The sequence below is a fragment of the Thalassoglobus neptunius genome, from assembly GCF_007859735.1.
Taxonomy (GTDB): Bacteria; Planctomycetota; Planctomycetia; order Planctomycetales; family Planctomycetaceae; genus Thalassoglobus; species Thalassoglobus neptunius.
In genome coordinates, this window is the sequence record NZ_SIHI01000011.1 from 1 (window position 1) to 96,903 (window position 96,903).

The following is a 96,903-nucleotide window of genomic DNA, read 5'->3' on the forward strand; positions in this document are numbered from 1 at the left end:
GTTGAATTCCTGACGCCACCAACCATGCATATACGAACTCGGCAACGAGTTCACCAGAACAACAGTCCGGTGATCCCACGATCACCGGGCTGTTTTCGTTTGCGCACTCTCTCTTTTCCGGCGACTCAGTTTGTGTCGTTTGCTGAACCCAAACGGGAACTCGCTCATCAGTCTTCAACATAGAAATGCTGCATGGGTTGAACTCGTGCCGCAGTTGTTGCACTCTCAAGGATTGAAGCGACGGCAATTTCATACTGGAAGATGATGAAGGATCGCGATGGAGATTGAGAGCCAAGAAGAACTGGGGCCGTCATTATTACGGCAGCTGAAAGAGTCAGGCTCTTTTGGCGGCGGTGACTGTGATCTCATTGAAACGCATATTTCCTGGGTCGTCCTCGCTGGCAATCGAGGTTGGAAGATCAAGAAGCCTGTCGATCTCGGTTTCGCGGACTTTTCAACTCTCGAGTTGAGGAAGCACTTTTGCGAAGAAGAGTTGCGACTCAACAGTCGCCTGGCTCCGGAGATTTATCGTCGAGTGGTTCCAATCACTGGGACGGTTGACCAACCTCAATTCGATGGATCAGGGGAGATCATCGACTACGCAGTTGAAATGCAACGTTTCCCGGTTGGTCGAATCCTGTCAGAGATGATTGGAACGACACAGGTTGAAAATCGTCACTTCGAAACTTTGGCCGAAGACGTCGCAGAATTTCATCAGAGCGTTTCGACAGCCCCGGCAGATTCAAGATTTGGTTCGCCCGAAAAGGTGTGGACCCCTGTCGCTGAGAACTTTGAGCAACTCAAGTTGCGAATCTCGGAAGAACACTCGCTGAAGGTGCTCGCGAGGGTGGAGCAAGAAGCAGAACGGGAGTGGCAAACGCTGGAGAAGTTGGTTTCATTGCGAAAGCAAGAAGGGTTCATCCGAGAGTGTCATGGAGATATGCACCTCGGGAATATGGTGCTTCTGAATGACAGAATCCGAATTTTCGACGGAATCGATTTCAATGAAGAGTTGCGTTGGATTGATGTCATTTGCGAAGTGGCATTCGTCGTGATGGATCTCGAGCATCGCGGAATGTCACATGAAGCAGTGCTGTTCTTGAATAAGTATTGTGAAGAGACTGGCGATTACCATGGCCTGAGGCTGCTTTCATTTTATGCGAGCTATCTGGCGATGGTCCGTGCGAAGGTCGCTGCGATTCGGCGAACACAGCAAAGCGAAGATGATCAAGAACCTGACCGGAAGGAGATTCTCCCACTCATGGAACTCGCTTCCAGCTACTTTCATGACCGACCGCGAAAGTTGATTCTCACGTTCGGCTTGTCCGGAAGTGGAAAGTCGTATTTCTCACAACACTTGGTGGGGCCACTCAGAGTGATTCGTTTAAGATCCGACGTTGAGCGAAATCGGTTGAACGAAGCGAAGCAGTTGGGGGAGAACGTCTATTCGTCAGAGTCGAAGGAAGAGGTTTACCGTCACCTTCGTCGGTGTGCCGAATCGGTTCTTCGTGGAGGGATGTCTGTCATCGTCGACGCGACTTTTCTTGATCCTGAACAACGGAAGCCATTCTTCGAACTTGCGAGCGAGATGGGATGCGAACTCGTCATTCTGCAATTTGACGCACCAGGTTCCATTCTGAAAAAACGGGTCGCACAACGTCAGCAGGATGGGAACGACGCCTCCGAAGCTGATCTTTCTGTACTCGAAAAACAACAACGGGAATTTCAACCGCTCTCAGAAACGGAATCGCCATTCGCTGTTCGGGTCGATACGACTCTTGATCGAAAAGACTGCGTCGAGAAGGTCGTTTCGGAAATTCATCGCGGAGGATGATCATCAGGAACCGGCGGACCAGTTACTACTCCTGATCGTTTGAGGCTGCAAAATCCTCTTTGGCTTGATCTGTTAGTCGATCACGAGTCTCTTCTGGCGTCTCCTTCTCCAGTTTGCCGATGACCCGTTTGGAGACTTGCTTGCCGTTTGCAGCGATGACGTAGTACACCATGCCTAGTTCTAATCTGGACTTGATGTTGAATGGATCACGGGCTTTGTCCCAGCGTGGTTCAAATTCCGTGGTTTCCACGAGAAAGTGAACGTACGATCGGTTTTTGGCATCAATTGGAAATCTCGAAGAACTCTTGTATTCGAACGTCTTCGGATACCAGGCGCCCGCTTCCGTATGTTTCCAAGTTGCTTTCCCAGTTCGACGCTGGTCGTACCATTCGGAGGACCACTCGACTGGATGCAGTCCCTGTTTCGGGTCCGCGATAATTCGAACGGTGAGTGTTTTGCCTTGACCAGCGATGTAAATATGAAGAACGGCGATTCGCCCATCCCGAAGTTGTGAGACTTGAGAACTGAGCAACTTGGATACTTCGAATTGATTCTCCAGATGCAGATATTTTTCAAAGTCATATGCTCCGTTCAACTTGAACCAAAGTTCGTCAGGCCGCACTTGTTCGTATTGAGTGGGGCGATGCATCGGCTGAGGCGCAACGAATTCTGAAACCACTTTCTCGTTCTCAATTCTCCAGAGTTTCCCTTTAGCTTCGATGCGTTCCACGATGATGTGTGCACTGCTTTCCGGGGGCGAACGGTTGATCATGTCGAATTCGAACTTGCGGTAGGTTTGATCCTTGTCCCAAATGACCTCCGCCGTGCCACGAATATCGTTGGTGGGAAGTTCACCTTCTTCCCCGCTGAGGAAGAGAACTGTTCCTTTCCAATGTCCGGATTCGAGCATCCCACGGGAAGTGGCGAGCACATCCAGAATCCTCTCCCTCAAGCCCTGATCCCCATTCAACACTGGTTCCGCTCTTCCCATTCCGCACCAAGCGAGACAAAAGAGGAAACTGATTAACCTCACATGGGAGCGAACTTCCACTGGAGCCTCTCTCTTCTCTACAGAGAAGATTTGCCCAATTCAAGCTATGGTCTCTCGAATCGACCAAACCTTAATGTTGAGGTTTCTGAGAAAAGCGAGATGCCTTATTACCGCACAGGCGTGTCTCGGTTGCATTCGGGTTTGGCTGTTGGTTCTTCGAGGCCACAGCCAAGCTGACTATCAGCTCTCCGCACCACACGAGATCCAGATCCTCTTCGGACGAAGTGCGGTCCAGCGCCGACGAAAACCAACACGCCAAGAACAGCAATCACCCCGCGCGAAACCCGCCTTGAATCACTGTCAACGGCGAATCAAGAAAACGGAACAGTATAGCAAAAGCTCCCTTTCAAGATAAAGCTCCTGGAAAAGTAAGAGCCTGGCCAGCTATGAGTCTACAAATTTGAAACTGCCTGTCAAACTTATTTCGTCGGCGGAAAGAGAGACCCGTCGTTAGCTATTAAGATGAACCGGTCAGCGGCGTTTAAGCGGCGATCGATTCTTTTCCTTCGCTGGTGACTCCGTTGACGAGTTTCACGGTTCGATTGGCGAAGGCAGCTGTCTGTTGGTCGTGAGTGACCATCACAATTGTGCGTCCGTCGAGATGGAATTCGGACAGGTAGATCATGACCTGCTCGCGGGTGCCGGAGTCGAGATTTCCGGTTGGCTCATCTGCGAGAATCACGCGGGGATCGTTGGCGAGCGTTCGAGCGAGGGCGACACGCTGTTGCTGTCCCTGACTCAATTCGGCGGGCAGGTGGTCCATTCGATCCGCGAGCCCAACACGTTCGAGCAGTTCGGCCGCACGTTCTTTTTGTTCTGCGTCAGATTTCCCGGAAAGCATTAATGGGACCTGAACATTCTCCTGAGCTGTGAGCCAGGAGACGAGATTGAACGACTGGAATACAAAGCCGATTTTATTGGCTCGAAGTTCTGTTCTCTTTTGAACGGAAAGGTCGTAAATCGATTCTCCGTCGAGGATCACTTGACCGGAAGTTGGTGTCAACATTCCTCCAAGGATCGAGAGAAGTGTCGTCTTTCCGCTTCCGCTTGGTCCAACGACGGCAATGAAGTCGTTGTCCTGAATCGTGAGGTTGGAATTGTCGAGAGCGATCACACGGTTGCCGCGACGTTCGTAAATCTGATTGACCGAATTTAGCTGATACATTGTTTTAACTCCGTAGAGTGTCGTAATGAAGGCAGAAGAAGGCGTGCACTCGCCAGAAATTTTTCAGAGTGAATGCTTTAAGTGTTCGTGCGACATGGTTGAAAGGAGTCGCATGAATTTGTCGGCTGAGTTGCTATTCACTGAAGACGAGACAGGGGTCGAGACCAGCTGCCTTTCGAGCTGGAAAGATGCTGGCTGCGACGGAAACGGTTGTGGCCGCGGCCAGCCCGACGAGCAACAACTGAGGGATGGGCTGAACCGAAATCCCAAGCAGTTGCGGTCCAAGCACGAAGGCGAGAACTGTCCCGACGACAAACCCGAAGACTCCGCCAGCGCATCCGAGAATCAGAGCTTTGCCGAGAAACATCTGAGTGACGAACGATCGACTTGCTCCCAGTGCCATCATCGTTCCGATTTCCTTCCGTCGCTCAATGACATTGGCATACATCACGCTGGCGATGCTTGCCGCTCCCACCAACAGCAGAATCGAGAAGAAGACCCACGACAAGCTTCCCATTAATCGATTCACGGAAACCTGTGTATCGACAACCTGTGCGATTGTTATAATCTTCGTTTCCGGAAGTTCTGCTGAGAGGTTTGTAATCAGGCTGCCGGCAGCATCTTCACAGCATGCAATGATCTCGATGACATTAATAACAGGTCCGGACTCGGAGAGGTCTTGAACACTATGTAAATGTGCGAAGAGTCTCCCGTCGTCGATTGTGCCCGTCGATGGTAAGACCGTGAGGACAGAGAACTCCTCTCCATACAGGTCCAGTTTATCTCCGGACTGGAGTTGCAGCTGTTCTGCAAGTTCCCGCCCGACAATGACTTCTCGATCTCCGAGGTCCTGAACTGTTCTATTCGTTGCCAGCGAATTCGGATCGTTATCGGGATTGATATTGGCTGTCGTGGCACAGCATCCTCGATCTGTCCCGATTGGGTTGGTGATCATTCCGAGACCTTGCCATGCTGCCTTCGCCTGAAACTCACTCTGAGGGAGAATTCCAGTTAATGTGACAGGAATCGTATCGACTGAAGTCTCGACACATAGCTTCGGAGCGAGATTTTCTACACCAGGCATCCGGGCGAGGGCGAGTCGGCTGACGTACTCTTCGGGCATCGTCTTTCCGTGCATATCGGCCCCATAATAATCCTGGAGCGTTACACTTGGTGGCAAGACGAGAACATTCGCCCCGAGGGCTTCCATGTCGCTGGCGATTTTCTTCTCCGAAGAATCGGTGATGTTCTGAATCGCAACGAGTGCAGCCACTCCGAAAGTGACGGCCATCAGGCTGGTCAACATCGGGGTGGGACGTTGCCAGAGTTCTTTCCAGATCATTGTTCGAAGCTTCATAGAGCCCATTCCTTCGGGTTTTTGAATGAGAGAGAGGCGAGAGTTTGCGGTCCAATCGCTGACGAATTCGAACTCGTCAGCTTGGATGGCTATCGTCGCGGAGGTTGTTGTGCACCCGCTGACTGGTGATGTTTGCAGTTCTCGTCATCGCAGCATTTTCCGGCCGCAGCAAGCTGTTGGGCAAGCTGGGCGTGAGTGATACTTCCGTCGTAAACACCGATCATGACGCCGGGAGGAGCCATAAATGCGACGATGGAGTTTGTCCGATCGGTCGGAACACGGAGTTGATTCAGGAACTTTGTTTCCGCGGGATCGGTTGCCAGAACGGAGACAACTTCTGTGCGCTCGCTAAAGAACAGGTCCTCTTTGAACTCGGTCACTCCAGATGGAACTTCGGCATCTGAAGTCGGTTGTGCGCAAAGGACAACAATCTTTTGTTCCTGAAGTGCTTTGAGGCATTTGGCCTGTGCGGGGGAAACGATAGCTGCGATTAATTGTGCGCTGCTGACTCGTTGAGGATAGACGGTACAGACGGCTCCATTGGGAGCCAGGACTGCCGTTGCGGGGAGGGGGATTCGAGTGGCATCGAACCGCTTGATTAACTCGTGTTCTGTTGCGTCCCCAATCTGAACAGGAACGATGACTGCGTCGTCGCGAGTTGAGAGAGATGACTCGAGAACCTGTCTCATTTGCTGAGTTAAGGCATCTTCGGCTCGATAGAACATCACGAAAGCGAATTGATCGTTTTGGGCAGCTTCTTTGACAGCCTGGCTGGCCCGACTCTCAGCAGAAACGGTGCTGCTGCAAATGGTAACGATCGCAATAAATACGTTCAGGCCTTTAACAATCCTTGTCATTGTGCAGATTCCTTTAGGCTTAGGCACTGGGGTGTTCTGTCGAACGAGCTGCGTTCTCTGGTAAACGCATCTCAGCACTTGGTGTCAGTCAATGGTGTGTCTGTTGACCTGCGTGATGTGGAGACATCGAACGTGTCCCCGGTGAGGTTTTCCACTTAGGTCGCGAGTGATGATTTGGGAGAATGTTTAGTGATGGTCATGGTCATGGTCATGGTCATCGTCATGGGAGTGTGTAATGACTCCGCGATACGGCTTGCCGTCGATGGTGACAACGAGTCGTGGTTCTGCGGCATCTTCGTCGAGCGAAGCTGCGAGTTTGGGATCTTGAATTTCGAATCTCGAAGACTTTCCTGTCGGGTCGTCCGTATCGGGAACTGCTGGCAGTGAGAACTGCTCAGGTTTTCCGTCGATTTTCATGTTAATGGTGAGGTCGGTTGCTTCGATCGGATATGAATTCACAGCTTTCCCATCCAGAATGTAAATGGTGACCGATTGATCATCGTGCACCAGTTCCGCGTGGTAGTGACCGCTTCCTAACTCGATAAGGCTTCCGTGATGCGGGCCTTCGGTTCCGTGATCGTGCTCCGAATGGGGTGGTGTTGTGTCAGACTTATCGGTTTCAGTGGGAGAATTCTTGGCACATCCGGAAATTGCGAGCATGACCGCGAAAATAACGCCATTTTTCTTGCAAAGTTCGAATTTCATTTCAGTTTCCAGTTTTGGGTTACGACAATTTGAGTTGCCGGGATTTTTGGTTGGGGAAGAGGGCTTGCTACACAAGGAACTCTTCATCGATGAGCGGTGAGAGGAGAAAAATCAATCGATTGGTTCAAGATCCGTCAGGCGGTTTCGAGATGAGGCGGGAGATCGTTTTCCTCAACCAACACGACTTCAGTTGTTGACTCGTTAACGACCCGTTCGGCTTCTTTCATTCCGATCAGATAAAACAAAGCTGGGTGAACGAAGAAGTCGAGGAGTGTCGAGCTGATGAGGCCTCCCAGAATGACCGTTGCGACGGGATAGAGGATTTCCTTTCCTGGTTCTCCGGCAGCGAGAACGAGCGGAACCAGTCCAATTCCGGAAGTGAGAGCGGTCATGAGAACAGGGGCCAGTCTTTCCAGCCCAGCACGGATGATCATGCTTTTCGACCAACTCTCTCCTTCGTATTTCACAAGATGTAGATAGTGATTGAGAAGTAAAATTCCGTTACGTGACGCGATTCCTGCCAGTGAAATGAAACCGACCATGGCAGCTACGGTGAGTGACTGACCTGTGATCACGAGTGCTGCCACGGACCCGATGAGGGCCATTGGAAGGGCCATCATGACTTGCAGAGAGAGGTTGATCGAACGGAACATCGTGAACAGGACGAGAAAAACTCCGATCATCGACACCATGAACAACAGGCCGATGACACGTGACGCTGATTGCTGGCTTTCAAACTGTCCGCTGTATTCAACGAAGTATCCGGGTGGAAGGTCTTCGACAATCGGTTGGACCTGTTTTCGAATGTCTTCGACGACGTCGACGACACCGCGATCAGAGACGTTACATTGCAGCACGATTCTCCGTCGGACATTCTCTCTATTGACCGTGTTTGGGCCTCCAGATTCATAAATCCGTGCCACTGCTTCCAGCGGCAACTTACCTCCGTCTTCCAGTTCGATCGTCAGTCGTCGCAGCTTCTGGAGATCTTCGCGATAGTTTTCATCGAGTCGAATGAGAAGATCGAACGTTCGCTGACCGACGAGCACTTCAGAGACAACTTGACCGTTCATCGCTGTTTCAATGAATTCATTGACTTCGGCAGAGTTCAGGCCGTAGAGCAGAAGCTTGTCGCGGTCGAGTTCGATACGCAGCTGCGGAATGACGACTTGTGGTTCGACAAGGAGGTCTTTAACTCCGGGAACAGATTGCATCGACACCTTCATCTGTTCTGCGGTGCGACGTAACTTATCGAGATCGTCACCGTAAACTTTAATTCCGATTTGTGCTTTCACGCCGGAAAGCATATGTGAAATAAGATGGGCGATCGGTTGTTCGACCGCAGTGACAATACCGGGGATGTCGGCCATCGCTTCTCGGATTTCCGTAAGTTGATCCTCGCGAGATTGTTCGGACTCAGGGTCAAGTTCGATGATGATCTCGCTCATGTTGACCCCTTCCGCGTGTTCGTCGAGTTCCGCTCGACCGGTTCGACGCACGAACTTGGTCACATCCTGAATTTCCTGGAGCCGACGTTCCACTTTCTGGCCAATGGCATTCGACGTTTCCAGCGACGTTCCCGGGGGAAGAATGACATTAAGTTGAACGGCGCCTTCGTTGAACGGAGGAAGGAAGTCACGATCGAGACTGACGACGAAGAGGCCCGCGATGAAAACGAGGAACGTCGTTGCGAAGAGATTCAACTTTGGAAAACTCAGGCTGAAACGAATGACTCTCTCGCCGATCCATTTCACCCCTCGGAGGATGAATCCGTCTTTCTCGGATTCTGAAAGTTTCTGACGTCCGAGGAGCCAGTACGAAAGAACCGGAGTGACCGTTAAAGAAACCAGAAGCGAAGAAAGAATCGAAACGATATAAGCGACTCCAAGCGGGGTAAACAATCGGCCTTCCATCCCGGACAGGGCGAAGAGTGGGAGGAAGACGAGAATGACGATCATCGTTCCGAACACAATCGAGTTTCGAACTTCAACACTTGCCTGAAAGACGACAAGCAATGGATGTTTGGGATTGGCACTCGCTCGATTGTCTTTCAGTCGCCGAAAAATGTTTTCGACATCGACGATGGCATCATCGACAAGTTCTCCGATCGCGACCGCCAGTCCTCCCAGAGTCATCGTGTTAATGGAAATCCCGAAAATCGAGAAGACAATTGCTGTCATCACAAGAGACAGGGGGATAGCAGTGAGTGTGATAAAGGTCGTTCGGAGATTCATTAAAAACAGGAACAGAATAATAACGACGAGAATTCCTCCATCTCGCAGTGCTTCGACTACATTCGCAATGGCGCGGTCAATGAATGACTTTTGTGTATAAAGCGGTTCAATTCGCAGATTGTCCGGCAGGGTGGGGCGCAGTTCTTCAATCGCTGCCATGATTGAATCAGTGACCCTTCTGGTGTCAGCCCCCGGTTGTTTATTGATCGTGAGCACAACAGCCGGGCCGCCGGAGAACTCTCCATCCTCATCTCGCGTGTAGGCAGCACTGTCACCACGTTTGACCTGTGGGCCTTCGATTACAGTCGCAATCTGAGCGAGCGCGATCGGACGGCCAGCACGTGTCGCGACGACAACTTTCTGTAAGTCCTCAATCGATTGGACTCGTCCCAATGCTCGAACAAGCAGTTCGTTGGGACCTTGTTCATCCAGATAACCGCCGGTTGCATTTTCATTGCTATCTTGGACAGCTTGCTTCACTTCATGCAGTGTGACTCCAAACCGCAACATTGCATTCGGATCAACTAAAACCTGGAATTGTTTTCGTCCCCCACCGATCGTGAACACTTGTGAAACACCGGGAATTGTCAGCAGACGTTGCCGAACGACCCAGTCCGTGAGTGTTCGAAGTTCGAGAGCACGTTCCTCTTGTGTGGGCTGTTGTGTGAGGTTTTCTTCGTAATTGCTCGCATGAGTTTGCGATGACGCGTTTGGAGAATCTGCCAGTGGCTCCAGTCCGTTCTCTTCGCTCCAGATACCGATCATGAGAATCTGACCCATGATTGACGAGATCGGAGCAAGAGTCGGGCTGACTCCCTCGGGCATTCTCTCTTGGACGAGTTGAAGCCGTTCGTTGACGATTTGGCGATCGTTGTAAATGTTGGTGCCCCAGTCGAACTCGACGTAGACGACAGAGATTCCAACTCCCGATGAACTTCGGACCTCCTGAACTCCATTGGCTCCGTTCATCGCTGTTTCGATCGGGAAGGTGATCAGCGTTTCGACTTCTTCCGGCGCTAATCCAGGAGCTTCTGTCATGATGACAACGCGTGGACGATTCAGATCCGGAAAGACATCGATCTGAGATTGCATCGCCTGCCAGGTGCCGAATCCAATCAGAAACATCGCAACAGCGATGACAACCAATCGATTCTGGAGTGAGAACCGGATAACTGCATTCAGCATTATCAGTAGACCTTCTTAAAGCATCAGTCGAGCCGGTTGTTACCGTCTCGCTCAAGCAAAGACCGCGATGACTTGCAGACGTAATTTACACGGAATTTAAACCGACTGTTGTTATTTAATCAATAAGTTCCGCAGACAGGAGCTGTGTTCGGTATACTTAGAGCCTATCCGGAATCCTCTTCATGCTGTAAGTCGGTATTTGAACGGAGCTTGGTTGGGTGAAGGAGCTAAGCGGCGGAGCATGCGACCAATGGAAGCCACATAGATCATGGCTTCGCTCGATTTGGTGTGATGTTCATAGTCACGACTCAAGCGTCGCCAGCGACCTAGCCAACTGAACGTTCTCTCAGCAACCCAGCGTTTCGGCAGTAAAACGAAACCTCGGACGCCGGCCGGTCGGCGTACAATTTCCAATGTCCAGGGGATGTCATGGTGCCTGCTGAGCCAATCGTTCAAGGCATGATTGTGGTACTTCGAATCCGCCCACACGACTTCCAGCCGGGGCTGACGAGCTTGCGTGAGTTGCTGCATCACTGGCCGTGCGGCTTGGGCATCATCTATCGACGCCACGGTCACCGTCACGGCCAACAACAAGCCCAAAGTGTCGACCGCAATATTTCGTTTTCGCCCGGTGATTTTCTTACCACCGTCATACCCACGGCTGTTTGAGCGCTCACTGCTTTTCACGCTTTGACTGTCGATGCTCGCAGCACTGGGGTCGCACTCTTCGCTGGGAGCTTCCATCGATCGAACTGTGCCGACGAGGATGTCATTGATTCTTTGCAGTGTTCCATCGTCACGCCAGCGTTTGAAATAATCGTACACCGTGCTCTTGGGCAACAGGTCATGCGGAAGCATATCCCACTGGCATCCCGATCGGCATTGATAGAGGATCGTGTTGATCACTTCCCGCACGTCCACAGTTTGTGGTCGCCCGCCTTTCTTGCTGCGGCGGGGCTTCGGAAGAATCATTTCGATCATCTCCCACTGAAGGTCAGTCAGGTCACTTGGGTACGCTTTTCGAATCGCCTCGGACACCGTGCACTCCTTTGCGTTGATGAACCGCAAAGTGTGAACAAAACCAGACTTTCACAAAACCTCAGTTTCCGGATAGCCTCTTAGTGATTGTGTCCGGCATGTGGATCAACTCCGCCTCCGGACTTGTTCTTTAGAGCCATCTGCATTTGGTGAGCCCCCTTCGTGGCGATGACATCGCCGGGGTACAACGATCCATCATTCGCAATCACGACAGAGAATTGGTCTCGGTATTTGACGTGAACCGGGACGCGGTCGAAGTGGTCTCCATTTTGTTGAAAGACGAACGACTCGACGCCTTCTCTCGCAATGGCGTCGACGGGAACGACGATCTGTTCTGGCCATTCCTCAATCGGGATTCGCAGCTGCAAGCGTTGACCGGGCAGGTATTTCCATTCGACGTAGCGGTTGCCACTGTCCCGTCGGTCTTTGACAAGTTCATTGCGGAGCCGAACGTAAAACTTAAGAGTTCGTGATCCGGTATCGACCTGATTGGCGAGGTAGGCAATCTCCAATCCTTCGACAATTCGATTGCCGTCACCAGCCTTTTCAAAGATTGCGTCGACCGGCCATTGGTTTTTTGAAGTCTCTCGGATTGTTTCGAAGTCTTGTTCGAAGGCCATTCCTTCAATGAGGAGTTCGTCATAATCCGTAAGAACGCAAAGAGTTTCGCCAGCGTTCACCGACTGCCCTTTGTGTACGTTGAGGTCCTGAAGAATCAAAGGGCCAACGTGTGTGACGAATTTCGTTTCTGGGGGGAAAGAATCGAATTCGAGAGCAGAGTTTTGATCTGCGGAACGAGTCAGTTGCAGTTCCTCTGGCTCATGATTGTCGATCGTGGGCGCGAAGACTTGCAGTTCACGCAGCAACCGCCGGTCTTCCGCAATCTGATTGACCTGTCCCTCTGAAAGACCGTGAAGTCGCAATGCTTCGCGTTGAGCACGGAGAAGGGCAGAGAGTTTGTCGCGAGCGTATTCCCGGTCGAGCAGAAGCTTGCCGGCAACCGCTCCGCTGCTGGTAACAGCTTCCAGTCTCTTGATTTCGCGTTCCTCGACGTCGAGTTCTCCGAGTGTCTTAAGAAACTCTGTTTGAGCCTGCACAAGATCTTCATGCGTGAGGCGGATTTGGAAGAGTAACGTCCCGGGTTCGACAGCTTCCCCTTCGACTGCATGGACGTCAGTGATGACGCCAGTCATGGGAGTTGCGACTTGAACTCGCGTTCTGCCAGGACGTTCAACAATCACTGCGGGGACAGTCATCGATCGCCAGAACGTTTCGAGTTGGACCGGAAGCAGAGTTTCTTCTGTCAGTCCGATGTTTCGCATCGCTTGGGCTGAGAGTTCGAGCGATGTCTCATCCTGATGACCAGCATGAGATTCGTGATCATGTCCCTCATGGGAATCATGTGGTTCATGGGATTCGTCATCGGTCCCCGCTTCTCCGGGGCGAAACGAAGATATCGTCTGCTCGACCCAGGAATTGAGACCGGGAATCCATCGAGAGGATGTGACGCCGCCGATGAGAATGATGATCGCAAGCCCGATCCACCACGCCCCCTTCAATAAATATGTCCGGCTTTGTGTGTTCATTGTGCTGCTACAGATTCTTCGAACAGGAAATTACAAACTCGCACGATTAGACACAGGAAGACGCTGAGTCGTTTCGCTCATGCGATGGCGCAGCCAAGAGCAAGATGCTCTCGCGAGGTCGCGCAGGAAGATGCTTCGGGCTGCCGCAGTTTCGACGAAGATTTTCGCAGACGAGGAGGCTGATGAGATGGGCCGAAAAGAAGCCTCAACCCACATCCGGAAAAGCCATGTCACCGCTTTTGAAGCGTTGTGACGGAGTTCATCGGCTGCAAAAGAATTGCGGAAAGCTAGCGATTAAAGCAGCCAGACCTGATGCGCAGCGCGATCGGCAGATGAGCCGGTTAAGTCGAGAGGTCGATTTTGGAGCAGTCCGAAAATCGGCAAGCGCGAGTCACATGCGATCTCAATAGAATCGCTGCCGAGGACCTGACACCACTTCGAGAATGTCAGCAATCGATGGACGTCTTGATCACGATGAACCAAAACGAAATTGCAATGATCGTCAACGCAAGGACTGTGATCATGATGATCTTGAGGCTCTGCACGCCCTTCGAAATACTCTCTGTTTGAGTCACCACCGCTCAGGTGAGCTGTTTTCGCCAGAGCGCTGACTGAGTCGCCATGATCGTGTGAACAGCAGCGTCCGACAGCTGTTTCCTCGGGCTGAGCTGCGTGCTCTAAGTCAGCGTGCTTTGAATTAGCGTACTTGGAGTCAGAGCTGCAAGTGTGGGAATGGTGCGCAAAACATCCGACCGTCGCGTGAAACGCAATCGAAAAGATTGTCATGACGGTCAGGAAATATTGGAGCATCAAGGACGACTCAAGAGTGTCGAGAAGGAGAGCGCACGTGCGCTCAAGCTCTTTGATCATATCGGTCAAATTGCACTCGGTCTAGATCATTTCTGCAGCGTTACGGGACCCGCGTGAATTCGATTCTTAGGATGAAACCCGCGAATCGAGCGTCTTTTCGCATGACTTATGGAGTCGATATCCGATTTGACACAGTTCCCGATGCAAATTCCTGCAGTCGCTCTCTTGAAGACGATGGTCGAACCATCGCAGAGGAATCACTCATCCAGCATTTTCGTGGTTTGGGGCGATTCTCCCGGTTTCTTCTCGCGTCCAATCAAGCGGACGAGGTCAGAGAGAACTTGCGGGAGGGCGATCCCGCCGGGAGTGGCCAGATATCGCGGTTCCCACACCGGGCGAAACTTATCTTTGTAGGAACGCAGTCCTTGAAAGTTGTAATAATGATCCCCGTTTCGATACAGCACTCCGACAGCTTTGTTCCACATCGGGGCATACGGGCGATCTTCGATTCCTGACAATGGGGCCATTCCCATGCTGAACCACTCATAGCCCTGCTGCTGTCCCCAGAAGATGAGTTCGAGGAACAGGAAGTCCATCAATCCGGAGGGGCCAGATGGGTCGTGACGCATGAGATCGACTGAGAATTCTTCGTTGTTCGCACCAAGCCAAAGATTGGCGAAGGCGAGAACCTTTTCGTTCTGTTTGACCACAGCACAGGGGAATCGCTGTAAATATTCCGCATCAAAGAATCCGAGCGAGAACCCTTTTTCGGCAGCATGTTTCTCCGCCAACCAGGCGTCGGAAACTTCTTTCAGACGAGGCAAATAGTCAGCCACGCGTTCTTTGGGAATCACTTCGAATTGACATTCGGCTTTGAGAATTCGATTTCGTGTCGAACGCATATTCTGGAAGTGGTGACCACTTAACGAGAATTCTCGGGCGCTGACTCGTCCTTCCTCTCCGAGCTTCAGAAACGTCAGCCCGTGGTCGACATACAGCGGCAACGAATCGGCACCGACTTGATAAAAGACCGGGCGTCCATTGTGAGAGTCGCACAACTCGCGAAATCTCCAGATGAGTTCCGGCCATCTTTCCGGAGGGCCAACGGGGTTGCCCATGGAAATCCAGGAACGGTTCTCAACTGCGTACATCAAGAAGGCGTCCTGAGCATCGCTGAACAGGAATCGCTTGTCGCCGAGAAGTGCCAGATTGGCACTCGTTCGAGTCGATTTCGCGATGATTTCCGAAGCCGTTTGGAGATCGGATTCGGTTGGAAGGCCGGACTTTCCCACTTTCGAAGGTGAGCAAATTCGACCGATCGTCCACAGCACCAGAAGTGCTGCGACGCCGACGCACGAGCGCAGAAATCGTGGGGCGTCGCCATGAATCGCGAATTCCCACCAGCGGTCACTTTGGATGTTTCCGTTTTTATAGATGAAGACTCCCAGCCACAAACAACTCAAAACGGAGATTGTAATTGTGCTGAACCAGCCGAACGAAAATCGTTCATGCAGCAATCTTCCCGGACGATTGAAGCGGTTTCGGCAGGAGACAAGGGAAAGGAGAACGAGGAGCAGAACAATTGCCTCCTGATAGTCGATCCCTTTTAACAGAGAAGTGAAGATGCCGATCGTCAACAGGCAGACGGCACCCCACCAGGCGGTGTCGAGTCGTCGTTGAAGGCCACGAGCGACCAGAATCAGAGCGCCACCAGCCAGACTTCCAACGAAATGCGAAACTTCCACGACGTGGAGGCCGACAAAATTCTCCAGCAGTTTCATATTTGATGAAACAGAAGGGATCGCTCCGGAAATCAGTAACACAATTCCCGCAAGGAATGTTGCCATTGCGAGTATTGTCGGTGCGATGGAAGTCACAATTCTTCCACTGCCGCGAACGATCGGTTGGACTTTGCTCAGCTGCCTGACCAGGCTCATGACCGCGATCAGAAGAGTCGCCACGAGCAGGGGAAGTAGGTAGTAGATGACTCGAAAAATCAGCAAAGCGGCGACAACGTCTTCTTTGTTTGTTGATCCGGTCAGCGTGAGAATCACCAGTTCGAAGACTCCCACTCCACCGGGAACATGAGTGAGCATGACTGCGATAATGGCCAGCAAATAGGCCCCCAGCAATTGGGGGAAGTTCATCGAGAAATCTGCAGGCATCAAGGAATACAGGCAGCCTGCAGCAAGAACGAGATCGGCCACGGAAACGCCGATTTGTGCCAGAGTGACTCCGAACTTTGGAAGACGGACGTCATGGCCTCGAATTCGAAGAGGTTTGTGAATGAAGGCGGTCAACAACAGATATCCCGCAGTGATTGCGATCAGCGTCCAACCTAAACCCTTCACAGCGTGAAACGGGAGATTCAATTGTTCTGGAATGACAATTGGGTCGATGACAAAGCTCAATCCTGCCGTCGCGATTTCCCCGATTCCGAACGTCAGCCCCAACATGAATGCGACTTGCATCACCTCGATCGAAGACAATCCCAGCGACGAATAAACGCGATACCGGACCGGCAAACCTCCGAGTGTGGCTCCGAAGTTGTATGTCGCAACAAATCCAGTGAATGAGGCAAACGCAACTTGTCGAAACGGAAGCGGATGATGGATGGAACTAAGGGCGAGCCAGTCGTATCCAATCAGAACGATGTAATTCGCTGTCGTCAGGCCAATGCACAGTGCAATCTTCCAGGTCGGAATGGATTGCAGACTCCCGCGGATATCAGCCCAGTTGTACCCTCGAAGTTGATGCCAGAGCAGAGCGGCTGCGCCAATAAAGACCAGTGTGGCAATGAGAGGCGCCAGTTGTTGGAGTCGATGTCTCAAGGCCAAAATCCTGTTTCGTCGCGTAGTGAGTTGATTTCCGAACGCTTGCTTTCATCGCTCTGTCTTGATCAGAAAAACTACGGAGCAAGTTGATTGAATGGTCGTTCGTGAAAGTTTGCAACAACTCGTTGAAAAACTCTTTAAAATCGACCTGAAGTCCCAAGAAATCGTGTTGTTTTCAGCTTCCGTCTTCGGCAGTGAAGACAGTTTGAAACGCTATTCTGACGCGTGTCAATGGGGGCCGCAACATGACCATGCTTTTGAAAAAGATTGATCTCGGATCTGCGGTCGAAGGACGGGTTTTTGTCGCATCAAGAGTCGCTGGGCGAAGCGGTACTCTCTGGAGTGGTATTCGGTTCTCCGGGATGGGAATCATTGGAGGAAGGCGATTCGGTGATTAGTCTGGCTGACCGATTGAATGTGAAGTAGTTCCAGATCCATTGCATCAGTACAAGCATTCTGTTTTCAAACTGAACAATCTGCATGAGATGGACGAGCAGCCACATCAACCAGGCAAAGAATCCGCAGTATTCGCGTTTCCCGATTTTCGCGACAGCGACTGAGCGCCCGAGTGTCGCCATACTTCCGCGATCTCGGTAGTGAAACACGTGGTCATGCTTCTTGTTGCGAGCGATGGAATCGATCCGTTTCGCGACAAATTGTCCCTGTTGCATGGCGACTGGAGCCAATCCTGGAAGAGGATGCCCGTCTTCGCCAGCGCAACTGGCGATGTCGCCAATCACGAATAATTCCGGATGACCCGAGATGGAAAGGTTCGGTTCGACAGGAATTCGGCCAGCACGATCACATTCCAGTCCTGCTGCTTCGGCCAGAAGTTTTCCGAGTGGATTGGCTTTGACACCAGCACCCCAGAGAACCGTGCGAGTTTTGAGAACTTCGGTTTTCTCAGCTGAATGGAGCGTTACGCGATCCGGAAGAATTTCGGTGACTTTCGTTTGAGTTCGGATTTCAATTCCGAGAGAGCGAACTTTTTCAGCTGCGCGATGACTCAATTGTTCAGGCATGTGTGCCAGAATATGAGGGGCAGCTTCAACCAGAACGATTCGAGCCTCTTTAGGGTCAATATGGTGAAAGTCATTCCTCAGAGTGTGATGGGCAATTTCCGCAAGTGCTCCTGCTAACTCGACTCCGGTTGGGCCTCCGCCAACGATCACGAACGTCATGAGTTCGGATCGTCGTTCGAGATCCGATTCTCGTTCGGCGCGCTCAAAAGACATAAAGATTCGCCGCCGAATTTCTGCGGCATCTTCGATGGTTTTGAGTCCGGGCGCCAGTTCCGACCATTCTTCGTGTCCGAAGTAGCTATGCGTGGCGCCCGCGGCCACAACGAGTTGATCGTACGGAAGTTCACCATCTCGAAGAATGACGACCTTCCGTTGGAGATCGAAACCGGTGACATCGGCCAGCAGGACTTCGCAGTTTTTCTGTTTTCGAAACATATAGCGGAGCGGTGTCGCGATGTTCGAAGTGGCGAGTCCGCCGGTGGCAACTTGATAGAGGAGTGGTTGAAACAGATGGAAGTTTCGCCGGTCGAGAAGAGTAACTTGGACCGGCGATCTTTTCAGGCGTTTGGCGACTTGAACACCACCGAACCCGCCTCCAATCACGACGACACGAGGGAATGAGCGTTCTGACTGATGATTCATTTCAACGGTTCTTGCTCAAAATGTTGTGAGTCAATGCTCGGAGCGGAGCCACTCGGAATCAAACTCACAGCACAGGATTGGATTTCAGTTCGAAAACGCTCAAACGGTTAATGGCTCGTTTCTGACAATATAGAAACTTAATTCAGAAAGAGAGTCAGTTTAATCCTGGAAACAGCAGACTTCTCTACTCGGCAAGCTTCTTCATGAAGGATTGAATGCCTGCGGAAGCGATTTCCGCGTCCTTTTCGCCGGTGGCTCCTCCAACTCCAACAGCTCCAATCACCTGACCTTCGACCACAATGGGGACTCCGCCGTAGAGAGTCGTCAGTTTTCCTCCGCTTGCGGATCCTGCTCTTTCCACGGCCAGGCTGAGATGTGTGTTGACTTCTTTGCCCGGAGGGAGCGGGCCTGTTGCTGTTCGCATTGTGGCTGCTGCCGTTGCTTTGGTCATTGAGGTATAGACGCTGGCTGGTCGGGTTCCATCCATTCGAGCGAACGCGATCAAGTGTCCTCCTTCGTCGACGACACTGATATTCACTTTTAAGTTCATTTCCTCTGCCTTCGTTCTGGCACGGGAAACAATATGTTCCGCTCCGGAAAGCGTGAGTCCGATCCGTTGCCGCTGAACCATCGGCGATGTCCTTTCCTTCGATGGATTGTCATCGGCGATCAGAAGAGTTGCCTGAAACAGAAGGCAAGCGGAGACAAGACCAGAAGAGACTGTGCAACGTGTCCGGGACATGAAGATCCTTGTGAGCTTAAAGGAAAACGCCTGGGGAAGACTGGTCAATTGACGGCTTGATGACCACTTGTCGCTGCGCCTGTGAATGGCACAGTCGCCAGCGAAATTCGATCGAACGCGAAACAGGATTGCAACCCTGAGGGAAAGAAGTTGACGGTCGCGAAGCGTGTCGTCTTCAACTGTTTGTTGTCGCAGACAAGCCGACGAACAGATTGCACACGAGGAGTTCGATTGTCCTCTACAAAACGAAGAAACGCTGGGACTCACATGAGTCCCAGCGTCGATGGTTGGAGTTTCGATTTCGACGGAGTTCGGTTTTCGAAGTCGATTAGTTCTTGTTGAAGTAGAGTGTCAAACCCTGGTCTTGAAGATTCACACAGAGGCAACCGTTTTCAAACCAGAATGGAAGCTCCTGAATTCCTTCGTTCGTTTCCATGACGAGCAGTCCGCTGCTGTTCGCGACATACGCTCCTCGTTCGATTTCCTTGGACTGCTGACCGTACTGGTCAATGATTGTTGTCTGCATTCCGTACTCTCCCTGAGCAGTGAAGTGGACGACCATGTGGATTTGATATCCGTTCAAGTTGTCCTGCAGTGACCAGGTTCCGACGATTGGTGTAAATGCACTTCCGGGTTCTGGAACGTACGAAACTTGTTGTGATTGCTGCTGCTGCTGAGTTTGCTGTTGTGGGTACTGCTGTTGAGGCTGAGCCACGGGAGCAGGCGATGATCCTCCGAGACCTCTGAGGCTGTTTGGGAGAGGATTGATGGACTGCACGTAGGCGACATCCATATCCGTCGAGTAATTCAAAACTCTCGCGACGCTTCCTTGAACGTCTTCACCTGTCGTCCCCGGGAAGATGATGACAACGGTTTTTGCCCCTTCGAGGATAAACCGATTCGTCATGACGATGCCGCGTTCGAAGTCGACAACCCATCCGGCCGTCGCGAATTTGTTGTCTTCAGCATCAACCGCGATGACCTGGACCATTGACTGGGAGATTCGGTCAGCAAGCTCAGTGGGGACATCTGGATTGTTAGGTGAATGAGCGGAAAACCGGTCGGAGTTCGAAGGTGGATTGGAAGGCGTGGTCTGAGCAGGCTGTGTTGAACGACCGCCTGAATTGCTTGGAGCTTCGAGTCCCCAGGCTTCGTATTCCGCAGCAGTCGAACCATTGGTTGCTGCGAAGATTGGCTGGAAGCTGGTGAGCGAGACGCTGACGATCAGGACAGCGACGAGAATGCGGTTTGAAAAGAAACTGAACAGGTTGTTGTGGAGTGAAAAGCACATGATTTGAATCCCGTTTGTAGGTGGTGAGTGTTGTGGAGACACCACCAGTACAGGCGGGCAAAGCAGCTGTGACACCGCAGCCGGCAATTTTTTGAAATTCTCTTCGAGACAAGGAAATTTCGCGGTATTTCTCGTTGGCAAGAGATGAGATTCGTCCTCTTCGCAGATTTCGGATCGTCTCTCGTGTTGGTTTCCATCAACTCGTATTTGCAAATGAATTCAGTCTGAGGTCGGGCTGAATCAACTGAAATAAGCTGTCTCTTCTGTAAGAGAATGGCCGGCCAGTTCGTCTTTGCGGTCTAAAACGACAGCACATTCAGACTTCCGATATTGCCTCATTCGTCTCTTGCAGATTGTTCATGTTGAGGACGATTCACATTCAAATTTCTCGTGCTGACGGGACGGGTCGTGAATCGGAAGAACTTGTCGGAAGGCCGCTCAGATTAGGACAAACCCTAAAAGACAGGGGTGAGTGCGCCGGATAGTCTGTGAATCGAAAGTCGAGTTACCAAGAGTTGTACAACCGCTGATCAAAACGGTGACTCGGCAGTCTCGTTCTCTCACTCTCTTTACTAAGGTGTCTACGATGAAAACTGGTTTGCGGTATCGAGTTCGTCTTCTGGTTGCAGCTGTGGTTTCGTCTGTGGCGATTGGTTCAGCGGGCGTTGCCCAGGCTGAAATCATCAGCGCGGATAGCTCAGCCTATGGAGCAAATGTTGACCTCGGAATTGGCCTCTCACTGACGCCATTGGATTCGATCGTTTCTGCTGGTGTTGGACCGATTCCAGTTGTGTCTGGAAACGCTCCTGCAAGTTACAATGATGCTCAGAGTCTCGCCTCTGTGAATGCGAATGGTTCGATCAGTCTCCTCGGTTTGGGACCCGTGGATCTGATCGACTTTAATACGGGTGTTCTGGATGTGAATGCTCAGTCGAACGTCGACGGAACTCCTGGAAGCAAGACCACCTCAGCGAGTGCGACCGTCAATGACGTCTCACTTCTGAACTCCAGCCTTCTCGGAATCGTCCTTCAGTCAGTTGTTTCTCTTGATGCAACGCAGATTCATCGACTGCGACCGTTGCTGGCGATAGTGGTGCTCTTGTCGCGACAGGAACGACCACCATTACAGGAACCCATGGTGTTTCGGGAAATCAGGCACTCCTCACAGTTCTCGGCGTGGACTTCCTCCTGGAGTCTTCACCAATGGCGAACACACCGATCCTCACAATCGATGCATCGGTTGCTGGATTGGTTGGAATGCAGGGATCGATCGATGTCATTCTGAATGAACAGATTGTCACTGGCGACATGTCCACAGAAGCTGGAATCAGTGTTAACGCTCTGGCTCTGCGGTTTAACGACGTCGGCGTGAGCATCGGTGCTCTTGGAGCGGGACTCTTGAACGGGGAAGTGATCATCTCCCACTCAGAAGCTTCGATGCAGGCCAGTGCTCAACCTGTTCCAGAACCAGGTTCCATGGCACTTCTCGCTTGTGGATTGTGCAGCTGTGCAGGCTACAACATTCGCCGACGAGCCAAGCGTTCTTAATTTGAGTTGTTCTCATCGGTGCAATCGCCTGAACGGAACAGTTCATCAAGTCAATGTTCCCCTCCTCTGACGTTGAGAAGGCTGTTTCAACTCAGGCTTTGATGAGTGACTCTCCACTTGAAAAAAGGCAGTTTTCCTTCTTGTTACACAGGAAGGTTAACTGCCTTTCCTTTTTGATTCGAAAAGCTTCACATTCCGGTTATGCGGAAGAATTCGTTTGACCTGAATCGAAATGTCAGTCGAGGCGTTCAGGATCAAATGGATTGAAGGAAGTTGCAGAGAACCAGTTGTGGCGTATTTTTCCAAGAGATGACCTTCGTAAGTCAATTTGAGGAGTGTTTCTGTGCCGGTACAACCAACCCCGACTGTATATATCGTTGATGATGATCATCAAATGCGCGGTTTAATCGTTAATATCGTTAAATCCGTAAAGTTGAACTCTCGAGTGTTCGCCTCCGCTGATGAGTTTGTTTCTGAATACGATGGACAGCCGGGCTGCCTCATTTCCGACTTTAAGATGCCGGGAATGAATGGTCTCGAACTTTTGGAGTCGCCGAACTCCCTCGGGATCTGTCTTCCGTGCATTCTGATTACCGGACATGCCGATGTTCCGCTCGCGGTACGAGCGATGAAGTCTCACGCCGTCGACATGATTGAGAAGCCTTTTCTTCCACAGTTCCTGATTGAAAGTGTTCTCAAAGCGATCGAACTCGATGAACGAAGCCGGGAATCGAGTGAAAGATCTTTGGAAATTGGACGCGCGATTGAATCATTGACGTCCCGTGAGAAAGAAGTTCTCGAAGGTGTCGTTTCAGGAATGGCCAACAAACAGATGGCTTACAAATTGGACGTGTCTACGAAAACCATCGAAGTGCACCGCCGAAACATGATGCAGAAGATGCGATTTCATTGGGTCGCTGAACTCGTCAGAGCGGTGACTGAACACCGGATCCTTCAGGCTGAAAGTACTGGAGTCTGACGTCACATCGGAAGGAGTTTTTCAGTTCCGGAAGTGACGCTATCGATTGCAATCATTATGGAAAACTGGTCATCACTGGGCGGGGCATCGGAAGACGTCGCCATTCTTCGATCTCGCTACGACACACTCTTGCAACGAATCGTGTCGCTGGCTCTGACGACGCAAGACTTCGACGCATTCGAAGCGGATGTGTTGCGAAGACTGGATGTCGAATTTGGTGGAGTCGCTGCAGCGGTTTGGGATTTCGATCAGGAAACGAAGAGATGGAAGATCATCCACAAATCTCCATCATGGGATGCTTTGACGCCAAACCTGACAGCAGTTGCGGCTGGCTCAAGCGACTTCCGATATTCGATTGAAACCCGCATCCCCGGACAGTTGGAACCGTATCTGTTTGCGATCAATGCCCGGAGTGAGCGAACGGCAGGTCTTCTATCGTCCCGCAAACAGGACTCGTTGACGGAACGAGACCTTCCGAAGACTCAGCTTGTGATCATCGATCCTCAAGGAAAGAAAGATCGGCCGAATCGAGAAGTGCTTCAGCGATTTGCTGACTCCTTTTCTCTCGCACGCCAAATGGTCAATCAGCGGGTGTCGAGCCATTTTAGCGCTCGAGTTCACTCAGCGCTGGTCGTCACGTCGCCGGTGCCTGTGGTGACATGTTCGCCGGAAGGCATTGTTCTCGAGTGTAATCGGGCTTCAGAGAATGTGTTCGGGATCAGGAACGCAGACGTTCAGGGAAGACCGGTCGCAGAAATCGGGGCCGGTGACTTTCGTGAGATGTCGCGACAGTGTTCGGAGAATCGACTTCCCGTTCAACGATGCGTGAAGTGGAATTCGCCCAGCGGAGAGAGTTGGAGCATGGACGTCACGATGTGTCCGGTCCTTTCTGCCTCCGACGAAGTCGTCTCTTTGACCCTCATTGCCAATGATCGATCTTCCCTCGACCTTTCGCTTCGAGGGCAAAAGTGTCAGGAAGAAATCTGTTCGATCCTCGCAGAGTCCGGAACTTTGGCCGAGTGTTGGCCAGAAGTTCTGCGATGTTTATGCACATCGTTGCAGTTTGATGAGGGAAGTGTCTGGTCAACGGGGCACTTGAGTTTGTGGCTCGATGGAATCAGTCCTTTGAAGGGATGGGCGGGCAAGCAACGGTCCGGCCGATTGATGACTTTTCAGACGCTGTTCGCCAAGCAATCCAGCGAAGAGCCATCGCGTCAACGGATCAGTCGTTTGGGGTTTCGAAACAGGAGACAAGCGGAACTTCCGAGGTGCGCCTGTCGCGTGTCAGTGAAGTCGTTGTTCCGATCCAGCATGACGAGCGCGTTCATTCGATCCTCATTCTTCGTGGGGCTCTGAGTCCCCGAAAACGCGAGTTGGTGCTCGGAATTTGCAAGGTGATTTCCGATGTTGTCCGGTGCGTTCTTGCTCGTGATCTGAATGCAGCTTCTGCGAAAGCGAATAAAGATTCCCAACGACAATCCGCCAAGATGCAGGCACTCGGGTTGATTGCGGGAGAGATCGCCCACGACTTCAATAACCTGTTGACGGTCATGATGGGCAATTGCGATCTCGTTCGGTCATTGCTTCCGGAAGACTCGGCGGAAAGTTCAATGATCGGTGAAGTCTCAGAGGCTGTCGATCGCGCAGGAGTTTTGACCAAGCGGATTCTGTCGTTCAGTCGAAAGTGTGGAAGCGACCCGAAAGTTATTCATGCGAGTGAACAGATCCGCAGACTGTCTGGAATGCTTCAGATGATCGCCGGCAGACAAGTGGAGTTCGACACGAAACTTGGCGACTACGTCTATCCGATCCTTCTGGACCCTGTCGAATTTGAGCAAATCCTGATCAATCTGACGGCAAATGCCCGTGACGCGATGGAGGGAAAGGGAACAATCTCCATTGCCACCTCCAACGTCCGGCTCTCTCCACGAGATGTCCGCGACCACAAAGGAGCCTATCCGGGTGAGTATCTGCTCATTCAGTTTGAAGACAACGGTTGCGGGATGGATGCCCGCACGAAGTCACAAGTCTTCGAACCGTTCTTTACAACGAAGAAGGAAGAGCAGGGGACCGGGATCGGGTTAATGACCGTTCACGGGATCGTGAATCGCGCTCGAGGGCTGATTCGTCTCGAGAGTCAGGTCGGAGCAGGCACACGGTTTTCGATTTACCTTCCAAGACAATCCGATGGAATTGCTCCGTCCTCTCTCCAGAAAAATGTTGCTCCCAAGCGGAAGAGTACCGAACGTATTCTGGTCGTTGAAGATGACAGCGTCCTCAGACGACTGTTGACTCGAATTCTTGAAGTCCACGGTTTTCGCGTGACCGCCTTTGCAGAAGGAAGAGACGCACTGACCGCTTTCAAAGAGGCGCCGGAAGAGTTCGATCTCGTATTGTCAGACATCATGATGCCCGGGATGTCCGGATTCGAAGTTGCAGAACAGGTTCGAGAAATCGTTCCGGGTGTTCAGGTGATTCTCATGACCGGTTTCGGTGACATTCTGGAGAGTTCGGAAGCCGCATCGGCAAACGTTCCCATCCTCACAAAGCCATTTACGAGTACATCTCTGCTTCACACCATCTTCACAACTCTTGACGGGGAATCAGAGGATTCCTCTTCTCCGACGCCGAGCGAACAGAACATCAGTCATCCTGAAGTGATCGGTACGTGATGCGTATCTGAAGGACAGTGAAAGTTCGCTGAACTTTTGGTTGAATGAGATCAATAAGCAGTGATCCGAGAGTTGAGAAACGATTCTTTTCCCAACCCATGCGCTGTGGGCAATTTGTCAGAGAAGGGGGGTGAGCGCATCTGGGGCGTTTGTCTCGACGTTGACTGCCAGCGAGACCTCCCTCAAACAGACGAAAAACGTCGAGTTCGCCGATTGAATGGATGCCGGTGATGCCGGTCACTCGGTATGCTGGAGTTGTTGGCTTCGGGAGCCAGAAACCCCGCTGGATCGATTCAGAAATTGCTTGCAATCGCGACTTTGCAGAACTACGTTCCAAATGCGTTTTGGTCTCAAACGATCGCCACCGTTGCGCAGATCGAAAACGGACTTCGATGCAATAATTTGTCACCAATTTATTGCGGCTGAACTGCCGGGATCTACGGAATCAACGTCGAATAAGAGACCGATTCATCGAAACAAAACGCATTTCTGTTGAGATCGTGATAATCCAACTTTCGAGCCTTAGTCGCTGAAGGTTTAGAGATCGTTCTCTCCTGAAGGAATTGCGAACGCTCGGTCAACAATGCCGAGTGCAAAAGAAACTGAGGAATCCCCATGGCTGATCGGACAACGATCCTTGAATGCATCTACACTGCCATCAACGAAACCAACGAAATGCTCCCTGCGGAGTCTCGTCTGGAACCCCAGGAATCGGAGAAAGTGACCGGGGAAGAGGCAAAGATCGACTCATTAGGTTTCGTGACGTTGCTGGTTGCGATTGAACGTGAAGTGGAAGCAAAAACCGGCGGATGTCCGAATCTCGCTGAAGAATTGACCGAAGCTGATGTCGAACTGACCACCATCGGAGACATTGCAGGTTTTATTTCCGAACGTACTTGAGACACTTCCCAATCGGTGACGTGACGGCCTGCCACGCGGACGGCAAATGAGCTGGAATGGTTCGCGAACACTTTTCGATTTGAACTTTGCCAACTCGCACGAACAATCTTCGCGAATCAGAATCAATCACCTTCAATGACTTGGTCCTATGAGTAATTCCGAACACGTCCTGATTCTTTCCGACTTCAATGCCGAGATGATGGCAGGTCTGATGTCCAATGACGTCGAATCCCCAGCTGTGAGCGCGAAGACTGGCGGTTTCGGTCAGGTCTCGTCAGTCCTGGTTAATTCAGGTCATCCTGCCTGGGAAGACAAGACAGCTGCCATTGTCTGGACGCATCCGGAAAGTGTCAGCCAGGTTTTCGTCCGCGCGAAGTTGATGGAGTCCGTTGATCACGCGGAAGCACTTCGGGAAGTTGACAAGTTCTGTGATGAGATCGAAGCAGCAAGTTCACGGGTTCAGACGATGCTCGTGACAACGTGGAGTCTGCCGGATCGAAGCCGCGGCTATGGAATGCTCGATTTCCGACAGAACCTGGGAATCCGGTCGCTGCTGGCGAGTATGAATCAGCGGCTGGCGGAACGCCTCGGAAGTCATCCCGGAATCTTTCTGCTCGATTCAAGCCCCTGGCTGTCCGCAAGTGGCGCTTACGATCCAAAAATGTGGTACCTCGCGAAAGTGCCATTTTCGAAAGATGTGTTCAAAGCTGCTGTTAAAGACGTCAAAGCTGCACTCCGCGGGATGAAGGGACTCGCGAGGAAAGTCGTGATCTGTGATTTGGACGATACTCTCTGGGGGGGAATCGTTGGCGAAGTCGGCTGGGAGAATCTACGCCTCGGAGGGCACGATCCCATTGGCGAAGCTCTTGTCGACTTTCAAAAACAATTGAAAGCATTGACGAGAAGAGGAGTCATTCTCGCCATCGTCAGTAAAAACACGGAAGAAATTGCTCTCGAAGCGATCGAGAGTCATCCGGAAATGGTCCTCCGCAAAGCAGATTTTGCGGGCTGGCGAATCAACTGGACGGACAAAGCTCAAAACATTGCCGACCTGATGAAAGAGCTGAATCTCGGAATCAACTCGGCAGTCTTCCTCGATGACAACCCCGTGGAGAGAGCCCGTGTCGCGGAAGCTCTCCCTGAGGTTTTAGTCGTCGATATGCCGAAAGATAAAATGCTCTATCCTCAAACATTGGCTCAGCTCGATTGTTTCGATACGCCGACCCTCAGTGAAGAGGATCGGAAACGTGCTGAAATGTATCAGCTTGAAAGAGAACGCCGCGCCGCTCAGCAGCAGGCGGACGATGTTGGCTCGATGGATGAATGGCTTCACAGCCTCGAAATGAGTGTTCAAATCGAACCGCTGCAGGAAGCAAATCAGCAGCGGATTGGACAGCTGTTAAACAAAACGAATCAGATGAATCTCTCGACACGCCGGATGTCGGAAAGCGAACTGGTCGAATGGGCGTCTGCACCCAATCGTGGCCTTTGGGGATTTCGGGTCGCTGATAAATTCGGGGATGCCGGGCTGACCGGAATCGCAAGTTGCGAAATCGACGGAGAGACTGCGGAAATCGTCGATTTCATTTTGAGTTGCCGGGTCATGGGGCGACGCGTTGAAGAGACGATGGTTCATCACGTCGTGGGATTCGCCAGCCAGAATGGAGTGAAGAAAATCAAGGCTCGCTATCAGCCGACAGCGAAGAACGCTCCGTGCCTCAAATTCTGGCGTCAGTCAGGATTCGAAGAACTTGAGAACGAGACCTTTGCCTGGGACTGTTCCAATCCCTATCCGCAACACGAGGCGATCGAACTGAAGATTCTAGAGGCGACGGAAACGATCCCGGGGAAGTAAATCGGACAGACTTAAAGCCGTTTTGACGGTCCGCAATGTGACCGTCAGTTCAGCTTCTCAATCTGAAGATGATGAAAAAGAATTCCTAACTCCTATGACTCGCATTTTCTTCAGAGATGATGACGTTGGTGATCTTACTGAGCCGCTCGAACGGTTCGTGAGTCTCTTTCTCGAAAGAGAACTGCCTGTTAATTATCAGGTCGTCCCGGAGTTTCTTACGGATGCCGGTGTTAACTTTATAGTCGAAAAACAACGCTCAAATTCTAACTTGATCCGTCTTAACCAGCATGGATTGAAGCACTCGCAACTCCTGAAGGGTAAGCATTCCTGGAGTGAGTTCGCGGGCGGAAGACCCTATGAAGATCAGCTGCGCGATATTCAAACCGGTCGGCAAATCCTGGAAGAACGGTTCGGAAGTTCCTTCGACGGCTCAATCTTCACTCCGCCACAACATAAGTACGATCGCAACACTCTAAAAGCACTCAAAGCCACCGGTTTTGAAACTCTCTCTGCGTCGTATTATCCGAACACAAAAAACGAAACGATTTATCGTGTCGGAAAGCTTCTCGGTTTCTCTTCGCTTCAGTCGCGGGGGATCTCGCGTCACGGAGAAACAAGAAGCGATTGCGGTCTCTACGAACTCTCCGTTTCTGTTTTTGCGGACGATGGAAGTCATCGAGTCGAGAAGCTGGAGGCACTCCTCGAACAGGTTTCGAATGCCCGAAGCCGCGTCAATGACGTCGGAGTGATGTTGCACCACCCAGCTTGGGTCACTGAAAAAGACTTCGATTTCTTAAATCGATTCCTCGATCAACTCCAGCAAATGGAAGATGTGTCCTTCCATTCGATGAATGATTTGGTACCGAAATCATGAGCTTCAAGTACTGCGAATACTCCCAGGAACATGTTCCTTACGTGCAGCGGTTCAACAAGCGGTTGAAAGACGGAGGAAGCACTTGGGAGTTCTACGAAGACCCAACCCCATCATGGCTGGCGAAAACCGGAGACGGTGCTGACCATGTCTGGAGAGAACTTTATGTCGCTGTGGAAAATGGGGAAGAAGTTCGTGGGGCGTTCTGTCTGAAGCCTCAGAAGTTTATTGTTAACGGTGAAGAAACGATGCTCGCTTCCTGGCAGGGGCCGGTTAGCGAAGGCATTGTCGACAACAAGTACAACATGCTCGGCTTCCTGATGATGCGGGAGTTGGAACGTCGGGAGCCGCGTCTCGTCGCCTGGGGAGTCAGTGCAAGTTTGAAGGAACTTCTCGACCGTCTTCGGTGGGAAGCGTTCGGAACACCGGTCGTTCTCGATATTGTTCATCCCTTCCGTTTCCTTCGACAGAATGCCTTCCTGCGGACAAGTCGTGTGAAGCGAGCGGTCTGCGATCTCCTTGCTTTCACCGGAGCGGGATTTGTCGGAGCGAAACTCGCGCAGCTTGCGTGGAGAATTCGAGGGCAATACCAACGCAAGCGCGGTTTTCAGGTGACGACCGAACCAAAATTCGCAGAATGGGCAGATGAACTCTGGGCGGAAGTACGCAATAATTATCAAGTGATTGCTGACCGAAGTGCTGTCTCACTCAATCAGTTAATGCCGACCGGAGACTGGCCGAACGTTACAATCCTTCGCCTTGCAGAAAATGAAAACGGGAAAACTGTTGGCTGGATCGCTGTAAGGTTACAACAGTTAGAAGATGACAAGCGGTTCGGGAACCTGAAAGTTGGATCGCTGGTCGACTTTCTTTCGCTTCCTGGATGGGAGGCAACAGTCGTTGAACAGGCACGGGAGCATCTTCGGAAGCAGGGGGCTGATGTCATTGTGGGAAACCTGACTCACCGTGACTGGATTGCCGCTTGCGAAGCATGTGGGTTTCTCTCAATCGCTGACCGGCGTCTGCTGTATGTTTCTCCGAAGCTTGTAAAGTCAGTAGGAAGCCCCATCAAGGAATGGGGCCCTGAGACGCACCTGACACTCATCGACGGTGACGGACCTCTAGGGCTTTAATTGAACCGGAAGTACACGTCAGCGGTAAGGTGATAGTACGTCGGGAATTAATTCGCTCATCTTCTGTTCTGAATGATTGAGTGTAAGCGTTAAATGTTATTTTCGATTAACTCTCGTTCATGATTTCATTGTCTCGCTGTTCACAAAGCCATTCTGGGTGAAGAACTCTCGAGTACACGATGCGTGCCGATTCTTGCTAATCGTGGTTCTTGTGGGGGGACTGACACAAAGCCAGCCAACGAGTGCTGAGGGTCGACATTGCCTCGTTTAGTGGCAATGCTCGGAACTCGACGATACCGTGCATTAGTGAATCCAATTCAACGAACCTCTGCTTCGATGGACGCAACGCGCATGAGTGGCTGCAGCCTGCATGATTCGGAGCCCCCCCAGTTGAGTTGTCTTCACAGGCGAACACCAACATAAGCGTTCAATGTTCAAGGCGGGAATCTGATGCCAATTGCGAAAAGACTCGGCTTCCGTGAATCAGCACAAATGATGGGGAATTCACTCAGGTTGTTCCTGATTCTCTTTGCGAATTTCACGATCTTGATTCAGGTCGGATTCGCTCAACCATCACGTCCGAACTTCGTCATCGTTATGGCTGACGACATGGGCTATGAAGGAGTGAGCTGCTTCGGCAACCCACTGTTCGAGACTCCAGAAATTGATCGTCTGGCAGCCGAAGGAATGCGGTTGGTTGACTTTCATTCGTCTGGAACGGTTTGCTCTCCAACCCGGGCTGGGCTTTTGACAGGACTCTATCAGCAACGAACGGGGATCGAAGCTGTCATTCATCCCGATGACAATCACCCTGAACATCGCAAAGGGCTGCAACAGAGCGAAACCACATTCGCCGAGCTTCTTAAGGAATCAGGTTATATCACGGGAATCATTGGAAAGTGGCATCAGGGATATCCCCAGAATTCGAAGGACTATCACCCGCAGAATCACGGATTTGATGAGTTCGTTGGATATCATAGCGAAAATATCGACTTCGTGAGTCACGTCGGGGATCACTATCAGCATGACTGGTGGCACAATCAAGTTGAAACTCAAGAAGAGGGCTATACAACGCATTTAATTAACGACTACGCCGATCGCTTTATCCGCAAATATGCCAATTCCGAGAAGACGTTTTGCCTTTATGTGGCTCACGAAGCAATCCATAACCCTGTACAAGTCCCTGGTGATCCAGTTCGACGAACAACAGATGGTTGGAACAGCTGGAAGTGGCAAGACCATACACCGGAAGAACGAGTCGAGAAATTTAAGGGGATGACTCTTGCGCTCGACGATGGAATCGGACAACTGAGACAAACACTGTTGGAGCTGGGAATCGCTGAGAAGACGTTCGTCCTGTTCTTCTCCGACAACGGTCCCGCAGGGGATTTTCCAGACACCGACGACTTTCGAGAACGCAAAGGTTCCGTCTATGAGGGTGGACATAAAGTCCCGGCGATTGCATGGTGGCCAGGAAAAGTTCCGGCTGGAACATCATCGGACGTTCCTATCATCAGCATTGACGTCGCTCCCACCTTGCTCGATATCGCCGATGTTGACGTCGACACCTCCTTCGACGGTGTCAGCTTTCGGAAAGTGATCACCGAGCAGGGAAGCCTTCCGCCTCGTCCGTTGTTCTGGGCGTCTCTCTCCAATTCCGGGAGTCGAAGTGAAGCGATGAGATCGGGAGACTGGAAACTCGTTGTCAAACACCCCAAGGCCAGTCCGGGCTCATTCGAGAACCCGAAACCGGAACTCTATCACCTGAAGAATGACCCGGGAGAATCCAATGACCTGAGTCGCGAATATCCAGAGCGGGTTGAGCAAATGCTCATCCAGCTGAGATCCTGGTACGATGAAACTCAAGAAAATGCCACCAGTCAACCTGGTGGCTGGTGATGATTCACTGCTTCTCACAATCCAGTACGCGAACGAGCGTCAGTTGCTGGAATCGAGGGCTTGAAGAGCACGAATTTCCTTTAAGAGGATTTCAACCGGATCTCCATTCTTAACAGGAACCAGACTCACTGTCTGGTCAGTGGCGACTCGCGGCAGGCGAGGGCAGTGCACGCTGAGAGTTCGGTCAGACTTCTTTAGAAAACTGACAAGAGCCTCGCCAGCCGTTTTCGCAGCGACATACTCACCCATATTGACCGGCAGTTCATCGATGGCCACAGTCGATGGGTATAAGACTGCACATTGCTCAGGCTCTCGAAACTGTTCAAGAGCATTGACAAAACCATTGACGTAAAAGCGACAGAACTTGTCGAACAACTCGTTGACGAAAACCCCTTTATTCCCTCCGAATACGAAGGGAGTCGCGAAGTAATAAATGTGTGAGGCTCGGTAGTTTGCGTCTTGGGGATCATCGGGCTGATACGATTCTGAAAGAACGTTGTATTGGAATCTTCGCACCCGGGCGCCTGCGCTCTCCACGTCGTTGCAAATTCGGACAGCATCCTCTTTGCCCATGTTGTAGGTAAAGGAGACATCAGCCCCTCCGGCAGCCAGCATCTTAACCGCAATTTCCCCCATCCCGCGCGATCCCCCGATTACGAGCGCACGCTGGTTGGCGAACTCATCTTTCGAAACCAGTTTGGCAATTTCGGAAATCGAAGGTTGCTGCTTCGGTGATGGCCGCCGAAACGCTCGAATGTCTCCATGGCATCCGGGGCCTTCCAGCTCCATCGACACCATTCCGATAGCACCGTTGTACCGTTTCACAGAATACTTCAGAAGCGGGGCTTCAGGCTCTCGATCAAACGTCAGTTGCAGTTCTGCGAAGACGGAATGCATCCCCGGGCATTCGCCTCCCACAAGCCTCGAACATGTCGACACTGTTGAAAGTTGTTGAGCTGGAATTAGCGTCGCCAGCTTTGGAAAGAGTTTGCGAGCCAATTCATCTTGCAGGTACAGATTCATAACCCCCGATGTTGTCGCGATTTTCTCATCGTCGAGTTCTGTCGGGACTGCTCTCTCCGGGATCTCATTCTTCGGGGAACAAGAATTCTGATCGCGACGATTTCCTGTCTCGGCCTTCAATGTGAGTGCAACAGCGCCATTGCTCACCAGCTCCGCCTGAATCGAATCAGAACTTCTCTCAATAGTTGCAACGACTTCATCGCCGACCAAAAGAGGTTTGTGGAACATCGCTCTTACGCGAGTGATTTCACACTCAGATGACTCTTCCTGCATCGCTCGGTCCAGCACCCAAAGGACCGAGTGAATTCCATGAACGACAGGACCGCCAAACAGCAACCGGCGACTTGCTACGGGATCTACGTGAAGTGGATTGTGATCACCGGAAAGCGAAGCGAACTCCAATTGGTGATCCATTGTGAAAACTCGAGTCTCATTCATTCCGATTCACATTCCAAATCGATTTGTGCTGTCGTGACTTGCGAACTTGGAGTCGATCTCGTCGCGTCTGAATTGCTGCCTCGCAACTTCGCGATCCGCTATCCATTGTCTACAGAATGAACCGGACTCGAAAAGTGATCTCAAAATGCCGTGACGTTGTCTCTTTCCGCTCACACTAGTAGATGTTATTCGATCACCATGAATGCACCGAAATGGGGGAAGCGACTCATGCCTGTCGATGATAATCATCATGAGGAAGTCGCATTCGGGGCAATCAAGCATTCGCGGCAATCAGTGGTTCAGACGTGCGACGAAAAAATCGCTTCGCAACTTGTGGGAGCTTACTTCACTCAACCAAAACCGGACAGTTTCGAGCTGAAAATCCTCGCAATTGTCAATCAGCTGAAGCCAGTTGTGCAGGCTGTGCAATTGTCCTGGCGTCCTTGCCGAAATTCGAAACACAGATTCCCGACCAGATTCCCAATGTCGCAAACATCAGAGAAAGATTCCCCGAAACAATCGACAGTTTTCCCTCAGGGAGCCCGAATTGAGAATCACTACGGCGATTCAGCATCGCTGAGAAACTTGACCGCAACCGGGTGCAAACCTCACCACGAGCAAGGATCGTCGGACCCACCCAGATCTCGCTCCTCACAGCCCACAAGCGACCCAACAAGCCTCAACACCGACCAATCGCGATTCGAGTCGTCCCGTGCTGTCAGACTCGAGCGGCTTCTCTTTCGCCCATTGGATCAGCAAATCCGCAAATGATCAAAACTTTTCCAATCACTCCTCTCCAAATTCCCTTCCTGCACGACACAAGAACACCAAAGAAGCTGGCAACTTCCCAGCCCGAAATAGTCCCAGATTCGATGCATCGATATTCCGTAAGTGTTTGTTTTCAATGGTGTTGTGGAGAATTCCAATTGTTGGGTCGGTTAGCCTGCAGGTTCGAAGACTCCTTCCAACTCAGTCTGAAGAGGTCTCCAAAAATTCTTCGCCCCCAGATCTCCAAAGTTGGCTTGCAGGACACTCACTCTTTATCTAAAGTTCCCGCGTCTTCCCCGATAGCTCAATTGGTAGAGCGCCGGACTGTTAATCCGTAGGTTGTAGGTTCGAGTCCTACTCGGGGAGCTTTCTGGTCGACTATCCGAACCAAACCGGTTTCGGTTAACTCGGTCTCAGCAGAATCAACGGCGTCGGTTCCATTTTCGGGATCGACGCCGTTTTGCGTTGGTGGATCGTTCGGAACTGCCTCAATCCCCTCCTCCTGAAAGTCGAATCCACGATCTGAGCAGACTTCCGGGAACAATCGCATGGCGTAGGTGCCCGATTTGCCTTTTGGGTCGTCAGCCTTCAATTCCACGACTTCGATGTAGTGACGGAGTAGTTGGAGTTGCTCCTCGCGGGTCGCTGCATCCAAAATTGGGCCAACATCGGCCCATGTCTGCAGAAACGCTTTTGCGTCTTCGCTGACACGCTCGACCGGTGCCTGCTGTTTTTCGAGCTTCAGGAGTTGCCTTTCGAGAGCGATTTCTTCCTGTTCGAGCTTGGTCAGCTCGCCTTGGACGCTTTTCAGAGCCTTTGCCCCCATGCTCTTTAACACTTCGACGAGTCGGCTGATGTCGGCCTTCGTTCTCTGAATTTGGCGTCGGAGAACATCTTCCTGCTGTTTCAGTTTGACAGCTTCACCATTGAGGCAGGCAATGGCCCGGTCCGCGATCTTTTGACGGTCTTCAATTGCACTTCCAATTTCACGAATTCGCCCGATCAAAGCCTCTTCCAAAGCCTCAGCGGGAATTCTTGGTGAGTCGCAGGAGTATTTTCCGGCTTCATGCGACTGGCGAGTACATTGGTAGTAATAGTGAACCCGCTTTCGACCATGAGCGCAATTTCCGACCATGTGAGAACCACAGGCACAACGTAACAATCCCGACAGTAGGTACTGTCGCCCCTTCGGCTTTCGCACGTTGTTGCGACGTTTGGTGTTCTTTTCCAATTGTTGTTGGACGCGATCGAATTGCAACTTGGTGATGATCGCTGGATGGCAGTCGTCTTTCACGACGCCTCCCCAACTTACCTGCCCGATGTAAACAGTGTTTCGAAGAAGGCCGGTAATCTTCTGTTTCGTGAAGAGATTTCCGCCACGAACCTTGTCTGTGCGAGTCTTGTATGTCGGATAGCGAACGCCCTGATCGCTCAGCATTCGGCAGACAGCACCCGTCGAGCCTAATTCTTCATAGCTGTCGTAGATCTGGCGAACGATCGCAGCACCTTCCGCATCAACACTCAGTTTTCCCGATTCTTCGTCGCTCACGCTGTAGCCCAGAACGTGTCCGCCATTCCACAATCCCCTCTCCGCTCGGTCACGCATGATTGAGTAGGTTCTTTCAGCGGTCATCTTTCGTTCAAGCTGAGCAAAAACCATGATGAGTTGCACCATCGCTTCGCCTGTTGGCATTGATGTATCGAATTTCTCGCGCAGCGAAACGACATCAACATCATGATCATCAAACAGAGACCACAGATCGACGAAGTCTTTCATACTCCGAGTAATTCGATCTAATTTGAAACAGATCACTAAATCGACCTTACCAGCAGCGATGTCGCGTTTGAGCCGTTGAAGCTGCGGACGGTTTTGGTTTTTCGCTGAACGTCCAGCGTCGATGTAAAACTCCAGCGACTCAACATCCCAGCCTTCGCGACGTGTGCGGAATTCGACTTCCGTTTCAATCTCGCTTTGTTGAGCGGCGAGGCTATCCCCTTCTGTTACCTGTCGTTGGGACGAAACTCGCACGTAGCCGGCAATTCGCAGGCGTTTTGATTTTTCTCGTTCTTGCTTTCTCATTTCAATGCTCGCTTTTTCTTGCGTATCCAGTCTGCTTATATTGTATCAGCATCGCTCTGATTGCGTGATTCACTGTCCGCAATCCTTGCCAGAATCGTTGCGATCAAATGTTGACGGTCAACGCCTCTTCGCTCCGCATCCATGTTTCTGAGTGGGTGATTCTCATTCTCATCAAGTTGCTGATGCAGCTTCAGGATGACTGGAACGGGTGCAGGCTTCCGACGACGCCGGGATGATCGTGGGTTCTCATTTTTTGACGATTTCTTTTTCGGCATGACATGGCTCCGACAGCAGTTCAGCAATCGATTCACAGAAAACCCGTGATGACAATCAGAGCCTAAACGTGGATTGAATCCCCCTTGCGCAGCCGCAGGAATAATCGACAGCAATGCAGCAGCACCTAGTGCAGTCAAATCGTGGGACCGTATAGCAACCGCCGAAATGGATGATGCAATACCGTTTCATACAACCGTTTCATTCACTGTTTCGGAACCGTAACAGACCCGCTGCTTAAACGTTGCACAGACGTTTAAGCGACCTTTGCTGCACCGTCTAGGTGCCATCAATCTACCGTGAGTACCTAATGAATTGCCGTCAATGACCGTTTCATGTTGACGGTTGCTTCGCTCCTGCAACCGTCGCATTTCCGTATCAATTGAGCCTGTCTGGAACCTATCGAATGGGCTGCAACCGTTGCGAGATGTTCTTGACACCGTCGCATGACACAGGCAGTCTGCAACGGTCACTCCCCCAACTTGTATGCCTCACCCGAAGATATCCGGCTTCATTACACGAGCCAGTGCCCAGCGCAAGTTCAACCGCTCCAAAGCATCATTCATCCGCGATGTCGATCTAGCATTTGAGCGAAAGGACTCCGAGTTCCTCAGCCATTTTCGCGTTGGATTGAATGACGGCTCCGAGTTAGCTGGAGAAGAAGCAACGAAGGCTCGGCTACATGAACTGCAATCAAGGCAGCCTCGTTGGTATATCGAATTGAAGTTTCTCGAATCGGGCTACTGGCAAAGCCCGGACACTCTAGAAGAGGCTGAGCCATCAAAGTCCAACGACAGCGTGCAAACTTCAAGCGAGGCAAGCTTTGAGCTTCGACATCAGCTCGATCTAGCGGAGCAGCAAATCGCGACTCAGGATAAGACGATTCACCGATTGGAGGACGACAAAACGTTCTTGCAGAATGAGTTGGAGAACCGAAGGGGAGAGATCGACAAGCTACGAGGGTTCTTTGAGAGTGTTGGTGATGCCGCCGACAGCACTGCAAAATTGAGAAGCGGTGCTCAAGGCGATCACAATGTCGTTGATTCACCACAGAACTTGACAGCAAATTCAAAGAAGGGGAGTATCACTCGCCAATACTTGCCGACGTTTCATAAGTTTCTCAGCAAGTTCCGTTCTGCTTAATGAGAAATCGCCAGGAGGAATTCACAGGCTTTGAACCTCTGTCGGCAAACTATATTTATTGCCCGAATCAGTTCCTCGACGTTTGTCTTCCGAATTGCTCTCGCGGAGTGACAAGAATTGTTGCCTACGTCATTCGGCAAACACTTGGGTGGCTTGATTCGCAAGGAAATCCAATTCAACAGGAAATCTTTGTCAGCCATCGAGATTTAGTAAAGCAGGCTGGTGTTAGTAAGGGAGCGATCGGACCAGCACTGGACGACGCTTGCAGACTCAACTTTCTACAACGCCAAAGTAGGGGAGTTGCTTGCTCGAAAGGAACTCGGGGGCAATCCGCATCTTATTCTTTGCGGTGGGATGACTCAGGCGAATACCACAAGAACGTGGTCAACTTCGCAGGTTTTTATTGCGGTGAGGGTCATCGAACTCCGGTTCCCAACCAGTTTTTTGACCTGATTGTCCGCCACGAATCACGTGCCGTAGCCAAAGTCGTTGGTACAGTAATCCGCCACACGATTGGATATCAGAATCAATTTGGAGGGCGTCGGACCTCAGCTCCACTTTCGCATGCTTACATCGGACGGTATGCCAATCTCAGTGAAGGTCGTATTCTCGCACAGGCAATCCAGCAGGCAGAGGGAACGGGATATATCACCTGCATTCAGCAAGGTCGATTTGCTGCTGATTCAAAAGATCGTGAACCCGCACAGTATTCTGTGAAATGGCTTCCGAACAACGCTTCCAATGAGAGCGGTTCAAAAAGACCAACAGGAAATCGGTTCAAAAAGACCAGCAGCAACGGTTCAGAAAAGCCAGCAATAAAGCGGTTCAAAAAGACCAGCAATAGAAAGACACTACTTAAAGACAACGACAAACAGCAGGATACTGCTGTCAAATTGGCGAAAGAAAAACTGATCGATGCGGGATTCGATCGTCGCACTGCTACTGAACTGGCCTCAAAGAGGGGACTCGGAGTAATCGAACGCCAGATTAACTGGCTTGACCACCGCAACCCCCGCGACAGTCGAGTCGGTATGTTACGGAAAGCAATCGAAGAAGATTGGGAAAAGCCAATAGCAATCAAGCAACGAGAGAAAGTTGTTACCCAACGTAAGCGGGATACCGAACGCGATCGAATCCTCCAACTGGAAGATGCTCGCGTTTCCGAGTCGAAAGCAAAACGGCGGCACCGAAAAAGACGCCTCCAACAGGTCTGGGACGGTGCGTCTTCGCAGGACCGCGAACGTTGGATCAAGCAGGCCGTCGATGCTGAAACCAGTCATCGCATTGCAGACCTTATCCGGCGTCAAACTCCGGCCACTTCGACACCGCACATTCAAGTGCTAGAAGTAATCGCCAAAGATAGGCAACTACCGAAAATTCTCGTGTCGGAAACCTAACTCGAAAGCGACCGGAGGTCGCAGCATTGAACATGCGACACACAGCAGTGGAACAACACTGATCGACAAGCGAATCAGTTCACCTCAAAGAAAGAAATCTCTGCCCTTTTGTGTGATCTAAAAGTTGACTCGTGAGCGGGTCGGTCATCAGGTCGGTCAACGGGTCGATGCAATCGAACCCATTCTTCGCTCGGACAAGCCGAGAATGTTCGCCTCGATGAGGGCTCCGCGTCGACGGGCTTTGCCCGCGACCGGCGGAGCTTTCGACGACGTTGGCGGAGCAACTGCTTCATCTCCGCCGGTCGCGGCCATTGGCTCGTGCCTCGCCTGCACCCTCGACGCGTCGCCGCACTCCTCTTCGCCAACGTCGGAGACGCTCCACTAATCGGCTACCGCCGATCGGCACCGCCTCACTGTCCACCTCGGCGGTCGCTGAAGCTTCTGTGAGCCGCATTCGATTGCTGATGGCATTAGGTCACCTCAGCCGTCTAAAAACGTCTGGTAGGTGCCATTAAATCCGCCGCAGACACCGCTGAACTTTCGTCGCAGCTATCGCTGAATTGTTAAGTCGATTTCGTTCCACTCATCATCCGTGAAATCTTCGGGCTGTCGCCCTGCGAACTTCCCCTCGTGCATATTGCTACTGCAACCTAGCTTCACATCAATCGACGCTTCGCTGAGTTGCCAAAGCAACTCTTTGAATGCGGCTTCGCCTTCTTCGTCACAATCAGGCATCAGCACGATGCGGTCGTGACCAGCTTGGCGAGCGAATCGTATCAACTTCTCAACTTGAGCATCTGTCGCCTTGTTGCTACCAAGGCCGACAGCAGCAACGCCAAGCGTTTCCATTCTTAGCACTTCGTTCATGCCTTCGGCGACAACGAGTCCACGCTTCGCAAGCGATTCACGAACGTATGGCTCTTCGAGGCGACCGGCGTGACCACCGTATAATTCCAATCCTTTGTGAAAGCCCTGTACGAACCGGTGTTTGCCTGGTCGCTTGCCGTCGGGGCGACCTTCGCGAATCCACTTTGCCCATTTCTCCTCAAAGGAAAGATCGCGGCCAGAGTAGCTGACGACTTCGCTTCGCTCATTGCGATGGGTGTAGACGAGATACCCTTTACGGAACAGTGACCGTCCATTGCCGGGAATCCATCCCACGCCCCATTTCTCAAGTAACTCAGGAGTCATCCAACGTCGATGCCGCACATATTCAGCAGCCTTTGGACTCATGTCAGCAACATCCGTCACGAGATCGTTGTATAAGTCCGCAATCTTTTGAGCGGCTTCTTTTTCGTGACGAACAAGTGGAGTGTTCACCGGCTTGGGAGCAGGGGATTGAGTTGGTCGAACGGTTGTTGTCCCCACTTGCGGCACCGTATCGGTTGCACCGGAAATCTCTCGCAACTTGGCGACAGCCGACTTAAATTCATCGCCGCGAAGTCGTCCGCCCGTTGGCGGTTCGTGACGTTCTAAACCGTGAAGAAGTGTCAACAGGTTGCCGCGAACCCCGCACGAGTGGCAGTAGATTCGATTGACAGCATCGTTCAGTTTTACAGTCAAGTTTCCGTATTGGTTGTCGGCACATTCTTCGTTGAACACGCACTCCATGCGATGCTCTGCAGAACCCGCTTTGGAAAGCGGCTTACCATAGTGATTCAGGATCTGATCGACTGAGGTCTCTTCGATCAGTTCGTCAACGTCTTTCATGTAGCCTGAGTTTCGGTGTTTCATGCAAGGGGAAGTAAGAGGGAATCATGCTACACTTGATTAGATTCCATGCCAAAAAGAAACCGAGCGAATATCGGGCCGAGAGATATCGAACTGCTGATGGCCCTCGATCGTTGCCCGCTGACAGTCGGTCAACTCTGCCGACTCAGTTTATCGTTTGCCGCTCCTTTCAACGATGAAAGCAACCTTCGGCGAAGGCTTCGTGCATTGGCAAACGCAGGACTACTCAAATCATGGCGATATTCGATCGCATCCGAAGGTCAGTCTCCGAAGTATTTCAAACTCAGTCGAGACGGTTATCGAATGCTGTATGGTTTCGATGCGGTTTTGCCGCGACGACGGTACTTCGAGGAAATCCGCCCCGGCCATCATCACCACACTTTTTGTCTTGCCGAATTGGTTGTTCGATTGATTACGACAGGGCAGCGAGAAGGAACTCGCGTCCGGCATTTTGCTCGCGAAAACAGTGTCAAGCTGGTGGCAAACGGCTTCACGCTCTTTCCTGATTGTGCATTTCAGCTTGTCACGAGAGACGGGCAGGAATTCAACTTCGTGGTTGAACTAGACAACGGTACTGAACGAATCAGAACAGCGAAAGACGTTGAATCAATCGAACGAAAGCTTCGTGGCTATGACGCTCACCAGTCACAGTTCGCGTCGAGTGATCGACAACGATATTTGGTGCTATTTGTGACAACACGGAGTTCCGAACGCACTAAACGTATTCTTGATCTTGCCGCACTGGTGATGCAAAACCCGCAACGTACGGTTTTTCTTGCCTGTGATTTGCCAACGCTGGATCAACATGACCCGTTCGAGAAACCTGTTTTCGTCGACCATCGCGGCCTGAAGCGAACACTGCTTCCAATCACTTCACGTCGCCCGCCACAGCCAGTCGACAGCCGAGGAGAAGAGATTAAATGTGAAGCGATCAGTTTGAGAGGCTAACAAGCATACCGTCAATTTCGGATGCCGCAGTCTGGGCCTGTTCAATCGCGTCTAGTCGGCTGAGTCGCGTCTGTGACAGCGTGCGTTGCACCGTCAGCAGTTCCAAGAAGCTGGTTTCACCGGCTGTAAACGCTTGTCTTGAAAACTCCAATGTCTTTTCGGCACGAGGAATGATCGACTCTTGCAGCTTATGGACACGCTGGCGAGCGATTCGGTAGCGACCTGTGGCGTCTGCGAGACGCTGTTCCAAGTCGAGTTGCAAACGTTGGATATTATTACTGGCAGCCGATATCTCTGCCCTCGCTCGATTGATATTTCCTTCGTTGCGATTCCAAATTGGAATCGGCACGCTCACACCGACCATTGCAAACGTATTGTCTGTTCCACCGTCATATCCAACGCCGAGTTGAGTAGTGACGTTGGGCACCACCTGAGCGCACGCAAGTTGTAGTGATCGGCGTGCACGGTCAAGATCCGAACCGGCACGTGCCAGTTCAGGGCTTGTAGCTGTGATTTCGGAGAGCAGAAGACTCCAAGGTTCCTCTGGTAAATCAGTCGGTAACTGCCCGGCCAAATGCTCGATTCTCAACGAATCCGTGCCAACTGCGGCGGTGAGCCTCCGCCGCGCCATTGAAAGTCTGGTATCAGCATTTTCAGCGGCAAGCTGTACCTGATCCAAGGCGGTTTGAGCTTGCAACAATGCAATTCGCGAAACCTCTTGGGCTTCCAGCATTTTCTCAACAGACTCAACTGACTGTTTCGCAACGATCAGCAATTCACTTGTTTGCCGGACACGCTCCTGTGCAACCAATGCTGTTGCGAAAGCGGAACGCACTTCCGTCAGTATCTGCAACTCTGCGACCAACGCCTCGGCCTGCTGGCGAGATACTTCGGCAGCCTGAACATTTTGTGCCAAGGTCAGCTTGTTTGCGGTTACCCATTTCTGACTAAGCTGAAGGCTGTGCAATCCGCTAGCTGACTCGTTGCCTATTTCTTCTGATTGATATTGAGCGACCGGGTTAAATGGAAGCCCTGCCTGCTGCCAATCACCACGTTGGGCCTGAATCAGTGAACGTTGGCGACGAATGGCTGGATGCGAAGCAAGTGCCATCGCTTCGAGTTCACCGAGACTGATGCCGCTCGATGATTGTTGTGCATCCCGCCCGTCTATATTTTCAACCGGAGCAACGATCACGGGCTTGAATATAGGTGATGAGGACTCGTCATCTGTTCGGTGAGAGCTTTCCTGATACGCGACCGTACGAACTGGAGACTTCGGTTCCTCAGCATCGACGGCTACGGACGAAGGCGGTGTCATCTTCAATGCCTGTCGACTGGTATTGCCACGTGAAGCACAGCCAGTCGCGAGCAGCATCGATACCGACAGTGCGAGAACGACACTGGATAACCGACGTGATTCGGTAGTTCGCGACCTTGCCACTGAATACTCCTTCAACGGGCCTTGTATAACTGTAGGCATCATGCCTTTTCTCCTTATCGGTAGGATCGCCGATGTTATTCTGCGTTTAGCAATTCTTTCGCTTGCATTAGTTGGGGCGATGCGGGTTGTGACGATTATTCGCGTTCATTGCGTGCGTCTTTCAGAATCCTCACTCCGCCCCAAACGACGATCATTGCGATGATGACGCCAATCGATAGGTCAGGAATTTGCGAACCAAGCCAAAGGACAAGCAGGCCCGATATGATCACACCGATGTTCGCGATAACGTCGTTGGCCGAAAAAATGTACGACGCTCTGAAATTCACATCGCCACCTTTGTGCTTTGAAATCAGCTTCAGGCAAATCGTATTGGCGATGAGTGCAACGCTGCCCATGCCTATCATGGCAACACCGATCGGCTCGCCACCACCAACAAATCGCCGATACGATTCAACGAGTACGCCAATGCCAAGTGCGAGTTGTAAAGCGCCGCTGATTGTTGCAGCTTTTCGACGAATTCCGACTGTTCTTCCAACAGCGAATAGACTGATCGCATACACACTGGCGTCAGCCAGCATGTCGAGTGAATCGGCGATCAGACCAGTCGAACCAGCTAAGATCCCCGTGACAACTTCGATTAAGAACATGGCTGCGTTGATCGCCAAAACAACGCGCAGCGTTTTCCGCTGCTCGTCGTTCTCGGCTTCAAGTTCGCATCCGCAATCGGTCATATCGACTACTCGGTCGGCTTTGGCGGTTGCTCGCCATATTTGGCTTCATAGCGAGCAGCGAACTTCTCGAAGTTCTCCGGGTGACACTCGAAGCACTGCGAGTCCGGTCGATTATGTTCTTCGCACCAGTCTCCCTTTTCTTTGAATTCCGCAATCAGTGATGTTTTGCACAACGCACACTCATCTTCAGGCACGCCATGTTCGTTGCACCACCACCCGCTATGGTCGTGGTCAGTGGACGCCACCGTTTCGTCGTTTTCACCCGCGTGCGAATCTGGTGACGTTGCTGTATCCGTACCAGAATTGCACCCGCTTGCTGTGAACAGGACTAAAGACAGAACGGGGACTGTCAGCAGTACTAAAAACCAATTCGATTGTTTGAAACGCATTCTCAATTCTCCTTGTGAGGAACTTAAAACTTCTACTCTGCGACGGCGTCAGCACCATGCGGAAGCCGAGAAACGGATTGATCGTTCGCAGACTCGCGATCAATCTCTTCTGATTCGTAAATTTCACTCTCCGGGTCGTCGTGCCGATTGACTGGCCGCTGGAACACCATGTAAAGCACACGCAGCACCAGCAGTGACATAATCATTGCACTAAGGACGCCGCCAATAACCACCGTGGCCAGTGGCCGTTGAACTTCAGCTCCCATCCCTGTGCTAAACGCCATTGGTACAAATCCAAGTGCTGCAACCAACGTTGTCATCAGCACTGGACGAAGTCGTGTAAGTGCCGCTTCTTCAACAGCCTTTTCCAGATTGCGTCCACGTTGCCTGAGTTGGTGAATAGTGGACACAAGAAGCATGTCGTCCAGTACCGCGACTCCAGACAAAGCAACGAATCCAACGGCTGCGGAAATCGAGAACGGCATGTCTCGCAACCACAGTGCAAAGATCCCACCGGTCCACGCAAACGGTATTCCGGTGAAGACGCGAACCGTGTCAATCACGTTACCGTAGGTCGCGTACAGCAACGAAAAAATCAGGACCAAGGCCACTGGAACGACGATCATCAAGCGTTGTCTCGCTCGGACCATATGCTCAAACTGACCGCCGATCTCAACATAGTATCTTGACGATGGCATCGTCACTTCGTCATTGATTCTCTGTTCCGCTTCGGCGACAAAACTTCCAACGTCGCGACCACGAACATTCACAGATACGGTCACACGCCTTTGCCCCCACTCACGAGCAATCTGAGAAGGGCCATCTGTCACGCGAACATCAGCCAGGCGTCCCAGCGGAATTTGCTCGCCTCTTGGAGTCGTAATTGGGATGGCTTTGATGCTCTCAGGATCGGCCCGGTGTTTGTCCGGTAAGCGGACCGTTAGTGGAAAGCGAAGTTGCCCCTCGAAAATATCACCTACCGGGCGGCTGCCAATCGCTTCAATAACATCAAGCACCGTAGACGCGGGAATTCCATAGCGAGCGATTTCATCTTGCTTGATTTTTATCTGCAACATTGGCTGCCCGGTGACTTGTGTCGCACCGACATCCGCCGATCCGGGTACCTCCAGCAGCACGCGTTCGATTTCAGCTGCTTTGGCAACCATCGTGTCGAGATCGTCACCATACAACTTCACAGCGATGTCGGATCGTTCACCTGTTCCGAGCTCATCCAATCTCAGCTTAATCGGCTGCGTGTATGCCAGTCGCTGACCGGGCAGGTCACGCAACGCTTCTTCAAACAGTGTCGTCAACTGTGCCTGTGTCGACGCCTTCTTCCATTCATTTCGGGGCTTTAGTGTGATGAACACATCTGTCAGTTCGAGGCCCATTGGGTCGGTAGCAATCTCCGCCGAACCGATTCGGCTCCAGACATGTGACACCTCATCCGGGAACTCTTCGATTAACGCTTTTTCCATCTGTGTATTGAACCGCATCGACTCATCGAGTTCGGTTCCAGCTAGCCGCACAACATTGATCGCAACCGCTCCTTCCGAGAGTTGTGGCATGAACTCAGTGCCAAGATTCGGTGCGACCATCCCGAACGCGACAAACAAGACGCCTCCAGCAAATCCAATCACGGCCAGCTTCTGGTGCATAGTGAAGTGCAATACGGGACGATAAATACGTTTGAGGATTCGGATCAGCAGTGGCTCTTTGTGGCTCATTTTTTTTGGCAACAAAAGGCTGGCCACAACTGGCATGAGTGTCATGGACAATACCATCGAGCCAGCCAGAGCGAACACGACGGTCAGCGCCATTGGCCGAAACATCTTCCCCTCAATACCTTCGAGAGTCAGGATCGGCAGATAGACGATCATGATGATTAGTTCGCCAAACATCGTCGGTCCGCGAACTTCGACAGCCGCGTCTCGAATGCGTTGCAATCGTGTTCGATTTAGCGGATTGGCTGCCGACAAATGCCGCACGCAGTTCTCAATCATCACGACAGAACTGTCGACCACCAAACCGAAGTCTAATGCTCCAAGGCTTAGCAAGCTGGCAGAGATACCGAATCGCCACATGCCCGTGAACGCAAACAGCATCGACAGCGGGATCGCCATTGCGACGATTAAACCGGCTCGCAAATTGCCGAGAAAAAGAAACAATACGGCAATAACCAGCAGCCCGCCTTCAAACAGATTCTTGCGGACGGTATCAATCACCGAATCGACAAGCTCGGTGCGATCATACATGGTGACCAGTTCGACGCCCGGTGGCAAATTAGTCCGGATGTCGACCAGCTTGTCTTTCAGAGAACTGGTGTAGTGATGAGTATTTTCGCCCATCAACATGAAGCCCAGCCCCATCACTGCCTCGCCGCGACCATCGGCAGTGACAGCACCACGACGAATCTCGTGTCCAACTTCAACCTTCGCAACGTCGTTGATGCGTACCGGTACGCCATCGACAGCTTTGACCACAATGTCGCCAATTTCCTTCATCGTTGTTGTGCGGCCAAGCCCTTGCACGAGCAACATTTCTCCACTGCGGTTGATGTTGCCGCCTCCAACGTTGCGGTTGTTTTCTCGTAGGGCCTGTATGACTTCGTCGAAGGTCAATCCGCGAGACACAAGTTGAGTTGGGTCGACTCGAACTTGATATTGTTTTTCGTAACCTCCCCAGCTATTCACTTCAGCGGTACCGGGAACAGTTCTCAGTTGGGGAGCGACAACCCAATCATGAGTTGTTCGCAATTCAGTCAGCAGTCGCACACGCTCTGCTTCAGGTAGCCTGGAATAATCAACCCCCGGATGCGTTAAGACGTAGTGATACACTTCGCCTAGCCCCGTTGCGACTGGCCCCATGCGTGGACGAGCAACGCCTTCGGGTAGTTCAACAGCGGAAAGTCGCTCGCCGACGACCTGTCGAGCGAAGTAAATGTCTGTACCGTCCTCGAATGTGACAACAACCTGAGAGAAGCCGAACTTCGAGACCGAACGAACGTTGTCTATCGCCGGAAGGCCGCTGAGTGATTGTTCAACGGGATAGGTGATCTGCCGTTCTATTTCTTCCGGTCCCAATGCCGGAGCCACGGTATTGACCTGCACCATCACGGGCGTCGTGTCAGGAAACGCGTCAATGTCCAGTTGACTTAACGCGTAGCCACCTGTGGCAAACAGTACGACGACACCGATCAGTACGGCGAATCGATGGCGCAGAGATAGTTCTATTAGACGGGTAAGCATGGCGTGAATTCCTTTTCAAGTGGGTTAGTGACCACAGGTGCATCCTGCACCCAAGTTGCTGCGGAGCAATTGTGCCCGCAACACATCACCACCACTGGACGCCACGACTTCGCCTGGAACAACACCGGCCAGTATTTCAACCATGCCCTCTGACTCGACTCCCGGTCTGACTGATCGAGCGACGAAGAACTTTGGGCGATCTTCTTCAAAGAACCGGGCATCACGAACGAAAACCAGATACCCCGTGCCGTCCCATTGAACAGCAGATTCTGGAACCAGAATCGCTTCGGAATCATCTCGCAACACGACTTCTCCGCGACCAAAAGTTTCGTGTCTCAGTCGCTGGTCATCGTTGGCAAGCTCAGCACGGACACGTACCGTCCGCGTCTGTGTATCGGTTTCGGTGCTGATCCAACTGACTGTCCCTTCATGCAACTCGCTTGCCCCATCTGGACGAAATAGAGTCTTTTGTCCAATGCTGACAAGCGATGCATCTTCTGCCGGAACACGTAGGTCAAGCCAGACGGTACGCGTGTCGACAATACGAAAGATCTCGCTTCCACGGTCGACGACTTCACCAATCGTCGTGCTGCGACTGACAATCTGACCAGCCAATGGAGCCGACACGACAATCAGGTTGCTTAAATTCACATCGCTTGGCAGGGCCTCACGCTTTATGCCTTTCAAGCTGGATTGCTTTATGGCGTCATCGAGTTGTTTACCGTCCAGCTTTCGGATGCGATCAACGTCGATGCGGATGCCTAGATTCGCCAAAAGCCCCGCGATGCGGTCAACGTCAGCAGCAGCCTGTAAAAGTTCGGCTTCACTTTCCAGTAACCGCTTTCCTGCCACGGCCCCGCCAGCCAATGGACGAATTCGTTCAACGGTCTTGTGACTCAGTTGTTCGTCGGAGATTGCTGCGACCAGTTGCGTCTTGAGTCGACCCGCTTCGCTGGAATCGAGCAACATAAGTACGTCGCCAGCATCAACCCAATCACCAATGTTGACGAAAATTTTGCGAACAACACCGTCTGCTTGCGGCGACACCAATGCCGATTTCGTTTCGTCGTATCGTATCTCACCAGCAGCATCGATCGATTCAACGACACGGTCACGGACGACAGGCTCAACATCTACGCCAGCTTTTTCTATTGCATCCAATGAAGCGAACTGAATCCGCGTTCCGGGCGACGAACTGACCGGCGAGTTTTCTTTGCGACGTTGCAGAGCCAAAGCATTTTCGACGCGTTTAAGCTCATTTTCAGTAGCAGTGTATGTTGATTTGGTCTCTGCAAGTTCCGGGTTGCAGAGCGGGCAACCATGAACTCCGTGCTGATTACAAAACGTCAGTTTCGCAGAATTTTCAATCAGTCCGGGCGTACATACGATGCAGTCTTTCTCTGGGACGCCGTGACTCTCGCACCACGCTGGTCCAGTGGCAGCGACCGATTCGCCCGTCAGCGACTGGGCACTTGGAAGCTTCCAATCGTTGTGGTGGCCATACCATGCCAACCCGCCGAGTCCAACGATGACAACGACCGACGGAATCCAACCAATGATGGTGGCGAATACCGCACGAACACGCGACGGTAGCGTTACGGTTTCCGGCTCATCCACCTCTCGCGGCAATGGCGATTCTGGTGAGACCGTTGATGAAGGTGAATTGGATGGGGGCGGCAGCGTTGACGGCTGTTGAAGTGTCTGAGACATAGCGACGTCCTTGGTGAAACGAATTGCTTTAACACGGTTCACTCGCGGAATACCGATGAAGACACAAGGCGCAGCAAAGCACTCAAGTGAGTTCAAACGGAAGCGAGCGAAGCAAGCAATCGCTACAGCAAGAAAGCGCAATACGCGCGCAGCATCGTCTGTCCAGCCAGCTTAACGCCTGACGGTTCATCATGTTCCGTCCATTCGTTGCTACATTCCGGTTGGTGCAGCAAACAATCGGGAACAAGCTGGAACGCCTCGATAGTGTCAAACTGGAATGACACATCTGACATCGAAGGCGGCAACGCTCCAGTGCAGAAGCAATCGTGGCAGGGAGCGGGCGAATGTGGAGAGGGAGATTGGCTGTCGCAGTCATCGTGACCGCAATCGCAATGATCCACGGTAACACAAACCGATGATTCGCATCCCAAGTCGCCACAGCACGATCCACCCATAGCTGGGCAAGCCAGCACGAGTAGACAGAGGGCAAAATGTAGGGACAGTCGAAACACAATTTTCCTCATTCAGCAGAAATCTTCAAAATAAAGTATCGGCATATTCCCGCTATTTGTCAATGTTTCTTGAGCATTTCCAGCCGATTCAAAAGGCTGCCGCATCAACAGTGCCCATGAAATCATCACCGACTTATGTGACTTTCGTACACCTGCCATGATACTCTGCCTTCCCGTTTGGCAGTCCTATCGTTGGAATGGCATGGATCGTGATCGAGCGATCATCCGCTGTCTCTCGCCTGACATCCTTCAGCGATATCGGCTGCGGTGGCGTCGTACCAGTACGGCTGAGGGAACCGAATCGAACAACTTCGGACGTCTTGGGACAACGGAACGCCATCTGCGTAAGAGGACACGACGGGCCCGCTTCCGTCCATGAAGTCATCGCGGGGGCGGGTAAACTCAATTGCAATGCAATTCAAAATCCTTCCACCCACTGGCAGTTCAAGAGGGCCGATTGGAATGCTCTCGGTGCTGGCATCAATTCACGGTGCAATACCATCCTCTCTTTCAATTTCCCTTTGGCTGAAATCCGACAAAGGTGAAGTTACGTTCTTGGTAGACCTGCCAGATGAATGCGAGCGGTCTTTTCTGCAGGAGTTGCAGGATGTGTATCCCGGTTGCACCGTAGAACCAGAGAGCGAAAGGGATGACCACACCACTGAACAGGAATGCTGGAACACGGAGTTGAGAGTAAGTCCCGATGTCCTCTCACTTCTGACGTTTGACCAGTTCGTTGACGAAACAGACAATCGCTCGTTGGCTGATCCAGTGTCCGGTCTTTTGTCCATTCTCAAGTCGGGACGTGCGGGGCGGGTCGTTCCAGCGATTCGACTGACTATACAACCCGCAACCCGGCGGAGAGTCGCCGCCGCAGAGCGAGTCTTGCGACGGTTCCATCACCGTTTCGTAGTCGATTCCCTTCAAAGTACATATCTGCGATGGGCGACACATCATCTTGCTCTTTACCGTGTTCTTGCCGCTATACTCTTTCGCTTCGTAGCCAGAGATGCTCTGCCCTTAGAAAGCTCAGCCAAGACTGATTTGAAGTTGTTTCAATGTCGTCTGACTGTTTTTGTCAACGTACCGATCGGACAGAAGCAACTGGCAGAACGCAGGCTCATTGAAATGGCTGGCGCTTTTGGGCGGTTTACAAATGCAACCGTCAAAATTCACCGTTTCAAGCCTGCTCAAAGAGAGCGTGACAAACGTGCATTCCTGCTTTCTCCCCGAGAAGTTGCAACACTTTGGCATCCGGTCACCGAGTCAGGAGACGCGGTGTCGCGTGTCGAAAGGCCAATGTTTCGAGAATTAGAACCACCAGTATTCCTCACCTCAAATAAAGGAACCGTGCTGGGGCGGGTCAAGTTTCGACAGCAGAAGAATCAATTCGCTATTGATGAAGATGATCTGCGAAGACACATGCTCGCAATCGGAAAAACGGGCTGCGGGAAATCGACTTTCCTGCTGAACGTTGTTAGCCAACAGGTCGAATCGAACAGAGGAATAATTCTTATCGACCCTCACGGAGAACTGGTTGATGACGTTCTGAGTACGGTTCCCAAGAATCGCACGAACGATGTGATCTACTTCGACGCATCCGATGACTCAGTTGTTGTCGGTTTCAACCCGATGGTTGGCCCGATCGGAGCCGACCACACTCTGGTTGCCGATGGCGTTCTTACGTCTTTCAAAAATGTCTTTGGCTTTGATGAAGGATCTGCACCGAGGTTGTTGCATATATTTCGCAACACCCTGCTGACTTTGATTGGGACGCGTCACGCATCCTTAGCCAATGTGCAACGGTTGTTGGTCGATGCGAACTTTCGCAAGTCAGCTATCGCCAACGTAACGAATAAAGCGGTTCGTGAGTTCTGGCTATCTGAATTCGGCCAGTGGAACGAGCGAGATCGAACACAATACATCGCTAGCCTGCAGAACAAACTGGGAGCGTTCACTACCAACGAACGCCTCCAACGGATCTTCGATGGCGATCGAAAGGGGATTCAGCTTCGCGAGGTCATGGACCAGTCCAAGATACTCTTGTGCAACCTGTCCAAGGGGCAGGTCGGGCATGACGCCTCGACTCTTCTCGGATCGTTACTGTTGTCCAGTCTTCAAATCGCAGCGATGAGCCGTGCGGATGTCGCAGAGGACGAACGCCCAGACTGCACAGTCCTTGTAGATGAGTTTCATTCGTACTTGTCGGATGGCAACACGACGATGGCAGATGCATTGGCGGAATCACGGAAGTACCGTACCAGTTACGTGCTCTCGACACAGATGCTTGAGCAACTTGATTCAGCAACGCTTGCCGGAGTTCTCGGTAATTGTGGATCGACCCTTTGCATGACCGTCGGACCTCGTGACGCGGAAGTTCTTGCGGAGCTTCTGGGCAACAGACTGGCCACTGACGATCTAATGAATATCCCAAAGTATCATGGATACATTCGGCAATTGGTGAATGGGGCGCCGCACACGTTTTCGATGACAACACTGTCGCCACCACGCCAGAATCGACAACGAGCGGACTTGATTCGCAAAGTGTCACGTCAGCGATTTGGCGTGCCCGATCAGAAACAACCGGCCTAGAAGCGAGCGGCATAAAGCCCTCGTCCAATTAGAAGTGCCCAAATTGTTGACAGCATTCCCATGCTGTGGCACGCTCGCAGATGTTGGTGAATGAATCGTCTACAGAGGCTGAATCCGAAGTTGTTCCTGCGCTAGAACGTATCGCGGACGAGCTTCAAATTGTTCGCAACGTTCTCGATGAAATCAGGACCGACTTTCAATGGGCTGTTCGGAATGGCCGTGTAGTCATTCATTCTCAGTCAACTGAACCGGTTACTCCTCAACATCCTGAAGTGACATTGTTCAACGAGGGTGACGCCGTTGAATTCGATCTCGGCGGTGAATTCGCGTTCGCTGAAATCGTCGAACTCAATGACGGTCTGAATAGAGCGATTGTGCAGTTGACTCCCAGTGGCGAAACAATAACCGTTCAACAAGATGACTTACAGAAGGTCGAGACCGATCGATTAGCACGAGCTCAGCGGAACGGACCGGAGCAGTCAATTGAAACGACTTGCGAGTTGCCGGAGCCCGGCGAACTATTCTAATGACGCTAAACAGCCAGAGGGCACAATCTGATTGAGGCGAGAAGATTTCACCAAGGAACTATTTCACCGGAACAGTGCAAGTGCAGATCGCCAATACGGAACTGACTCACTAGAACAGAGTTCGTTGCTGAGGCGGCTTGGGCCTTTCCGCTCTTTCGGACATCTCTTCAATATTGTCATTCAATAGTTTGCCCAGAATGCGAGCTGCACAGTCACGAATATGGTGTAGCGATTCCAGCAGCGTTTCATTCGATCCGTTGTAAAGTTGAATGTAGTCGCTGGATGCCGATCCTGTCTCCAGACCGATTCCGTTGCAAACGGTAAAGGCAACAGCTTCCGCCTCAGTTTCTCGAATCCTCTTTGTCGTTTCCTTTCGTCGTTCGCCACGATGAAGCAATTCGTGTGCAAACTCATGGACAAGAACCGAGAACTCTTCCGCTGACCCAAGCCCCGGTTGAACGGTGATCGCCCCGCCACGTGAAACGCCTGACGCTCCGCCTTCGATGAAGTCGGTTTCCAAGCTAATTCCAGCTTCTGATATTTGATCGCGTACGCTTTGAATGTAGATCCCCGGATCACCTGCTATGCGTGCGAATTCTGGAAGATCATCTCCATCCGTTTGCGAAACGTCAAAAACATGAGCCGTACGAAAGGCGACCAATCGTCGCTCATTCTCGTCTTCTACGTCATCATCGTCGTCAGCCTTCTTTCGCATGACGGGTGCAAGAATCTTGATCCCACGTTCTCCTTTTTTCACGCTCCGCCCGAGTTTCTTCCACGCATGAAAGCCTGCAACTTGCGTTGCGTCTGGACGCTGCATAGCGATTAGCATGACGTTGCCGAAGCTATAGCGATGGAATCGTGAAAGGACTTGGAGGTACTTAACCAGTTGCTCACTCTTACCGGCATCAAGTTCGTTCCCCAGCGTTTCGAGGCTCTGGTCGATTTTCTCTGAGAGTTCTGCCGTCTTATCTGGCTTCTGTTTCGCCAATTTTAATAGTCGGAAGGAAGCAGTGCCGTGATTGCTCCGCCCTCACCGTCTTCAATGAACCACAAATTCTCTGGTGCAGTATCACTCTCAAACACTTGCAGGTAGTCGAGACCGTTCTGTTTGCCGGCGAGTTGCCTCAGAACGCGAAAGCAGTTCACTATTGTTTCATGCGAGTACAGTTCAATCGCAGCAGGAGTTGCCACTAACGGCTTTTCTGGTCTAGGCTGGAACATGTTCGTGGAATCTGGATCGTCGAACGGGATTTCCTGTGGTTTGAGTGAAGGTGAGGATGCCATAGGCGAAGAATGTTGCCACGAACGAAAAATTGGCGCAAGCTATTCATCGACTTCTTATAGATCAGTTGGAACGTTCAGTCCGTTACACCGGCGAATCGGATACAGACTTTCGACGTCGAGCCGAAAAAGCAGCCAGTATTGCAAGGTTGCTCGTTGAGCGATGCTTCGCCAACGAGTGCGTGCAGGACTATCTGGCAGACGAAGAGCTTCCTCTTTGGGACGAAGTTAAACTGCGGAGTGAACCGGTCGTTCGCGTCGAGTTTGAACAGGCAATTGCGTTCGGCGGAATAGGGGAGTGCCTTGCCGCAACCAAATCGAAACATTGGGGCGAAGGCCCACAGATACTTCCACTTGAACAGGATGATTGGTTCTTCGCTGAACGCGTCACTTATCGGTATCGCGAAAACAGCATCTACAACCGACGCTTCGAGCAACGCAAACTCATGAAAGAGCTGCTGGGGCGAAAGCTACGCAAGCTCGTTGGTGCAGCAAATTACAGACGCCACTGCTGGGAAATCTTCCGCGACAACAATCTCACACCAGAAATCGAGAACGAGATTGCTGACCGACTTGGCCTGACAGCCAAAGAATTCTGGCGAGCGTCACGCGGCAAGGTGCTTTATGCAGATTTGCCGCTGAAGGAGCGGCAGCTTCGCTTCGATTTCGGCAACTAATTGGTGACTTAGAAACTCCACCAAATTCTTGCGCATACGCAAGAACACAGGCAGTCTGACCATGCTTTGACAAATGTGTCAAAGCCCGCATTTGCGGTTGTGTTCATTCACTGGATTTGGAGTACAGACATGCTTGTAGAACTTGAAGACGGGCGTTGCCGAAGCTGCGACGGCCAACTGGAACTCTGCGGAGCCGATGACGCGACGCTCGATGTTGAGTGCACGGAATGCGGCGACGGCTACACGGTCGAGCCGGATGCATTCAATGATGGAGGCATCAAGTATTGGCCGGAAGCGATGGTTGAGTTTGGGGAGGAACTGTAATGGATTCTGCTCAATGTTGGGACGACATGCTCTTTGCCTACGCGACGAAGCAATGGCTCGACGCATCGGAACATGCGGTTGCGTTGCTTGAATGGCTGGACAAAGGAGGCTTCTCACCCCAGCCAACGATTGGCACAACGACAATGCACTTCACCTGTCAACTTGACGCTGACGTGTCACGCGCCATTTGCGTGGCGACGTGTCGTCAAGTCATCGAACGCTGCGCAAAGGAGGGTGCCAATGCTTCACGCTGATCGAGTCTGGTCGGTTTCCGAAGTGAGTTCCGCAGAGGAACTCGCTAAGAATCTGAGCGAAGCGACGTGGTGTTGCTGCCAGGCATTCCAGATCACGGATCATCCGCGATATGTCTGGCTGAATGACTCCACCTCGGAAGATGGTGCCCAAGAGTATGCCGTCTGTCGCATTGGACTGACCAAAGGCGACATTCTTCAGATCGAGACGATCACGTTCGGTTGGTGTGATTACAAAAAGTCGCTTCAATTCATCCGTGAAACGCTCAATGGAAATGACGACGACAACGAATGGGCTCGAAAGGTTTCCGCCACAATCGAGACCGCCGAAGAACATGGCCGTTGCGGTCATTGTGCCTGAATTAGCAGGCAACACCCCGGATTCACGGAATCCGGGGCATTTTCAAACGACAATGAAACCGGGTCTTGTTGACCAGCAGTGCACAAAATGGTAAATCTCTTACTTCGACAGACATTATCGTGGGAGACATGGATGAACGAGTTCGCAGAACGCCTCCGAAGCGATCGGAGGGAAGCTGGACTGACGGTTCGCGAGGTTGCGGAATTGTCAGGCATCAGCTTTTCGTACATTACTAAAATTGAAACGGGCCGTTCTGGAAGTGGCGTCTCACCGGAGATCGTGACGGCACTCGCGAAAGCACTTCAGCGCGACGAATTGGAATATCTGTACTTGAGTGGAGTCGTGCCACCACCGCTTAACGACTTACTCGCCGATGGCGAATCAAGATCGTTTGTACGTGCATTGCTCGCATCGCGTCTAAAGTCAAAAGGGTGGGAGCGGCTGCGGAGTGCCCTGTCGGGATCGAGTCCCACTTCGTCAGGGTCGCGTACTCAGCGTAAACCGAAGTCGCGTCGCAAAGCCGTTGCTTGAAAATCGAGGTCTCTGGTGGCAACGGGTATAACTCAGGAATATGAATCGCTCATCGGCGAACTCGGCTACGACACATCAGGTGTCGACGCTGGTTTCGTTCGCGGTGAAGCATTGCGCTCAGGGCCTTCGGGTGATGGGCTAGATGATCGTCGGTTCCGCTACGCTTCGGTTCTCAATCCTGACAAGCTCGGCGTGACCGATGTCTTTGAGATCAATGGTGCCCCTTGCATCTACATGAAGAGTTTGGCTGCTGATCCGACTGCCAAGCAGATTCGCGACTGGCATCGAACGGCATGGAATCACGGCTTGGGAAGAATGCTTTGGGTCGTTACACCGACTCAAATTCGCGTGTTTAATGCATTTGCTCCTCCCCCGAAGTCTGATACCAACGAGCAGCATCCCGCAGAATTGCTCCGTTGTTCAATCGACGATTTAGAGCAACTTCGACGCTACGAATTAGATCGGATCAGTCTTGAGAGCGGTCAGTTCTGGTCTACTCGTGCGGGTAAGCGGATTACGAAGAACACGAGGATCGATGTCGAACTAGCGAACGATTTACAGACGGCTGCAGTGATTCTCACCGATCGCGGTTGCAAGCCGCTGCAAGCACATCGATTGATGCTGCGGACACTTTTTACAGCATATCTTGAGGCTCGCGGAGTCCTGTCGTCTGATCTGTTTGATGGACTCAATGGAAAGACGTTTGGCGAGGTACTGAATCGCGTCGGAGAAACGCGAACATTCTTTGAACGTATGAGAGATACGTTTAATGGCGACCTTTTCCCACCGCCCCCCACTGCGGGAGAAGAGGATGAATCGTATTCGTTTGCCAAGAACCATCTCGATGTGGCACGGGCGATCGTCACGCGGCGGAATCTTCGGTCGGGTCAGCAGACGTTTGATTTTTGGCAGTATGACTTTGAGGTCATTCCAATTGAACTAATCAGTTCGATCTACGAACGGTTTATCTATGCGGACGATCAAGATGTCGCGAAAGCAAGGGGAACGCACTACACGCCGGTCAACCTTGTCGATTTGGTGTTCTCGCAGGTTTTTGACGACCACTTGTTTTCAAAGAAGCTGCCAACCGATGCGAAGGTGTTAGATTTGGCATGTGGCTCCGGCGTCTTTTTAGTCGACGCATTTCGGCGTTTAGTCGCTCGGCGAATCGCAGGCGGAGAGGAAATCTCACGACGGCTCGTCAGAAACGTTCTGTCCAAACAGGTGTTTGGAGTTGATGTTAACGAAACCGCCATCGAAATTGCGGCGTTTAGTCTTTGCTTGACGGCGTTTGAACTCGATCCGTCGCTCCGTTCTGCGGAACACTTGAAATTTCGCCACAGTCTGCGAGATCGCAATCTTTTCGTTGGCGATGCATTTTCATCGAACGGGTTCAGTCAGGCCGAACCATTTCGAGATAAGCAATTTTCAGTGGTTGTCGGTAATCCGCCTTGGAACAAACCGAAGGGTGGGCGTTCAACCTCACAGGCTTCATCACGATCACACATTGAGTATTGCGAAGAGCAAGATCCTCCGATTGAGCTGCCGTTCCGATCACCGATCGATCAGGCTTTCATTTGGCGAAGCCGGGATTTCCTTCAAAAGTCGGGACGGCTTGGTCTGATACTCGACGCGAAGAACTTCTTCAGTCAGGAGGGACAGTCGCTCATATCGAAGCAACAGCTTTTTACCGAGTTCCGTGCCCGAGCGATGCTGAACCTCTCTGTGTTACACGATAAGAAGTTGTTTCCGTCGGCCAAACAACCCGCAATGGTCTTCGTGGCCGAGCATTCAAAGCCCAAGAAGGGCGATCAAGTTGTCTTTGCATCTGCAGAGCGAAGTGAGTCGTTCCGCAGTCATGGCATCGTTGAATTGTTTCTTGAACGATTGAATCATTTGCCAGTAGAGAGGATTCCACACGAACCGCATCTCTTCAAGATTGCCTCTTATGGCACGGCTCGGGATCGAGCGATCATTCAGGGGCTGTTTGAAAACTTTGATTCAACTCAACAAGTGCTCGAACATTGGGGGACAAAGTTCAACCGGGGTTTTCAGAAAACTGAGTCGCCAAATCCCGTTCCGCCTGAGTTGATTGGTCAGCCCAAGCTTGAAGCCGTCCAGATCAACCGTTTCCTACAAGGAGTAGCTAGTCTTCCGCCGTTTGAATATGAAACGATGGAACATGCAAGGGATCCTGAAATTTACAAGGGACCTGTATTTATGGCACAGCAGAGTTTTCAAGATGATCGTCTAACTGGAGCCGTCAGCAATCGCGACCTAGTTTATTCGCGGACCTATTTCGGTGTTCCGGTCGCTCCATCGGAAGCATGGCGGCTTGATCTCTTGAATGCCTACATCAACTCATCGCTCGCCATGTATTGCTTCTTCATGACGGCAACACGATTTGGCATCGACAAGCAAATCGCAGAACAAAACGATTTTGATCGTCTTCCTTTTCGTAATGTGACGGCGAAAGAAGGAGTGCGACCATTGAGTCGCGTGCTCCGCACACTTGAGAAGGCCGGTGGTGAAAGTGATTTAACCATTCTTGATAATGCCGTCTTTGAATTCTACGGATTACCAACATGGCAGCGTGAATACGTCACCGACACGATAAAATATGATCTCGACTTTGTTCGTCATGGCAGTAAATCCGAAAGCATAGCACTTGCTGAACAAGAGGATCTGAAGACCTATGCAAGCACCATTGTTAAGTTCGTTCGAAGCAATCTGGCCGTTGGCGAGTTGTCAGTAAACGCAGATGTCATCGCAAATCTTCCCGATCTTGGCTGCGTCGTGATTCGTTTCGATGGTGACAAAAATCGAGGGGTTTGCGTAGCTGATAACTGCAAAGAAGACTTCAGTGCCCGTTTAGCTGAACTTCTTCACGCACCGCTTACGTCAAATATCCAAATTCGGCGATCACTGATTCACTTCGATGACGATTATTGCATTATCGTGAAGCTCTCTCAGAAGCGATTCTGGTCTCGTGCACGAGCGTACGACGACGCTGACTCGATTTTCGAGGAACTGCTTCGAGGGGGAACGTAGCATTGGTAGCCCCCAGCCGAAGTGGACGTCTGAATCTCGATGTGCGTCGCAAAGCCCAGCAGAGCATTGTCGTAATGGTGCTTCGCATTCTGCACGATGCCTGGCCAGCCACGATTGCAGACGCTGGTGTAGACCGAACAACCAATGAGGATACAATTACAAATGTGCTTCGCTGGAAGATGAACGATGCGAAGAAACAAATTGATCCCGTTCCGCAGATTCGCTTTGAAAGGGAAGCTCAGTCTGACGATCCAGAGTTGGATACTCCGATAGGTCTCATCGACATCAAAATCTTGTACACAATGAATGATGAGACCTATTTGACGATGGAGTGCAAACGCATCACCAGCACTGAGAATTCTCTGGCTTTGAAATACGTGCGAAATGGCGTCAACCGATTCACAAGCGGAAAGTATGGGCCACGGCATGCGTTCGGCATCGTCACGGGGTACGTGACTTGTGGTGACCCAGACGCTTGTGCGGAGCGAGTAGGCAAGACGCTCGCGAGAGAACCAGTCCCTGAAACAGGCTATGACTCGGAATTTGGATGGCGGGTTGATGATGAGTTAATCAAAGGAACGCGACACTATCGCACGCAGCATAGCCAGACCGCACTCACCAACACGATCGAGTTGATTCATGCGTTTGTTTCGCTCAATTGAGCGTCCAACTTAACATAAGTTGCTTTATGTTAAGTCGAAGATTGGCTTTGGAAAGCCGAGAATGGCAAACGTGGTGGACGATCCCCCACCCGAATTGTGGCGACTGGACATTCCGCGAGATCAGTTCGATTTGCGAGTTTTGCGGATCGGCGCTACGCTTACTCTCCTATGTCTCGCCAGCTTCGGCTGAGTTTTCAGGACGATTCAGAAGCGTCCCCTGTCTCTCGTCAATACGATCGGCCCCCGACTGCTCAAGGCGGTGCTGTACGTGAAACAATCGCTGCGGTGCGACCTCAAGTCGTGGAGCAGTTGTTTCCAGTTAACGGCCACGCGAAGTCGGAAAACGAATCAGCGAACGGGCACGATCGCGTCAACGGCGAACAATCTTCGTTGCCGTTGGCATCACGTGGCGAAAAGGCAAAGGCACGTGATATTTTAGCGGCCATTCGCATTCTGAATGAGATCAGGCAAAAAGACCGCGAAGTGTCAGAAGAAGAACGGCTTCGGTTAAAGCGATTCGGAGGATTTGGACCGGTCGCTTTGCGAATCTTTCCCGATCCCACGACGGGGCAGTACAAAGATGACGACTGGCGTTCGATGGGCGAAGAACTTACCAAGTTGCTATCCCCTTCCGAGTATGAGAGTGCGAAGCGGACAACATTCAATGCGTTCTATACCTCTCCAGTCGTTACGAAAGCCATGTTTGAGGCATTGGAACGACTTGGCGTTCCACAGAATGCACTTATTTTGGAGCCGGGGTGCGGTGCGGGCAACTTCATGGCGGCTGCATCATCGGAGATGCGATTCGTCGGCGTCGAACAAGACTCAACGTCAGGGCGACTCGCTCGTGCTTTGTATCCGCAGCAAGACATTCGGATCGAGGGTTTTCAAAAGACGCGGCTGCCAAACGAGAGTTTCGATGCAGTCATCGGAAATGTTCCGTTTGCCAATTTGAAACTGACGCACAAAGGACAGAAATATTCGCTGCATGACTACTTCATTGTAAAGTCGATAGATGCTCTCAAGCCCGGAGGTGTGATGGCAGTGGTCACGTCTCGGTTTACGCTCGACAAGCGAAATGGAGCCACACGCGAATATGTATCTGAGCGAGCAGATTTCGTAGGAGCGATTCGGCTGCCTGCTGAAGCGTTTCAGCGTGAAGGTACGTCAGTCGTGACTGACATCGTGATGCTTCGCAAACGAGATGCAGACCAGAAGCCAAACCACGTTGATGCGTCGTGGATGGAAACGACGGAGTTGAGCGTTGAGGGTACGACTGTGTGCGTCAATCGTTATTTCGCTGAGCATCCTGAAGTGGTGCTGGGAGACTGGACGCTTCAAAAACAACTCTACGGCGATGACGGCTACTCGATTCGATCTAACGGCAATCTTGCTGACCAATTGGCGAATTCTATTGACCAATTGCCGAAAGCGGATACGTCACGAACATCAGTGTTTCAACAGGAAGCGACAGCTCCTCGCTTTGCTCGCCCGCCGCCATTGAATCACATCACCGAAGGAAGTTTCTTCGTCGGTGACAATGGTTTGGTCTGTCAGCAAGTCAACGGTGAGTCGCAACCGGTGAAGCACGGCGACATTCCGATCAACGCTCGACGCGGTAAAACAGGCCGACGGCTGGCGGCTTTGATTGGATTGCGAGACGCAGCCCGTCGCGTGTTGCAATCACAAAATGAAAACTGGCCGGAATCGGAACGCGAGAGCGTGCGGCGTGAGTTGAATTTCAAATATGACTATTTCAGCAGCCAATATGGCCCAATCAATAAAACGACGTTCAGTCAAACGCGGAAGGGAACGAATATCCGACGAATGCCAAACCTCGTAAAGTTTCGCAACGATCCCGACGCGATGCTGGTAATGTCGCTAGAGGAATATGACGAAACCACCACAAAGGCCGCCAAAGCACCGATTCTGTTGCAGGATGTTGTTGGGCGAAAGGCTCCAGTCACTACCGTGGCCAGTGCTGAGGAAGGGTTGCTCGTTTCGCTCGATCGACATGGCAAGGTGGACGTTCCGTATATCGCTCGATTGTATGAAAAGTCGGAGTCGGAAGTCGTCTCTGAGTTGGGTGATCTGATATACCGCAATCCAGTTGCCGACACGTGGGAGACGGCGGACGTGTACTTGTCTGGAAATGTGCGAGTCAAACTTGCCGAAGCAGAGCAAGCCGGTCCAGAATTCTCTACAAACGCGGAAGCATTGAAGCTTGTGCAGCCGCCTGATGTGCTTCCGGGTGACATTGACGCGAATCTTGGTTCGCCGTGGATTCCGGTCGATGTCGTTCAAGGGTTCTCAGCAGACGCTTTTGGCGTTGAACCATCGTCGGTTCGGATTGGTCACGTCGCGAAAGATGCGACGTGGAGTGTAGAGGCCGATTACTCGACCGAACGCTCAGTCGCTGTCACTTCACACTACGGTACCAAACGCATTCAAGGAACGACACTTTTAGAACAGGCACTCAACATGAAGACGCCTGTCATCTATGACACAATCGATGACGACGGACGCGAACGGCGAGTCGTTAATCAAGACGAGACGCTGGCGGCGAAGGAAAAACAGAAATTGCTCAAGGAAGCGTTTCGCAGTTGGGTGTTCGATGATTCTGTCCGTGCCGAACGACTAGTTCGCATTTACAACGACACGTACAACAATCTTCGGCTGCGAGAGTTCGACGGATCGCATCTTGAGTTTCCCGGTATGAACCATGTAATGCAGTTGCGGGCTCATCAGAAGAACGCAATTTGGCGGTGCATGAGCAGCGGCAATACGTTGCTGGCCCACGCTGTTGGTGCAGGGAAAACATTCGTGATGGCTGCAACTGGCATGAAGCTCAAAGAAGCTGGCATCGTGCAGAAGCCAATGTACGTCGTGCCGAATCATATGCTTGAGCAGTTTGCTCGCGAGTTTATGCAGCTATACCCGAATGCCCATTTGCTGATGGCGACGAAAGAAGATATGGCTCGTGATCGTCGCAAGTTTCTGACGGCACGTATCGCCAGCGGCAGTTGGGACGGCGTAATCGTCACACATAGTTCGTTTGAGCGAATTGGAATGTCAGCAGCGTATCAACAACGATTCCTGCGAGAGCAAATTGAAGACTACGAACGGTTGTTAGTGGAAGTTGCCGCGTCCGATGAATCGCGGCCACACCGAAATCTGATTAAGACGATCGAGAAGCAAAAAGCGAACCGTGAAGCACGACTGGAAGAACTTGCAGCCGAAACGAAGAAAGACGATGGGTTGGTTTTTGACGAACTCGGCGTGGATCACATCTTCATCGACGAGGCACACTACTTCAAGAATCTCGAAACGCAGACCAAGATGCAGCGTGTCGCAGGTATTCAAACGGGCGGCAGCCAACGAGCTTTCGACCTGTTCATGAAAACTCGATTCCTTGATGAGCAACAAGCCAATCGAGGCGTTACGTTTTCAACCGCAACGCCGATCAGCAACACGATGGTCGAGATGTACACAGTTCAGCGATTTCTTGATCCACATGGTCTGGCGGCTCGTGGCGTTGAGCACTTCGATGCTTGGGCAGCGACATTCGGCGAAGTTGTGGAGGCGATGGAGATATCGCCTGATGGAGCCTCTTTGCGGCAACGTAGCCGATTTGCTCGGTTCAATAACCTGCCAGAGCTTCAACAGATGTTCCGGTCGTTTACAGACGTGCAAACTGCGGCAAAACTTGACCTGCCTAGTCCACGGCTGAAAGGCGGCAAGCCGCACATTGTGGCGTGCCCAATGTCGGAAGTGCAGCGAGAATTACAGCAAAAACTCGTTGAGCGATATGACCGTATACGATCCACCAGAATTGACCCTCGTGAAGACAACGCGTTGGCGATCACGACCGATGGCAGAAAGCTTGCTCTGGATGCAAGACTGCTGTCTCCCGAGGCGGCTGACCATCCGGAGTCTAAGGTAAACGCAATCGTCGCGAACATCTTTCGCATATGGGAAGCCACGATTGATCGAAGTGGAACACAAATCGTATTTTCTGACATGGGCGTTCGACCCACAAAGTGGGGCTACTGCGTCTATGACGAAGTGATTGCAAAGCTGGCCGCTTACGGAGTCCCGACTGATCAGATTGCAGCCGTTGGCGATGCGACTTCGGATGCCAAAAAGCAATCGCTGTTTGAGCGGGTTCGCAATGGATCGATTCGTGTTCTGATTGGCAGTACGCAGAAGATGGGCGTTGGGACCAACGTCCAAAAGAGACTGGTCGCTCTGCATCATCTTGATGCACCGTGGAAGCCCGCTGAGGTCGAGCAGCGCGAAGGCCGCATCCTGCGACAAGGGAACGATAACAAAGAAGTAGCGATCTACCGTTATGTAACGGAAGGATCGTTCGATGCCTTCATGTGGCAGGCGTTGGAAACAAAAGCTCGCTTCATCACTCAGGTAATGACGGGAAACTGCGGCGTACGCCGTGCTGAGGACATCGGCGGACAGGAGCTTTCGTTTGCGGAAGTCAAAGCGATTGCGTCGGGCAATCCAGCCGTTCTGACTCTGGCGGAGGCCGACGCCGAACTGCAACGACTTGGCGTGTTGAAGAAGAACCACACTGACGAACAGTTTCTGATTCGCCGGAAATTGCGTGAGTTACCCGAGACGGTCGCCCAATTGGGCAAACGGATTAGAGACATACAGCTTGACGAAACAACGATCAATGCTCATCAAAGTGATGGTATTTCGTTCGACGGACGTTCATCACACCCCGATGATTTGGTGAAGGCATTGGACAGCAGGATTCAGCGAACCCCGGCTCACGTGTCGTCGCGGACGCAGAGACTCATCGGCGAATTTCGTGGGCTGGCGTTCGGAATTGTGTTGTATCCTTATTCGCGTCCCGAAGTCTATTTGCAGGGTAAATGCTCCCGAACTCGGACTCTTTCCAACGACAATGCCGGTCCACGTGCTGTATTGAATGCTCTCACGCGATTGGCAGACGGCTACGGTGAACAGATCGAAAAGCTGATACGCGACCGATCACTGGCCGAACAGCAACTACAGGATTACGCGGGGAGTTCGGACAAGCCGTTTGAGCATGGCAATTACATGCAACAGCTTCGCGAAACTCGCGACAAGCTCAAGCAGGCACTCGCTGGCTATCTACCGGAAGACGCAACTGAATCGCTGGCAACGGAGGAGCTTGCAAACCGTATTCAGCAGCTTCTATCCCAAGCATCTGTCGAGCCAAAGCACGCAGAAACTGAACGCCGCCCGAATGCCCAATTTTCACCGAGCAGTGAAGAACCGATCACAGCGAGAATTCGCCGTCGACTTGGGAATGCCTTGGCTGAATCAGATGACTCCCCTGCAAAAAAGAAGTCAGAGCCATTAGTCGTCGATATTACTCCAGATGCAACAGCCCCGACTGTTCGACAACACAATGCGAGCGTTGTCGTGTCAGCGGAAACGCAGTTGGAGTTGTTTTAACTGCCGCGATTCAAGCATCTGGAACCGGGGTGTGCCATTCGTAGCCAAGGGCATCGTAGAGCTTTATCCAATGATCGGTGTAGAAGTCGTAGCCGGCTCCGTCAATGCCGAGGATGAGTTCATCATCGCATTGGATTACAATGATGCCTGTGTCGCCGACTTTATCCCAGCCTGACGGTGCTACGCTCGGATCGTCGCTGATCGGCGCGAGCAACTCTTCGATGTTGCGAATATCGACTGAATTCGTGGGCATGAACACCGTTCCCCACATCGGAGTCCAGAGAAGGTCCTCATCGATCCGTTGAAGCCAGCGTGTGGGAATGCTGCTGAAGGAATCAACGAGACGCTGGACGCTGTCGCGGTAGGATTTGCAATACTCGCAACAACAGTTGTGATTCGTGTTGAAGACATCGAATCCGTGAGTCGCTTGTTCCATGAGTGAAGGGAGAAGGAAGTAAGAGTCCCAGCGGGACACAATGCTGCCATCTGATTGCCGACGCTGTCAAAAGCAGATGCCCGAAGGGAAGCTTTTGACAGCGAAAGGCGGCGGTCAGGTACGGTAGCTGTTCCCGCAAAGACTACTTCCGTTCACTCCACAGTTCGCGGAAAGACTTCAAATTTGGGTAACTGCGGCTTGCCAACGATTTCCGACTCGACGACGTAGTTGATGTAGCCTGCCGATGCAAGCCGTTGCTTCCAGTCTTCGACCGTCAGTTGGTTACAGAAGTAGATGCCGATGGCACCTTGGTTGTGGGCGTTCGCAACCAGTGATTTGTTCAAGCGTTCCTCCGAATCGCCAAAGCTAGTGTCGTCCATGTCAGACAAAACCAAGGTCACAGTTTTTGCGTTGCTTGTTCCGTAAACGGAGTGATGCGTCAGGTAGTCAATCGCATTGCGCATCCCTTCGTGAACCAGTGAGCCGCGAGGATCGGCATTCGACAGCAGGAACTCGCGGAAACTATCGGCGGATGGGAACGTTTCTCGTAGTTGTCGTGGCGATCCTTCCCACAATAACGACCTCCGAGTCCCTGAAATTTGCGCCAGAACGATATTGTCGTTCGTCCCACTCTGTGAGCGAAAGTACTGATCGATCACGTTAAGTGCGAACTGGTAGGCCTCACCGTCATTTGCCATTTTTTCGGTGAATGATCCCGATAGGTCCATCAGGATCATGACGACACGTGTGGCTGGCTCGTTGCGGGACTGTGGTCGTGCTCCTTGGAACACCTGAGGTTCCGCTGCGGGAGATTTGTCGCGTGGGGCGCCACAACCAGAGATCATCATCGCCAGCAGCAACATCAGCAGAGTTGTCATTCGGAGTTTAGAAGGATTGTTCATTGATTGGTTCCCTTTCGATGAGTTCAATCTTTTCGCAAAGATTGACAGAGGTGAAAATCGTAAAAACCAAGACCGACACGTACGCGATCGTGGCAAACAGTGAGGTGAATGAGAACGAGCTGCTGGACCAACTCATTTCCGTCACCGCGATGTAAAACATGAAACTCTCTGCGAACAGGAGAAAACCACCGAGCATGAGCATGAAACTATCGGTGTTGTTGAGTTGGCGAAGGCGTCGGTCAAAGCCGACTTTTTCAGTCACCCAAAGTTTCAGTAGGTGCTGCCACGTCATCCAGACTGTCACCAACATCGCCATCGACATTAACGTGGCCAAGTCGAGTTCGTAGGTGCCTTCGTAGTCGTCCATCCACCCCAGAAATGGCAGTTCACTGAGCCGGCGATTGACCGGCAGCACCATGCGAATACCTTCGCAGATAATCGACAAATAGATCACGCCCATGACGGCCTTGGTGATGACCTGCCATGCCCAGTACGCTAGTCTGGCACGCATTAGTCGCCACTCCTGTTCTGTTTTCGGAATACACTTGCGGAGTAGTTCCGGCATCTCGATTCTCCTGTTTCGCGGGGGTTGAAAGTGCCTACTATTTGCCGCGTTCAAATCAGTGGCTCAGCATTCGGTTGTTTCAGTTCGGAACGAGCTGCCGAATGCGATAAGGACCAGTATTTCAGACGATTCGAGATGCCTTGCGCCCACGCAGGAAGTTTCACCGTCGAGCCGCTGAGTCGCAGCGGCAGGTCATCCGGGATGCGGATTGACCGAAGCGGAGACGCAGCTGCTCACGGCAACATCGCAGTTGAAAGAAAGCCCGAGGAGCAATGCTCCCCGGGCAGGGTTGACCAATTACTTGCGTTTCGCAATCTCGTAAAAGCAATGTCGGAGTGCTTCAGCAGCCGGAAGCAAATCGGTTTCGGAAAGCACGTTGGTGTGTTTCCAATCACCCGAATCGGCATCACGATACGAACGTCTGAGTGAGACGTTGTGGCGAGTGAAGGTGTTGCCGTCCTTCGTCTCAACTTGGTCCGCAAATACGGCGGCGGATACTTCGCCGAAGCGGACTTTGAACACAGGTTCTGCCGATGGTGTTGCGTCGCTATTGGCTGGACGCGAAGCCTTGTCTGATGTGTCTGCCATGATGAAAAAGAGGAAAGAAACAAAGTGCAACTGCATGGCGTGCGAGGTTGCAAGGCCCATCCTGCGTGTCGCATGCCCGAGGTCAAGGGTGCCAAGCGATGGCCATCGGCCTGCGGCGTCCCCGGTTGCGAAGCGTCCTCGCGAAGCAACCGTTGGTGACCGCCGCACCGCGAGCATCCCTTGATCCGCTAAGGGACCGACACGCGAGAATGCGGCCTGCTCCGAGCCGCCCCGTCCCCTCTTGTCGCCGTGTTTGCGGAAATTGATCTGACGGCAACTAACGAGGTGCAGAAAACAGCTTGCGCGAATCGGGCTTTTGTGGCACTCTCATCTACCTCGACGCTGTTGTCGGGGATCGCGAACTTTCAGGTCCTTCAACTCTTGAACAGGAGCATGCCCTATGGCATCCAACTCCCCAGAAAAGACCTTCCGAATCGGACTGGTTTCCGCATCCATCTTTGCCAACGAAGCCGAGGGCGGTAAACGGACCATCCTCAACGTGAATCTTCAGCGACGTTATCGCGACGGAGATTCGTGGAAGTCGTCCACATCATTCGGCCTCGCCGACATTCCCGTCGCACTCCGCGTGCTGCAACTTGCACAGGGGTACGTCGAAGAACGCGAGGCTGAGGTCAGCAGTTGACCGTTCGCAAACTGACGGCAGTCTCCATCGAGATTGCCGTCCTTTCAAGATGTCACGCTGACGGATCGCGGGCCGATCAGGAGGCGGAGTGGCCGGGCCGAAGCACGGACACGAGTCGGATAGATCGGGCCGCATCCAAAGCGATATCATGGCAAAGCCGTCCCTACTGGGACGGCATTCGCTCACTGAGTTGGCTGACCAATCGCAGTGTTGGATCAACTTGATCTGGGTACAGGACTGTCGATGCTTTTTCGATACCGCTGGCGTCGCGGTAGGTTCGCCACACGATGATGCGGAACACCGGCTTACGACGACGTTTTGCTTTAGCGAACACACCGGCACACAGCCGACGATCCTGCGTGACAGCGATCGGTTTCCAGCCTGCGGTGCTGGCTGGTAATGCGGTTCCGTCCGCCAACTTCAGCGGTTTAGACAGTCCACAGACTGCTTTGACGAGTGATGAGAGATTTGCCATTGGATCAATGGGAATGAATCAAAAAGCCCTTGCGGGCGTCACAGCCGGTCATGCCGACCACCGGCGTCAAGAGAGCGTGCGACCTTGACGACGGGCGTTGGGAGGCATGAACAATTGGGGCGTCCAAGAGGGCTCTTGCTCGTCGAAGTCTGCGGAGCAAACAACAAACATTCCACAGCAAACACCAACATCGGGTGGGCGTGACTTGCTCGGCCCGTGGCCGAGTGCTGCTGTCGCTGTTGATCCAACCGCAGGTGCAGAGCAACAGGAATCAGACAGCAGCAGTGCCGGCTGTGAAGCCGGCTGCATTGGAATTGCCGGAAACGCGGCGTGGATCGACCGACCGTGGAAGGGATACGAGGGTGAGCGTAGTGAGCCCGAGTGACCGTACTCTATGCAGCAATTGCAATGCAGCCGGGTTTTGAAGCGAGCATCGCGAGTGGAAAAGCCTCGGCACCAAGTCACTGGGGGCAAACAACTTACAGAAACAACCCACAACATACAGAGCCGTTGCATGGTACAACGGCTACTACAGCGCCATGTACAACGGGTTGTGCAACAGGTTTCGGATCGCATGAAAAAGGCCGCCTCAAGCGTGAAGCGGCCGGATCGATGGATGCAAGCTCAAGAAGGGAGGATGCGTTTTGCCAGCCCATTTGCGTCGTACCAAATGGGTTCACTGAGAATCCGATCCGCTGTGAATTCATCGAACGAAACGAAACGTAAGAACTTCGCAACCGGGTGCATATTTGTCGCTTCAATCACGGACTTAAGACGTCGCATCGATGGAAGGACAAAACAGACGCGAACATCCACCGACGACGGAAACTGTTCGCGATACCCACGCGATGCGATCCACAACGCATAGGGATCGAGTTTTTCAACGATCTGCTTCAACGTCTCTGTTCCACGGTCAAATTCCCAAGCAAGCACAAGTTGTGAAACCTGTCCTTTCATTGGAACGTTCAACGATGACAGTGCATCCGGCCAAACACGATGCGACTTACCTCCGTTATCAAGGACTGAGTAGCAAATCGTAAATCGTTCGTGAAACGGTGATTTTCCGCTGGCGGATTCACTGCGATCGTATTCGAGAAACCATTTCGATTCAGGAAGCGATTTCATCTCACGAGCGTCCTCAAATCTCAACAGCGTTTCTCCCATTCCGGCACGATGCTGGACCGTATGTGGTTTGGGTGGCGAACTGGTCAGCAATCTCGTTGGTGGAACGCCTGTCAATTCAACGAGCAGTTCAGCGGCGTATGGAAGCAATCGATGAAACCTCGGCATTCGTCCGTCGCCGGGGCGAATCGTGACTTGCAGATCAAACGACTCGATGATTCGATTGGCAGCCAGAACACGCAGTCTGCGACGAGTGGCTTCACCCGTGCGATCGGAGTGGAAGTGTCGGCATTGAATCAGTCGAGTATCCATCCACAGCACTTGCCCCAGTTCTCGCAAGATGTCCAGATCTCGATCCTGCAGCCGAATGCCGGGGATGCCTTTAGAATTCCCACGGCGTGCCATCGGTCGGCTCCTCGATTTCAATGTTGTTTGGAATCGCCGTCGAATCGACTTGCGATTCATTCGGCAGGATCAACTCCCCTCCTCTTTGTTCCTCGATTCCATCCGGTAATGATGAGAAACCAGATCGCTGCGGATCGTTCACTGCGATGCGAAGCTGGTTTAGCAACTCATTCAGGAAACGCTTTCGAGCGGCCACGATTTCATCTGGTGCGGCGTACCACGGAATCGCCTTCATGAATTCGTTGTGTGCAGCGATCCGGCGAACCGCCGACTTCGGAGTGCGAGCGAGTGGATCGACACTCAGAGGCAGTTTGCCGAAACAGCTTCCAATTCCACGGACGTAGAACGCACATTCGCCGGGCTTGAATCGGATCAGCTTCTTCGCCGTCATTAGATTCCATTCCTCAGAGGAATAGAATTGAACGCTGCTGATAACATGCTCAATCCGATAGACCGGAACGAGTGATTGCTTCCATGACTGCGATTTGCCGCGTCCGACGCTCATTGATGAAGTGTCGGTGTGTGTCGCCGATCCGCCAGTCGAATCGCTGATGGACCGCGAACTGCTGATGCTATCTGTCACGACTTCACCAAGTCGTCCAATCTGTTCTTGAACACTCGATGAAGTCCCTCTCGTGTCTCCAACGGTGTTCTGCCACGAATCCCCAACGCTGGTCGATCCACCAGTCGTGGTTTGCTCACGCTCATTCTCGCTGTAGTCAGTGAGCGTTACGATTTCGTGGTGATCGAAGAACTGTTGCGGAGTTTTCAATTCGTGCTTGATTCGCATCGGATCGAAATCCGCAAGCGAGAGTTCCTGTCCGAAGAATTTCGCATCGCTAGCTCCGTGTTGGAGATAGAGGTGAACTCGGCACTGACTTATGATGTTGTTCAGGAACTCGTTATCCTGTCGCCCCGGAAACCGGGACGACCCTTGAAACGAGAACCAGAACTTCGTGCGAAACTTTCTGATCTCGGTGAGTGCTCTGTTGATGAGTGGGGCACTCAGATCGAACACCGGCAGTTCGTCGAGCACACACAAGTAATCACGACGATCCTCTAACCGCCTTTCCATCACCGCGTTCAGGAACTCAGAAAGATACAGATTCGCGATCATTCGCTGGTCTTCCGGCGACAAATTTCCATCGGTCGCGAGATCGAAAATCATCGAAGTTCCCGAGTTGATGACGCTGTTCATGCTCAAAACATTGTCGTCAGAGCGCCCGAGGATCAGTTGGATGATGACGTTTTCAAGTAGTGCCATCAGCCGTGAGCGCGTGCTGGAAATCTCGAACTCGCGTTCGCTGGGCCTCATGTGCGGCAACTCAGCCAATTGAGCCTGAGCAACCACATCTGGGCACAGTTCGACCAGCAGCTTGAATACAGGACTCTGAACATCCAGCAAATGAACGAGGTCAGCGACGTTCAATCCGCTCATCGATCCGATCGTGAGCAACGTCGTGGCCCATTTCCGCAACAGAGGTTTGCCGATGACGCCCGACTCCCCTTCTCCCACGCTCGCCAACAGTAGATGCCGCATGTGACCGACGCGGTTCGCCACACGAGCCCGATACTCAAACTCGTCCAAACCTTCGCGAGCAACATGCAACGGTCGCAAGCTGGCGATGCGTTTCAGGTCCGACGCCTGAACGTAGATCACCTTCTTCTGAATTCTTGACGGCAGCATCAAAATCTGGCGTCGCAGCTTCTTGGCCGAGTCACCATGCGGACAGAACCACAAAGCGGGCAATCCGTCCTTGAGATGCTCAATGAATGCCCATTCGGCGATATTGGTCTTTCCAGAACCGGAAACACCGGTTGCCATGACCCCAGCGCCCATATTCGGATCGCGAGTCGCTGCAAGGACTGCTCGTCCCATCTTCTCGGGCGGTTGGAATTGCGTGTTCATCTAGTTGTCCTCGCTATCTTGCAGCAGTGATTCAATTGAGGATGAACCGCGTCCAGCTCCAGACTGGTAATCGCCCGACATGATCTGCCGAACACGGTCGCGATATTCGCCGTCCGCCAACTCTTGCAGATAGAGGCGTTCTTCCTCGTCGATTCGCATTCTGTTGATGTCGTGAATCTTCGTTTCGTAGTCGCGGCGGATGATTCTCATCCTCAGTTCGTAATTCGGAGGCGAGTGGCGACGACGTTTCCGTTCCGCTTCGCGAGCCTGTTCATCAGCTTTCGCAAACGATTGAAAGACTCCCGGCTCGAACAATATCCAAAGCAGAATCGGAAGTGCGGCGATGCCCGTGACCCAGCCGACTGCGATAGCCCGATATCCCGGAGTGCCGAACACACAGACGACTAACGCACCCAAAATCGGTCCAAAAATGAAAGCGTTGACGAAGAATCCCATGACGTCGTCTCCGAAGAACTGCGTCGCTGTCTTCCGTCCCGTCGTGCGAAAAATCGCGTTTGCGGACAGCCAGAATGTGCAAATCAACGGTGCGTGCAAAACGACGTATTTGGCGTGTGGAAAATCAATCGGCTTGTTCGCGTCGAACGGGCGGACGCCGGGATCAAAGATCGTTCGCATCAGGAATAAGGAGCCGAAGAGGATGGCGGCCATCACCGCCAACCTCGTCAGCAACCAAAACCAAAGCGAAATCGATCTCCAGAAGAGATTCAATTCGCTCATGGTTAGTCCTCCGCTACTTCTTGAAGCAACAGCCCGAGCAAAAGGTGAATCTCGGTCTGCGCTTGCCGACTCGGTGATTTCCCGTTCATCAGCATTCGGTACTTCGCCTTTGTCAGGAACTCTTCGATCTCGAAGCACGCTACACCTTTAGTTGGCGTGTATCCTTGGTAGACGCCAACGATCTGGAATTCATTGTTGGTGTCATACCCGATGACTGGTGAGCCGCTTCCACCGGGGCCGAACCGTGAATCCAAGTAGAAGAAGTTTTGGCCATAGTCACCCGAACAGATTTCTTGGTCCGTAACCCGCTTGTTTCGTTGAGTGAATTGGCCGTCAGGAAATCCTACGATAGTTACGCGATCATCTCGCAAGGTTCGTGAACTCCGCGTCGCAACTGGTAGGAAAGCGACTGTTGCTTCCACTCGGAACCGGATGAGCGCCAGATCACGAGCTTCATCTTCCGCCAAGACTTCGATCCCGTGTTTCACGTTGATGCTTCCATGCGGGTAGACATCGACTCTCAGGTCATTTGCGGGGTCGACGACATGGGCGTTGGTGAGAGCGTATTTCCGCCCCTGATCGTCTTCACGAATGAAGAAACCGCTGCCGCTTGTGTTTTCAGTGTGATCTTCGATCTTGATCACCGCTCGTCGCAGGTAGCGATTTTGTGTTGCCTGATTCTTAGCCGAAACGAACCGTTGGGCTTCTTGTGAATACGCTGGTGAGTTGCACAGCGGAATGGTGGAGCAAAACAGCATCCAGAATGTGAATTGTCTCATTTGAATTCCTATTCAGTAAAGGCGTGGGCGACTCATGTGAGCCGCCCACGCCGGTGATGGTGAAGTCAGCTTGCACTTTCGAGCGGCTTCGACGAGGTCGGCTGCTTTTGCATTGACTGAACGCGCAAGGCGTTCCGCAAACACTTGACGCAGACGATGGCTTCATCGAGCAAGCCAGCCTTGAACGAAACGGTGACGCACTCTTTCTTTGAGTTGCCTCCGCACCACTGACACAGCGCTTTGCTGTTGAACCCGTGGATTTCAGCGATGGTCTGTTTCACGACTGCTGTCCTCCCGCCTGATCGGATTGAATTCCGATCAGGAAAGATTCGGCAGCTTTCAACAGCGTCACCGCTGCACCGATCTCGGTTGGCCCGAGATACTCACTCGTCTTCCATGACTTTTCGTTTCCGTCGTAGTAGCGACGATTGCAACTGATGGTGTAGTTGACCGGCCCATCGGCTTCTTTCCGATGAGCAAACACAGCCACACTCACCAGCCCCAGCGACCGCCGCCAAGAAGGTCCTTGAGACATGATTGATTTCCTTTATGAAATGGACTCGTGATTCTTTGTGATCACGAATCAGATAGAGGGGAAGCAAAGCGACGGAAGCAACATGCCGGTCGTCGCTTAATCTGCGGTGTCGTAATAAATCAAACGAACGCCGCGACTTACCTCCATATCGGGAGCAAGAATCGCAGCCGTTTGATGACTCGTTAGGCGAGCCATGGCGTCCTCCTTTCGATTTGCGAAATGAATCGAACGGAAGCATTAGAAGCCCGGTCTGAAATCGACTCGCGCACACGCAGGCCCGAGGCCCTGAAATTGACTGCGAGCGAACACACTGGTACGCTCGCGGTACATTTCCCCCTACTTCATTGGAAAACCAATCAGAATTACCGAAGGACTACGAACCGGTTGATGTCACGTGGCCAGAACTGATGCAGTTCGCTGTCGGCAAAGCGACAGCAGAGGTTTCCGAGCGAGTCTCGCAAGCTTTGAGCGACCCGCACCATCCGCTTCACTACTTGACCAAGCGAGGCCTACCGAATGACGCAGAGCGAAGAACCAGAGAAGTATCCGACGAATAGAAAACTAGCTGATGGTATTCCTGAGCCACCTCCGGCTTCATCGAGAAGCATGCCACCTCCACCAGACGATGATTCAGATCCATTACAAGACCAGTACTTAGAGTGGATCCGTAAAGAAGCCGCGGAATTGTTTGGGTCTCTCGCTGAAAACCACAATGACGTTACTTCGAGCGTGTCCAGTGCATATCGAGACTTCATCAAACAGGTCTATTCGTGCCCCGTTGAGCTAGCCAAAGAAAACTACAAGACATGGGCTGCGCTCGGGCGGCGATACATAGTCAATCAGACCACGGTCAAACGTTGGTTTTCGGGAAGCGAAGCCAGTCTCAAAAACATGTCAATGCCCTTCGCTGCGGAAGACGCCATATTTCCTCGTGGGCGTCACGTCACCGTCAACTCCTATGCTTTTGCGTTCCTTGTTCTGGCAGAGCAACTGAACCAGAAGTCTGATCTAGATTCGTCGCAAGTGCTGAACAATCTGTCCAAGAAGTTTGAGGACTGGGCGACGGATGCAAAAGACTCACTTGCAGAAGGCGATCCCCGCGAACACGGAAGACTTGTGGAAGATACTTCTGGCCAACATTTAAGTCGAAATGCTTACCCGCTGTTTGCGATCGATCGTTCACACTGCGAGAAGGCTCTTGTTCTATACTTAGTCATGAGGACGCCAGAGTGGTGGTTGGCCATCAAAAGTGGGCGAATTGAGGACGAGGTTATTGCAGCAGATTCCATTTCGGGAAAGGCCAACGACCTTTTTCCGACAGGTACACGCTGGAGCGCGGATCAAATCAAGGCTCTTGTTGAGTCCTACGGCGAAATCTGGATAACGATGGAGGAGGCACTACCTTATGAATGGCTCTAAAGACGACAAAGTCACATGGAAGGAGCTCGTAAAGTTCGCCTCCGGAAAGGCTGATGGCGACGTGTTCCAAAGAGTCTCCGATGCACTCGAAGACCCCAATAATCCCGTCAGTTACTTGTTGCATCGAACGCATGGGCCCAGAACCCCAACGACCAGTCGGGAAGAAGCTACCCGTCAACTCGTGGACGCCGCGATTGAACCGTATCTTCAAGGTTCGAGAAAGTTGTCCGATCTCGACAACCGCGCCATCGTCAATGAGGTGTGCGACAACCTGATCGCTGAAAGCGACAAAGCAATATTGCTGGAAGTTGCATTAGCACTTGAGACCGCACAGCATGATTTTTTGGAAAGAGACGAGCACACGGTAGATCTCACTGACACAGTCTCTGCAGGACTAGACACTACGTTTGCGTCTAGCTTGGCCAATACTGGTCGAGCTCGAAAGCGTCACGGAGCAATCGAACTATTCCAGCAGGTAAATCAGGAACAGTGCAATGCGTACCTACTTCACGAGTTCGCCGGTCGCACCACAGACGAGATTGCCGAGCTTGAAACTGTTACTGCGAACGATGTCTCACAGCGACTTTCCATTGCTCGTGCAGAGATTGAGGCGATTATGGATGAGTAGTGATGTCCATTGACGAAGACCTTGCACGTCGTCGGGAAATCAATCGTATCATTAGTGCCGTTCAACGACTTCCTGCTGAACAACGGTCTGTCGCGATCGCGGACCTATGTGGTGAAGATACTGAACTTGCTGCTATTGCACGGACGAGGATTGATGCCATCGAAACTGGAGAGAGCTTTCGTGACCTTGGTGCTGACTTCGCCAAAAGCTACAAGCTTTTAGATCTCATTGGTCAGGGAGGAATGGGCGAGGTCTATCGTGCGACGCAAACTCGATTGGGGCGTGATGTTGCAGTTAAGAAGGTTAAGCAAGAGATAGGCATGAATCGCCATAAGGCGGTGTCATCATTTCTTCGAGAAGCAAAGCTTGCAGCAAGCATAAACCATCCCGGAATTGTTCCCATCTACGACGTCGGCACGATAGATGAGCAACCTTGCTTTGCGATGGAATTAGTTGAAGGCGTTGGCCTTGACGCAACGATTCGCGATGAGAACGTGGCTTTCGATATCAACACATCGTTAGAGATTGTTTCTAGGCTCGCGGATGCACTTGCCGAAGCTCACAAACGCGGAATCGTGCATCGCGACCTGAAGCCAGCCAATATCCTTCTGGATACACGGGGACAGCCCAAAATCACCGATTTCGGTATTGCACGATTGATCGGTGATGATGGCGAAACGCCGCATCTTTCCGTAGCAGGTTCCATCGGCTATGTCGCTCCGGAGCAGGCAATCGGAGAGCCTGTTGATCAGACTGCCGATGTGTTTTCGCTAGGAGCGATTCTATTCACGCTCCTTACCGGCAAGCCGCCGTTCGTAGCCGAATCCACCAGCAATATCAGAGCTTTTGGGGAAACCGTCCTGAATTCAGAGACACCTGCAGTTCGGTCGAGGACTGGTCGAGTTGAATGGAAGCTGGCTGCAATTTGTCAGCGGTGCCTGCAACCAAAACCGAGTGGGAGATATCAATCGGCAGCCGAGTTGGCGACAGACCTAAGTAGCTTGCTGCGTTGGCGAAAACTAAGAAAAGCCGTCTATATTACCGGTGCGGTAATTACTTTACTGGTGATGGCAGGAGCGTTTTTCGCTGAAAGATCCATCAGGCAGGATATTGCCGCAGCTGAACAAGAAGCCGATATGGACTTCGCCACTGGCATTAGTACCGCATTCAGTAGTTGGGAAGAGGGTGATGTCAAACAGGCAAGGACAGTCTTAGCACAGCTTTCGCCGACAAGCGGTGGAAAGGATCTTCGAGGCATCGAATGGGACTACCTTTCCTTCGAGACTCACAAGGAAAAGGCGGTCTTCGGTACGCACGATCTATCTGATGGCGGTCTGAGTCTCCAACCCAACGGGACACTTCTGGCCTGCGGAAGCGACCACAAGTCGGTTCAGCTTTGGGACAGAAAGACATACCGAAAGGTTGGTGAACTGAAGGGACACACCAAGATCCTCAACAACATCGTTTTCTCGCCAAGCGGTGACATTCTCGTTTCAACGGCAACAGCGCAGCTTCCGCCGAGCAAATCCCCAGATCTGGACGAATTCGCAGACAGCGAATTTGTCATTTGGGACGTCCAATCGCGGAAACAGGTTGCCTTCGTGACGCTTCCGAAACAGGAAACAAGATCGGTAGTATTTTCACCGACCGAGGCTTGCTTCTACGTGCTAACCGAATCAATCAGGAAGTACGATTATTTCGGGAGGCTTATCGACACAATCGCATTTTCGGGGCTGTGCCTTGCCGCCCATCCAGAAGGTGAATCGATCGCCATTGGAACGTCTGAGGGCGAAGTAGCAATCGTTGATGTCGCTTCCCATGACATCAAGGCTCGCCTGAGCGGCCATTCCCAACCAGTTTCTGCGGTTTCCTTCACTTCTGATGGACAAACGATTCTTTCAGCGGGTTTCGATGGCATCGTCAACCGCTGGAATATGGAAACGCGACAAAGTGAACAACTCGTCTTGCACGGCTCCCCTATCATCGACTTCTGTTTTGATGAAAAAAACAATCGCGTCATCTACTCTCCCGGTAACCTGATCTACGTCGTGCGCATCCGAGAAGTTGTTGCGGACAACCCAATCCGTTTGTTCGGCCACGAAGTCCCGATTAGAAGGTTTCCGGTTTTTCAAGTCGAATTCGATCCATCGACAAATGAACTGTTTAGCTGGGCTCGCAGAGGAGCCGTTCGGGTTTGGGACTTGTCCCCGACATTGAGCCCAGCAGCAAAGCGAGTTTTTGATGGAGGAGACACAGGCGTGTCTTGCATCGGCGCATCACGCGACGGCATGATCGTCTCTGCAATCGAAGACGGTTCTCCGGAAAGCAAGCTTCGAGTCGAGTGGGCCGGACGTAACTCACCGAACATCGTTCAATTGAACACCGGAGGATACGTTCGTGAGCTGGCTATTCATCCCAGTGGAGATTCTGCGGTCATACTTTGCGAAAACGAGTCAGGCCAATCTGTTTTCTTGCTCGATGACGAATTTGCCATATCACACATGTTTTCAGGCGGATTGGACGTCGATCGGGTCGCGTACAGCCATTCCGGAAAATTCATCGCAACTGCCGGGCATAACCATACAACACTTTGGAAGAATGACGGAGGACTGTATGGTCGCATCCCAACACATACAGGTGCCGCAAGCGACATCGCATTCAGTGCCGATGACCAGTTCATCGCAGTGACGAGTAATTCGACCGAGTTGAAGGTCTGGAGAGTGGATGACCAAACGGTTGCGTTCAAGATCCATATGCCTCACAGCGATGACATCGACACAGCATCGGTCGACTTCAGTCCTGACGGGCGTTTTGTTGCAACCGGTTCCGCCGCGGGGGTGCGGCTCTGGAATGCTTCAGACGGCACCGCAATTCGAAGCCTTGCTGGTCAGTCCGAAGGGCAAACCAAGATAAAAGATGTCGCATTTCTTTCCAGCAACCAACTCGTCTGTGGCAGCAGCAAGGACATCTCGCTTTTTCATCCGGAATCTGGCGAATTAGTGAGGTCGTGGCCGCACCAGAGCAGCGGGCCGTTAAGAATCGATTCGATCGGAAACGACCGTTTCGTTTCATTTCGGATATTCGATGCTGGCGAGATAACTATATGGAATGCAAACAAGGAACTGCCTCAACGAAACATCGTTTACGAATCCAAGTTTGCAGCAGGAAAGCTAAGTGCCATGGCTTTCCTGCCGGGGCAGCCGCAGCTCTTGGTCGCTGGTGGCTCTGTTGAAGGGCAATTGATCGTCCTTAACCCAAAGGATTGCTCGATCGATCATGCCTATTCCGTACATGAACGAGAGATAACGTCGCTGGATGTCAGTCGGGATGGACGTTGGATCGTCACTGGTTCAGTAGACCGAACCGTCAAAGTCCTCTCGTCAAGTGACTTCTCGCCTGTGCGAACTTTTCATGGGCATGATGAGATTGTGACTGCTGTTACAATCAGTCCTGATGCGACGTTAATCGCTTCTGCGGGCGGTCGCGACGGGACGGTTCGGCTTTGGGAACGGCAGTCAGGCGATTTGCTTCATCTGAATGATTCCAATGCCTATGTTCTCGACGTTCAGTTTGGACTTGACGGAACGGTATTGATGGTCGCAAGGCTCGCGTATGACGAAGCGTGGATCGATGTCTTAGAAACTAAGAGTCTTCAAAAGTTGTACACTGTCGAATGCCCACGACTGTTCGAGATAGTCGCTCATCCGACTGCTGCCTTTGCAGCGTATTGCACTGGTGACGAAGTCGTCTTCTGGGACATTGCGACCGGGGAACCATCGTCTAGGCTTTCAGCTTCCACACCATCCGCTGTGTTTTCATCGGACGGGACGAGGCTGCTATTTCCTGAACAGCAATTCGTGGAGGTAGTGATCCGACACATCCAAGCCCGAAAAGAGATGGCACGCGTGCCCGCTGGTGCCTGGCCAGGTCAGAGTCCGCGTTACATTGCGATCGACCCCAAAGGTCGCTTTTTTGCCGTGGCAAGCAGAGATGGAGTCGTCGAGTGCTGGCGAACCAAATAGCGATCGAGCACGCCAAGTTTCGGCGACTGGACGGGACGTAAGACAGCTACCCCGCTTCCTTGGTGCCGTCAGCCCCACTATTATCCCTCAACCGATTCAATACTTGAGTCACCCGAGCCCGACTGACCCCCAGATGCCGAGACAATTCAGCCCTTGAATTCACAACCCCGGAATCGAGCAGTGACTGGTAGTGATACGCCAAATCCAAGCGATCCGGCTTCGGATGTTTCTCCTTGGATTCCCGCTGTATTTGGTCCGAAATTGAGTTCCACTTGAACATTTCGATAAATGGCAATCGACGTAACCTCTTGGTACGAAAGGCACCTAGCTCGACGAATCCCCGGTTCGGATTGAGACCGCCTCGGGGAGCTTGAAAGGTGGTGCTCGAACACCCCTTACCGACTGGTTGACACGACGCCGAGCCTAACAGGGTTCGGCGTTCTCGTTTCTATCGCCAGTTCTGCCAGTGACTTCGGGCAAGTGGGGCACTCTCCATCCACCGGCAAGCACTCTCTCCGAATTCTTCGCGCGCGAACGTCTCGGTGGATATTCGCGCTCTGACTCGCTTGCTCTCGATAACTCTCTCCAGCGACCAATTTCTGTTTAACACTGCTGTCCCGAACGGCACCCCGTTGATCGCACTGCGAGAACTCCTGGTCAACGCGATCTGTTCCGTGAGCGTTCCATGATTCTGAGTTCCGGTCCAGACGAATGCAACTGCTCAGGCGGGTTGCCGACCAGTAGATGCGATGCCATTTTGCAACATTTCCGCAGATCCACCAGGCGGGGCTGTCCAGACAGAGTTTTCGATCAGGTTTCCACGATCTGAGCCGTTGTTCTGTGGTCTGCTTGAACTCAGGGAAAACCCTGAATTGCACTCGCGACAGACTCAACAGGAGCATGCTCAGGCAAATTCCAAGAACCTTCGACCGGGACAAAGAGATGAAGCAGATCGTTGATCGTTGCGGGAACACGAATGGCTCGAACGCCGTTCCCTGCACAGCAAATCGCCGTCAGTTCCAGAGAACCAGTTTTATCACTGCTGGATGGGCCGTTCCGGCCAACGCAGTCGGAGTCGAGGCATCCTCTGCTGGCGTTCGAATCTGGTCGGTCGATGTCGCGAAGACCGGACTTCTGATCAAGACGACCGAAGAATTCCTGACCTCGCATCTGCTCCTGGAACTGTTGCTTCCGGAGTTTGCAGGGTCATTGGTCCTGGGCAGAATCGTCCGGCGCGAGACTCAAATTGTCGAGCATCTGAACGGGCGACAGAAGACGTTTCATCTCCTCGGGATCGAGATTTGCCAACGGCTCCCCCGGAGAGCTCTTGCTAAACCCTTTCCAAGAGGCTCGGTTCGAACGAATGACACCGAGCACACGGCCATCAGTCGGCAAAGTCCACCAAAGGTAGTCCAACTTCTTTTACATCAAGTACGCGACAGGTTGTCTCTGATTCGACCCGAAACCATCGTCCGGACCATGCTGGTCACTCTATTTCTGCTGGGGGCAGTGCTCGGAGTCCGGTCGATGTGGGAGTGATCTCCGAGGTCGAACGCTCAATCGTTCTGTTGTGTTCGGTATGCGGCCCATCTCTTCCGCTGTTCGATCCAGTTGGGTTCGGCGGCAATCTGACGCAGGTCCCGTTCGAGCAACGTGTCGCGGCCTCTGTGAATCCGAGGCAGAAACAGAATCTCCTCCTGAATGTCGGGAGCGAGAGACAAGAGGTTCATGATCTGCGTGACCCGAGCTCGTGAGACGTGCCCCAACCGGGCGATTTCTGCTTGATCGCCGACGAAGCCATTCTTGAGTAAGGATTCGAGTCGAATCGCCAGCGCCAGCATTCTCGCGACGCGCGGAACTCGACCTGTCGGAACCTCCTTTCCCCGTGCACCTGTCTGGATCTTCCGATGCCCTGTTCGACCCGTGGTGATCTGAAATTTCTTCGTGACTCGGCGACTCATGCTTCTTCCTCCTCGGAAATCAGTTGTGCTCCGGTCGAAGAGAACACCAGCGACACCTCGCCCGCTTCGCCGTGGTACTGCACCTGTTCGACCAGCAGGTGGATCAGTTGCTGACGTTCGGCGGGAGACAACTCCTCCCACAGTTCATCAAACTCGTTCAACAGGCGGTCTATTTCAGCGACATCGATCTCGGCAGGACTTTGAGTTCGGTCGGCCAGGTGTAGAAGCCGTTGGTTGCGGAGTTCGATCGCTGTCTGCAGTTCAGCGAGGTCTTGTGCAGCAGCTTGTGTGAGCGCCGCCTGCTCCAACTGACGGGACAGCTCTGCCAGTTCGTGTTCCAGACGGTTCCGCTCTCGTGTGGCTTTGTGATTCTCAGTCTCCCGTTGACGGTCGATCTCGGCAATCACCCCTGCACGCAACTGGACATCCTGGCCGACCTCGCGGATCTGTTCCACGACGAATCGTTCGATTTCCGGAGCGGAGACCGTCGGGGACGGGCATTGCTGGTAACCGTTCTGCATGGCATTCAGGCAGACATAATACCGGTAGCTCCGAGATCCCCGGCGCGTCTGACTGTGACTCATTCCGCAACCGCAGGACTGACAGCGGATCAGGCGGGAGAGGAGGGCTCCGCTTCGGGACCGTTTCGCATCCCCAAACATCCGGTTCCGGTCCAGTCGTTTCTGTGTCTCGGCAAAGACCTGAGAATCGACGATCGCCCGATGTTCGCCGCTGTAGATCTGGTTCTCGTAAGAGACCTGTCCGATGTAGGTCACGTTGCGGAGCAGGTAATTCAGCGTGTTCTTCGTAAACGCTGTCCCGCCCCGTTGCTTTCCGGACTTCGTGGTCCAGACCTTGGTTTTCCATGCCTTCTGTTGAATCACCTTGAGGACTTCCCTGACCGACTTCAGGTCCAGATAGAGCTCAAAGATCTCTCGTACGCGACGAGCTTCGGATTCGTTGACGATGAGCTTGCCGTCGACGACGTCGTATCCATAGGGGGGCGTCCCGCCACACCACTTTCCACGTCGACGGGCAGCGCCCATTTTGTCCCGTGTCCGTTCGCTGATCAGTTCCCGTTCGAATTGTGCGAAGGAGAGGAGGATGTTGAGTGTCAGCCGACCCATGGAGGAAGTGGTGTTGAACTGCTGAGTGACACTCACAAATGAAACATTACGTTCATCGAACGTCGCCATGATCCGGGAGAAGTCGAGCAGGGAACGACTCAGGCGGTCAACCTTGTACACGATCACGCAGTCGACCCGACCAGCATCGATCTCTTCGATCAGCCGCTGTAGTGCGGGGCGCTCCATGTTTCCGCCGGTGAACCCGCCGTCGTCGAATCGCTGGGGAGACAGATCCAGCCTTCATGCTTCATCGACTGAATGTAAGCTTCCGCAGCTTCTCGCTGGGCATCAAGTGTATTGAACTCCTGCTCGAGGCCTTCCTCAGTGGACTTCCGCGTATAGATCGCGCACCGAACGTTAGGGGCAGCCTGGTCGCTGGAGGCTGTGGACCGTTTGGGATTTGTGGTCGAAATCATTAGCCCCCTCGTTTCTTGCTCAGCCCGAAGAACAGAAATCCGTTCCAGCGGGAACCAGTGATCTCGCGGGCGACCGCTGTCAGAGAGGCATAGCTCTCACCACGATATTCGAACCCGCTCTCCAGCACCGTGACCCGATGCGTGGCACCTTTATAGTCCCGGCGAAGGATCGTTCCAGGCAGAGGTAAACGGGGATCGGGAAGGTTGGCAATCTGTTGACGACGACTTGGACCAGTGGAACTCGGCGAAGCCATTGCCGCTGGTGGTTTCATGCGGATGTCAGAGTCACGAGCCAGTTCCCGCGCTCGATTCAAAGCACGTTCGGAAAGATCACCTTCGGCGTTCGCTTGCAGTCGCCATGCGATCCGCTTGATGAGCCAGGTTCGGTTTCCACTTTGAGTGGTCTCCTGGAAAACCTCTGCGTAGCGTCGTCTCAATTCAGTGACCGTCATGTCCTGAAGTTCGGCCAACTCAGCCTCGATGTTTACCGGCACTGCTGCTGCTCCTGTTGAGTCTTGGAATCGCCAGGTCGCGTCTCTCGCGACCGTAAACCGTTGGGCACAGTGAGCCCGGTTTCGGGAGCGGAAGCAAGGCATGGTCCCGCTGGACGGCGACGATTTCGTATGGCTCGGAGCAACGCGGCAGTGATGATTCTGGATACTATCCCAACTTCGCTTTGTGAGTCGAATTGCATTCGAGTCCCCTTTCGGAGTGGCCAACAGTTGAGTTCCCTACCAGTTAACTACTCGCACGAAAATGGATTTCACGGTATAAATCGGAAGCCATTCAACCATTTACGATTAATAACCACTTTGAATGGCTCAATTCACACATTTCAGAGTCTGGACAGGAGTGTTTATGGTCACGGGTAGGCATCAAAGTCATCAGGTCGCCATTGAGGAAGACAGACGGGAGTTTGGTGAACTCTGCAAAGTGGTGTATCCGCAAGATCGAGACGGAGCACAGTCATTTTTCGATCGAATTGAACCGAATCCGAAGTTCAAAAAGGTCGACTCAGACGTGGAGTGTCTGTCAAAACAGCATGCCCAGCGCGGCCCTCGAGATTTTGAATTGTTCTTTGGAATTCGGGAACCTCGACATCATTCTGAGAAGCTCTTGAAAGATTTCTATTTCAACCAGATCGATCGTCAGTCATTCGAGCTGAAGACGCGAGAGTTCTCGGAGCTACCGCTCACAATTGAGAAATATCAGTGTCTGGTCGAAGACAGGGAAGATGTCATTGCACACTATTCAAAATTCCTTTGCCTGATTGGACCTGCTTATCATCGCGGAGAAGATGAGACCAATCCGGAGCTGGAGACTCTGGCCAGCTACCATGCTCGTGAATTAAGACGAGAGTGTTCTTTTTTTCGTCAAGAGCTCGAAGTTTTTCAACTTCAGATCTCAGAGTTGCGACATGATATCCGGCAGACTTGGATTGAAGTTGGAGACTTCAAGGCTAACACGGTTTCTTCAGTTATTCACAAGGTGATGTATTACACATCCAAGTTGTGGTTTGAGTACAGAGAGATTGCCAGAGGAGCCAAACAGATGAACGCTACCTCTATGCAACGACAGCAACGAGACTATTCTGGGAGTCGATGGGAGAAAAACTCCCGAAGCCGCAGGACCTCATAGAGCGACTTTACGAGGAACAAACCATCGTCCGTGTGGGACTGCGTCGACAGCAAGCGCCAGTCGGTTCGCCTCACATTGTTGTCGCCGACGCGGCTATGAGCACACAGAAGCATAGCGAACTTCAAGTAGACATTGCGATGTCGAATGAGGCGCGAATCGAAGAGACGTGCACTAATCTTGATGGCTCCACGCAGATGGACGATCGGCAGTGTAATTCTAGTCAGAGGCAAAAGCCTGATTTGGCAAAATGGGCCGTGGGACAAGAGACAACGGGGAGGTGGTGGCTGTTCAGGTTTCAGAACAATCGCTGGATGCAATATCAAATTGTTGCAATCCCATCCGGTCATGCAGAGGTTTTGCTGACGCTTCTGGCCAAAAATGGTGGGGCGATTTCTAGAGAGGATGCTGACCAAGCGTTATCGCGACATGATCCGGTCCGAACACTCGTTAAGAGACCCCGTCGAATCACCGATGCTCTGTCGAAAATCAAGACGCCCATTCGCGAATCGATTGCACGTTCTGGAAAGTACGCTCTCGACGACGTCCTTTGTCCTATTCAACATGTTGCACCTGGATGGGTCGCACTCATTCAGATCGGATATGCCGTCGAGAATGATGATCAGAAGTTAGAGTTCAAGACAACTACCGATCTGCAGGGTGGCTGAGTTTGCGGGTGTTTGAGTTGCTCGGTTGCTGGTTGGTGACGAATTTCTTCAAAGTCTTCAAAATCATAACTGTATTGTAATTAAGGAGTTTTGGTGGTCAGCCTCGTGTAAGTGTTTTCAAAAGTGATTCTGAGCAACCCTCAGCAACCTGCGAGCAACCCTTTCTTTTGTAGATGGTTCGAAGAGGTCGGACCAAATATTTACAGGAGTTTGGAGAGCTGCAGATGGAATGGAGATTGACCGATCTTGGAGAAGAACTAACTGAGGGGTTCGCTGGCAGATTCATCCAACGCAAGGCTCAACAGATCAGTCGTAGTCTGCGGCTCAATGCTCATGATCGCGACGATCTGGAGCAATCGATCCGGTTGGAGCTCTGGCGACGTTCGGCGTCTTTTGATCCGGAACGTGGTAACTGGCAAGCCTTCGTTAGGAGGGCGGTCGAGAGACTGGCGGCAACAGAGTACCGCAAAAGACGAGACGCTCCCACTCAGCTTTCGTTGTCTCTGGAGATCAATGGTGAGCAGGCTCTGGAAGCTCTCGTCGGTGAAGAGGATCTCGATCGTCGTGTCGGGAGAAGGGCTGATTCACAGGGACGGAGTCAGCTGAGTCAAGATCTCCAATCTCTGCTGAATCAGTTGGACCTCGATAGCCAAGTTATTGCAGAACTGTTGCAGCGGCTGAGTGTTTCCGAAGTGGCGCGGCAACTCCGAATGCCCCGTTCGACGCTCGTCGATCGGATTCACAAACTTCGTCGCCCGCTGCAGACACTGGGGCCGAACAAATGACCGGAATTCACCGTGAAAGTTTGAATTCTCTCAGTACTTAATAGTCATGGGAAATTCACTCTAACGAGAGAGGTGGAGAGTGGCTGCGCATTGCTACATGTTCTCACCGAAGATCGAGATGGCCGAGGTGGAAGCCTCACTTCTGCTCAGCGTTTGGGCTGTGGAGTCTTTGCATGGAGAAAGTCGAGTCCGTTTAGAGAGCCGTTACCAAGTCGATGACGATCAGCGGACTGTAACGATTGACGCCCGGAGTGACGTGGGTCGGGATCTGAACCGGATCTTCGTCGGCTTTCTGCATCGGGAGTTCAGCCCAATGATGTTCGAAGTTCGACCAGTTGCTGGGGACGATGTGTCAGGCCTTGCCTGGAAATCGATCCCTGAACTGGAACCTCAACCCGCGTTTTAAGCCAAGGAGAAGTTTGTATGGTTGCGCATGTGTACTCAGGTTATGAGCGGGTAACTGCCGAGCGGTGTTGTCCTGTCTGTCGAAAACCGGACTGGTGTCTGGTATCGCGGGATGGTGGGGCGGCGATCTGTCCGCGTGTCTCGGAGGGAGCGGTCAAGGACCTCGGAGAAGCGGGATACCTGCATCTGCTGAGCGAACAACCAGATCGATGGAGTTGGGAAGCACGTACTGCTGCACCACCACAGGCTCACCATCAACCAGAAAAAACTCAGACCCCCAACCGTCTCCCCGAGACGCTGGCTCAGTTTGCGAAGTTCGCCGAGTTGGGACTTCCGGAACTGGCAGAACAGCTGGGGCTGAGCATCGAAGTCCTGCGTCGACTGAACGTCGGCTATTGCAAGTACGAACGCTGCTGGTCGTTCCCCGAGCGAGATGGGAGTGGGACCGTCATCGGACTGCAGAAGCGTTATCCCAGTGGCGAAAAACGTCGACTGACCGGGACCCGTGCCGGATTGACGTTCGCCGATGACTGGGATACCGGTTCCGGTCCGTTGCTGCTGGTCGAAGGAGCATCGGATGTGGCTTCAGCGATGCTGCTGGGACTGTCGGTGATCGGTCGACCGAGTAACCGGGGTGGTGTCAAGTTTCTCGGAGAGATGCTCAGTACGTTCGCCCAACATCGCGAGATTCTGGTGGTCGGTGAACGGGATCAAAAACCTTCCGGTCTGTGGCCGGGGAAGGACGGCGCGATCTCCACGGCCACAAAACTGGCCAAACTGCTGCAACGTCCGGTCGGCTGGAGTCTGCCTCCCGATGGATGTAAAGACCTGCGGGAATGGCTCCAGCAGCATGGAGGTGATCAACCGCTGCGGATGCAACATCTGTTTCTGCAGGGGCTGCACATTGAGCAGATCACACCTCCGCCGATGCAGCGGTTGGATGTGGGTTCCCGACCGGTGATCAACGACGACCAGTACCGCAAGTTGATGGTGCAGGTCAGAACTCGCTCGCTTGATCGACCGGGAATCTATCTCGATCGCAGCGGAACCGGACACGGCAAGTCGACGGTCGACTTCGAGGTGATCGTGAGCATGATCTCACCGGAGGAATCGTTCTGATGCAGTCGCTGCTGGTCTATCCGACGCACGCCAACTTGCAGGAAGAGCTGGAGCGCTACCAGTCCGCCGGGATCGATGCGGAGATCTATCCGCCTCGAAAGACGGAGGCGACCGAACAGTTCTCGCAGAACTGCTGGAATCTCGAAGCGGATCGCGCGGAAGCGGTGGGGTTCCCGGTCGCGACGACCGTCTGTTTCGGCTGTCCGGCACGCCAGCAATGTCTGGAGCAGGGCTATCTGGGCCAACTGATCGTGGCCCGCGAATCGACGGTGGCACTGGCGACGCATGCCCGGCTGAAGTTCAACGGGTTCAAGGAACTCGTCCAGGACCGAAGTTACCTCTCAATCCACGAAGATCCGATCGAACTGCTTCGGCCAACCTGCTCTCTAAGTCCACAGGATCTGCTTCTGGTACATGGCCACATGCTGAACCTGCTGAGTGATCCCAAGTGGCTCGACTGGTTCGGTGAAAGCACGAAGAAAGATGCGGATGGTAATGAGGTGGAAGACCCCGCCAAACAGCTGCGGCGTGAACGGTTGTGGGAAGCGACCGAGGCGTTGTGTGTGCTCCTCGATGACCTGACAAAGTCGGTGGAACAGGCGGAGAGTTCGCAACCGTGGCGGTCACCCGTCGTGATTGATTTACCACAGGGGTTCCCGTTGTTCCTGTGGTGGAGTTCAAAGGTTCAGCGATTAGACCAGACCTCAAAGACTCCCCCTGGCGGTTCCTGCTGTCAGCGCTGGAAGGCGCACTGGTGAACAGCACGATTCTGGTGACACCCCGGAATGTTCCGGGGATGGCACAAGGGACGAAGACGCTGGTCAAGTCGGTGATCGGAGTCCGGGAGAATGTTCCTCCCTCAGGAATCACGGTCTGGTTCAACGACGCGACGTTGACCGCGGAGCGACTGACATCGATCGTGAAACGACCGGTGATCGACGGGACTCCCGAGGGTCGGATGCGGCAGCGGAAACAGTCGCGGCAGTACGTGCGGGATGTGACCCGACAGACGAGCCGTGATCGGGCTCGTGCAATTCTGCGCGGGTTGCTGGCAGAGTACCAGGATCATCCACGTGTCGGGTTGATCACGCATCGTCCGTTGCTGTCGGTGTTGAACGAACTGGGGCCTCCGTTCCAGGACCGGGTTGTGAAGTCGACGTACTTTGGGTCGGGTGAAGAACGCTCCTCGAATGCCTGGTATCAGGAGTGTGATCTGATTCTGGTGCTCGGCACTCCGCGTGTTCCACCGCAGGCGATCAAGGACTATCTGGTGCAGGTCGATGAACAGGAAGTGGCCTGTGCGGAATCGGTGTGGGGTGATGTCCTTTGGCAGGCCCTGACCACGAATCGAGAGACCAACCACGACGACGACGACATCGGCAGAGATGTCGCTGGTGACGAACACACTGAGACTACGGAAGTGAAGACGTTCTCGGGTCGAGGTTATCACGATCCCCGCTGGCGTGAGGCGCATCGGGATCTGGTGCGTGCGCAACTGGTGCAGGCGATCGGTCGTGGCCGAACGGTCCTCGAAGACGGGTGCGACGTCGTCGTCGTCTCAAGCGGGGAGTGCGGACTGACGGTGATCGATGCACCGGTCCCGTACCTGAATGATGCTGCGATGCAGGTCTATCGAGAAGTTCAGCAGCTAACGATGGAAAACCCTAATAAAGAATCATTAGGAAAAACCATCGTTAGCAGTTCCGAGATCGCTCAGCGACTTGATCTCTCGACCGTTCGTGTTCGGGAACTGCTGCGGACCCTGGAATCCTTCTCTCTCGTTCAACGTCACGGCCAGCGCGGTGGCTGGTCGATCGCCGCTCACGATTGTTCTCAACGTCCTGTGATCTCATCCGTGCAGGAGACAGCCCATGTTCCCTGCCGCTGATGGTCTGCATGACAACTGTTCACGTTCCACAAGGAGAGACGATGACTCAACCGATTCCATCCAAATTGATGACAGAACGCCGTGGGTACTGGGAACGCATTGTGGTCCCGACGGCCGCTGCACTCGAGGGCTTTGCGTGGCGGGTCGCCTGGTTCGCCCTGCTGGTCAAACTGCTGTTCTTCTGCTGAGTTCCCTGCATCCTGCCAAGCAAGAGGTTTTGTATGTCCACTGCCGTTGAAGCTTCACTGACGATTGAACAGCGACCGCTCACCGCGATCACACCTTATGAGCAGAACCCGCGGATCAACGCGAGTGCGGTGGAAGCGGTGGCTCGTTCGATCAAGGAGTTCGGGTTCCGACAACCGATTGTGGTTGATGAACAGGGAGTGATCATCGTCGGTCACACTCGATACAAAGCTGCCCAACATCTCAAACTCGATACTGTCCCGGTCCATGTGGCGGATGGACTGAGTGAAGCGCAGATCAAAGCGTATCGGATCGCCGACAACCAGACTGCCACGATCGCGGAATGGGACTTCGATCTGCTCCCGCTGGAACTGACAGCGCTTTCGGAACTGGAGTTCGATCTCGACCTGCTGGGGTTGACGGCGGGGGAACTGCAGGAACTGCTTGCTCCTCCCGCAACGACAGGCGAGACCGATCCGGACGATGTTCCCGAACCTCCCGATGAAGCCACTACACAACCGGGGGACCTGTGGCAGCTCGGTCGTCATCGACTGTTGTGTGGGGACTCTTCCAGCCCGCAAGACCTCGATCGACTGCTGGACGGGAACCCGATTCATCTGGTGAACATGGACCCGCCGTACAACGTGAAAGTGGAACCCCGCAGCAACAATGCAATCGCTGCCGGGCTGAGCTCGTTCGAAGGGGCCAAGCATCATCAGCAACTCGACGTGGAGCGGCATCCCTCCAAATCGAAGCCGACGGGAAAGAAGTTGCGGGCCAAAGATCGTCCGCTGGCGAACGACTTCGTGACCGATGAAGAGTTCGATCGACTGCTCGATGCCTGGTTCGGAAACGCAGCGCGAGTGCTGGAGCCAGGCCGGGCGTTTTACATCTGGGGCGGGTATGCCAACTGCGCCAACTATCCTCCGTACCTGAAGCAGCACGACTTGTACTTCTCACAGGCGATCATCTGGGACAAGCAGCACCCGGTATTGACCCGTAAAGACTTCATGGGGGCGCACGAGTGGTGCCAACCTCCGGAGACAACGGTGCTCACCCCAGCCGGAACATCGCGGCTCGGTGCACTCAGCGATGGAGATGCGGTTGTCAGCTTCACAACCCAGGATTCGACTCTGGTCGGTTTGCGGGAAGGACATTCCATTGACGTGGGGCATCGGCAGTATCATGGACCGCTGTATGGTGTCACCGTCGATCACAAGCAGACTTGGTGCACTGATGGGCATCTCTGGACCATCCGATTGAGCGACGATTACGCGCGGAAGTGGTGTGTCTACCTGATGCGTCGCGGTGACTGGTGGCGTGTGGGTGTGACCAAGATGCGGACCACATGGGGATTTGGGTTGAAGGGACGACTTTGCTCTGAAAATGGTGACGAAGGCTGGATTCTGAGTCTCCATGATTCGCATGCGGATGCCCGGATCTCAGAGCAGTTCGTGTCGGTTCAGTACGGAATTCCTCAGACCTGCTGGAAAGAAAGTCCTCAGGCACAGCGGCGACAACGGTCTCACGTTGAGGAACTCTATCAACGGCTCGATCTGGTTCAACTGGAGCGTTCGGCGTGTGCTGCGCTGCAGGCTCATCACCGCTCCCGGATCTACCCGTTCGTCAGGAATCAGCGGACAAGAGCAAAGCTGGGATCCCGCCAGTCGACTCAGATCCGGTCCTGCAACTTGCTTCCGGAGATCATGGAGATTCCGATTCCGACGCGCGGGGTGGAGACCCGCTGGACTCCAATTCGAGCCATTGATGTGCAGTTGTATCAGGGGCCTGTCTATTCACTCGGTGTGTCGAACCATCAGCATTATGTTGCGGACGGGATGGTGACTCACAATTGTTTTTACGGGTGGAGAACCGGAGCCGGACACCAGTTCTACGGACCAAACAACGCCACCGATCTGTGGCACGTCAAGAAGGTCAATCCGCAGAGCATGGTGCATCTCACTGAGAAACCGGTCGAACTGGCAGTGCGGGCGATTGAGTACTCGTCGAAGAAGGGAGAACATGTTCTCGACCTGTTCGGAGGGAGTGGTTCGACACTGATGGGCTGTGAACAGTCGGGACGTACTGCGTTTCTGATGGAGCTTGATCCGTTGTACTGCGATGTGATCGTGCAGCGGTGGGAAGCGTTCACCGGGAACAAGGCGGAACGGGTGACGGGGGAGGTGGGTGGATGAACGAACTCTGCAACCGTTCGTACGACGTTGGACCGTGTAGGTTCTACTCCCCGATCTTACGTTGTGACACCACCAACAAAAAAACGCCCGCACGTGATCAACGTGGGGCGTGGGTGCGTACAGGGTGGTGGTCAGCGAGGTTCCGGTGGCTCCTGATCAACAACGGGTTCAAGTCGATCGGCGATCGACAGCAGGACTTCGACGAGGTCGTGGGCGTCGATGTGTGTGGAACGTTCGCCGTTCTCAATCCGCAGTTGAACGATGGATGTCACCGCGTGAATCGCCTCAATCAGTTGGTGTGTGGAGTCGGTCATCGGTTATTCCCCGTTCTGTGCCAGCGCGAACAGTCCCTTATCGACCTTCGAGAACCGGGAGGCCTCGCCCTTGCCGTTGATCTCACGAACCAGCGCTGCGTAGAGCGTGGCGTGCGGGGTTTTTCCATTGGGACTCGTCCAGAGCTTTTGCTGGGCCAACTGTTCGATGAGCTGTTTGGAGGTCAACGGTTCGCTCGCGTTGCCGAGGACTACCGCCGCCGCGTCGAGCATCGAGAGCTTCTTCTTCGCGGGTGGCTTGGCCTTCGTCGGCTTCGTGTTCGTGTTGCTGGATGGGGGGTCGGAAGTTTGCTTTGGAACAACTTTCTTCCTGGTTGCGGCTTTCTTGTGCGTGGTCGCAGTGGTTTTCTTCGTCGTCGTTTTTTGAGTCGCCATCGTTCGTGTTTCCTGGTGAGGTTTGTGTGGCCGCGATCGCCGTTGATCGCAGGCGATGACCATCAGTTACCTCGGGTGCCGACAGACATCCACTCCGTTCTTCCACAAAACCTGAACGTCTCACAGCTTCTCACGTCGCTCCTGCCGCGATGCTCCCCGGCGAGACCCAAACGCCTCCCTGACACCCGTGAGGAATTCATGGTTCCTTCCAGCGCCTGTAGTGAGCCGTGGTCCTCGCCATCGCGGGGTTTTCGTACACAACGTGTCTATTTTCCGAGTAAGTAAGAATTCATGCCTCCCCGCAAAAAATCGGTCTCACCGCCTGAATCTCGCTCTCTCTCGCAGCAGCTCGAGCGGGAACAGGCGTCCCGCGCTTACCGCAAGGTGATGTCGGGAGAAACTCCCACCGCGCAGGAACGGTCCGCCCTCAAACGCTATGAGAAGGAGCAGGAAGAGCAGAAGCGGTGGCAGTATTATGAGTCGATCCCACAGAAGCACTGGCGTCAGATGTCGGGACGACAGACCAAGGTCATCAACGAACAGGCGGAGCGATACGGAATCCCGTTTGGAGGACGGACGATCAGTCTGTCAAACGTGGTGCGGGCGCTGCACGAGTTCCTGGCAGCCAATGCCCGCAGGCTTCTGGAGGATGATGATGACATGTTGCAGTCGGTCGTTTCGTCACCGGCCCTCGAACGCTACCGGGAAGAACGGGCGCAACTGGCCCGACTCGATCGCCTGGAACGGGAGCGGACGTTGATCTCGCGCGGAGAGATCCGCACTGGACTGGGACAGATTGCCGGAATCCTGCGGACCGCTGGTGAAACCCTGCAGTCCCAGTTCGGAACCGAAGCCGTGACCATCCTCAACGATGCACTCGACGATGCGGAACATGCGCTGGAGCAACTGTGCGGTGAACTCGAGGATGAGGATGTTTCGGCGACTGATGAGGGCCAGCCATGATCTCTCCAGTGGCGGAGCAGGAACTGCGGTGGCTGCTGCGTCAGTCCCGAACCGCTCCGGTCCGTTCGCTGCGTGAGTTCGCCGAAGCGGAAATCATCATTCCTGATGGTCCCTATGAAGGACGCCGGTTCCGCTGCTCCCGACAGCCGTATACAGGACTCTGGTTCGATGCGATTGATGCGCACCACTGGAATCGGTTCGTCGCCACCGGACCAACACAGTCGGGAAAGACGTTGTCCTGCTTTCTGATCCCGTTGCTGTATCACCTGTTCGAGATCGGAGAGACCGTGATCTGCGGACTTCCGGATATGGACATGGCGAGTGACAAGTGGCGGGAAGACATTTTGCCGGTCATTGAAAAGTCCCGCTACCGAAGCCTGATGCCTTCCAAAGGAGGTGGTTCGCGGGGTGGCTCAGTCGAAGCGATTCAGTTCCTCAACGGAGCGACTCTCAAGTTCATGTCGGGAGGAGGCGGTGACAAGAGTCGAGCCGGGTTTACCTCGCGCGTGGTGGTGATTACCGAGACCGATGGCATGGATCAGCCGGGCGCTTCGTCGCGAGAAGCGGACAAGGTGACCCAGCTTGAAGCCCGGACCCGCGCTTATGGTTCCCGCAAACGGATCTATCTGGAGTGTACGGTCTCGACTCAGGAAGGACGGACCTGGCAGGAGTACCAGCAGGGAACCCGGTCGCAGATCCTGCTTCCCTGTCCTCACTGTCAGCACTGGGTGTTGCCCGAACGGGAACAGCTGACCGGCTGGAAAGATGCGGAGTCTCAGACAGCTGCCCGGGATGCCGGGGTATTTAACTGTCCGGAGTGTGCTGCGGCGTGGAATGCATCGGAACGGATCACTGCCAATCGGGATGCGACGTTAATTCACGAGGGTCAGTGTTTTGACGAGCACGGGAACCTCTCCGGAGACCCTCCTCGCACCGAAACGCTGGGGTTCCGCTGGTCGGCAATTCACAATCTGTTCCTGACCGCCGGTGACATTGCCGCCGATGAATGGCGGGCCTCACGTTCCGCTGAAGAAGAGAACGCCGAACGGGAGATGCGGCAGTTCGTGTGGTGCCTGCCGGTGCTGCCATCCCGCTGGGCTGAGACGGCCTTACAGGCCGAAGAGATCACCCGCCGACTCGGGCGCTGGCCACGCGGAGTTCTCCCGAGTGAGACCACACAACTCACCGCAGCGATCGACCTCGGTAAACATCTCTGTCACTGGGTGGTGGTCGCCTGGCAGCCGCAGGCGACCGGTCACATCGTCGACTATGGACGAATCGAAGTCGCTTCGCAGGACCTGGGAGTCGAGAAAGCCCTCACGGTGGCGCTGCGCGAGTTCGCGGAGATGTGTGTCTCAGGCTGGAGACTGGCCCTCAACGATGCCGATCCCACGACTCTCGGTGAAACGATCATCCCGGGCGTGGTGTTGATCGACGCCGGGTACATGATCGACGTGGTGTACGGGTTCAGCCAGACGGTGCAGGGGTTCTATCCCTCAGTCGGTCGCGGCGCATCGCAGCAGCGGCAGCAATGGTACAACCGACCGACCTCCACTGGTTCGATCGTCAAGCACATCGGCGAAGGGTTCCATGTGAACTGGATCCGGGCGACGCATCAGTACCTGTTCGAGATCAACGCCGACCACTGGAAGACCTGGGTCCATCAGCGGCTGACAACTCCGCTCAACGAACCGGGCGCGATGACACTGTTTCAGGCGCCTCCCCATGAACACCTCTCGCTGGGCAAGCATCTCACGGCCGAACGCCAGACCGAAGAGTTCGTGAACGGCAAGGGAGTGATCACCCGCTGGGAACGGACTCGTCGCAATAACCACTGGCTCGATGCGCTGTACAACGCCTGCGCCGCTGGTCACTACGTCGGAGCGAGACTGTTAGGCGACCAGAGCGCTCCGATCAAAC

82 protein-coding genes, 1 tRNA gene and 1 pseudogene are annotated in these 96,903 nt (G+C 52.8%); 42 read left to right on the forward strand and 42 right to left on the reverse strand.

Annotated elements, in window-relative coordinates; genetic code table 11:
* Positions 1-181: hypothetical protein (locus KOR42_RS27405; RefSeq protein WP_231740955.1), on the reverse strand; the 181-nt coding region annotated here is incomplete at its 3' end.
* A gap of 96 nt (positions 182-277) precedes the next feature.
* Here KOR42_RS27405 and KOR42_RS15905 point away from each other — a divergent pair.
* Positions 278-1,834 carry a bifunctional aminoglycoside phosphotransferase/ATP-binding protein gene (locus tag KOR42_RS15905; protein ID WP_146510833.1) on the forward strand — a complete coding sequence of 519 codons (1,557 nt, stop codon included), beginning with the start codon at positions 278-280 and terminating at the stop codon, positions 1,832-1,834.
* 25 nt (positions 1,835-1,859) lie between these two features.
* On the opposite strand, the gene KOR42_RS15910 is transcribed toward KOR42_RS15905, so the two are convergent.
* The 9 genes from KOR42_RS15910 to mprF all read right to left on the reverse strand — a co-directional run bounded on the left by KOR42_RS15910 (position 1,860) and on the right by mprF (position 16,653).
* Positions 1,860-2,765, reverse strand: a complete 906-nt coding sequence (locus KOR42_RS15910; protein ID WP_231740956.1) for a hypothetical protein — start codon at positions 2,763-2,765, stop codon at positions 1,860-1,862.
* Positions 2,766-3,366: 601 nt separating this feature from the next.
* Positions 3,367-4,050, reverse strand: a complete 684-nt coding sequence (locus KOR42_RS15915) for an ABC transporter ATP-binding protein (protein ID WP_146510835.1) — start codon at positions 4,048-4,050, stop codon at positions 3,367-3,369.
* Positions 4,051-4,183: 133 nt separating this feature from the next.
* Positions 4,184-5,407: an ABC transporter permease gene (locus tag KOR42_RS15920; RefSeq protein ID WP_146510836.1), complete on the reverse strand. Its 1,224-nt coding sequence runs from the start codon at positions 5,405-5,407 to the stop codon at positions 4,184-4,186.
* Positions 5,408-5,496: 89 nt separating this feature from the next.
* Positions 5,497-6,264 carry a hypothetical protein gene (locus KOR42_RS15925; RefSeq protein WP_146510837.1) on the reverse strand — a complete coding sequence of 256 codons (768 nt, stop codon included), beginning with the start codon at positions 6,262-6,264 and terminating at the stop codon, positions 5,497-5,499.
* Positions 6,265-6,450: 186 nt separating this feature from the next.
* A complete protein-coding gene (locus KOR42_RS15930) occupies positions 6,451-6,969 on the reverse strand; it encodes a hypothetical protein (protein WP_146510838.1) in 519 nt (172 codons plus the stop codon).
* 134 nt (positions 6,970-7,103) lie between these two features.
* The gene (locus tag KOR42_RS15935) at positions 7,104-10,388 is read right to left on the reverse strand and encodes an efflux RND transporter permease subunit (protein ID WP_146510839.1); all 3,285 of its coding nucleotides are present in this window, start codon (positions 10,386-10,388) and stop codon (positions 7,104-7,106) included.
* A 180-nt stretch (positions 10,389-10,568) separates the two neighbouring features.
* The gene (locus KOR42_RS15940; protein ID WP_146510840.1) at positions 10,569-11,426 is read right to left on the reverse strand and encodes an IS5 family transposase; all 858 of its coding nucleotides are present in this window, start codon (positions 11,424-11,426) and stop codon (positions 10,569-10,571) included.
* Between the two features lie 80 nt (positions 11,427-11,506).
* Complete coding sequence (locus KOR42_RS15945; RefSeq protein WP_146510841.1) at positions 11,507-13,012, reverse strand: efflux RND transporter periplasmic adaptor subunit; 1,506 nt, start codon at positions 13,010-13,012, stop codon at positions 11,507-11,509.
* Positions 13,013-14,079: 1,067 nt separating this feature from the next.
* Complete coding sequence (gene mprF, locus KOR42_RS15950) at positions 14,080-16,653, reverse strand: bifunctional lysylphosphatidylglycerol flippase/synthetase MprF (protein WP_146510842.1); 2,574 nt, start codon at positions 16,651-16,653, stop codon at positions 14,080-14,082.
* A 97-nt stretch (positions 16,654-16,750) separates the two neighbouring features.
* Between mprF and KOR42_RS26730 the strand changes: the two genes are divergently transcribed.
* Positions 16,751-16,927 (forward strand): hypothetical protein, encoded by a 177-nt coding sequence (locus KOR42_RS26730; protein WP_197441249.1) that lies wholly within the window; start codon positions 16,751-16,753, stop codon positions 16,925-16,927.
* Positions 16,928-16,964: 37 nt separating this feature from the next.
* Here KOR42_RS26730 and KOR42_RS15955 read toward each other — a convergent pair whose 3' ends face one another.
* The 3 genes from KOR42_RS15955 to KOR42_RS15965 form a co-directional block, all read right to left on the reverse strand.
* On the reverse strand, positions 16,965-18,320 hold the full coding sequence (locus tag KOR42_RS15955) for an NAD(P)/FAD-dependent oxidoreductase (protein ID WP_146510843.1): 1,356 nt from the start codon (positions 18,318-18,320) through the stop codon (positions 16,965-16,967).
* A gap of 184 nt (positions 18,321-18,504) precedes the next feature.
* A complete protein-coding gene (locus tag KOR42_RS15960; protein WP_146510844.1) occupies positions 18,505-19,062 on the reverse strand; it encodes a GlcG/HbpS family heme-binding protein in 558 nt (185 codons plus the stop codon).
* Positions 19,063-19,390: 328 nt separating this feature from the next.
* Positions 19,391-20,353, reverse strand: a complete 963-nt coding sequence (locus KOR42_RS15965) for a hypothetical protein (protein WP_146510845.1) — start codon at positions 20,351-20,353, stop codon at positions 19,391-19,393.
* A 586-nt stretch (positions 20,354-20,939) separates the two neighbouring features.
* On the opposite strand from KOR42_RS15965, the gene KOR42_RS15970 reads away from it, so the two are divergent.
* From KOR42_RS15970 to KOR42_RS16015, 10 genes are all read left to right on the forward strand, one after another.
* Positions 20,940-21,638, forward strand: a complete 699-nt coding sequence (locus KOR42_RS15970) for a hypothetical protein (RefSeq protein ID WP_146510846.1) — start codon at positions 20,940-20,942, stop codon at positions 21,636-21,638.
* Positions 21,611-21,901, forward strand: a complete 291-nt coding sequence (locus KOR42_RS15975) for a PEP-CTERM sorting domain-containing protein (protein ID WP_197441250.1) — start codon at positions 21,611-21,613, stop codon at positions 21,899-21,901. Before KOR42_RS15970 ends, KOR42_RS15975 begins: the two co-directional genes overlap by 28 nt.
* 343 nt (positions 21,902-22,244) lie before the next feature.
* Positions 22,245-22,880 (forward strand): response regulator transcription factor, encoded by a 636-nt coding sequence (locus tag KOR42_RS15980; RefSeq protein ID WP_146510848.1) that lies wholly within the window; start codon positions 22,245-22,247, stop codon positions 22,878-22,880.
* A 33-nt stretch (positions 22,881-22,913) separates the two neighbouring features.
* Positions 22,914-24,236 (forward strand): PAS domain-containing protein, encoded by a 1,323-nt coding sequence (locus KOR42_RS15985; RefSeq protein ID WP_146510849.1) that lies wholly within the window; start codon positions 22,914-22,916, stop codon positions 24,234-24,236.
* Positions 24,149-25,552 (forward strand): response regulator, encoded by a 1,404-nt coding sequence (locus KOR42_RS15990; protein WP_197441251.1) that lies wholly within the window; start codon positions 24,149-24,151, stop codon positions 25,550-25,552. Before KOR42_RS15985 ends, KOR42_RS15990 begins: the two co-directional genes overlap by 88 nt.
* Positions 25,553-26,167: 615 nt before the next feature.
* Entirely contained in the window at positions 26,168-26,452 is a 285-nt protein-coding gene (locus KOR42_RS15995; RefSeq protein WP_146510851.1) for a hypothetical protein, read from the forward strand.
* Between the two features lie 148 nt (positions 26,453-26,600).
* Complete coding sequence (locus tag KOR42_RS16000) at positions 26,601-28,307, forward strand: HAD-IIIC family phosphatase (protein ID WP_146510852.1); 1,707 nt, start codon at positions 26,601-26,603, stop codon at positions 28,305-28,307.
* Between the two features lie 94 nt (positions 28,308-28,401).
* A complete protein-coding gene (locus tag KOR42_RS16005; RefSeq protein ID WP_146510853.1) occupies positions 28,402-29,181 on the forward strand; it encodes a DUF2334 domain-containing protein in 780 nt (259 codons plus the stop codon).
* A complete protein-coding gene (locus KOR42_RS16010; RefSeq protein ID WP_146510854.1) occupies positions 29,178-30,311 on the forward strand; it encodes a hypothetical protein in 1,134 nt (377 codons plus the stop codon). The genes KOR42_RS16005 and KOR42_RS16010 overlap by 4 nt, the downstream gene beginning before the upstream one ends.
* A 450-nt stretch (positions 30,312-30,761) precedes the next feature.
* Complete coding sequence (locus KOR42_RS16015; RefSeq protein ID WP_146510855.1) at positions 30,762-32,210, forward strand: sulfatase-like hydrolase/transferase; 1,449 nt, start codon at positions 30,762-30,764, stop codon at positions 32,208-32,210.
* Positions 32,211-32,249: 39 nt separating this feature from the next.
* On the opposite strand, the gene KOR42_RS16020 is transcribed toward KOR42_RS16015, so the two are convergent.
* Entirely contained in the window at positions 32,250-33,647 is a 1,398-nt protein-coding gene (locus KOR42_RS16020) for a MaoC/PaaZ C-terminal domain-containing protein (protein ID WP_197441252.1), read from the reverse strand.
* A 1,085-nt stretch (positions 33,648-34,732) separates the two neighbouring features.
* Here KOR42_RS16020 and KOR42_RS16025 point away from each other — a divergent pair.
* A tRNA-Asn gene (locus KOR42_RS16025) sits at positions 34,733-34,805 on the forward strand.
* A 634-nt stretch (positions 34,806-35,439) separates the two neighbouring features.
* Here KOR42_RS16025 and KOR42_RS27885 read toward each other — a convergent pair.
* Positions 35,440-36,519: pseudogene (locus KOR42_RS27885) on the reverse strand (recombinase family protein); the annotation flags it as partial.
* 759 nt (positions 36,520-37,278) lie between these two features.
* Between KOR42_RS27885 and KOR42_RS16040 the strand changes: the two are divergent.
* Both KOR42_RS16040 and KOR42_RS16045 read left to right on the forward strand, forming a co-directional pair.
* A complete protein-coding gene (locus tag KOR42_RS16040; RefSeq protein ID WP_146510857.1) occupies positions 37,279-37,935 on the forward strand; it encodes a hypothetical protein in 657 nt (218 codons plus the stop codon).
* A complete protein-coding gene (locus tag KOR42_RS16045; RefSeq protein WP_231740957.1) occupies positions 37,935-39,332 on the forward strand; it encodes a hypothetical protein in 1,398 nt (465 codons plus the stop codon). Before KOR42_RS16040 ends, KOR42_RS16045 begins: the two co-directional genes overlap by 1 nt.
* Positions 39,333-39,488: 156 nt before the next feature.
* Here KOR42_RS16045 and KOR42_RS26735 read toward each other — a convergent pair whose 3' ends face one another.
* Both KOR42_RS26735 and KOR42_RS16050 read right to left on the reverse strand, forming a co-directional pair.
* The gene (locus KOR42_RS26735; RefSeq protein WP_197441253.1) at positions 39,489-39,644 is read right to left on the reverse strand and encodes a hypothetical protein; all 156 of its coding nucleotides are present in this window, start codon (positions 39,642-39,644) and stop codon (positions 39,489-39,491) included.
* Positions 39,645-39,881: 237 nt separating this feature from the next.
* Entirely contained in the window at positions 39,882-41,042 is a 1,161-nt protein-coding gene (locus KOR42_RS16050) for a toprim domain-containing protein (RefSeq protein ID WP_146510904.1), read from the reverse strand.
* Between the two features lie 69 nt (positions 41,043-41,111).
* Here KOR42_RS16050 and KOR42_RS16055 point away from each other — a divergent pair, with 69 nt between their 5' ends.
* A complete protein-coding gene (locus KOR42_RS16055) occupies positions 41,112-42,011 on the forward strand; it encodes a replication-relaxation family protein (RefSeq protein WP_146510859.1) in 900 nt (299 codons plus the stop codon).
* Here KOR42_RS16055 and KOR42_RS16060 read toward each other — a convergent pair.
* From KOR42_RS16060 to KOR42_RS26740, 7 genes are all read right to left on the reverse strand, one after another.
* Complete coding sequence (locus KOR42_RS16060; RefSeq protein ID WP_231740966.1) at positions 41,995-43,329, reverse strand: TolC family protein; 1,335 nt, start codon at positions 43,327-43,329, stop codon at positions 41,995-41,997. The genes KOR42_RS16055 and KOR42_RS16060 overlap by 17 nt on opposite strands.
* 257 nt (positions 43,330-43,586) lie before the next feature.
* Entirely contained in the window at positions 43,587-44,183 is a 597-nt protein-coding gene (locus tag KOR42_RS16065; protein ID WP_146510861.1) for a cation transporter, read from the reverse strand.
* 5 nt (positions 44,184-44,188) lie between these two features.
* Entirely contained in the window at positions 44,189-44,572 is a 384-nt protein-coding gene (locus KOR42_RS16070; protein WP_146510862.1) for an RND transporter, read from the reverse strand.
* Between the two features lie 32 nt (positions 44,573-44,604).
* A complete protein-coding gene (locus KOR42_RS16075; RefSeq protein ID WP_146510863.1) occupies positions 44,605-47,820 on the reverse strand; it encodes an efflux RND transporter permease subunit in 3,216 nt (1,071 codons plus the stop codon).
* A gap of 24 nt (positions 47,821-47,844) precedes the next feature.
* Positions 47,845-49,530 carry an efflux RND transporter periplasmic adaptor subunit gene (locus KOR42_RS16080; RefSeq protein ID WP_146510864.1) on the reverse strand — a complete coding sequence of 562 codons (1,686 nt, stop codon included), beginning with the start codon at positions 49,528-49,530 and terminating at the stop codon, positions 47,845-47,847.
* A 733-nt stretch (positions 49,531-50,263) separates the two neighbouring features.
* Entirely contained in the window at positions 50,264-50,464 is a 201-nt protein-coding gene (locus KOR42_RS27410; protein WP_231740958.1) for a hypothetical protein, read from the reverse strand.
* A 289-nt stretch (positions 50,465-50,753) separates the two neighbouring features.
* A complete protein-coding gene (locus KOR42_RS26740) occupies positions 50,754-50,999 on the reverse strand; it encodes a hypothetical protein (protein WP_231740959.1) in 246 nt (81 codons plus the stop codon).
* A 342-nt stretch (positions 51,000-51,341) separates the two neighbouring features.
* On the opposite strand from KOR42_RS26740, the gene KOR42_RS16085 reads away from it, so the two are divergent.
* Positions 51,342-52,634, forward strand: a complete 1,293-nt coding sequence (locus KOR42_RS16085; protein WP_231740960.1) for a type IV secretory system conjugative DNA transfer family protein — start codon at positions 51,342-51,344, stop codon at positions 52,632-52,634.
* 86 nt (positions 52,635-52,720) lie between these two features.
* Positions 52,721-53,161: a hypothetical protein gene (locus KOR42_RS27415; RefSeq protein WP_231740961.1), complete on the forward strand. Its 441-nt coding sequence runs from the start codon at positions 52,721-52,723 to the stop codon at positions 53,159-53,161.
* Positions 53,162-53,270: 109 nt separating this feature from the next.
* Here the strand turns inward: KOR42_RS27415 and KOR42_RS16095 are convergent, their stop codons facing one another.
* Positions 53,271-54,152, reverse strand: a complete 882-nt coding sequence (locus KOR42_RS16095) for an ArdC family protein (protein WP_146510867.1) — start codon at positions 54,150-54,152, stop codon at positions 53,271-53,273.
* A 2-nt stretch (positions 54,153-54,154) separates the two neighbouring features.
* Complete coding sequence (locus KOR42_RS27420; RefSeq protein WP_231740962.1) at positions 54,155-54,310, reverse strand: hypothetical protein; 156 nt, start codon at positions 54,308-54,310, stop codon at positions 54,155-54,157.
* A 167-nt stretch (positions 54,311-54,477) separates the two neighbouring features.
* Here KOR42_RS27420 and KOR42_RS16100 point away from each other — a divergent pair, with 167 nt between their 5' ends.
* The 8 genes from KOR42_RS16100 (at position 54,478) to KOR42_RS16135 (ending at position 65,762) form a co-directional block, all read left to right on the forward strand.
* Complete coding sequence (locus KOR42_RS16100) at positions 54,478-55,122, forward strand: hypothetical protein (RefSeq protein WP_231740963.1); 645 nt, start codon at positions 54,478-54,480, stop codon at positions 55,120-55,122.
* A gap of 129 nt (positions 55,123-55,251) precedes the next feature.
* Positions 55,252-55,446, forward strand: coding sequence for a hypothetical protein (locus KOR42_RS16105; protein ID WP_146510869.1), 195 nt, complete (start codon positions 55,252-55,254; stop codon positions 55,444-55,446).
* Complete coding sequence (locus tag KOR42_RS16110; RefSeq protein WP_146510870.1) at positions 55,446-55,700, forward strand: hypothetical protein; 255 nt, start codon at positions 55,446-55,448, stop codon at positions 55,698-55,700. The genes KOR42_RS16105 and KOR42_RS16110 overlap by 1 nt, the downstream gene beginning before the upstream one ends.
* Positions 55,687-56,058, forward strand: coding sequence for a hypothetical protein (locus KOR42_RS16115; RefSeq protein WP_146510871.1), 372 nt, complete (start codon positions 55,687-55,689; stop codon positions 56,056-56,058). The genes KOR42_RS16110 and KOR42_RS16115 overlap by 14 nt, the downstream gene beginning before the upstream one ends.
* A gap of 132 nt (positions 56,059-56,190) precedes the next feature.
* Complete coding sequence (locus KOR42_RS16120) at positions 56,191-56,589, forward strand: helix-turn-helix domain-containing protein (protein WP_197441259.1); 399 nt, start codon at positions 56,191-56,193, stop codon at positions 56,587-56,589.
* Positions 56,590-56,604: 15 nt separating this feature from the next.
* Entirely contained in the window at positions 56,605-59,640 is a 3,036-nt protein-coding gene (locus KOR42_RS16125; RefSeq protein WP_146510873.1) for an N-6 DNA methylase, read from the forward strand.
* 2 nt (positions 59,641-59,642) lie between these two features.
* Positions 59,643-60,302 (forward strand): hypothetical protein, encoded by a 660-nt coding sequence (locus tag KOR42_RS16130; RefSeq protein ID WP_146510874.1) that lies wholly within the window; start codon positions 59,643-59,645, stop codon positions 60,300-60,302.
* 168 nt (positions 60,303-60,470) lie between these two features.
* A complete protein-coding gene (locus KOR42_RS16135; RefSeq protein WP_146510875.1) occupies positions 60,471-65,762 on the forward strand; it encodes a DEAD/DEAH box helicase family protein in 5,292 nt (1,763 codons plus the stop codon).
* Between the two features lie 10 nt (positions 65,763-65,772).
* Here KOR42_RS16135 and KOR42_RS16140 read toward each other — a convergent pair whose 3' ends face one another.
* The 4 genes from KOR42_RS16140 to KOR42_RS27425 all read right to left on the reverse strand — a co-directional run bounded on the left by KOR42_RS16140 (position 65,773) and on the right by KOR42_RS27425 (position 68,421).
* A complete protein-coding gene (locus KOR42_RS16140; protein WP_197441260.1) occupies positions 65,773-66,237 on the reverse strand; it encodes a hypothetical protein in 465 nt (154 codons plus the stop codon).
* A 113-nt stretch (positions 66,238-66,350) separates the two neighbouring features.
* On the reverse strand, positions 66,351-67,100 hold the full coding sequence (locus KOR42_RS16145; RefSeq protein WP_146510877.1) for a vWA domain-containing protein: 750 nt from the start codon (positions 67,098-67,100) through the stop codon (positions 66,351-66,353).
* Complete coding sequence (locus tag KOR42_RS16150; RefSeq protein ID WP_146510878.1) at positions 67,084-67,665, reverse strand: hypothetical protein; 582 nt, start codon at positions 67,663-67,665, stop codon at positions 67,084-67,086. The genes KOR42_RS16145 and KOR42_RS16150 overlap by 17 nt, the downstream gene beginning before the upstream one ends.
* Positions 67,666-67,962: 297 nt before the next feature.
* Positions 67,963-68,421 (reverse strand): hypothetical protein, encoded by a 459-nt coding sequence (locus KOR42_RS27425; RefSeq protein ID WP_231740964.1) that lies wholly within the window; start codon positions 68,419-68,421, stop codon positions 67,963-67,965.
* A 232-nt stretch (positions 68,422-68,653) separates the two neighbouring features.
* Between KOR42_RS27425 and KOR42_RS16160 the strand changes: the two genes are divergently transcribed.
* Positions 68,654-68,896: a hypothetical protein gene (locus tag KOR42_RS16160; protein WP_146510880.1), complete on the forward strand. Its 243-nt coding sequence runs from the start codon at positions 68,654-68,656 to the stop codon at positions 68,894-68,896.
* Between the two features lie 163 nt (positions 68,897-69,059).
* On the opposite strand, the gene KOR42_RS16165 is transcribed toward KOR42_RS16160, so the two are convergent.
* The 6 genes from KOR42_RS16165 to KOR42_RS16190 all read right to left on the reverse strand — a co-directional run bounded on the left by KOR42_RS16165 (position 69,060) and on the right by KOR42_RS16190 (position 74,859).
* Positions 69,060-69,371, reverse strand: coding sequence for a hypothetical protein (locus KOR42_RS16165; RefSeq protein WP_146510881.1), 312 nt, complete (start codon positions 69,369-69,371; stop codon positions 69,060-69,062).
* Positions 69,372-69,995: 624 nt separating this feature from the next.
* Positions 69,996-70,898 (reverse strand): replication-relaxation family protein, encoded by a 903-nt coding sequence (locus KOR42_RS16170; protein WP_197441261.1) that lies wholly within the window; start codon positions 70,896-70,898, stop codon positions 69,996-69,998.
* Positions 70,876-72,807, reverse strand: a complete 1,932-nt coding sequence (locus KOR42_RS16175; protein WP_146510883.1) for a type IV secretory system conjugative DNA transfer family protein — start codon at positions 72,805-72,807, stop codon at positions 70,876-70,878. The genes KOR42_RS16170 and KOR42_RS16175 overlap by 23 nt, the downstream gene beginning before the upstream one ends.
* Positions 72,808-73,545, reverse strand: coding sequence for a hypothetical protein (locus tag KOR42_RS16180; protein ID WP_146510884.1), 738 nt, complete (start codon positions 73,543-73,545; stop codon positions 72,808-72,810). It abuts the gene before it with no gap.
* A gap of 2 nt (positions 73,546-73,547) precedes the next feature.
* Positions 73,548-74,324, reverse strand: coding sequence for a S1 family peptidase (locus KOR42_RS16185; RefSeq protein WP_146510885.1), 777 nt, complete (start codon positions 74,322-74,324; stop codon positions 73,548-73,550).
* Between the two features lie 277 nt (positions 74,325-74,601).
* On the reverse strand, positions 74,602-74,859 hold the full coding sequence (locus tag KOR42_RS16190) for a hypothetical protein (RefSeq protein ID WP_146510886.1): 258 nt from the start codon (positions 74,857-74,859) through the stop codon (positions 74,602-74,604).
* A gap of 516 nt (positions 74,860-75,375) precedes the next feature.
* Here KOR42_RS16190 and KOR42_RS16200 point away from each other — a divergent pair.
* The 4 genes from KOR42_RS16200 to KOR42_RS16215 all read left to right on the forward strand — a co-directional run bounded on the left by KOR42_RS16200 (position 75,376) and on the right by KOR42_RS16215 (position 82,467).
* Positions 75,376-76,278 (forward strand): hypothetical protein, encoded by a 903-nt coding sequence (locus KOR42_RS16200; protein ID WP_146510888.1) that lies wholly within the window; start codon positions 75,376-75,378, stop codon positions 76,276-76,278.
* A 223-nt stretch (positions 76,279-76,501) separates the two neighbouring features.
* Positions 76,502-76,906 carry a hypothetical protein gene (locus tag KOR42_RS16205; RefSeq protein WP_231740965.1) on the forward strand — a complete coding sequence of 135 codons (405 nt, stop codon included), beginning with the start codon at positions 76,502-76,504 and terminating at the stop codon, positions 76,904-76,906.
* Between the two features lie 2 nt (positions 76,907-76,908).
* Positions 76,909-80,928 carry a WD40 repeat domain-containing serine/threonine-protein kinase gene (locus KOR42_RS16210; protein ID WP_146510890.1) on the forward strand — a complete coding sequence of 1,340 codons (4,020 nt, stop codon included), beginning with the start codon at positions 76,909-76,911 and terminating at the stop codon, positions 80,926-80,928.
* 942 nt (positions 80,929-81,870) lie between these two features.
* Positions 81,871-82,467, forward strand: a complete 597-nt coding sequence (locus KOR42_RS16215) for a hypothetical protein (protein WP_146510891.1) — start codon at positions 81,871-81,873, stop codon at positions 82,465-82,467.
* Positions 82,468-82,484: 17 nt separating this feature from the next.
* On the opposite strand, the gene KOR42_RS16220 is transcribed toward KOR42_RS16215, so the two are convergent.
* The 4 genes from KOR42_RS16220 to KOR42_RS16230 are packed head-to-tail and all read right to left on the reverse strand — an operon-like array spanning position 82,485 to position 84,926.
* A complete protein-coding gene (locus KOR42_RS16220; RefSeq protein WP_146510892.1) occupies positions 82,485-82,889 on the reverse strand; it encodes a hypothetical protein in 405 nt (134 codons plus the stop codon).
* A complete protein-coding gene (locus KOR42_RS16225; RefSeq protein ID WP_197441262.1) occupies positions 82,886-84,202 on the reverse strand; it encodes a recombinase family protein in 1,317 nt (438 codons plus the stop codon). The genes KOR42_RS16220 and KOR42_RS16225 overlap by 4 nt, the downstream gene beginning before the upstream one ends.
* Positions 84,175-84,432 (reverse strand): recombinase family protein, encoded by a 258-nt coding sequence (locus KOR42_RS26750; RefSeq protein WP_197441263.1) that lies wholly within the window; start codon positions 84,430-84,432, stop codon positions 84,175-84,177. Before KOR42_RS26750 ends, KOR42_RS16225 begins: the two co-directional genes overlap by 28 nt.
* Entirely contained in the window at positions 84,432-84,926 is a 495-nt protein-coding gene (locus KOR42_RS16230) for a DUF2924 domain-containing protein (protein ID WP_197441264.1), read from the reverse strand. Before KOR42_RS16230 ends, KOR42_RS26750 begins: the two co-directional genes overlap by 1 nt.
* Positions 84,927-85,290: 364 nt before the next feature.
* On the opposite strand from KOR42_RS16230, the gene KOR42_RS16235 reads away from it, so the two are divergent.
* The 9 genes from KOR42_RS16235 to KOR42_RS26760 all read left to right on the forward strand — a co-directional run bounded on the left by KOR42_RS16235 (position 85,291) and on the right by KOR42_RS26760 (position 93,313).
* Complete coding sequence (locus KOR42_RS16235; RefSeq protein WP_146510893.1) at positions 85,291-86,070, forward strand: hypothetical protein; 780 nt, start codon at positions 85,291-85,293, stop codon at positions 86,068-86,070.
* A gap of 311 nt (positions 86,071-86,381) precedes the next feature.
* Positions 86,382-86,735: a hypothetical protein gene (locus KOR42_RS16240; protein ID WP_146510894.1), complete on the forward strand. Its 354-nt coding sequence runs from the start codon at positions 86,382-86,384 to the stop codon at positions 86,733-86,735.
* Positions 86,736-86,959: 224 nt separating this feature from the next.
* Complete coding sequence (locus KOR42_RS16245; RefSeq protein ID WP_197441265.1) at positions 86,960-87,520, forward strand: sigma-70 family RNA polymerase sigma factor; 561 nt, start codon at positions 86,960-86,962, stop codon at positions 87,518-87,520.
* Between the two features lie 79 nt (positions 87,521-87,599).
* Positions 87,600-87,926, forward strand: coding sequence for a hypothetical protein (locus KOR42_RS16250; RefSeq protein ID WP_146510896.1), 327 nt, complete (start codon positions 87,600-87,602; stop codon positions 87,924-87,926).
* A 17-nt stretch (positions 87,927-87,943) separates the two neighbouring features.
* Positions 87,944-89,044: a hypothetical protein gene (locus KOR42_RS16255; RefSeq protein ID WP_146510897.1), complete on the forward strand. Its 1,101-nt coding sequence runs from the start codon at positions 87,944-87,946 to the stop codon at positions 89,042-89,044.
* Complete coding sequence (locus KOR42_RS16260) at positions 89,044-89,802, forward strand: hypothetical protein (protein ID WP_146510898.1); 759 nt, start codon at positions 89,044-89,046, stop codon at positions 89,800-89,802. The genes KOR42_RS16255 and KOR42_RS16260 overlap by 1 nt, the downstream gene beginning before the upstream one ends.
* Entirely contained in the window at positions 89,799-90,932 is a 1,134-nt protein-coding gene (locus KOR42_RS16265) for an Rrf2 family transcriptional regulator (RefSeq protein ID WP_146510899.1), read from the forward strand. Before KOR42_RS16260 ends, KOR42_RS16265 begins: the two co-directional genes overlap by 4 nt.
* 41 nt (positions 90,933-90,973) lie before the next feature.
* Entirely contained in the window at positions 90,974-91,120 is a 147-nt protein-coding gene (locus KOR42_RS26755; RefSeq protein ID WP_197441266.1) for a hypothetical protein, read from the forward strand.
* Between the two features lie 33 nt (positions 91,121-91,153).
* Positions 91,154-93,313: a DNA methyltransferase gene (locus KOR42_RS26760; protein ID WP_197441267.1), complete on the forward strand. Its 2,160-nt coding sequence runs from the start codon at positions 91,154-91,156 to the stop codon at positions 93,311-93,313.
* Between the two features lie 131 nt (positions 93,314-93,444).
* On the opposite strand, the gene KOR42_RS16275 is transcribed toward KOR42_RS26760, so the two are convergent.
* Both KOR42_RS16275 and KOR42_RS16280 read right to left on the reverse strand, forming a co-directional pair.
* Complete coding sequence (locus tag KOR42_RS16275) at positions 93,445-93,627, reverse strand: hypothetical protein (protein ID WP_146510900.1); 183 nt, start codon at positions 93,625-93,627, stop codon at positions 93,445-93,447.
* A 3-nt stretch (positions 93,628-93,630) separates the two neighbouring features.
* Positions 93,631-94,020 (reverse strand): winged helix-turn-helix domain-containing protein, encoded by a 390-nt coding sequence (locus KOR42_RS16280; RefSeq protein WP_197441268.1) that lies wholly within the window; start codon positions 94,018-94,020, stop codon positions 93,631-93,633.
* 291 nt (positions 94,021-94,311) lie between these two features.
* On the opposite strand from KOR42_RS16280, the gene KOR42_RS16285 reads away from it, so the two are divergent.
* Positions 94,312-94,983 carry a hypothetical protein gene (locus tag KOR42_RS16285; RefSeq protein WP_146510902.1) on the forward strand — a complete coding sequence of 224 codons (672 nt, stop codon included), beginning with the start codon at positions 94,312-94,314 and terminating at the stop codon, positions 94,981-94,983.
* On the forward strand, positions 94,980-96,903 hold a 1,924-nt coding region (locus KOR42_RS16290), incomplete at its 3' end, for a terminase gpA endonuclease subunit (RefSeq protein ID WP_146510903.1). The genes KOR42_RS16285 and KOR42_RS16290, both read left to right, overlap by 4 nt.

Excerpts from the sequence above, each read along its gene's own strand:
- KOR42_RS16210 (WP_146510890.1), top strand. The coding sequence starts at position 76,909 with ATGTCCATTGACGAAGACCTTGCACGTCGTCGGGAAATCAATCGTATC.
- KOR42_RS16165 (WP_146510881.1), bottom strand. The coding sequence starts at position 69,371 with ATGGCAAATCTCTCATCACTCGTCAAAGCAGTCTGTGGACTGTCTAAA.
- KOR42_RS16105 (WP_146510869.1), top strand. The coding sequence starts at position 55,252 with ATGCTTGTAGAACTTGAAGACGGGCGTTGCCGAAGCTGCGACGGCCAA.
- KOR42_RS16040 (WP_146510857.1), top strand. The coding sequence starts at position 37,279 with ATGCCTCACCCGAAGATATCCGGCTTCATTACACGAGCCAGTGCCCAG.
- KOR42_RS16280 (WP_197441268.1), bottom strand. The coding sequence starts at position 94,020 with ATGGCGACTCAAAAAACGACGACGAAGAAAACCACTGCGACCACGCAC.
- KOR42_RS15960 (WP_146510844.1), bottom strand. The coding sequence starts at position 19,062 with ATGTCCCGGACACGTTGCACAGTCTCTTCTGGTCTTGTCTCCGCTTGC.
- KOR42_RS26760 (WP_197441267.1), top strand. The coding sequence starts at position 91,154 with ATGTCCACTGCCGTTGAAGCTTCACTGACGATTGAACAGCGACCGCTC.
- KOR42_RS16065 (WP_146510861.1), bottom strand. The coding sequence starts at position 44,183 with ATGACCGATTGCGGATGCGAACTTGAAGCCGAGAACGACGAGCAGCGG.
- KOR42_RS16120 (WP_197441259.1), top strand. The coding sequence starts at position 56,191 with ATGAACGAGTTCGCAGAACGCCTCCGAAGCGATCGGAGGGAAGCTGGA.
- KOR42_RS16010 (WP_146510854.1), top strand. The coding sequence starts at position 29,178 with ATGAGCTTCAAGTACTGCGAATACTCCCAGGAACATGTTCCTTACGTG.
- KOR42_RS15965 (WP_146510845.1), bottom strand. The coding sequence starts at position 20,353 with ATGTGCTTTTCACTCCACAACAACCTGTTCAGTTTCTTTTCAAACCGC.
- KOR42_RS16145 (WP_146510877.1), bottom strand. The coding sequence starts at position 67,100 with ATGAACAATCCTTCTAAACTCCGAATGACAACTCTGCTGATGTTGCTG.
- KOR42_RS16135 (WP_146510875.1), top strand. The coding sequence starts at position 60,471 with ATGTCTCGCCAGCTTCGGCTGAGTTTTCAGGACGATTCAGAAGCGTCC.
- KOR42_RS16190 (WP_146510886.1), bottom strand. The coding sequence starts at position 74,859 with ATGTCTCAAGGACCTTCTTGGCGGCGGTCGCTGGGGCTGGTGAGTGTG.
- KOR42_RS15935 (WP_146510839.1), bottom strand. The coding sequence starts at position 10,388 with ATGCTGAATGCAGTTATCCGGTTCTCACTCCAGAATCGATTGGTTGTC.
- KOR42_RS16115 (WP_146510871.1), top strand. The coding sequence starts at position 55,687 with ATGCTTCACGCTGATCGAGTCTGGTCGGTTTCCGAAGTGAGTTCCGCA.
- KOR42_RS16080 (WP_146510864.1), bottom strand. The coding sequence starts at position 49,530 with ATGTCTCAGACACTTCAACAGCCGTCAACGCTGCCGCCCCCATCCAAT.
- KOR42_RS16180 (WP_146510884.1), bottom strand. The coding sequence starts at position 73,545 with ATGAGCGAATTGAATCTCTTCTGGAGATCGATTTCGCTTTGGTTTTGG.
- KOR42_RS15995 (WP_146510851.1), top strand. The coding sequence starts at position 26,168 with ATGGCTGATCGGACAACGATCCTTGAATGCATCTACACTGCCATCAAC.
- KOR42_RS16020 (WP_197441252.1), bottom strand. The coding sequence starts at position 33,647 with ATGGATCACCAATTGGAGTTCGCTTCGCTTTCCGGTGATCACAATCCA.
- KOR42_RS15955 (WP_146510843.1), bottom strand. The coding sequence starts at position 18,320 with ATGAATCATCAGTCAGAACGCTCATTCCCTCGTGTCGTCGTGATTGGA.
- KOR42_RS26750 (WP_197441263.1), bottom strand. The coding sequence starts at position 84,432 with ATGATTTCGACCACAAATCCCAAACGGTCCACAGCCTCCAGCGACCAG.
- KOR42_RS26735 (WP_197441253.1), bottom strand. The coding sequence starts at position 39,644 with ATGGCCGCGACCGGCGGAGATGAAGCAGTTGCTCCGCCAACGTCGTCG.
- KOR42_RS16110 (WP_146510870.1), top strand. The coding sequence starts at position 55,446 with ATGGATTCTGCTCAATGTTGGGACGACATGCTCTTTGCCTACGCGACG.
- KOR42_RS16215 (WP_146510891.1), top strand. The coding sequence starts at position 81,871 with ATGAAGCAGATCGTTGATCGTTGCGGGAACACGAATGGCTCGAACGCC.
- KOR42_RS16005 (WP_146510853.1), top strand. The coding sequence starts at position 28,402 with ATGACTCGCATTTTCTTCAGAGATGATGACGTTGGTGATCTTACTGAG.
- KOR42_RS15905 (WP_146510833.1), top strand. The coding sequence starts at position 278 with ATGGAGATTGAGAGCCAAGAAGAACTGGGGCCGTCATTATTACGGCAG.
- KOR42_RS16175 (WP_146510883.1), bottom strand. The coding sequence starts at position 72,807 with ATGAACACGCAATTCCAACCGCCCGAGAAGATGGGACGAGCAGTCCTT.
- KOR42_RS15970 (WP_146510846.1), top strand. The coding sequence starts at position 20,940 with ATGAAAACTGGTTTGCGGTATCGAGTTCGTCTTCTGGTTGCAGCTGTG.
- KOR42_RS16170 (WP_197441261.1), bottom strand. The coding sequence starts at position 70,898 with ATGGCACGCCGTGGGAATTCTAAAGGCATCCCCGGCATTCGGCTGCAG.
- KOR42_RS16045 (WP_231740957.1), top strand. The coding sequence starts at position 37,935 with ATGAGAAATCGCCAGGAGGAATTCACAGGCTTTGAACCTCTGTCGGCA.
- KOR42_RS16075 (WP_146510863.1), bottom strand. The coding sequence starts at position 47,820 with ATGCTTACCCGTCTAATAGAACTATCTCTGCGCCATCGATTCGCCGTA.
- KOR42_RS16060 (WP_231740966.1), bottom strand. The coding sequence starts at position 43,329 with ATGACACCGCCTTCGTCCGTAGCCGTCGATGCTGAGGAACCGAAGTCT.
- KOR42_RS16185 (WP_146510885.1), bottom strand. The coding sequence starts at position 74,324 with ATGAGACAATTCACATTCTGGATGCTGTTTTGCTCCACCATTCCGCTG.
- KOR42_RS16255 (WP_146510897.1), top strand. The coding sequence starts at position 87,944 with ATGGTTGCGCATGTGTACTCAGGTTATGAGCGGGTAACTGCCGAGCGG.
- KOR42_RS16070 (WP_146510862.1), bottom strand. The coding sequence starts at position 44,572 with ATGCGTTTCAAACAATCGAATTGGTTTTTAGTACTGCTGACAGTCCCC.
- KOR42_RS26730 (WP_197441249.1), top strand. The coding sequence starts at position 16,751 with ATGGTCGTTCGTGAAAGTTTGCAACAACTCGTTGAAAAACTCTTTAAA.
- KOR42_RS16150 (WP_146510878.1), bottom strand. The coding sequence starts at position 67,665 with ATGCCGGAACTACTCCGCAAGTGTATTCCGAAAACAGAACAGGAGTGG.
- KOR42_RS16050 (WP_146510904.1), bottom strand. The coding sequence starts at position 41,042 with ATGAAAGACGTTGACGAACTGATCGAAGAGACCTCAGTCGATCAGATC.
- KOR42_RS16240 (WP_146510894.1), top strand. The coding sequence starts at position 86,382 with ATGCAATATCAAATTGTTGCAATCCCATCCGGTCATGCAGAGGTTTTG.
- KOR42_RS16275 (WP_146510900.1), bottom strand. The coding sequence starts at position 93,627 with ATGACCGACTCCACACACCAACTGATTGAGGCGATTCACGCGGTGACA.
- KOR42_RS16260 (WP_146510898.1), top strand. The coding sequence starts at position 89,044 with ATGCAGTCGCTGCTGGTCTATCCGACGCACGCCAACTTGCAGGAAGAG.
- KOR42_RS15915 (WP_146510835.1), bottom strand. The coding sequence starts at position 4,050 with ATGTATCAGCTAAATTCGGTCAATCAGATTTACGAACGTCGCGGCAAC.
- KOR42_RS16285 (WP_146510902.1), top strand. The coding sequence starts at position 94,312 with ATGCCTCCCCGCAAAAAATCGGTCTCACCGCCTGAATCTCGCTCTCTC.
- KOR42_RS16245 (WP_197441265.1), top strand. The coding sequence starts at position 86,960 with ATGGAATGGAGATTGACCGATCTTGGAGAAGAACTAACTGAGGGGTTC.
- KOR42_RS16000 (WP_146510852.1), top strand. The coding sequence starts at position 26,601 with ATGAGTAATTCCGAACACGTCCTGATTCTTTCCGACTTCAATGCCGAG.
- KOR42_RS16085 (WP_231740960.1), top strand. The coding sequence starts at position 51,342 with ATGTTTCGAGAATTAGAACCACCAGTATTCCTCACCTCAAATAAAGGA.
- KOR42_RS15975 (WP_197441250.1), top strand. The coding sequence starts at position 21,611 with ATGCAGGGATCGATCGATGTCATTCTGAATGAACAGATTGTCACTGGC.
- KOR42_RS16200 (WP_146510888.1), top strand. The coding sequence starts at position 75,376 with ATGACGCAGAGCGAAGAACCAGAGAAGTATCCGACGAATAGAAAACTA.
- KOR42_RS16225 (WP_197441262.1), bottom strand. The coding sequence starts at position 84,202 with ATGGAGCGCCCCGCACTACAGCGGCTGATCGAAGAGATCGATGCTGGT.
- KOR42_RS16055 (WP_146510859.1), top strand. The coding sequence starts at position 41,112 with ATGCCAAAAAGAAACCGAGCGAATATCGGGCCGAGAGATATCGAACTG.
- KOR42_RS16160 (WP_146510880.1), top strand. The coding sequence starts at position 68,654 with ATGGCATCCAACTCCCCAGAAAAGACCTTCCGAATCGGACTGGTTTCC.
- KOR42_RS15920 (WP_146510836.1), bottom strand. The coding sequence starts at position 5,407 with ATGAAGCTTCGAACAATGATCTGGAAAGAACTCTGGCAACGTCCCACC.
- KOR42_RS15925 (WP_146510837.1), bottom strand. The coding sequence starts at position 6,264 with ATGACAAGGATTGTTAAAGGCCTGAACGTATTTATTGCGATCGTTACC.
- KOR42_RS15930 (WP_146510838.1), bottom strand. The coding sequence starts at position 6,969 with ATGAAATTCGAACTTTGCAAGAAAAATGGCGTTATTTTCGCGGTCATG.
- KOR42_RS16235 (WP_146510893.1), top strand. The coding sequence starts at position 85,291 with ATGGTCACGGGTAGGCATCAAAGTCATCAGGTCGCCATTGAGGAAGAC.
- KOR42_RS15945 (WP_146510841.1), bottom strand. The coding sequence starts at position 13,012 with ATGAACACACAAAGCCGGACATATTTATTGAAGGGGGCGTGGTGGATC.
- KOR42_RS26755 (WP_197441266.1), top strand. The coding sequence starts at position 90,974 with ATGACTCAACCGATTCCATCCAAATTGATGACAGAACGCCGTGGGTAC.
- KOR42_RS16015 (WP_146510855.1), top strand. The coding sequence starts at position 30,762 with ATGCCAATTGCGAAAAGACTCGGCTTCCGTGAATCAGCACAAATGATG.
- KOR42_RS26740 (WP_231740959.1), bottom strand. The coding sequence starts at position 50,999 with ATGATGTGTCGCCCATCGCAGATATGTACTTTGAAGGGAATCGACTAC.
- KOR42_RS16220 (WP_146510892.1), bottom strand. The coding sequence starts at position 82,889 with ATGAGTCGCCGAGTCACGAAGAAATTTCAGATCACCACGGGTCGAACA.